This window comes from Micromonospora sp. CNZ280 (assembly GCF_011759515.1).
In genome coordinates, this window is sequence record NZ_JAAOYP010000004.1 from 450,050 (window position 1) to 565,392 (window position 115,343).

102 protein-coding genes and 4 pseudogenes (2 of these 106 running past the window's edge) are annotated in these 115,343 nt (G+C 69.5%); 38 read left to right on the forward strand and 68 right to left on the reverse strand.

What is annotated here, in order from left to right; translation table 11 throughout:
- Positions 1–466, reverse strand: the 5' portion of a protein-coding gene (locus tag FHX32_RS29230) for a DUF6882 domain-containing protein (protein ID WP_486481393.1). The gene continues 158 nt to the left of window position 1, outside the view; 466 of the gene's 624 nt are visible here — the first part of the coding sequence; it begins with the start codon at positions 464–466; the stop codon falls past the left edge of the window.
- Between the two features lie 146 nt (positions 467–612).
- Between FHX32_RS29230 and FHX32_RS29235 the strand changes: the two genes are divergently transcribed.
- The 3 genes from FHX32_RS29235 (at position 613) to FHX32_RS29245 (ending at position 3,944) form a co-directional block, all read left to right on the forward strand.
- Positions 613–1,041, forward strand: a complete 429-nt coding sequence (locus tag FHX32_RS29235) for a transposase domain-containing protein (RefSeq protein WP_486481394.1) — start codon at positions 613–615, stop codon at positions 1,039–1,041.
- Between the two features lie 116 nt (positions 1,042–1,157).
- Positions 1,158–2,852, forward strand: a complete 1,695-nt coding sequence (locus FHX32_RS29240; RefSeq protein ID WP_208419472.1) for an IS1634 family transposase — start codon at positions 1,158–1,160, stop codon at positions 2,850–2,852.
- A gap of 123 nt (positions 2,853–2,975) precedes the next feature.
- Positions 2,976–3,944 (forward strand): IS4 family transposase, encoded by a 969-nt coding sequence (locus FHX32_RS29245; protein ID WP_167191007.1) that lies wholly within the window; start codon positions 2,976–2,978, stop codon positions 3,942–3,944.
- A gap of 479 nt (positions 3,945–4,423) precedes the next feature.
- Here FHX32_RS29245 and FHX32_RS29250 read toward each other — a convergent pair whose 3' ends face one another.
- The 7 genes from FHX32_RS29250 to FHX32_RS29280 form a co-directional block, all read right to left on the reverse strand.
- The gene (locus FHX32_RS29250; protein WP_486481395.1) at positions 4,424–6,715 is read right to left on the reverse strand and encodes a glycoside hydrolase family 31 protein; all 2,292 of its coding nucleotides are present in this window, start codon (positions 6,713–6,715) and stop codon (positions 4,424–4,426) included.
- Positions 6,628–7,743, reverse strand: a complete 1,116-nt coding sequence (locus tag FHX32_RS29255) for a glycoside hydrolase family 15 protein (RefSeq protein WP_208419474.1) — start codon at positions 7,741–7,743, stop codon at positions 6,628–6,630. Before FHX32_RS29255 ends, FHX32_RS29250 begins: the two co-directional genes overlap by 88 nt.
- Positions 7,744–7,822: 79 nt before the next feature.
- A complete protein-coding gene (locus FHX32_RS29260; protein ID WP_167190366.1) occupies positions 7,823–9,106 on the reverse strand; it encodes an ABC transporter substrate-binding protein in 1,284 nt (427 codons plus the stop codon).
- Positions 9,107–9,133: 27 nt separating this feature from the next.
- Positions 9,134–9,946 (reverse strand): carbohydrate ABC transporter permease, encoded by an 813-nt coding sequence (locus tag FHX32_RS29265; RefSeq protein WP_167190369.1) that lies wholly within the window; start codon positions 9,944–9,946, stop codon positions 9,134–9,136.
- The gene (locus FHX32_RS29270; protein ID WP_486481396.1) at positions 9,939–10,760 is read right to left on the reverse strand and encodes a carbohydrate ABC transporter permease; all 822 of its coding nucleotides are present in this window, start codon (positions 10,758–10,760) and stop codon (positions 9,939–9,941) included. The genes FHX32_RS29265 and FHX32_RS29270 overlap by 8 nt, the downstream gene beginning before the upstream one ends.
- Before the next feature lie 134 nt (positions 10,761–10,894).
- The gene (locus FHX32_RS29275) at positions 10,895–12,175 is read right to left on the reverse strand and encodes an ROK family transcriptional regulator (protein ID WP_167190372.1); all 1,281 of its coding nucleotides are present in this window, start codon (positions 12,173–12,175) and stop codon (positions 10,895–10,897) included.
- Between the two features lie 901 nt (positions 12,176–13,076).
- Positions 13,077–13,517: a hypothetical protein gene (locus FHX32_RS29280; protein WP_167190375.1), complete on the reverse strand. Its 441-nt coding sequence runs from the start codon at positions 13,515–13,517 to the stop codon at positions 13,077–13,079.
- A 250-nt stretch (positions 13,518–13,767) separates the two neighbouring features.
- Here FHX32_RS29280 and FHX32_RS29285 point away from each other — a divergent pair, with 250 nt between their 5' ends.
- Positions 13,768–14,205, forward strand: coding sequence for a transposase family protein (locus tag FHX32_RS29285; protein WP_486481397.1), 438 nt, complete (start codon positions 13,768–13,770; stop codon positions 14,203–14,205).
- 334 nt (positions 14,206–14,539) lie between these two features.
- On the opposite strand, the gene FHX32_RS29290 is transcribed toward FHX32_RS29285, so the two are convergent.
- From FHX32_RS29290 to FHX32_RS29300, 3 genes are read right to left on the reverse strand one after another with little or no spacing between them, the layout of a single operon-like run.
- Positions 14,540–15,352, reverse strand: coding sequence for an AAA family ATPase (locus tag FHX32_RS29290; RefSeq protein WP_167190378.1), 813 nt, complete (start codon positions 15,350–15,352; stop codon positions 14,540–14,542).
- Complete coding sequence (locus FHX32_RS29295) at positions 15,349–16,719, reverse strand: DDE-type integrase/transposase/recombinase (RefSeq protein WP_167190382.1); 1,371 nt, start codon at positions 16,717–16,719, stop codon at positions 15,349–15,351. Before FHX32_RS29295 ends, FHX32_RS29290 begins: the two co-directional genes overlap by 4 nt.
- 53 nt (positions 16,720–16,772) lie before the next feature.
- Complete coding sequence (locus FHX32_RS29300; protein WP_167190385.1) at positions 16,773–17,390, reverse strand: hypothetical protein; 618 nt, start codon at positions 17,388–17,390, stop codon at positions 16,773–16,775.
- A 483-nt stretch (positions 17,391–17,873) separates the two neighbouring features.
- On the opposite strand from FHX32_RS29300, the gene FHX32_RS29305 reads away from it, so the two are divergent.
- Positions 17,874–20,351 carry an ATP-dependent Clp protease ATP-binding subunit gene (locus FHX32_RS29305; protein ID WP_167190388.1) on the forward strand — a complete coding sequence of 826 codons (2,478 nt, stop codon included), beginning with the start codon at positions 17,874–17,876 and terminating at the stop codon, positions 20,349–20,351.
- 253 nt (positions 20,352–20,604) lie between these two features.
- Here FHX32_RS29305 and FHX32_RS29310 read toward each other — a convergent pair whose 3' ends face one another.
- Positions 20,605–21,375, reverse strand: a complete 771-nt coding sequence (locus FHX32_RS29310; protein WP_167190391.1) for a hypothetical protein — start codon at positions 21,373–21,375, stop codon at positions 20,605–20,607.
- A 315-nt stretch (positions 21,376–21,690) separates the two neighbouring features.
- On the opposite strand from FHX32_RS29310, the gene FHX32_RS29315 reads away from it, so the two are divergent.
- The gene (locus FHX32_RS29315) at positions 21,691–21,969 is read left to right on the forward strand and encodes a hypothetical protein (RefSeq protein WP_109899205.1); all 279 of its coding nucleotides are present in this window, start codon (positions 21,691–21,693) and stop codon (positions 21,967–21,969) included.
- A gap of 217 nt (positions 21,970–22,186) precedes the next feature.
- Positions 22,187–23,743: a hypothetical protein gene (locus FHX32_RS29320; RefSeq protein ID WP_167190394.1), complete on the forward strand. Its 1,557-nt coding sequence runs from the start codon at positions 22,187–22,189 to the stop codon at positions 23,741–23,743.
- 88 nt (positions 23,744–23,831) lie between these two features.
- Here the strand turns inward: FHX32_RS29320 and FHX32_RS29325 are convergent, their stop codons facing one another.
- The 5 genes from FHX32_RS29325 to FHX32_RS29345 are packed head-to-tail and all read right to left on the reverse strand — an operon-like array spanning position 23,832 to position 29,455.
- The gene (locus FHX32_RS29325) at positions 23,832–25,598 is read right to left on the reverse strand and encodes a family 20 glycosylhydrolase (protein WP_167190397.1); all 1,767 of its coding nucleotides are present in this window, start codon (positions 25,596–25,598) and stop codon (positions 23,832–23,834) included.
- Positions 25,595–26,776 carry an enolase C-terminal domain-like protein gene (locus FHX32_RS29330; RefSeq protein WP_167190400.1) on the reverse strand — a complete coding sequence of 394 codons (1,182 nt, stop codon included), beginning with the start codon at positions 26,774–26,776 and terminating at the stop codon, positions 25,595–25,597. The genes FHX32_RS29325 and FHX32_RS29330 overlap by 4 nt, the downstream gene beginning before the upstream one ends.
- On the reverse strand, positions 26,773–27,642 hold the full coding sequence (locus tag FHX32_RS29335) for a Gfo/Idh/MocA family oxidoreductase (protein WP_167190403.1): 870 nt from the start codon (positions 27,640–27,642) through the stop codon (positions 26,773–26,775). The genes FHX32_RS29330 and FHX32_RS29335 overlap by 4 nt, the downstream gene beginning before the upstream one ends.
- Complete coding sequence (locus FHX32_RS29340) at positions 27,642–28,514, reverse strand: carbohydrate ABC transporter permease (RefSeq protein WP_167190407.1); 873 nt, start codon at positions 28,512–28,514, stop codon at positions 27,642–27,644. The genes FHX32_RS29335 and FHX32_RS29340 overlap by 1 nt, the downstream gene beginning before the upstream one ends.
- Positions 28,511–29,455 (reverse strand): carbohydrate ABC transporter permease, encoded by a 945-nt coding sequence (locus tag FHX32_RS29345; RefSeq protein ID WP_208419475.1) that lies wholly within the window; start codon positions 29,453–29,455, stop codon positions 28,511–28,513. Before FHX32_RS29345 ends, FHX32_RS29340 begins: the two co-directional genes overlap by 4 nt.
- 219 nt (positions 29,456–29,674) lie before the next feature.
- Between FHX32_RS29345 and FHX32_RS29350 the strand changes: the two genes are divergently transcribed.
- From FHX32_RS29350 to FHX32_RS29395, 10 genes are read left to right on the forward strand one after another with little or no spacing between them, the layout of a single operon-like run.
- Positions 29,675–30,961 carry an extracellular solute-binding protein gene (locus tag FHX32_RS29350; RefSeq protein ID WP_167190410.1) on the forward strand — a complete coding sequence of 429 codons (1,287 nt, stop codon included), beginning with the start codon at positions 29,675–29,677 and terminating at the stop codon, positions 30,959–30,961.
- 54 nt (positions 30,962–31,015) lie between these two features.
- The gene (locus tag FHX32_RS29355; protein ID WP_167190414.1) at positions 31,016–32,029 is read left to right on the forward strand and encodes a Gfo/Idh/MocA family protein; all 1,014 of its coding nucleotides are present in this window, start codon (positions 31,016–31,018) and stop codon (positions 32,027–32,029) included.
- A gap of 1 nt (position 32,030) precedes the next feature.
- The gene (locus FHX32_RS29360; RefSeq protein WP_167190418.1) at positions 32,031–34,142 is read left to right on the forward strand and encodes a heparinase II/III family protein; all 2,112 of its coding nucleotides are present in this window, start codon (positions 32,031–32,033) and stop codon (positions 34,140–34,142) included.
- Entirely contained in the window at positions 34,139–35,245 is a 1,107-nt protein-coding gene (locus FHX32_RS29365; RefSeq protein ID WP_167190421.1) for a DegT/DnrJ/EryC1/StrS aminotransferase family protein, read from the forward strand. Before FHX32_RS29360 ends, FHX32_RS29365 begins: the two co-directional genes overlap by 4 nt.
- The gene (locus tag FHX32_RS29370; RefSeq protein WP_208419476.1) at positions 35,242–35,982 is read left to right on the forward strand and encodes an amidohydrolase family protein; all 741 of its coding nucleotides are present in this window, start codon (positions 35,242–35,244) and stop codon (positions 35,980–35,982) included. The genes FHX32_RS29365 and FHX32_RS29370 overlap by 4 nt, the downstream gene beginning before the upstream one ends.
- Complete coding sequence (locus tag FHX32_RS29375) at positions 35,979–36,782, forward strand: amidohydrolase family protein (RefSeq protein ID WP_167190424.1); 804 nt, start codon at positions 35,979–35,981, stop codon at positions 36,780–36,782. The genes FHX32_RS29370 and FHX32_RS29375 overlap by 4 nt, the downstream gene beginning before the upstream one ends.
- Positions 36,783–36,810: 28 nt before the next feature.
- Positions 36,811–37,755 carry a fumarylacetoacetate hydrolase family protein gene (locus FHX32_RS29380; RefSeq protein ID WP_167190427.1) on the forward strand — a complete coding sequence of 315 codons (945 nt, stop codon included), beginning with the start codon at positions 36,811–36,813 and terminating at the stop codon, positions 37,753–37,755.
- Positions 37,752–38,993 (forward strand): DegT/DnrJ/EryC1/StrS aminotransferase family protein, encoded by a 1,242-nt coding sequence (locus tag FHX32_RS29385; protein ID WP_167190430.1) that lies wholly within the window; start codon positions 37,752–37,754, stop codon positions 38,991–38,993. Before FHX32_RS29380 ends, FHX32_RS29385 begins: the two co-directional genes overlap by 4 nt.
- Before the next feature lie 2 nt (positions 38,994–38,995).
- On the forward strand, positions 38,996–40,315 hold the full coding sequence (locus FHX32_RS29390) for a transcriptional regulator (protein ID WP_167190433.1): 1,320 nt from the start codon (positions 38,996–38,998) through the stop codon (positions 40,313–40,315).
- Between the two features lie 31 nt (positions 40,316–40,346).
- Entirely contained in the window at positions 40,347–41,363 is a 1,017-nt protein-coding gene (locus tag FHX32_RS29395) for an acetylxylan esterase (protein ID WP_167190436.1), read from the forward strand.
- Here FHX32_RS29395 and FHX32_RS29400 read toward each other — a convergent pair.
- From FHX32_RS29400 to FHX32_RS29410, 3 genes are read right to left on the reverse strand one after another with little or no spacing between them, the layout of a single operon-like run.
- The gene (locus FHX32_RS29400; protein ID WP_208419477.1) at positions 41,353–42,246 is read right to left on the reverse strand and encodes a carbohydrate ABC transporter permease; all 894 of its coding nucleotides are present in this window, start codon (positions 42,244–42,246) and stop codon (positions 41,353–41,355) included. The genes FHX32_RS29395 and FHX32_RS29400 overlap by 11 nt on opposite strands.
- Positions 42,243–43,151 carry a carbohydrate ABC transporter permease gene (locus FHX32_RS29405; RefSeq protein ID WP_167190438.1) on the reverse strand — a complete coding sequence of 303 codons (909 nt, stop codon included), beginning with the start codon at positions 43,149–43,151 and terminating at the stop codon, positions 42,243–42,245. The genes FHX32_RS29400 and FHX32_RS29405 overlap by 4 nt, the downstream gene beginning before the upstream one ends.
- A 24-nt stretch (positions 43,152–43,175) precedes the next feature.
- Positions 43,176–44,414 (reverse strand): ABC transporter substrate-binding protein, encoded by a 1,239-nt coding sequence (locus FHX32_RS29410; protein ID WP_109900318.1) that lies wholly within the window; start codon positions 44,412–44,414, stop codon positions 43,176–43,178.
- A gap of 233 nt (positions 44,415–44,647) precedes the next feature.
- Here FHX32_RS29410 and FHX32_RS29415 point away from each other — a divergent pair, with 233 nt between their 5' ends.
- Both FHX32_RS29415 and FHX32_RS29420 read left to right on the forward strand, forming a co-directional pair.
- A complete protein-coding gene (locus tag FHX32_RS29415) occupies positions 44,648–46,591 on the forward strand; it encodes a hypothetical protein (protein ID WP_208419478.1) in 1,944 nt (647 codons plus the stop codon).
- A gap of 5 nt (positions 46,592–46,596) precedes the next feature.
- Positions 46,597–48,852, forward strand: a complete 2,256-nt coding sequence (locus FHX32_RS29420) for an NHL repeat-containing protein (RefSeq protein WP_167190441.1) — start codon at positions 46,597–46,599, stop codon at positions 48,850–48,852.
- 475 nt (positions 48,853–49,327) lie between these two features.
- On the opposite strand, the pseudogene FHX32_RS29425 reads toward FHX32_RS29420, so the two are convergent.
- The 3 genes and pseudogenes from FHX32_RS29425 to FHX32_RS29435 all read right to left on the reverse strand — a co-directional run.
- Positions 49,328–49,581: pseudogene (locus FHX32_RS29425) on the reverse strand (YwiC-like family protein); the annotation flags it as partial.
- 61 nt (positions 49,582–49,642) lie between these two features.
- On the reverse strand, positions 49,643–49,993 hold the full coding sequence (locus tag FHX32_RS29430; RefSeq protein WP_167190444.1) for a histone-like nucleoid-structuring protein Lsr2: 351 nt from the start codon (positions 49,991–49,993) through the stop codon (positions 49,643–49,645).
- 59 nt (positions 49,994–50,052) lie between these two features.
- Positions 50,053–51,171, reverse strand: a complete 1,119-nt coding sequence (locus tag FHX32_RS29435; RefSeq protein WP_167190447.1) for an ISAs1 family transposase — start codon at positions 51,169–51,171, stop codon at positions 50,053–50,055.
- Positions 51,172–51,377: 206 nt separating this feature from the next.
- On the opposite strand from FHX32_RS29435, the pseudogene FHX32_RS29440 reads away from it, so the two are divergent.
- Positions 51,378–52,063 (forward strand): annotated as a pseudogene (locus tag FHX32_RS29440) (IS5 family transposase); the annotation flags it as partial.
- Between the two features lie 10 nt (positions 52,064–52,073).
- On the opposite strand, the gene FHX32_RS29445 reads toward FHX32_RS29440, so the two are convergent.
- The 5 genes from FHX32_RS29445 to FHX32_RS29465 form a co-directional block, all read right to left on the reverse strand.
- Positions 52,074–52,916, reverse strand: a complete 843-nt coding sequence (locus FHX32_RS29445) for a transposase family protein (protein WP_167190354.1) — start codon at positions 52,914–52,916, stop codon at positions 52,074–52,076.
- A 281-nt stretch (positions 52,917–53,197) separates the two neighbouring features.
- Positions 53,198–53,806: a VanZ family protein gene (locus FHX32_RS29450; RefSeq protein ID WP_167190453.1), complete on the reverse strand. Its 609-nt coding sequence runs from the start codon at positions 53,804–53,806 to the stop codon at positions 53,198–53,200.
- Positions 53,807–53,824: 18 nt separating this feature from the next.
- Positions 53,825–54,229 (reverse strand): ASCH domain-containing protein, encoded by a 405-nt coding sequence (locus FHX32_RS29455; RefSeq protein ID WP_167190456.1) that lies wholly within the window; start codon positions 54,227–54,229, stop codon positions 53,825–53,827.
- A complete protein-coding gene (locus FHX32_RS29460) occupies positions 54,226–54,897 on the reverse strand; it encodes a Type 1 glutamine amidotransferase-like domain-containing protein (RefSeq protein ID WP_167190459.1) in 672 nt (223 codons plus the stop codon). Before FHX32_RS29460 ends, FHX32_RS29455 begins: the two co-directional genes overlap by 4 nt.
- Before the next feature lie 9 nt (positions 54,898–54,906).
- Positions 54,907–55,416: a pyridoxamine 5'-phosphate oxidase family protein gene (locus tag FHX32_RS29465; protein WP_167190462.1), complete on the reverse strand. Its 510-nt coding sequence runs from the start codon at positions 55,414–55,416 to the stop codon at positions 54,907–54,909.
- A gap of 78 nt (positions 55,417–55,494) precedes the next feature.
- Here FHX32_RS29465 and FHX32_RS29470 point away from each other — a divergent pair, with 78 nt between their 5' ends.
- A complete protein-coding gene (locus tag FHX32_RS29470) occupies positions 55,495–56,004 on the forward strand; it encodes a winged helix-turn-helix transcriptional regulator (RefSeq protein WP_167190465.1) in 510 nt (169 codons plus the stop codon).
- A 477-nt stretch (positions 56,005–56,481) separates the two neighbouring features.
- Here the strand turns inward: FHX32_RS29470 and FHX32_RS29475 are convergent, their stop codons facing one another.
- The gene (locus FHX32_RS29475; RefSeq protein ID WP_466031011.1) at positions 56,482–57,093 is read right to left on the reverse strand and encodes an HNH endonuclease family protein; all 612 of its coding nucleotides are present in this window, start codon (positions 57,091–57,093) and stop codon (positions 56,482–56,484) included.
- 906 nt (positions 57,094–57,999) lie between these two features.
- Between FHX32_RS29475 and FHX32_RS35485 the strand changes: the two are divergent.
- From FHX32_RS35485 to FHX32_RS29490, 4 genes and pseudogenes are all read left to right on the forward strand, one after another.
- Positions 58,000–58,359, forward strand: a pseudogene (locus FHX32_RS35485) (ATP-dependent DNA ligase); the annotation flags it as partial.
- 73 nt (positions 58,360–58,432) lie between these two features.
- A complete protein-coding gene (locus tag FHX32_RS35490) occupies positions 58,433–59,074 on the forward strand; it encodes a hypothetical protein (protein ID WP_486481424.1) in 642 nt (213 codons plus the stop codon).
- A 130-nt stretch (positions 59,075–59,204) separates the two neighbouring features.
- Positions 59,205–59,516 (forward strand): transposase, encoded by a 312-nt coding sequence (locus FHX32_RS29485; RefSeq protein ID WP_167190471.1) that lies wholly within the window; start codon positions 59,205–59,207, stop codon positions 59,514–59,516.
- The gene (locus FHX32_RS29490; RefSeq protein WP_167190474.1) at positions 59,513–60,724 is read left to right on the forward strand and encodes an IS3 family transposase; all 1,212 of its coding nucleotides are present in this window, start codon (positions 59,513–59,515) and stop codon (positions 60,722–60,724) included. Before FHX32_RS29485 ends, FHX32_RS29490 begins: the two co-directional genes overlap by 4 nt.
- Here FHX32_RS29490 and FHX32_RS29495 read toward each other — a convergent pair.
- Positions 60,654–61,187, reverse strand: a complete 534-nt coding sequence (locus tag FHX32_RS29495) for an SMI1/KNR4 family protein (RefSeq protein WP_167190477.1) — start codon at positions 61,185–61,187, stop codon at positions 60,654–60,656. The genes FHX32_RS29490 and FHX32_RS29495 overlap by 71 nt on opposite strands.
- An 83-nt stretch (positions 61,188–61,270) precedes the next feature.
- Here FHX32_RS29495 and FHX32_RS29500 point away from each other — a divergent pair.
- A protein-coding gene (locus FHX32_RS29500) for an IS3 family transposase (protein ID WP_486481008.1) occupies positions 61,271–62,682 on the forward strand; the annotation gives its coding sequence in 2 pieces (ribosomal slippage) (positions 61,271–61,621 and positions 61,624–62,682; 1,410 coding nt in all).
- 234 nt (positions 62,683–62,916) lie between these two features.
- Here the strand turns inward: FHX32_RS29500 and FHX32_RS29505 are convergent.
- Positions 62,917–63,396 carry a MarR family winged helix-turn-helix transcriptional regulator gene (locus FHX32_RS29505; protein WP_167190480.1) on the reverse strand — a complete coding sequence of 160 codons (480 nt, stop codon included), beginning with the start codon at positions 63,394–63,396 and terminating at the stop codon, positions 62,917–62,919.
- Between the two features lie 113 nt (positions 63,397–63,509).
- Here FHX32_RS29505 and FHX32_RS29510 point away from each other — a divergent pair, with 113 nt between their 5' ends.
- The gene (locus tag FHX32_RS29510; RefSeq protein WP_167190483.1) at positions 63,510–64,592 is read left to right on the forward strand and encodes an epoxide hydrolase family protein; all 1,083 of its coding nucleotides are present in this window, start codon (positions 63,510–63,512) and stop codon (positions 64,590–64,592) included.
- 147 nt (positions 64,593–64,739) lie between these two features.
- On the opposite strand, the pseudogene FHX32_RS29515 reads toward FHX32_RS29510, so the two are convergent.
- From FHX32_RS29515 to FHX32_RS29550, 8 genes and pseudogenes are all read right to left on the reverse strand, one after another.
- A pseudogene (locus tag FHX32_RS29515) lies at positions 64,740–65,705 on the reverse strand (IS701 family transposase); the annotation flags it as partial.
- 112 nt (positions 65,706–65,817) lie between these two features.
- Positions 65,818–67,518, reverse strand: coding sequence for an IS1634 family transposase (locus FHX32_RS29520; protein WP_167185129.1), 1,701 nt, complete (start codon positions 67,516–67,518; stop codon positions 65,818–65,820).
- 724 nt (positions 67,519–68,242) lie between these two features.
- Positions 68,243–69,802, reverse strand: coding sequence for an MDR family MFS transporter (locus tag FHX32_RS29525; protein WP_167190486.1), 1,560 nt, complete (start codon positions 69,800–69,802; stop codon positions 68,243–68,245).
- Between the two features lie 377 nt (positions 69,803–70,179).
- Positions 70,180–70,974, reverse strand: coding sequence for an amino acid ABC transporter ATP-binding protein (locus tag FHX32_RS29530; RefSeq protein ID WP_167190489.1), 795 nt, complete (start codon positions 70,972–70,974; stop codon positions 70,180–70,182).
- Entirely contained in the window at positions 70,971–71,945 is a 975-nt protein-coding gene (locus FHX32_RS29535; protein ID WP_486481398.1) for an amino acid ABC transporter permease, read from the reverse strand. The genes FHX32_RS29530 and FHX32_RS29535 overlap by 4 nt, the downstream gene beginning before the upstream one ends.
- A complete protein-coding gene (locus FHX32_RS29540; protein ID WP_167190492.1) occupies positions 71,942–72,862 on the reverse strand; it encodes an ABC transporter substrate-binding protein in 921 nt (306 codons plus the stop codon). Before FHX32_RS29540 ends, FHX32_RS29535 begins: the two co-directional genes overlap by 4 nt.
- Positions 72,863–72,891: 29 nt before the next feature.
- On the reverse strand, positions 72,892–73,710 hold the full coding sequence (locus FHX32_RS29545) for a nitrilase-related carbon-nitrogen hydrolase (protein ID WP_167190495.1): 819 nt from the start codon (positions 73,708–73,710) through the stop codon (positions 72,892–72,894).
- Positions 73,711–74,700, reverse strand: a complete 990-nt coding sequence (locus FHX32_RS29550) for a substrate-binding domain-containing protein (RefSeq protein ID WP_167190498.1) — start codon at positions 74,698–74,700, stop codon at positions 73,711–73,713. It abuts the gene before it with no gap.
- 88 nt (positions 74,701–74,788) lie between these two features.
- On the opposite strand from FHX32_RS29550, the gene FHX32_RS29555 reads away from it, so the two are divergent.
- Positions 74,789–76,177 (forward strand): aminotransferase-like domain-containing protein, encoded by a 1,389-nt coding sequence (locus FHX32_RS29555; RefSeq protein ID WP_167190501.1) that lies wholly within the window; start codon positions 74,789–74,791, stop codon positions 76,175–76,177.
- A gap of 196 nt (positions 76,178–76,373) precedes the next feature.
- Here FHX32_RS29555 and FHX32_RS29560 read toward each other — a convergent pair whose 3' ends face one another.
- From FHX32_RS29560 to FHX32_RS29570, 3 genes are all read right to left on the reverse strand, one after another.
- Positions 76,374–77,042 (reverse strand): hypothetical protein, encoded by a 669-nt coding sequence (locus tag FHX32_RS29560; RefSeq protein ID WP_167190504.1) that lies wholly within the window; start codon positions 77,040–77,042, stop codon positions 76,374–76,376.
- 312 nt (positions 77,043–77,354) lie between these two features.
- The gene (locus FHX32_RS29565) at positions 77,355–78,062 is read right to left on the reverse strand and encodes a creatininase family protein (RefSeq protein ID WP_167190508.1); all 708 of its coding nucleotides are present in this window, start codon (positions 78,060–78,062) and stop codon (positions 77,355–77,357) included.
- Positions 78,059–79,300, reverse strand: a complete 1,242-nt coding sequence (locus tag FHX32_RS29570) for a helix-turn-helix domain-containing protein (RefSeq protein ID WP_486481399.1) — start codon at positions 79,298–79,300, stop codon at positions 78,059–78,061. Before FHX32_RS29570 ends, FHX32_RS29565 begins: the two co-directional genes overlap by 4 nt.
- Positions 79,301–79,761: 461 nt before the next feature.
- Here FHX32_RS29570 and FHX32_RS29575 point away from each other — a divergent pair, with 461 nt between their 5' ends.
- From FHX32_RS29575 to FHX32_RS29590, 4 genes are read left to right on the forward strand one after another with little or no spacing between them, the layout of a single operon-like run.
- Positions 79,762–81,168: an APC family permease gene (locus tag FHX32_RS29575; RefSeq protein ID WP_167190514.1), complete on the forward strand. Its 1,407-nt coding sequence runs from the start codon at positions 79,762–79,764 to the stop codon at positions 81,166–81,168.
- Between the two features lie 5 nt (positions 81,169–81,173).
- Positions 81,174–82,193, forward strand: a complete 1,020-nt coding sequence (locus FHX32_RS29580; protein ID WP_208419479.1) for an acetamidase/formamidase family protein — start codon at positions 81,174–81,176, stop codon at positions 82,191–82,193.
- Entirely contained in the window at positions 82,190–82,873 is a 684-nt protein-coding gene (locus FHX32_RS29585) for a GOLPH3/VPS74 family protein (protein WP_167190519.1), read from the forward strand. The genes FHX32_RS29580 and FHX32_RS29585 overlap by 4 nt, the downstream gene beginning before the upstream one ends.
- A 26-nt stretch (positions 82,874–82,899) precedes the next feature.
- Complete coding sequence (locus FHX32_RS29590) at positions 82,900–83,556, forward strand: GNAT family N-acetyltransferase (protein WP_167190522.1); 657 nt, start codon at positions 82,900–82,902, stop codon at positions 83,554–83,556.
- A gap of 698 nt (positions 83,557–84,254) precedes the next feature.
- On the opposite strand, the gene FHX32_RS29595 is transcribed toward FHX32_RS29590, so the two are convergent.
- From FHX32_RS29595 to FHX32_RS29670, 16 genes are all read right to left on the reverse strand, one after another.
- A complete protein-coding gene (locus FHX32_RS29595; protein WP_167190525.1) occupies positions 84,255–84,998 on the reverse strand; it encodes a protein kinase family protein in 744 nt (247 codons plus the stop codon).
- Positions 84,999–85,172: 174 nt separating this feature from the next.
- Positions 85,173–85,637: a PCC domain-containing protein gene (locus tag FHX32_RS29600; RefSeq protein ID WP_167190528.1), complete on the reverse strand. Its 465-nt coding sequence runs from the start codon at positions 85,635–85,637 to the stop codon at positions 85,173–85,175.
- The gene (locus tag FHX32_RS29605) at positions 85,630–86,688 is read right to left on the reverse strand and encodes an asparaginase (protein ID WP_167190531.1); all 1,059 of its coding nucleotides are present in this window, start codon (positions 86,686–86,688) and stop codon (positions 85,630–85,632) included. Before FHX32_RS29605 ends, FHX32_RS29600 begins: the two co-directional genes overlap by 8 nt.
- Before the next feature lie 66 nt (positions 86,689–86,754).
- Positions 86,755–88,365 (reverse strand): helix-turn-helix domain-containing protein, encoded by a 1,611-nt coding sequence (locus tag FHX32_RS29610; RefSeq protein ID WP_486481400.1) that lies wholly within the window; start codon positions 88,363–88,365, stop codon positions 86,755–86,757.
- A 47-nt stretch (positions 88,366–88,412) separates the two neighbouring features.
- Positions 88,413–89,327, reverse strand: a complete 915-nt coding sequence (locus FHX32_RS29615) for an aKG-HExxH-type peptide beta-hydroxylase (protein WP_167190534.1) — start codon at positions 89,325–89,327, stop codon at positions 88,413–88,415.
- 73 nt (positions 89,328–89,400) lie between these two features.
- A complete protein-coding gene (locus FHX32_RS29620; protein ID WP_167190538.1) occupies positions 89,401–89,556 on the reverse strand; it encodes a hypothetical protein in 156 nt (51 codons plus the stop codon).
- A gap of 89 nt (positions 89,557–89,645) precedes the next feature.
- Positions 89,646–90,365 (reverse strand): hypothetical protein, encoded by a 720-nt coding sequence (locus FHX32_RS29625; protein ID WP_167190541.1) that lies wholly within the window; start codon positions 90,363–90,365, stop codon positions 89,646–89,648.
- Positions 90,366–90,393: 28 nt separating this feature from the next.
- Positions 90,394–92,229: a radical SAM/SPASM domain-containing protein gene (locus FHX32_RS29630; RefSeq protein WP_167190544.1), complete on the reverse strand. Its 1,836-nt coding sequence runs from the start codon at positions 92,227–92,229 to the stop codon at positions 90,394–90,396.
- Between the two features lie 2 nt (positions 92,230–92,231).
- Positions 92,232–93,110, reverse strand: coding sequence for a hypothetical protein (locus FHX32_RS29635; protein ID WP_167190547.1), 879 nt, complete (start codon positions 93,108–93,110; stop codon positions 92,232–92,234).
- On the reverse strand, positions 93,107–94,015 hold the full coding sequence (locus FHX32_RS29640; protein ID WP_167190550.1) for an NAD(P)-dependent oxidoreductase: 909 nt from the start codon (positions 94,013–94,015) through the stop codon (positions 93,107–93,109). Before FHX32_RS29640 ends, FHX32_RS29635 begins: the two co-directional genes overlap by 4 nt.
- Positions 94,012–94,668 carry a TylF/MycF/NovP-related O-methyltransferase gene (locus FHX32_RS29645; protein WP_167190554.1) on the reverse strand — a complete coding sequence of 219 codons (657 nt, stop codon included), beginning with the start codon at positions 94,666–94,668 and terminating at the stop codon, positions 94,012–94,014. Before FHX32_RS29645 ends, FHX32_RS29640 begins: the two co-directional genes overlap by 4 nt.
- A 5-nt stretch (positions 94,669–94,673) precedes the next feature.
- Positions 94,674–95,066, reverse strand: coding sequence for an NUDIX domain-containing protein (locus FHX32_RS29650; protein WP_208419480.1), 393 nt, complete (start codon positions 95,064–95,066; stop codon positions 94,674–94,676).
- Positions 95,067–95,181: 115 nt separating this feature from the next.
- Positions 95,182–96,882 carry an IS1634 family transposase gene (locus FHX32_RS29655; protein ID WP_167185129.1) on the reverse strand — a complete coding sequence of 567 codons (1,701 nt, stop codon included), beginning with the start codon at positions 96,880–96,882 and terminating at the stop codon, positions 95,182–95,184.
- A gap of 282 nt (positions 96,883–97,164) precedes the next feature.
- Positions 97,165–98,001 (reverse strand): isocitrate lyase/phosphoenolpyruvate mutase family protein, encoded by an 837-nt coding sequence (locus FHX32_RS29660; protein WP_167190557.1) that lies wholly within the window; start codon positions 97,999–98,001, stop codon positions 97,165–97,167.
- Entirely contained in the window at positions 97,991–98,674 is a 684-nt protein-coding gene (locus FHX32_RS29665) for a dTMP kinase (RefSeq protein ID WP_167190560.1), read from the reverse strand. Before FHX32_RS29665 ends, FHX32_RS29660 begins: the two co-directional genes overlap by 11 nt.
- Positions 98,674–99,216, reverse strand: a complete 543-nt coding sequence (locus FHX32_RS29670; protein ID WP_486481401.1) for a hypothetical protein — start codon at positions 99,214–99,216, stop codon at positions 98,674–98,676. Before FHX32_RS29670 ends, FHX32_RS29665 begins: the two co-directional genes overlap by 1 nt.
- A gap of 534 nt (positions 99,217–99,750) precedes the next feature.
- Between FHX32_RS29670 and FHX32_RS29675 the strand changes: the two genes are divergently transcribed.
- The 3 genes from FHX32_RS29675 (at position 99,751) to FHX32_RS29685 (ending at position 102,560) form a co-directional block, all read left to right on the forward strand.
- Positions 99,751–101,139 (forward strand): IS1380 family transposase, encoded by a 1,389-nt coding sequence (locus FHX32_RS29675; protein ID WP_167190564.1) that lies wholly within the window; start codon positions 99,751–99,753, stop codon positions 101,137–101,139.
- Positions 101,140–101,370: 231 nt separating this feature from the next.
- Positions 101,371–101,673 (forward strand): transposase, encoded by a 303-nt coding sequence (locus FHX32_RS29680; RefSeq protein WP_111217005.1) that lies wholly within the window; start codon positions 101,371–101,373, stop codon positions 101,671–101,673.
- 2 nt (positions 101,674–101,675) lie between these two features.
- Positions 101,676–102,560, forward strand: a complete 885-nt coding sequence (locus FHX32_RS29685) for an IS3 family transposase (protein ID WP_486481422.1) — start codon at positions 101,676–101,678, stop codon at positions 102,558–102,560.
- Here FHX32_RS29685 and FHX32_RS29690 read toward each other — a convergent pair.
- On the reverse strand, positions 102,525–102,956 hold the full coding sequence (locus FHX32_RS29690; RefSeq protein WP_167190570.1) for a hypothetical protein: 432 nt from the start codon (positions 102,954–102,956) through the stop codon (positions 102,525–102,527). The two genes, FHX32_RS29685 and FHX32_RS29690, sit on opposite strands and share 36 nt — an antisense overlap.
- Before the next feature lie 163 nt (positions 102,957–103,119).
- Here FHX32_RS29690 and FHX32_RS29695 point away from each other — a divergent pair, with 163 nt between their 5' ends.
- Both FHX32_RS29695 and FHX32_RS29700 read left to right on the forward strand, forming a co-directional pair.
- Positions 103,120–103,998: an IS5 family transposase gene (locus FHX32_RS29695; protein WP_486481402.1), complete on the forward strand. Its 879-nt coding sequence runs from the start codon at positions 103,120–103,122 to the stop codon at positions 103,996–103,998.
- Between the two features lie 1,054 nt (positions 103,999–105,052).
- Complete coding sequence (locus tag FHX32_RS29700; RefSeq protein WP_167190576.1) at positions 105,053–106,198, forward strand: DUF4238 domain-containing protein; 1,146 nt, start codon at positions 105,053–105,055, stop codon at positions 106,196–106,198.
- A 272-nt stretch (positions 106,199–106,470) separates the two neighbouring features.
- Here FHX32_RS29700 and FHX32_RS29705 read toward each other — a convergent pair whose 3' ends face one another.
- Both FHX32_RS29705 and FHX32_RS29710 read right to left on the reverse strand, forming a co-directional pair.
- Positions 106,471–107,661 (reverse strand): IS110 family RNA-guided transposase, encoded by a 1,191-nt coding sequence (locus tag FHX32_RS29705; RefSeq protein ID WP_167190579.1) that lies wholly within the window; start codon positions 107,659–107,661, stop codon positions 106,471–106,473.
- Between the two features lie 352 nt (positions 107,662–108,013).
- On the reverse strand, positions 108,014–109,120 hold the full coding sequence (locus tag FHX32_RS29710; protein WP_109903726.1) for an IS630 family transposase: 1,107 nt from the start codon (positions 109,118–109,120) through the stop codon (positions 108,014–108,016).
- Positions 109,121–109,350: 230 nt separating this feature from the next.
- On the opposite strand from FHX32_RS29710, the gene FHX32_RS34690 reads away from it, so the two are divergent.
- Complete coding sequence (locus tag FHX32_RS34690) at positions 109,351–109,911, forward strand: hypothetical protein (RefSeq protein ID WP_030273684.1); 561 nt, start codon at positions 109,351–109,353, stop codon at positions 109,909–109,911.
- Positions 109,912–109,949: 38 nt separating this feature from the next.
- On the opposite strand, the gene FHX32_RS29720 is transcribed toward FHX32_RS34690, so the two are convergent.
- The 7 genes in view from FHX32_RS29720 to FHX32_RS29750 are tightly spaced (each overlapping or abutting the next) and all read right to left on the reverse strand, a layout consistent with a single transcriptional unit that may run on beyond the window.
- Positions 109,950–110,795 carry a hypothetical protein gene (locus tag FHX32_RS29720; RefSeq protein WP_030273686.1) on the reverse strand — a complete coding sequence of 282 codons (846 nt, stop codon included), beginning with the start codon at positions 110,793–110,795 and terminating at the stop codon, positions 109,950–109,952.
- Complete coding sequence (locus FHX32_RS29725) at positions 110,792–111,373, reverse strand: RNA polymerase sigma factor (protein WP_030273688.1); 582 nt, start codon at positions 111,371–111,373, stop codon at positions 110,792–110,794. The genes FHX32_RS29720 and FHX32_RS29725 overlap by 4 nt, the downstream gene beginning before the upstream one ends.
- Positions 111,370–112,050, reverse strand: coding sequence for a hypothetical protein (locus FHX32_RS29730; RefSeq protein ID WP_052166211.1), 681 nt, complete (start codon positions 112,048–112,050; stop codon positions 111,370–111,372). The genes FHX32_RS29725 and FHX32_RS29730 overlap by 4 nt, the downstream gene beginning before the upstream one ends.
- Entirely contained in the window at positions 112,047–113,321 is a 1,275-nt protein-coding gene (locus tag FHX32_RS29735) for a hypothetical protein (RefSeq protein ID WP_030273691.1), read from the reverse strand. The genes FHX32_RS29730 and FHX32_RS29735 overlap by 4 nt, the downstream gene beginning before the upstream one ends.
- On the reverse strand, positions 113,318–114,073 hold the full coding sequence (locus FHX32_RS29740) for an ABC transporter ATP-binding protein (protein WP_030273692.1): 756 nt from the start codon (positions 114,071–114,073) through the stop codon (positions 113,318–113,320). The genes FHX32_RS29735 and FHX32_RS29740 overlap by 4 nt, the downstream gene beginning before the upstream one ends.
- Entirely contained in the window at positions 114,070–114,855 is a 786-nt protein-coding gene (locus FHX32_RS29745; protein WP_030273693.1) for a zf-HC2 domain-containing protein, read from the reverse strand. Before FHX32_RS29745 ends, FHX32_RS29740 begins: the two co-directional genes overlap by 4 nt.
- A protein-coding gene (locus FHX32_RS29750) for an RNA polymerase sigma factor (RefSeq protein ID WP_036311437.1) crosses the window boundary here: on the reverse strand, positions 114,852–115,343 show its 3' portion. It continues 42 nt past the right edge of the window; only the last 492 of its 534 coding nucleotides appear in the window; the start codon falls outside the window, past its right edge; the stop codon is at positions 114,852–114,854. The genes FHX32_RS29745 and FHX32_RS29750 overlap by 4 nt, the downstream gene beginning before the upstream one ends.

The window sequence follows — 115,343 nt, forward strand, 5'->3', positions numbered from 1 at the left end:
GGTCCACCGGAAAGCCCTGAATGACCTGGCCCAGGACGCCTAGCACGCGCTCCGGCCGGACCGGCGCGGTGATCTGCGGCGGGGCGTCGTCGAGGTGAAAGAAGACCGCGCCGCCGGGGTACGGGCCGCGGTAGTAACACCGGCCGGTCAGTCCGGAGGCCAGGAGAGCGAGGCGGTGACCATCGACGCGCCGAAGCGCGAACGTGGGCTCGGTGAGCTCGGCAACTCCCTGGCGGTCACCGAACTCGCGGAGCCAGCCACACAGATGCAGCAACGCAGGTGGGAGGTCACTCGCCTCGTTGGCCCATGCCCACAGCCAGCTGCCGTCGTCGTGGCTCTCCGTACCGAGGAGCTGGACGTGATACCGCAGGTCGTCGCCGAACGTCACGGTTCCGCTGGTCAGGTCGAGTTGCCAGCCACGCTCGCCGATCAGGTCGCCTAGCGCCAATTGGCGGGCTAGTCCCAATGCCGGGTAGTTAAGCGCGGCGGTGGCTGGTCAAGAGGGCGTGTTGGTGCAGGTACCGGCAGCGGGACTCCGGTAGAGAGGTACGTCCGCCAAGACATGCCTTACCGCCGGGAGTCCCGCTGTCTGTTCAGTCTGTCATTACGCGTGTGGTCCGGGTCGGGGCAGGTCCGTTCGCGCCGGGTCATTTGGGTGAGCTGACCCAGCAGGTGCCGTTCGAGATGATCGATGCGGTTCTCGCGCAGGTCCGCTGTACCCAGCGGCGGGTGCGGGATCTGCCTTCGCGGGTGGTGGTGTATCTGCTGTTGGCGGGCTGTTTGTTCACCGAGTTGGGGTATCGGCAGGTGTGGCAGCGGCTGGTCGCCGGTCTCGATGGGCTGCCGGTCGCGGACCCGAGCGAGGCCGCGTTGACCAAGGCCCGCCGCCGGGTCGGTCCGGCGCCGTTGCGGGCGTTGTTCGATCTGCTGCGCGGGCCGGCGGCCAGTCTGGCCGGGCCGGTACGCTGGCGCGGCCTGCTGGTCTGCGCGATCGACGGCACCCTGACTTCCGCAGTTCGTAGGCATGCGGGGGCTGCTTGAGCGGCATCGTAGCTGGTCGCGGGCCTGGGTAGGGTCGGTAGGGCTTGAATGGCGTGGGCACACGTTTCCCGGGGTTTGATTTGGATCCTCCTGGGGAGATCGTTCATGCTGTGGGCATGTACTTGCGGACCACTCAGCGTAAGAACAAGGACGGCACGGTGGTCCGCTACGTGCAGCTCGCGCACAATCGCCGGGTGGGCGGCACCACGCAGGCCGAGGTGCTGCACAACTTCGGCCGCGAGGACCGGCTCGATACCGCCGGACTGCGCCGCCTGGTCGCCTCGATCAACCGCTACCTGGGCGAGGACGGCGCGGACGCGGCCGCACCGGCGGGCGGCGGCTTGGAGGTCACCGCCTCGGTGCCGATCGGGGCGGTGTGGCTGCTCGAGGGCCTGTGGCGGCAGCTGGAGATCGACCGGGCCCTGGCCAAGATCCTGGGCGAGCGCCGCTTTCGCACTGACGTCGAGCGGGTGCTGTTCGCGCTGGTCGCCAACCGCGCGATCGCCCCGGCCTCCAAGCTGTCGGCCGCCGAGTGGGCCAGCCGCGACGCGTCGATACCCGGACTCGCGGCCATGGACGAGGACCAGGCATACCGGGCGATGGACCTGCTGGTGGAGGCCGACGCCCAGGCCGAGGTGCAGGAAGCGGTGTTCTTCGCGGTGGCGAACCTGCTGAACCTCGAGGTGGACCTGCTGTTCTTCGACACCACGAACACCTACTTCGAGCGCGATGAGCCCGACGCCGGCGAAACCCCCTTCCGCGCCTACGGCAAGAGCAAGGACCACCGCGACGACCTGCCGCAGATCACCATCGGACTGGCCGTCACCAAGGAGGGCGTGCCGGTCCGTTGCTGGGTCTGGCCCGGCGGGAGCAGCGACCAGGCGATCCTGCCGCAGGTCAAGGACGACATGCGCGACTGGAAGCTCGGCCGGGTGATCACCGTGGTCGACCGCGGGTTCTCCTCGGCGGACAACCTGTCCTACCTGACCCGGGCCGGCGGCCACTACATCGCAGGGATGCGCATGCGCGATGGGAACGACCTGGCCGAGGCCGCGCTCGCGCGCCAGGGCCGCTACCAGGACGTCCGCGACAACCTGCGCGTCAAGGAGGTCCGGCTTGACCAGGCCCCCGGGCGGCGCTTCGTCATCTGCCACAACCCCGCGCAGGCCGAACGCGACCGCCGCCACCGCGAAGAGGCGCTCACCAGGATCGAGGCCGAACTGGAGCGCATCAAGGCCCAGCGCGACCGCGACGCCAAGCGCCTGACCAGCGCCAAGGCCCGCGAGCGGGCGGAGGCCGCGCACGTGCGCGCCGAGTGCGCCCTGATCGAACACCCCACCCTGAAGCGGTGGTTGAGGACATCGAAGAACGGCCGCCTGGCCATCGACCGCGCCAAGGTCAAGGCCGAGGAGCGTCTGGACGGCAAGTACCTGCTGACCAGCTCCGACCCCCACCTGAGCGCGGAGGAGATCGCGGTCGGCTACAAGGCGCTCCTGGAAGCGGAGCGCGGATTTCGCGATCTGAAGACCGTGCTGGAACTGCGGCCCGTCTTCCACCGCCTTGAGCACCGCATCCGCGCCCACGTGCTGCTGTGCTGGCTCGCCCTGCTGCTGATCCGCGTCGCCGAACGCTCCACCGGAAGCACCTGGAACCGCATCGGCAGCGAACTCGGCCGCGTCCACGAGGTCACCCTGACCGGCGAGGCCGGACAGATCACCCAGACCACCCCGCTCACCGCCGAACAGGCGGGCATCTACCGCGACTGCGGCATCAAACCCCCACCCCGGATCACCACCGCAGACCCCGCCTGACCTGCGACAACCCGACCGCGTGGGCACACGCCCACACGGTCCAGGAGCACACGTTCCCGCAGCTCAGAGCAGGCTTTCCGGGCCAACGGATGCCCACCTACTGCGGAAGCCAGGGGCACCACGCTGAGCGTCGCGGACAGCGCGGCGAACCTGGCCCGGTTCAGCAAGCAGCGCGGGGGCCGCACGGGCGGGTCCAGCTATCCGATGCTGCGGCTGGTCACGGTCATGGCGTGCGGTACCCGGTCGGTGATGGACGCGGTGTTCGGGCCGATCACCGCCGGGGAGAGCACCTACGCCAAGGATCTGCTCGCCCGGCTGCCCGCCGGGGTGCTGCTGCTGGCCGACCGTAACTTCGCCGCCGGGCACCTACTCAAGCTCGTGACCGGCCGCCAGGCGCACCTGCTGGTGCGGGCCAAGACCGGCCGCGGCGGCCCGAAGATGCCGGTCCTGCACCGCTGGCGGGACGGCTCCTACCGATCGGTGTTCGGTGGCCAGCCGGTCCGGGTCATCGACGCCGAGATCAGCATCGCCACCAAGACTGGCACGGTCACCGGCATCTACCGCCTGATCACCACGCTGCTGGACCCGGACGCCTACCCGGCCACCGCGATGCTGCGGCTGTATCACGAGCGGTGGGAGATCGAGACCGCCTACTTGGAGATCAAGTCCAGCATCCTCGGCGGCCGGGTGTTACGGGCCCGGACCCCGGCCGGCGTCGACCAGGAAATCCACGCTCTGCTGGTCACCTACCAGATCTTGCGCACCGCGATGACCGACGCCACCAACGGCCAGACCGGCACCGACCCCGACCGGGCCAGCTTCACCATCGCCCTCAACGCCGCCCGTGATCAGGTCGTCCACGCCGCCGGCGTCATCGCCGGCACCGTCATCGACCTGGTCGGCAAGATCGGCCGTCTCGTCCTGGACAACCTGCTGCCTGAGCGGCGGCTACGCGTCAACGCCCGCACCGTCAAACGAGCGATCTCCAAATACAACGCCCGCGGCCCGAACATCGACCGACGCACCTACCAAGCCACCCTCAGCCTCAACATCCTCGCCGGACCTGCCTTGACGACCAGCCCAGACCCTTAACTACCCGGCATTGGGGCTAGTCCGGTGGCGACATGCTCGGTGAAGAGTCGATCAAACGTCAGCATCGCTGCAGTGTGCCAGCCCGCGAGGTGCCGCACGCCGACGCAGGCGGTGCGGATCCCGGGGCTGGGACACTGTACCGATGCCATCCCGAGGCGCCGGTGCACACCGGCCCGGCGTAGACCTCCGTCATGATCACATGCACGCTCCTCGGCATGAGCGTGCGACAGAGCCAGTCACGCGACGGCGATAGCCGACCCCTTCGAAGCTGCCGAAGAGGTCACCGCGCCAATGTGTTTGCGGCGCATGCTACTCAACGCCCGCTTCAAGGCATCGCGGACTCGGCGGCGCCGAATTGCACGGCACGCCTCGTCGCGGTCGTCCCCGCGCCGTGCCTGAGGTTGAGTGGACCGGAGCGGCAGGGCGTCAGCGCTTGTCCGTATTACCGCGAGCCAACCGCCGGCGACGGCCAGCGTGCCTCACGCCACTCGACGGTAGACGGGAATTTCGTCTATCGGGACCCTTCGGTGCACCTCGACGGGCCCACTGTGCCGCTCGCCCGTGAAGTAGTCCTCCCACTCCCCCGGTGGCAGCCAGACGGGCCATGTCGTGACGCCGGGTTCGGTGACCGGGGCGACGAGCAGGTCGTCGCCGAGCTGCCATTGCTGCGGCCAGTCCCAGACCCGCTTGTCGTCCGGGTGGTCGAAGAAGAGCGGCCGCATCAGTGGTTTGCCCGTGCGAACTGACCGCTGCGCCTGCTCTACCAGGTAGGGCACGAGATCCTCACGCAGCTGGGCGAAGCGCCGGAAGACCTCCAGCACCTGCGGCTCCCTGGTGCGCTCGGCGATGTTCCAGGGCGTACGGTCCACCGAGGGGTCGCGATGGTGGTTGAACTCGGAGTGGTACTGCATGATCGGGGCGAAACAGGCGGCTGCGGCGGAGCGTAGGTACAGCTCGGCGTCGGGGATGTCACCGGAGAAGCCGGCCAGGTCCCAGCCCCAGAAGAAGATCCCGCCGACACCGGCGGTCAGGCCGGCGGTGATCGACGCCCGGTAGGCCTCCCAGGTGGAGTCCTCGTCACCGGCCCAGTGTGCGGGGAAAGCAGCGGATCCGGTGAAGCCAGCCCGGCTGAACGTCAGGCCGTCAATGCCGGCCGAGCGCATGAGATCGTGATAGGCCGCCGCGTAGCGTACCGGGAAGAGGTTGTTGCTCTCGTCGCCGCGTGATCCGTCAAAGTAGCGGAGGTCGTGGCCCCAGGGGTGCTCGCCGCCGTCAGTCTTGAAGCCGTCGACGCCGAGCTCCTCAACCAGGTAGCGGCGCTTCTCCAGCCACCACCGCTGGGCCTCCGGATTCGTCCAGTCTGGCAGGAGGGCGCCGGGGAACCACCAGCCACGATTGTGGTGCGGTGACCCGTCGGCCTCCCGGACCGCGTAGCCGCGCTCGGCCATGGTGGCCAGGTCAGCGGCAATCTGCCCTTCGTCACCCCGGTCGGTCGGGACCAGCGGGATCTGCCAAAGCAGCACCTTCACGTCGGCCTCGTGGAGCTCATCGATCATCGCCTTGGGATCGGGCCAGGCCCCGTCGGCCGGGAACTCGAAGTCGGCGAGGCGGTGCGGGGCGCCGTCGCGGTGCACCTGGTAGCGCGCGTCGCGGAAGGCCACGAAGGTCGACTCGTCACTCCATGCCTCGATGACGACGGCGCCGACCGGGATGCCCTCGGCGAGGCTGCGGTGCACCTCGGCCAGCACGCGGGCCTGTGTGTTCCACTCGTTTCCGCTCATCCATGGCCGGAACACCCAGGCCGGCGGCACCGGGGGCTGCCCCGTGTCGGAGAGGAAGTTACGCACGACGGCCGCCGGCTCGCCGGTGTAGAGCCGCAACGGCAGCACGGGCTTCGCGGGGTCGATCTCGGCCTCGACGAGGATGCGGTCCGGCCGGGAGGCACCGACGTCGTACCAGGTCCGCCGGCTCGTCACGACGTGGAAGCCCCAGCCTGCCACCCCGCCGATGACCACCGCGAACGGCATGGGCAGGTAGGTGCGATGGCCCTGCCGCTTGTACTGCTCGAACACCGTCGCGTCCAGCACCTGGCCACGCTGATCGAGCGCGTGGTACCGCTCACCCAAGCCCACCACGTGTTCGCCCTCGGCCAGCCGCATCGCAAACCGCACCCGGCGCGGTCCATCGCTACCGGTCAACCACTCGACGCTTCCCGGGTCGAGCACGCCTGCGGCGCCGGGGTCGCTCACGTCGAGCCGCCCGCCGTCGCGCTGCCAGACCAGCGGCCGCACTGGGAAGACCTCCGTCCTGACCTCACGGCCCGCCGCAGTGCGCCCGACGATGGCGTACTCGTCGTCCACGTCCGCCGTCGCCCGGACGATCCACGGCGTGCGGCCGCCGGTGTCCGGTACGGCCGAGGCGGCAGAGGTCAGGTGGCCTGCCGAGCCGGTCGGTGGAGCAGCGGGAGCACCGAAGTCGAGTGTCACCGTCGCAGGGTCGACCGGCTCGGCGAGCACCTGGGTGCCGTCGCCGAACTCGACTCGGACCTCGGTCACCTGCGGGTCGGTGAGCACGCGGATCTCGTACTGCTCGCCACGCAGCGGGTGCACCGGGACCCGCTGGTCGAGGTCGTGCCGGTAGGGGTGCCCGGTACCGGCCGGGCGGTGGCTGATCAGGGACTCACTCACAGTCCAACCTCCAGAGCGAGCGTGACGAACATGGCGTGCGACCAGAGCAGGGGCGTGGCGACGGGCCCCCACCGCTCGGTCCACTCGGCGATGTACTCGGGGTATTGGGTGCTGCCGCTGACCTGCTCGGGCAGGTGGCCGGCGGGGGTCGCCTGAGCCGCGATCCAGTCCAGCCGGCGAAGGGCCTCGTCCGGACGGCCGGTGCGTGCCTCGTGCCAGCCCAACCAGGCGGTGAGGATCAGCCACTCTCCGCCGCCGTAGAAGGTGTCCCCCAGGTACCGGTAGACGCCGCCGCGCAGCAGGTCGTCGCGTACCTGCTCGTAGGTGCGTTCGGCGAGTGGGCCGTGCGGGTCGACCACTTCGAAGGGGGTGAGGCAGGCCAGGAGGCTGCCATCGACGGCAGTGCCACCAAGCCATTTGGTGAGGTGTCCGTCGGCTGTGCCGCGGCTCGCGATGAGCGCTTCGAGGGCATCGATGCTGGTTGTTGCAGCGCGGGTGCGTCCGGCGTCGAGCAACGGCTCTCCGTGCTCGTCTGGAGCATGAACCACGGCGCGTAGCCCGGCCAGCACCGCGCCAAGGGTGGCCACGTGCTGGTGTTCGGCGTGCTCCTCCCACCAGTCGTAGCAGGGCCGCTCGCCGAATGCGTTGAGGTAGTCCACCGTGGACGCGATCGCTGGACGGTACGCGTCGAGCTGCCGCCCGTGCCGCGCGGTGTGCGCCATGAGCACCCACAGCCACGTGCCGTAGCCGTCGAGCTGGAAGTTCCACCAGGGCTCGTCACCGTCGCCGCCGTCAAGGGTGTAGCGGGTCGGCAGCATCTCGTCGGCGCGGATTTCCTCGCCGCGCCCGGCACGGGCCACGAGATCGGAGATCTGCCCGGCCCGGGCGTCGATCACCGCGGCGCACCAGCGCAGGAACCGGTCGGCGCTGTCCACCCGACCGGCGCGGCTCATCGCGTCAGCTATGAACGCGCCGTCGCGCAGCCAGCTGTACTGGTAGACGGGATAGTTCGGGCTGGCCGGGTAGGCACCGGACGAGTGCTGGTGGGCCTCGATGAGGGTGAGGCTGGACTCGACCAGCATGCGCAGGTCGGACCGTGCGACGGTCGGCACGGAGCTCCTCCAGGAGGGGTCGGTAGGTGGTTGCCGGGGCGCGGCCGAGTGTGGAACGGCCGCACCCCGTTCTTGTCGACTATTTGATAAGGGCGGTGACGGCGGCAGCCGCCTCGTCGAGCGCCTGCTGCGGCGTGGCCTGGCCGGAGGCGGCCTTCTCCAGCGCCTGGGTGACGATGTCCTGCATCTTCGACTGCTGCGCATCGAGCACCGGCGGAAGCGCGATGTCCGACAGTGCGTCGAAGACCGCCTTACGGTTGGTCGGCGGCGTCTTCTTCAGGTAGCTGTCGAACGCAGCCTGGTCGTTGACCGCCGGCAGCTCCCAGTTGGAGGCAAGCCGCGTCTCCACGGCCTTCTGGGAGGTGCCGAGGAAGCGGGCCCACTTCCACGCCGCGGTCGCCTTCTTGGTCTTCGCGGACACGGCCGTGGCGTTCATGAACACCGCGTTGGCCTTCTGCGTGTTGCCGGGCTCGGTGACGATGTCGAAGTCCAGGCCGGCGGTGCCGGCGAGCTTCGAGATCTGCCAGATTCCGTTGTGCCACATGGCGAGCTTGCCGGAGGTGAACAGGGCGGTGTCGTAGTCCGCCTTCCCGCCGATCTCCGCGACGGTGGGCTGTACGGTGCCAGGCTTGCTGAGCAGCCACTGGGCGGCCTCGAGACCCTTGGCGTCGTTGAACGTCGCCTTCTTGCCGTCCTCCGACAGGAACGAACCGCCGTTCTGGGCGAGGGCCTTGTAGAACTCGTGGAAGGTGACCGGCTGGTAGTCGCCGTAGATCCCCTTGGGCTTGTTGGTCAGCTTCTGCGCTGCCGCCCGCTCGTCGGCCCAGGTCCAGTCGGCCGTGGGGTAGGCGACGCCCGCGGCGTCGAAAAGCTTCTTGTTGTAGAAGAGCACCACGTCGGAGAAGGTCGACGGGACCGCGTAGAGCTTGCCCTTGAATTGGAAGGACTCTCGCGCCTTCGGGTAGAGCCGGCTCGCGTCGTAGTCCTTGTCGGCCTTGGCCTTCTCGTCGAGCGGCAGCAGCGCGCCGGCCCGGGCGTACGTCACGAAGTTCTCATAGTTGAGTTCGAAGGTGTCCGGTGCGGTGCCACCGGCGAGCGCCGTCTGCAGCTTCGTGAAGTAGTCGTCGTACGCGGCCGTCTGCACCTGCACGGTGATGCCGGGGTTCTGCTTCTCGAACTCGGCCTTGATCGCGTCGAGATCCTTCAGGTGGTCCGGGGCGGCGGAGAAGGTGAGGTAGGTGATGGTGCCGGTGGCCTCGTCGTTCGTGCCGTCGCCGGAGGCGTCCTGCCCGCATCCGGCGAGCAGGCTCACTGCGGCGAGGGCTCCGGCGGCGGCCGTAAGGAAGCGTCGTCTGGTGGTCATCGGATGTCTCCTCGGGGGTGTGGGGAGTCAGGACTTGATTCCGGTGAAGGTGATGCCGCGCACGACGTAGCGCTGGGCGAAGACGTAGAGCGCGAGGATCGGTAGGACGGACATGGTCGAGCCGGCCATGACGACGTTCCAGGCGGTGCTGTATCGGCCCTGCAACAGGGACAGGCCGACCGGCAGGGTCATGTGCGCCTCGGTCTGCGCGATGACCAACGGCCAGAGGAAGGCGTTCCAGCTGGACATGAAAGCGAAGACCGCGAAGGTGGCCAGCGCCGGCGCCACCAGCGGCAGCAGTACCTGGGCGAAGACCCGTAGGTGCCCGGCCCCGTCGACGTACGCCGCCTCGTCCAGCTCCTTGGGCAGTGCCATGAAGGCTTGCCGGAGCATGAACACCCCGAAGCTGGAAACGATCGTCGGCAGCAGCAGCCCGGCGTAGCTGTCGACCAGTCCGAGGTGGCGCATCTCGATGAACAGCGGGACGATGATCACCTGCATCGGGATCATCATCGTGGCGAGGTAGAGCACGAACACCGCGTTGCTGCCGCGGAACCGAAGCCGGCTGAAGGCGTATGCGGCGGTGGCGCTGGTCAGGAGTTGCAGCAGCGTGGACGCCACGGCGACGCCGATACTGTTGGCGGCGAAGCGCCAAAACGGGAACGCTTCGCTCAGCCGCTCGTAGGGCTGGGCGGTGGGCGGGTTGGGCAGCAGGGGCGCGTCGACCCGAGCTAGCTGCGCGTCGCCAGTCAGTGAAGTGATCAGCATCCACACGAACGGGCCGATCATCGCCACCGCACCCAGCGTGAGCGCGACATACCGCGTGACAGTCTTACTCATAGTGCACCCATCTGCGCTGCAGTCGGAGCTGGACCAGAGTGACCAGGAGGATCACCGCGAAGAGCACGATGCTCATCGCCGAGGCGTAGCCCACCCGCCCGTACGAGAAGGCGTTCTTGACGATCTGCTCGACCACGACGCTGGACGCGCCGCCCGGCCCGCCCTCGGTCATCACCCACACCTGGTCGAAGACCTGGAAGCCGTTGATCAGGCTGATCACGGTGACGAAGAACAGGGACGGGGAGAGCATCGGCAGGGTGATGTTGCGCAGTTTGCGCCACCAGCCGGCGCCGTCGAGAGCGGCGGCCTCCAGCAGATCGCGGGGGATGGCCTGTAGGCCCGCCAGCAGGATCACCGCGACGAACCCGACGTCCTTCCAGACCGAGGCGAGCACCACCGATGGCATGGCCCAGTCCGGGTCGGTCCACCACCCCGGTCCCGTCACGCCGACCGCGCCGAGCATGCGGTTTACCAGCCCATCAGCGGGGTTGAGCAGCCACTTCCACAGCAGCGACACCGCGACCCAGCTGCTGATCACCGGTAGGAAGAAGGTGGCCCGGTAGAGGGTCATCGCCGGGAGTTTGGCGTCCAGCAGCAGCGCCACGGCGAGCCCGCTGACCAGCACCAGCGGCAGGTAGCCGGCCAGGTAGGCCAGGGTGTGCCCCAGCGCGGCGTGGAACTCGGCGTCGCTCAGCAGTTCGATGTAGTTGTCCAGCCCGACGAAGGTCGGCACGCCGATGAGGTTCCAGTCCTGCAGGCTCACCCAGGCGGTGCCGAGCATCGGACCGATCCAGAAGCCCAGCAGCAGGAGCAAGCTGGGGGCGAGGAAGCCGGCCGCCGCGATGGGCGTGCGCAGACGGCGGCGGGCGGCGCCACGTGGGCGTCTGCGCTGCAGCGGCTCTTGGGCCGGTCGTGATGGGCGGGCAGTAGCGGGGCCAGGCGGTGCGGTCACTGGGTCACCTCGGCACCTGGAAAGGCCGCCAACCGCGCGCGGATGGCGTCGGTGTGCGGCTCGGCGTTCATCGTGAACGGCGCCCGGAGCACCAAGGCGGCGGCACCCAGCGCCCATTTCGTGTCGTCCCACGGGTCGACGTGCACGTTGACCGCATCGACAAGGGGAGGGAACATGCCGGCGCGCAGGGCGGTGAGGAACCCGTCGGCCAGGTGGGTCCAGGCCAGAGTTCCTTCGCCGCTGACCAGGATCGCCTGGGGGTCGAGCACGGTGGCCAGCCCGGCTGCGACGGTGCCGAGGCGGGCTCCAGCGGCGCGGTAGACCTCCTGCGCCCCGGGGTGCCCGCTGTCTGCTGCCGCGCGCAGGTCGGCCGGACCGGCGTCCGGGCCGACGGCACCCGCCGCGCGCGCCTGGCGGACGAGCGCACTGTCAGAGGCGTAGGTCTCCAGGCAACCGCGCCTGCCGCAGTGGCAGGCCGGGCCTTCTGGATCTATCGGCAGATGCCCGAGTTCGCCCGCCGCACCGTGCCCGCCGCGGCGAAGGTCACCTCCGGAAACCACGGCTGCGCCGACGCCCTGCCCGAGGGTGATGGTCAGGAAGTCGTCGTACGGCCGGCCCAGCCCGTAGAGGTGCTCATACGCCGCCAAGGTGTTGACGTCGTTGTCCACGAGCACCGGCACGTCGAGGAGCTGGCTGAGGTAGTCACGCAACGGCATGTGACGCCAGCCCAGCAGTGGCGCCTCGACCAGGCCGGTGCGGCTGTCGACGAAACCGGGAACGCCGAGGCCGACCCCGAGCAGCGGTGCGTCATCGACGGCGGCCACATGCGGCGCGAGCAGCTCGGACAATGCGCCGAACGGGTTGACGGCGGTCTCGTCGAACGGTGCGGAGAACGTCTGGAGGTGGGTGCCGTCAAGGTCGGCGCGCACGCCCGTGAGCCGGCCGGCGGCGACTTTGACCCCGATCGCGTGCGCGGCCCGTCCCACCACCGCGAGCAGCTCGGCCGGTCGGCCGCCCTGCGGAATCCCGTCGTCGACCTTGCGGATGACCCCGGCCTCGATCAGGGAGCGGGTGACCGCGGTGACGGTCGGCGGGCTCAGGCCGAGCCGTCGGGCAACCTCGGCGCGTGATATCGGTCCCTGTCGGCCGATCAAGGCAAGCACGGCGACCCGGTTGACGTCCCGCAGGCGCGGTCCGGACGTCGCAGCCGTCATGAAAGCACTTCCTTCCACCGGTAAATTCGGTGCCTGAATGAAGGGTCTGAAGTTTCTCCTCATGATGTCAAGGGCCGTAATCAGACCGAGATGGAGAAGCTGCGTGCCGGAAGGCCCGGCGAGTACCGGGGGCGCGGAGGCGGCTGAACATCTGAGCAACGGCACGACAGCGGCCGGGACCCCTTGTGACACCGCCAGCCCTCCTCCGCCTCATCCCCGGCGGACGAGAGGCGGGTGACCGCAGTGCGGCACAGCCAGCAGGGCGTGTAACAGAGGGCGCAGAGTCCTTGCAGGCAACACCTGACCGTGGCAGCGACCTGACAGCTTCGGGGCCATTGAGTGGTCGCCATTCAGAAAGCCCTGCTCAGAGCCTTGCCGGTGGGTTTCAGGGCTCAGCTCGCGGGATCCAAAGGCGCCACCACGACGGCGCCCCAGAGCAGCGCATCAATGCGTCATGGCCCTCGTGATGAGAATCGGCAGGCTTCAGGCCGACAACCGGCACCATCCAGGCCGGGGAGCAGCGAACCCGGACCACTTCGGCCTTCTCCGTGAGGTCACACCCACTCGCCCGCTCACATCGTCGAAGGTCACGGCGCCCTCCTCCGCCCGACGCCGTGAGCACTTCGGACGCGGTGACCACTTCGCCAACCTGCACCCGATCTGCACCCACCTGCAAGGCATGAAACCTCACAGGGTCCTTACCGCCGTGACCTGCGGATACTCCCCTACCAGGCGACATAGACTGCCGTTGACTGCCATTCGCTGCCGTCGAGTGCAGTTGCGTGAAGCAGGACGCTGCACCGACTCTGACCTGCAAAAACGCGAAGCCGCAGGCAGGGATGGGTGCAGTTGCGGGCCGTTCGGCGCGGTTAAGGGCCGTTCGGTGCACCCTGTTGCTCCCAACCTGCTCCCTCAACCTTGGGCTCGTCACCGGGGTTGCTGCCGTCAGGCAGAAGAGGCCCGGCTATCGGCGCTCGCCGGCGTCGGTCTCCTCCCACAGCGCCTCGGTGTCAATCGGCTGTTCGCCGTCAGGGACGGCGTTAGGGGCAGGGTCCACAGGGCCAGCGAACCACCGCCGTGACGACCGAGGCACCAGTAGCAATAGGGCGATGAACAGGGCTGCCACCATGTTGACTGCCCGCAGCCAGCCGATTCCGGCGTGCTCAAGAAGGCCGAAGATCAGGTTGCCGGCCATCGCCAGGACCACGACGCCCTGGGCCAACGGGTTACCCCGCCACAGGCCGTAGACCAACCCCGCTGCAATCGCTGTGGCGATCAGGCTGGCGGTGAGGCTAGCTGCGTCGGTCCAAGGACCATGAGCGATGACGGTGGCGTAGCCCACGATCAGGATCGCCAGCGCCACCAACACCGGGCGCGGCGGGCGACGCTTCATCTGCTGGATCACCGGCGCATCGTACGGCGCAACCGGCCCAGCGCTGCCCGCCTCTGGCCGGTTCTCACAGCGCGACTGCTCCGCTGTTTGCAACGGTCTGTGTTAGGCGCGAACTTGGGGCGAGGCTGACGCTCGAACCCTGAATCCTCCGGCGTGCTCCTGATCAACTCCAATCCGGCGGATCGGCAGCCTGACCTCGCCGAGCTCTTCCGTTGCCCTTACAGCGCTGGCTGATCTGCCGGATCCCCGCGCCCGTCCGGGTGTGCGGCACCGGCTGTCTGTCGTGGTGAGCGCGGCCGCGTGCGCCGTGGTGGCTGGCTACCGCTCGTACACGGCGATCGCCGAGTGGATCGCTGACGTTCCGGCTACGACCGCGCTCGCGTTGGGTATCGCCCCGGACCGGCGTCCCTCGGAGGCGATGATCCGCCGGCTGTTGCAGGCAGTGGACCCGGACTTGCTCACCGCCGACGTCAGCGGCTGGCCACCCGGCCAATGGCGACAGCACCGGCCCAGGCGACGGGCAATCGCCGTGGATGGCAAGACACTGCGCGGCTCCCGCACCACCGACCAGCATGTCCTCGCCGCCTGCGAACAAGCCACCGGCGTGGTTCTGGCCAGCACCGACGTCGACGGCAAGACCAACGAGATCACCGCTTCACCCCGCTCCTCGACCAGATCAGCGATCTGCGCGACACCGTGATCGCGATGGCGGTGAACGAGTCGCCGGCACGTAGGCCGAGACTGATTTCCTCCCGATCGGCCAGGTCAGCCGTCCCGGCCCGGGCTGCCACCAGTCCGACCGCACGGGCCGCTTCGAGTCGCGTCTAACCACGGTTCGGACGACCTCGTGGGAGCAGCCGACCTGCCGGCCAATCTGTTGCCCGGCGTTCTCGATGAGGATGTAGCCGTCGTTCGTGGTGGGGACGGGTGGGCAGCGGAACGCCCCGCCGGCGGTTGCCGGGCGGGGCGTTGGTCACCGTGGTGACGTGGTGGTGATCGTGGTGACGTCGTGATGCTCGCGGTGCCGGATCGGGCTATTCGGCCGTGACTTCGCTGATCGCGGCGCGGGTGGAGGACTCGTCGACGATGGCTTTGCCGTCGGCGAACGCGGCGATGAGGGCTTGGACGGCGAGGTTGTTGACGGCGCGGGGGTAGCCGCGGCTGGATTGGTGGATCGCGGCTGCGGCGTCGTCGGAGAACAGCGGGTCGTCGCGGCCGGCCAGGCGCAGGTGGTGGCGTAGGTAGGCGGCGGTTTCCTCGCCGGTCATGCCGGGCATCGAGTAGCGCAGCCCGATGCGCTGGTCGAGGGCGGCCAGGACGCCGAGCTTGATCCTGCGGCGCAGGGTGGGCTGGCCGACGAGCAGGCAGGCGAACGGCGACCACCGGTCCAGGTCGTGGTTGGTGAGCATGCGGATGCCTTCGAGTTGGTCGTGGGTGAGCAGGTGCGCTTCGTCGATGACCAGGACGGGAGTGCGGCCGCGTTCGGCGTGTTCGCCTGCCAGGGCTTCGGCGGCTTGCGGGACGAGGATGGCCATGTGGGGATGCGGGACCCCGCCGAGGGCGGTGACGATGGCGTGGTGGATGCCGCGGGCGCCGATGGTGGGGTTGCCGAGGTAGATGATGGTGTGCCGGACCTGGTCGAGCGCGGCGAGGGCGGCGCGGACGGCGACGGTCTTGCCGGCGCCGACCTCGCCGGTGACCACGCCCAGGACGCGTTGTTCGACGCACCAGCTGATGCGGGCGACGGCTTCGGCGTGGGAGCCGTGCCGGTGCAGCATGCCCGGTGCGAGGTCGCGGCCGAACGGCATGCGGGTGAACCCGTAGTGTGCTTGCAGACGGTCGATCATGGGGTGTCCTTCTCGGAGAGTGCAGGATCGGTGGGGCCCGACAGGGCGGTGTAGTTGACCCGGTCGGCCAGGTCGGCCTGGTGGGCGGCGTCGACGAGTTTCAGGTAGCCGATGCCCGACGCCGGTGGTGGCGCCTGGGGTGTTTCGGGCTTGGCCTTGGGATGGGCGTGACGGCCGATGCGGTGCGGGATGGCTAGGCCCATCGGCTTGCCGCCCAGCCGGACCTCGATGTTGGTCAGGTCGAACGGGTCGAATACGAGCTCGACCCGCCGCCCGACCAGACCGGCGTCGACCTGGTAGGTGTTGCCGTGCAGGGAGACGGTGGCGGTCTTGGTGACGGTGCGGGCGGCTTCCCAGAGGAACGCCTCGCGCAACGCGGCCGGGCTGGGCAGCCGGGGCGGGTCGCCGGCCTGCCAGCGGTGAAGGGGCGTCTGCCCGGTCTCCGAATGCGTGGTGCGGTGGTATTCGGTCTCGGTCCACGCGGTGAACAACCTGTTGAGGCTGACCAGATCCGGCACCAGCAGCTCACTGTCGGGTGTGGACAACTCGACGAGGAACTGCTCACGCACCCGCCGGAACAGCCGCTCGATCTTCCCGCGGCCCTGCGGGCGGCCCGGGGTGGAGTGCACGAGCTTGATGCCGAGCTTGGCGCAGGCCCGTAGCAGCCACGCGTCGACGAACGCGCTGCCGTTGTCGACGTAGACCCCGGCGGGGACTCCGCGTGAGGCCAGTGCGGGGCGCAAAGCGGCCGCCAGGCGCACGGTGTCCTCGGCGAACCCGAACCGGTGTCCGACCAGCAGCCGGCTGTGATCGTCGAGGAACGCGAATAGGTAGGTCTTGCGGCCGGCGATCACTGGACCGTGCAACGCGTCGCCGACCCACAACTCGTTCGCACGGGTGGCTTCGAACCGGCCGAACACCGCGGTCTGCGCCGGCGGGCCGGTCAGCTCGAGACGGTTCAAATGCCGCAGCACCGTCGACTCCGACGGCGCCCACCCCAGATGCTTGTGCAGGATCCGGGCGACCTGCGCGGCGGTGCGGGCCGGGTTCTCCCGCTTGAGCGCCGCGGCCATGTCCAGGATCTCCGCCGGGGTGCGTGGCTGCATCTGCCGCGGGCTGGGCACCAGGGCGTCGAACCCGCCCCGACGCCACGCCGTGATCCACCGGTCCAGGGTCGCCCGGGCCACCCGCACCGGCGTCCCGAACGGCCCCGGATGCTCACTGGCCGCGAGTTCGCGCACCATCCGGCCACGCTGGCGGGTGGAATACGCCGGATCGGCCGCCTCCCGGACCAGCTGGTAGCGCCATAACGCGATCTGGCGGGCACGGTCGGCCCGCACCCGCACCTCATCATCCGCGGTAGTCAACAACAGCCTCCTCAACACTCACCCGAAGATCGACGAGTGTTGAGGGTGCCGGGTCACATGGCCGCCAGCCAGGGCGAACTCGTGTTGATCGAATCCGGTGGCCAGTCCGGCGACAGCAACCGGCCTCCCGACACCGCGCAGGCGACCTGCCACGCCGTCACCATGCGCAGCACGAACCGGCCGGCAACCGCCCGCGCCGCAGCGTCGATCGCGGCCACCGCGTCGGCGAACACCGTCGCGGCCGGGTCGGGCACGACCGGATCAGGCGCCACGGCCACCAGCAGCCCGGTGAACCACGCCCGGACCTGCTCCGCCCGGCCCGCGAACCGGCGCAGCCAGCCCTTCACCGTCCCCAGCGGGCGACCCACCACCACCGCGGCCGGCCGCGCACCCAGCCCGGACGCCTTCGCCACCAAAGCCTCGCCGACCACGCCGATCGCGTCCGCCCGGCGGACCAGCACACCCACCGGCAGCAGCACATGCGTCGCCGCGCAACCCGAACAGCGAGTACGCCGCGGCCGCACCAGCCACCGCAGGCCCGCCTCACCCCGGATCAGACGCGGCCGCGCCCACCCCCACCCGGTCAACCGGCCCTGACAATCCGGGCAGCACAGCACACCCGCCGCGAGCTGCAATTCGACCCCAGCAGGGTCGTCCATTACCGTCATCACCCGGGTGCCTCCGCACCTACGAGCGGCCCTCCCGAGCACCCGGCCAAGGATCACGGGAGGGCCGCTGCCTGCATGAACGTCCTCACGGTGATGACGCGCATGAAGAAGCGCAACCCCTCTGAGTTGCGCCACAGACATCCTCAAGATCAATGACGGGCAAGAGCAAACTCGTCGTCACCTTGTGACGGCTAACAGCCGGGCTCCGATGGCGCGCGACTGGGGCGAGGTTCCCTGGAGTTCCTGGAGTTCGGGACTGGTCGCGGATCCGATGGTGGGCAGGCCGCATCCGCCGACGGGCCCCCGCGCCTGGGACCTCCGCTGCGACCTCCGCGACAACCACCCGCAGTGGCTTCCCCGCGGCCACAGCGAGTACAAACCCCATCCTCCCCACAAACCCACAAAAGCCATCCTGGTGAGCGAAAGGTGCGTAGCGTTCAGGTGGGCCTGTGCCGAGGACCCACCCGACCGACAGGAAGGTATGAGATGTCGCTCGACGCGTTCCGCATCCCCGGCGGCTCCTTGGACGACCTGATCAGTCGGTTCTTCGGTGGAGACCCGTTCGCGGGACGTCCGGTGGAGCGCGTGGACCTGTCCCGCCTGCTCTCCACCGAATCGCGGCAACTGCTGCAACGGGCAGCCGAGCAGGCTGCGGCGTGGGGCAGCCCGTACCTCAACGTCGAGCACCTGCTGTGGGCCGCCGCCCAGTCCGACCCCACCCGCCGGATCCTCGACGCGAGCGGCGCCGACCCCGACGGCCTGGCCCGCCAGATAGAGGCGGCCGTCCCCAGAGGCAGGCCACGCGAGGACACGCCTCCGCTCGCGCCAGCGGCGAAGCGCGCCCTGCTAGACGCGCACCGCGAGTCGCGACGGTCCGGCGCGACATACATCGGCCCCGAACACATCCTGCTCGGCATCGCCGCGAACCCGGAGACGACCGCGGGCCAGGCGTTGCGCGCGCTCGGCGGGGCCGTCACCGGCCCCGCGCGGCCAGCGGGCGGCGCCGACGGGCGCGGCGTCAGCACCACCCCCACCCTGGACCAGTACGGGCGGGACCTCACCGAGGACGCCCGGGCTGGGCGGCTCGATCCGGTCGTCGGGCGTGACGACGAGATCGACGACACGATCGAGGTGCTCTCCCGGCGTACGAAGAACAATCCGGTGCTCACCGGCGAGCCGGGCGTCGGCAAGACGGCGATCGTCGAGGGCATCGCCCAGCGCATCGTCAACGACGACGTGCCCGAAACCCTGGCCAACCGGCGGGTGGTTGCCCTCGACCTGTCCGGGATGGTGGCGGGCGCCAAGTACCGCGGTGAGTTCGAAGAGCGACTGAAGAACGTGATCCAGGAGGTGACGGCCGCCGAGGACGGGCTGATCCTCTTCATCGACGAACTGCACACCGTTGTCGGCGCGGGCGGCGGCGGCGAGGGGGCGATGGATGCCAGCAACATGCTCAAGCCGGCCCTGGCCCGCGGCGAACTGCACGTGGTCGGCGCGACGACGCTGAACGAGTACCGTCGCTACATCGAGAAGGACGCGGCGCTGGAGCGCCGGTTCCAGCCGATCCTGGTGTCGGAGCCGAGCGTGGAGGACACCGTCGCGATCCTCAAGGGCGTACGCGACCGGTACGAGGCGCACCATCAGGTGCGCTACACGGACGAAGCCCTGGACGCCGCGGCCGAGTTGTCCCACCGCTACATCACCGACCGGTTCCTGCCGGACAAGGCGATCGACCTGCTCGACCAGGCGGGTGCGCGGGTCCGGCTGCGTTCCCGCACCCCGGCTCCGGACAAGAAGGAGATCGAGAAGCGGCTGTCCCAGTTGCGGCGGGAGAAGGACAGCGCGGTGGCGAACGAGGACTACCAGCGCGCGGGTGCGCTGAAAGCCGAGATCAGTGCGGCCGAGCGGGACCTGGCGGCGGCGCAGGAGGGCGCGCCACCGGTGCCCGAGGTGCACATGAGCGACATCGCCGAGGTGGTCAGCCGCCGTACCGGTGTTCCCGTCACCCAGCTCACGGAGGTGGAGAAGCAGAGGCTGCGGCGCATCGAGGAGCAACTGCACGAGCGCGTGGTCGGCCAGCACGAGGCCGTACGGGCCGTGGCGGCCGCCGTACGCCGGTCGCGTTCCGGGCTGAGTGACCCCCAGCGACCCGACGGGTCGTTCCTCTTCCTCGGACCCACCGGCGTCGGCAAGACCGAACTGGCTCGGGCCCTCGCCGCGGCGCTCTTCGGCGACGAGTCCAGCATGATCCGCTTCGACATGAGCGAGTTCCAGGAGCGGCACACGGTCAGCCGGCTGGTCGGGGCGCCCCCGGGCTACGTCGGGTACGAGGAGGCCGGCCAGCTCACCGAGGCGGTCCGGCGCCGGCCGTACTCGGTGCTGCTCTTCGACGAGGTGGAGAAGGCGCACGCGGATGTGTTCAACACGCTGCTGCAGGTGCTCGACGACGGTCGCCTCACCGACTCGCAGGGTCGCACGGTCGACTTCAGCAACACCATCCTGATCATGACGAGCAACATCGGCGCGGACCGCATTCTGGCCGCCCAGACGGCAGGGCGTCCGGTCAGCGACCTGCGCGAGGAACTGATGGGGCTGCTGGGGCAGCGGTTCCGGCCGGAGTTCCTCAACCGGATCGATGAGATCATCATCTTCACCGGCCTGGACCGGGAGCAACTCCGCGAGATCACCGGCCTGCTGCTTGACCGTACCCGCCGCCGGTTGCACGCACAGGACATCAACCTTGAGGTCAGTCCGGACGCCGTGCAGTGGCTGGCCAATCGGGGCTACCAGCCCGAGTACGGGGCGCGGCCACTGCGGCGCAGCATCCAGCGCGAGTTGGAAGACCGGCTGTCGACCCTGCTGCTGGAGGACGGGGCGAATCCGGGCGACACCATCGAGGTCAACGTCGTCGGCGGCGAACTCGACCTCTCGGTCCGGCCCGCCGCCGTGCCGGCCGGCACGTGACGCCCGCCCAGGCCGGGCTGACGACACGCAGGAGATCTGCGGGGCGGCGTCCAGAAGACGCACTTCTCGTGGGTCCTAACCGATCATCGTCACGGTTCCGGCCTCACAGCGTGCGGGCCAGCCGGTCGGCAAGGATGCGGGTGAACCGGGACGGGTAGGCCAGCTCCCTACCCTCGGCGAGCAGCGCCATCCCGTACAGCAGCTCCGCGGTCTCCTTCAGCGGCTCCTCTGTGCCGTCCGGGTCGGGTCGCTGTCATGCGGCCCCCAGCTCCGTGGTGAAGGTCGCGATCGCGAGGAGCGCTGAATAGCTGGCCAGCCCGACGGTGAACCAGGCGAAGCTCGAGTGCCGTTCGGGTGCCAGTTCGTCAACGAAGACGTTGAGCAGGATCCCGCCACCGAGAAACGCCGTCAGCAGATTCATCACCACGCTGGTGGGCTGGGCGACGACCGCGGTCAACCAGCCGGCACCGGCGCCGGCGACGAGAACGAGGCGCCATCGGGTGGTGAGTCTGACCGGGAAGTGCTCGGCCAGCACGCCGTCGGTGGCCAGCACGTGCAGCCCCATGGCGACGGCGAACAGCGCCGCCGGCGCGAGGCCCGCGTCCAGCTTCGTCGCCAAGGTGTACGTGATCAGGCCGCTGTAGAGCGCGAAGAAGCCGAGTTGGCACGCGAAGACCAGCCGGGTGGGCTCCTGCTCGTGCCCGTTCGTCCGATGGGTCGCGCGCTCCAGGGCGTAGAACGTGAAAAAGCCGACCAGCGCGACGAGGAACAGGATGAATCCGCGCACCCGGCCGGCGCGGACCTCTTCCTCCAGGACGTGGGCGACCGCCTCGTTGCCCTCGGCGAGGCGCGGCAGGAGGTAGAGGAAGACGTACGCTGCGGCGATGCCGCCGCCGAGCGAGGTCGCCGCCTGGGTGGACACCGGCAGTGTCCGCCGGATGTACGGCGCCAGCAGGTGAAGGGCTCCCAGGACCAGCGTCACCGCGAGTGTCGCCCACAGACTGCCCGCTCGGCTCAGCGTCACCGCAGCGTACGGGGTTGATTGTCTACCTGGTACGGCCGCTGCCCGAGCATGGTTGCGATCCTACGAGCGGCACCAGGGCTGTCGGGCCGGAATGGGCAGCTACGTCGCCGGTTGGGGCGGGTGTAGCCAGGCCAGCCGCTGTCCGGACAGCACGGCGTCGGCGAGTCGTTGTACCGACGGGGTCTTCAGCGCGGCGAGCGAGCTGTCGATTCAGCGCCACGTGTACGCCGCACGCCGCCGGGAACTGGTACTCAAACGGCTGCGCGCCGGGCTCGCCTCGGACCGCACGATCCTGTTCGACACGGCCAGCAGCACGTGGCGATCTTCCTCGCCCAGTTCGTCGCGCTGGCCGTCTCCGCGGTCCTGGCCCTCGACCTGCCGACGCCCAGGAACCCCCTGGTCATGGTGGTGGCGCTGCTGTTCGGCTGCTCGATCATAGCGGCGTTCTCGGCCGCACTCTCCGCGATCACCCGCAGCTCCGAGGCGGCCATGCTCACCACCCTGCCGACCGTGGTGATCGGCGCGCTGACTGCGGTCCGGTGGTCGACGGTCAGGCGCAGGGTGGCTGCGACGGCGGCGTGGTCGGTCAGGTGACCCTCGCAGGGCTGGTGTAGGTAGTCGCAGCTGGCGAGATGCGGCGCAGGACAGACATCCACGCAGGGGCGGCGGGGGTTCTCGGCAGGCACACGGTCGTCGCCCGATGGATGCGGCGCCTCAAATAAAGGAAATGGGACCGCCGGAAATATTGACCAGCGCAATCGTGGCTCATAGGTTGCGGGTTAGGAATCCCTCTCCCTCGATGGAGGTACAGATGCCACCCTCCGGTATCAGCCGGCGCTGTCTGCTCATCGGCGCGGCCGCCAGTGGGACCCTGGTCGGCCTCGGCGCGGCGCCGCCCACGCCGGCGCGCGCCGCGGAAACCCCCGACTTCACCACCCGGGCCGCGTTCGACGCGCTCGACCTCGGTTTCAACAGTGGGAACGGGCTGAAGGACGATCTCAACGACAACCGCGGCGCGCTGGGCTGGGGCGAGTCCTACGTGCTGCAGGCGTACCTGCTGATGTACGAGGCCCACCGGGACCCGTACTACCTGGACAAGGCGATCGACCACATCGACCACGTGCTGGCCAACCGGGACAGCGAGCGCGGGTTCACCGACTGGCGGGGCCTGTCCCTGCCGGCCTGGCGGACCGGTGACCCGTACACGGCCGGTGAGGTGCGCCTGGTCGACGCGGAAGGGCGGCCGACCCTGCGTATCCGTTCGGCCCGGGCGTTCAGCGCCTCCGCGCAGCTCACCGTCACCGCGGGCACCAACCCCGGGACGTTCAAGCTGACCGTCTACTCGACGTTCTACAAGGTCGGGGACACGTACGACAACCTGACGATGGACCCTGCCAGCTCGGACTACGCCGTCACCCGAATCAACGCCGCGTTCGACCCCAACACCGCGCAAATCACCGCCAAGGATCTGCGAACCGATCCGGGATCCGCCGGCAACCCGGCGCCGGTCAGCACGCTGATGACCGCTCCGAAGTATCACAGCGCCGTCCACACCGGGCAGATCGCCTACCCGATCGCCAAGTTCGCCCGGCTGGTCGCGGCCGAGCCCCGCCTCAAGGCAGAGTCCCGCTACCGGGACAAGGCGCGCGAGTACCGCGCCGCCGCCGAGGCCGCGGTGGCCATCCACGACGAGGCGTACGTCCAGGACGGCGCTTACGGCTACTACCGCGCCCTGCGGGACGACCCGGTCAACCTCGACGGGGCCGACTGGCCGCACAACTACTCCACTAGCATGGCCCGCGTCTACCTGGAGCTGTACCTGGCCAGTCACCATCCGGCACATGGTGAGCGGGCTGCCGCGCTGGTGCGCACATTCCGCGACGACCTCCGGTCCACGAGCAGCGGCACCGCCACGTGGACGTACTACTGGACGCGGGGCTGGCCGTACCGCGGCTGGACAGCGGCCGACGACGTCAGTAACAACTTCCAAAGGATCGGCGCCGGCACAAGGGCCGAGGACATCTCGCACGGGCACATCGAGATCGCGATGATGGTCACCGCGCACCAGGCCGGCATCGTGGCTCGGCGGTCGGACATGCGGCTGCTGGCGGCGACCCTCAGCCGGGACATCATCACCACCGGCGCCGACGGATCGCCGACCGTCTGGTCGTACCTCGGCCCATCCGGCGTCACCGGCAACCGCGCGTTCGAGCAGATCGCCGCCGGTTGGCTCGGCCTCGCGCCGTACGACGAGGACGGGGTGATGGTCGACGCGATCGCCACCATGTACCGGAACCAAAACCCCGCGCCCGGCGCCGTACCGATCTTCGGATCGGCCTGGCTCAACTGGGCCAGCCGAGCGCGCTGAGCGGGTTTCCGGCGCACGGGCCGCTGGTGGGGGAAGACACCCGCCGGCGGCCCGTGCCGCTGCCGTGCCGCCGGCGGATACCGTCCGGTCAGCCCACGGCCGCCAGCCGGCGCAGCGGCTCGGCCGCCTTCGCCGCCGCAATGACGGCGGCGCCGGAGCCGCTGTAGCAGTCGGCGATCGCCGCGGCGTACTCCTCCCGCCAGGCGTGCCACTGCCGCACGAGCCTGTCCACGGACGTGGCGGCGAGCGCGCGGGCGGCCGAGGCCGCCGGATCGGCCGCCGCGACGTCCCGGTGCCAGGCGGCGGTTCCGGCGACCTCCTCCGTCGCCTCGACCAGAAGGCGGTGGCCGGCGCAGGCGCGCACCAGCGGGTCGTCCGCGACCGCGTGCAGGGCCCGAACGTCGTGTACGGTGCCGCTCTCCAGCACCGCGCACCAGGACGGCAGCGTCACGCCTGCGTCGGCATTCCAGTACAGCGCTGCGGACGCTGCCAGGGCCACCTCCGCACTGGGCAGCGGTTCGGTTGGTGGGCTCACCGTGTCGTAGGCAGCCCAGGCAGTGCTGACCACGCCCTCGATTCCCAGGGTGCGCGCCTCGCGTGCCCACATCCGCACGTTGGCCAGCCGACGGATCCAGCGGGGGTAGGCCCTGTTCGGGCCGTCGGCGCCGCGGGCGGCCGCGGCACCGATCACCGTGCGCCCCCGGGCGACGAGCGCCCGCGCCCAGGGCAGCGGGTGGTTGCCGGATTTGACCGCCTCGATGAGCCGGCGCTCCTCGGGCGGTAGCGACGCCACGGGCAGCAGCGGCGCGCCGGGCGGCGCCGACCGGAGCAGGTCCGAGGTGGCCACCAGGGTCTGCGGCGTGTCCCAGCGGGCCCAGCCGGTGCGGCCCGGGGCCGCGTACTCCCACGGCATGATCACGGTCTCCGGCGGCAGCGCGTCGACCAGTGCGGGATCCCGTTCGGCGTAGAGCACGTCGTCCCAGACGATGGGGCGCCGCCCGGCGTTGATCACCATCCGGGCCGCGGCGGCGACGTGGCGGGCGTACAGGTCTGGCCGCCGCTGCCTGGCGCAGCGGGCGCAGCGTCCCAGCGACCACGGCTCGTCGCCGCCGATGTGCACCAGCGGGGCCTGCGGGTGGGTGGCGAGGACCGCGTCCAGGGTGGCGGCGAAGAATTCCAGCGCCCTGGGATGCATGGGGCAGAGCTGCTGGTGTCGCTCGTCCTCGGCCAGGTGCCGCCAGCGGGGGTGGCGTAGCGCGTATTCCAGGTGCCCGAGGCACTGCACCAGCGGCACGACGGTCATGTTGTGCCGCTGCGCGGCAGTCAGCAGGGCTGGCACGTCGACGGTCTCCGGTGCGGCCAGCTCAAGCTCCGCCGGATAGGGAAACTTGTCCTCGTACTCGACCAGCAGCGTGTTGATCCGGAGCGTGCCGAGCCGGGCGAGCAGAGCGTCCAGGTAGGACGGCGCGAGGGTCGGCCCCTTCAAATCCAGGTGCACGCCGCGCATGGCGAGGTCGGCGAAGTCCACCAGCCGGCGGCAGGCGAGGCCCCCGTCGGCCAGCGAGGCCGCGGCATAACCGAGCGGGGCCCGGTCGCGCCCGGCCAGTTCGATCCGGTCGGCGGTCACGGCGAGCGCGAACCCGTCGGGCCGGTCCGGCGCGCGCAGCAGCGGTGTGGAGGTGGTGCCGGCCACCAGCCACCAGCCCTGGGCGCGTTCGACGGCGCGGGCGGGCAGCCCGAGCAGCCCGGCCACCCGGGCCGCCGCCGCGGCGGCGGCCGGCGGATGGTGTACGGCGGCATTGGCCGGTGGCCGGAACGTACCCTGCTCGGGGAAGGTGGCACGCGCCTCGATCATCGGATGCCGTCCTTTCCGCAGCTGGACACGTCGATCCAACCGTCGACCACGGTGAGCAGTTCGGGCCGGCGGCGGGTGAGTTCGGCGTTGCCCGCGGGGGCGAACCGGAGACTGTTGCACTCGAAGGCCGGTACGGCCCGGATGGTCCGCCTGGCGAACGCCGCCGCGTGCTCCAGTGCGGCACCGACGTGGGTGAGGTCCTGCTGTACGACGTACCGGCCACGGCGGCGCGCCCAGCAGTAGGTGAGCAGCGTCGCCGTCTGGCCACGGCAGGTCTTCACGACCACGCCGTCCCAGCCGGTCACCTCGTCGAGCCGGCGCGGGTCGGGCAGTCCTTCGTCGAGCAGGACGGGGATCCGCACACCGGGCGGATCCCACGGCAGCGACCGGGGCAGCGGCTGCTCCACGTAGTCGACGGCGACCTCGGAGGGCAACGCGGCCAGCAGTTCCCCGACCACCTCGGCCGTGCCGTACCCCTCGTTCGGGTCGAGTGCGAGCCGGCGACCCCGGCCGGCGGCGGCTGCGACGGCGGCCACCCGGGCGGCGTCGGCGATCGGGTCCACGGCGCGGAGCTTCACCTTGAGCCACCGGGCGCCGGCCAGACCGTCGAGTGGGTCGTCGGGTCCGACGATCCACTGCACCGGGAGCCGGTCCGGGACATCGGTGGCCAGGAAGTCGGCCGGGTACCGGCCGGTGAAGTCGGGCCCGAGGAAGGCGGCCAGGTCGGGCACGAACGGATCGGTGTAGAGGGCGTGAGCGGGGCGGCCGGCGGCACGGGCCCACGCGTCGTGCACCGCGGCGTCCACTGGGCCGAGGCAGACCTCGGCGGCGAGCCGGGGTACGGGGAGGCCGGGCAGCGCGTCGAGCAGGCCGACGCCGATGGTCAGTGGGTCGCCGGTGGCGCCGACAGCCTCCCGGGCGAGCGCGGCGACGCCCTGCCGCATCGCGGTGTCCCGGTCCTCCGCGGTGCGCCCGGCGGCCGACCCGTACGCCCAGGGGTGGGAGAGCAGTACGCTGCCGGAGCCGGTCGCCTGCCGCTCGCCCGTCTCCACCGTGACGGTGACCGTCGCCTCGGTCAGGCCGTCGATCGGGCCGGAGCTGAGCACCAGCGGCGTGCTGAACGGCACGTGTCGGAACCCGACGGTGGCATCGACCACCCGGGCGTCGGTCGGCCTCACCGCTGCTTAGCCCGGCGGTACGCAGCGGCGAACGCCGGTCCGTCGTACTGCACCCCGATCAGCTCCGGATCGAGCAGGTCGACCCAGCGGCCCCCCTCGTGCCGGGAGTGCAGCGCGGCGAGCGCCGCGAGCTCCGGTTCGACCAGGCCGGCCATCGGCAGCGGGTTCGGGGCCTGCCCGGCCAGGTACGGGACGACGGCCTCCAGCAGTGCGGGGTAGAGCGTCGACGGGCTGATCTCGAGGTAACGTACCGACCGTCCGGACAGGATGGTGGCGTGGAACGGGTGCCGGACTTCGGTTTCGCCCAGCGAGACCATCCCGGTCCGGCCATCGGCCCAGCGGATCTCAATCCGGTGCTGGCCGCGTCCGCCGAGCCACCGGGCCTGTCGCATGCCGGGTCCGAGCAGGCCGTGCAGCAGGGAGTACGCGTGGATGCCGTAGTCGAACTCGTGGCCGGAGCAGCCGGTGAGGGCGAAATCGGCGTCCGGGTCCTGTTCCACGGCCCAGCGCAGGGAGGAGCCCCCGGAGAGCCGCGCACCATGGTCGGTCCACGCCACGAGCCGGGCCAGGTGGGCGGCGTTGCCCGCGAACGGCTTGTCCAGCAGAACTGCCCGGTCGGCGGCCACGAACGGGGCGACCCGCTCGACGTGGGTCGACCAGTCGGCGCCGGACACGACGGCGATGTCCACCGCCTCGGCCATCTCGTGCAGGTCGTCGAAGACGTGCGGGATGTCGTGCTGACGGGCGAAATCGTCGGCCGGCGCGTGGTGCCAGACCGCGACCACGTCGTGTCCCATCGCGCGCAGCAGCGGGGTGAACGCGCCTGGGTGGGAGGTGTCCAGGTCGACCAGGCCTATCCGCGCCATCAGCCCTTCACCGCGCCACGCATGCCGTCGACGAAGTGCTTCTGCAGGGCGAGGAAGAAGATGATGATGGGTAGCACGGCGATCACGGTACCGGCGGCCATCGACCGCACGTCCGTGCCGAAGATGCCCTGCAGGTAGGCCAGGCCGAGGGCGATGGGAAACTTGTCCTCGCTCTTCAGCACGACCAATGGCCAGATGAAGTTGTTCCAGACGCTGATGAACCCGAAGATGGCCAGTGTGGCGAGGGTTGGGGTGACCTGCCGCACCGCGACGCGCCAGAAGATCTGCCACTCGTTGCAGCCGTCCACCCGGGCGGCGTCGAACAGTTCCCGCGGGATCTGCTCGAACGCCTGCTTCAGGAGGAAGACGCCGAATGCGGAGAGCAGTCCGGGCAGGACCAGGCCGGCGAAGGTGTCCACCATGCCGAGTTCGGACACGACGAGGAAGCGGGGCACCAGCATCACCTCGCCGGGCAGGAACATCGTCGACACGATCAGCGCGAACAGCGGTGCCCGCCCGCGAAAGTCGATCCGGGCCAGCGGGTACGCGGCCAGCGCCGAGATGGCCAGGTAGGCCGGGACGGTCAGCAGTTCGTAGAGCAGGGAGTTGGCCAGATAGCGCGGGAAGGAGATTTTGTGCCACGCCTCGACGAACCAGTCGAGCACCGGTGGCAGGGGGATCAGTTGCGGTGGGAACGAGTACACCGGCTGGCTCGCCGGCTTGAGGGCGCTGGCGAGCAGGATGAGGAACGGGCCGAGGAACAGGGCGCCGATCAGGCTGAGCAGGACGTAGAAGCCCACCGTGCGGACGGCGCGCAGGTGGATGCGCCTCGGTCGGGGCGGGGCTCCCCCGGTGCCTCTGCGTTCGGTCATGGGGTGACCGCCTTCCCGCGGGTGAGCCGGTAGGACAGGAGGGAGAAGACGACGAGGATCGCCCAGAGCACCAGGCCCATCGCGCTGGCGTAGCCCATGTTGAAGTGGCGGAACGCCTCGTCGTAGATGTAGTACCCGAGCGTGAGGGTGGCGTCCTGGGGCCCGCCCTGGGTCATCACGAAGACCGAGGTGAAGACCTGCATGGCGTCGAGTGCGGCGAGGACAGTCACCACCGCGATGTAGGGGCGCAGCATCGGTACGGTGATGCTGCGCAGCCGTCGCCATGGCCCGGCTCCGTCGACGGCCGCCGCCTCGTACAGGTCGCGTGGGACGGCCTGCAGCCCGGCGAGGTAGATCATCATGTAGTAGCCGAGCGACTTCCAGCTCTCGACCAGCACCAGGGCCGGCAGAGCCCACCCGGGGTCGAGCAGGTACTGCACCGGCTGGTCGAGCAGCCCCACGGCGCCGAGCAACCAGTTCAGCACGCCGCGCTGGTGGTAGACGTAGTTCCAGGCGATCGCGATCGCGACCATCGATGTCACCACCGGCAGGTAGTAGACGAGCCGGAACACCTTGATCCCGCGCAGCGGCAGGTTGACCAGCACCGCCAGCAGCAGCGGCACGGCTACCAGGATGGGCAGCATGCCGGCCAGGAACAGGCCGGAGTTCGCCAGGGCGGTGTAGAAGCGGTCGTCGTCGAGCATCTGTGCGAAGTTGGCGAGGCCGACGAATTCCGCCGGGGAGACCACTCGGTAGTCGTAGAAGGCGAGCTGCACGGCGGTGACCGCCGGCCAGATGTAGAAGACGGCGAGTAGGACCAGGGCGGGTAGCAGGAAGAGGTACGGGGTCGTTCCCCGGTGCTGTCGGACCTGCCGTTTCCGGCGACCGGAGTGGATTGGCGGGTGCGTCGTTTCCGCCGACGCGGGAGCCGTCATCGTCATGCCGCACATCCTCGTGGTGGTCGTGAGCCGGATCGAACCCCTTGACAGGCCGGGCGTGATGGTTAACCTTTGTCCGCAACAGGCTTTAAGGACTGCCGAAATGTTGTCCGGACCATATTTCGCCCCCCAAGGGCTGTCAAGGTCACCGATGCCGGCCCGTTCCGCCCCGTACGGCGACCTGATCATCGCCCCATCCCTAACACCACCGGGAGGTCTGTCGTGAGGGTTGCTTCGTTACTGGCCAGGGCTCTCGCCACGGGACTCGCGCTCACCCTGGCGACCGGGTGCGTCGCCGGGACCGAGAAGGAGAAGCCCGCGGACGCCGGCGCCATGGACATCGAGTTCTGGACCATCAATCTGAAGAAGAACTTCGAGAGCTACATCAACGGTCTGATCGACGGCTTCAAGAAGCAGCACCCGGATGCCAAGATCACCTGGGTCGACGTGCCGGGCAACGAGGTCAAGCCCAAGCTGCTCGCCGCCGTGGCGGCCGGCAGCGCGCCGGACGTGGTCAACCTGAGCAACTCCGATCTGGAGGAGTTCGTCCCGTCGCTGACCGACCTGGGGCCGTACGTCACCGAGGAGCAGCGCAGGGCGTACGCGCCGAACCTGATCGAGTCGCTGATGCCCGACGGCACGCTCATCGCCCTGCCCTGGTACAACGGCGGCGCGCCGATCGCCATCTACAACACCGACCTGGTGTCCAAGGCCGGCCTCGATGTCAGCAGCCCGCCGAAGACCTTCAGGGAGGCGCTGGCCTGGGCGACGAAGCTGCACCAGGCGACGCCGGGCGTGTACGGCATGAATGGCATCCCGTCCATCTCCGTCATGCAGGCCGAGGGTGTGCCGGTGCTGTCGGCGGACAAGAGCAGGGCGGCCTTCAACACCCCGCAGACCACGCAGCTGCTCACCGCCTGGCGGGACGCCTACCGCAGCGGCGGCATCGCCCCCGGCGCCACGGTCAAGGACGACCGCAACTACCCGCAGACGCTGGAGAACCAGCAGGTGGCATTCTCCGCCAGCGTCATGCCGTTCGTGCTGAACAACATCGAGAAGAACGCGCCGGACGTGTTCGCCAAGCTCAAGCTCGGCTCGGCGATGACCGGCAAGGCCGGCACGTACGTCCTGCCGGACCAGCAGACCTTCGTGGTGCCCAAGGGTACGCCGAACCCGCGGTTCGCCACCGAGTTCGCGCTCTACCTGACCAACGCCGAGAACCAGACCGCATTCTGCAAGCTCGTCGCGATCTACCCGTCCACGGTCGAGGCACTCAAGGATCCGCACTTCACCACCTTCCAGCCCGGCAAGCTCACCGACGAGGCGCGCCGGATCATCGCGGAGGAACTGCCCAAGCTCCAGCTCGGATTCCTCGGTACGGGCAAGGACGACAGGCTCCAGGAACGCTGGGACGAGAACATGCGGGCCATGATCAGCGGCAGGAAGAGCCCCAGCCAGGCGCTCGCCGACGCCGAGAAGGAATGGAACGCCCTGCTCGCCGCCAAGTGACCGCGCCGGTGGCCGCCCCCGCCGGGGGCGGCCACCGATCAGGAAGGACGAAACATGTCGCAGTTGGGCGTCGGGATCATCGGAGCCGGCATCATGGGCCGGGTCCATGCGGAGATCCTCGCCGACCATCCGGCCACCCGGGTCGTCGCGGTCACCAGCCGCACCCGCGCCTCGGCGGAGAAACTCGCCGGCGACCACGGGGCACGGGTCCACCCGGACCCCGCCGAGCTGGTCGCCGACCCCGACGTCGACATCGTCGTCGTCGCCACCCCCGACCATCTGCACGCCGCGATGGTCTGCGCCGCCGCCGAAGCCGGGAAGAACGTGCTGGTGGAGAAGCCGTTCACCACCGATCCCGCCGAGGCCGACCAGGCGGTGGCCGCCGTCCGGCGGGCCGGCGTGAAGGCGATGACGCTGTTCAACCACCGCTGGGTGCCGGCGTACGCGCAGGCACAGGCACGCATCGCGGCCGGGGACATCGGCCGGCCCCGACTGGCGTACGCCCGCAAGAACGACACCCGCCACGTCCCCACCCGGATGATCCCGTGGGCCGAGGGCACCACGTGCGCCTGGTTCCTGTCCAGTCACGACATCGACCTGGTGTGCTGGATGTTCGACGACGAGGTCGAGACCGTGTACGCCTCCGCCGTCGACGGTGTGCTACGCGGCCTGGGGGTGGACACGCCGGACGCGATCCAGGCCCAGTGCCGGTTCCGGGGCGGCGGCGTCGCCACCTTCGAATCGTGCTGGACCTATCCGGACACCTTCCCCACCATGACCGACTCCTTCGTGGAGATCGTCGGTGAGCGGGGCGTCATCCACCTCGACCGCAAGTGCGAGCAGATCGAGATCGCCACCGAGGACGCCTACCAATACCCCCGCAACCTGCTGGTGCGCACCGTGCACGGGGTGCCGGCGGGGGCGGTGCGGGACGCGATCTGGCACCTGGTCGACGCCGTACGTCACGACCGGGAACCGCTCGTGACGCTGGAGTCCAGCCGGCACGTGACCGCCGTGCTCACCGCCGTCCACCGCTCGATCGCCTCCGGCCGGCCGGAGGTCGTCTGACATGTCGCTGGTGGAGAAACCGCCGCACGTCGACGAGGAGCGCATGCGGCACATCACCGCCGACGCGCTCGCCGCCGCGGCGCGGGTGGTGGATCTGCGCGCCCATCTGGACTCGCGTACCGATGTCGCGCCCGTGCGCGACCCGCTGCGGTGGGCCGCGCAGGTCGCGGACACCCCGCGCGCCAGCGAGGTGCTGGCGGAGGCCGAGAAACTGCTGGACCAACCCGTCGACTTCCTCGATCCCACGCACGGACGGTCCGGCCTGTACGGCTTCCACTACCTGTACTGGGCGAATCCGCTGGTGCAGGGGTACGCGCTCACCCGCGACCGGCGCTACGCCGAGCGGTTCGCGGCGATCCTGGACGACTGGTACCGCGACCGTGACCAGGTACGCGGTGAGTGGCCTGGGCTGGATGTCGTCTGGTACACCCTCGGGGTCGCCAGCCGCTCCCAGGTCCTGATGGCGGCGTTGCACACGCTCGGCCACGAACTCGAAGAGCGGACCTGGCACCGGCTGGTCGCCACGCTGCTCGGCGGGGCCCGCTGGTTGGCCGAGGAGCACGACACCTTCCGGCACGGCAACTGGCAGCTCGCCGGCTGCGCTGTGCTCGCCGAGATCGCCGCGTTCCTGCCCGAGTTCGCCGAGGCGGCGGCCTGGGCCGCGGTGGCCCGCGCACGGCTGCATGAGCACCTCGTCCTAGACGTGTACGCCGACGGTGGACACTACGAACGCAGCCCCTCGTACCACCTGATGTGCCTGGCTGCGCTGCAGAACGCCGCGCTGCGCGACGACAGCCTGCGCGCCCACCCGCGGCTGCGCGCGATGCACGACTGGCTGCTGGCGATGACCACCCCCGGTGGGGTGATCCCGCCGTTCAACGACTCCCACCTGGCCCACGTCGCCGAGCCGCTGCTGCGTGGCTGGCACCTCTACGGCGACCCGGCGTACCTGGCCGTCGCCCGGCGGCACCTACCGCCCGAGCGGATCGCCGAGACCCTGGCCTGGCTCGAACCGCGGGACCTGCCCGCCACGTCACCCGAGCCGGTCCCCGGTCCCTCCGTCGTCCTGCCGCAGAGCAAGTTCGCGGTGCTGCGCACCGGTGGGCACCACGGCGTGGTCAACTGCGGGCCGTACATCGAGCACGAACTGGAGAGCCACAGTCACCACGCCGCACTGGACCTGGTGATCTGGGGGCACGGCGCGCCGTTGGCCTGGGAGGCCGGCGGGCCGGACAGCTACGACGACCCCCGATACCAGAGCTGGTACCGCGCCACGCGGGCGCACAACACCATCCGCGCGGGCGAGCGGGACGTCGGCGAGGACCACGACGCCCGGATCGAGACGCAGGTGCTGCTGCCGGAGTGCGACCTGCTCGTGGCCGCGCACCCCGGCTGGGGGGTCCCGCACCGCCGGTCGGTGCTGCTGCTGCGCGACGATCCGGTCTACTGGGTGGTGGGCGACGACTACCAGGGCGGCCCGTACGAATGGCGGCTCGGTGCGCTCGCGCCGTGGACCGGTGACCCCGCCACGGGCTTGCACCAGGAGGTCGGCCCCGGCCTCCTCGTGCTCCCGGTGGGCCTGCCGGAGGCGGTACGCACCGACACCGGTCCGACTCGCGTCCCCGATGGCGCCGGCGGGCCCACACCCGCGACGCTGCACGGGCTCACGCTGCACTACCCGGCCGGCCGCACCCGGCACGTGCTGGTGCCGTACGCCGTCCACCGCCCCGAAGTGACCCTGTCGCAGGGCGGCGACCAGGTGCTGCGCGTCGCGCATTCCCGGGGCGTGGACCTGCTCGGGCCCACCTCGTTGGTGCGGCTGCGCGCCGGCCGGCTCCGCGCCGCCGCGGCCTGGGCTGGCGAGGCGATCCGGCACGACGGCCGGCACCTGGTGCGGGGCGGGGCCGACACGCTGGGGCTGAGCATCGTCGGACACCGCTGGACGGTGACCGTGGACGTCGCCGGCCGGCACCACGTCTGGATGGCCGCGCAGGGCCGCACCCGGCTCGACGGCGTGCCGATCAATCCCGCCGTGACCGACGGCGGGAGCCGGATCACGCTGCCGGCCGCGGGCCGGTGGACCGTGGAAATCGACTGCGAGGGGGACGTATGACAGACAGCTGGCCCACCTGGCCCCAGTGGACGGAGGCCGACCTCGATGCGGTCCGGGCCGTACTCGACTCCGGCCGGTGGAACGGGGTGGACGCGCCCGCAGTCACCGCCTTCGAGCAGCGCTGGGCCGCGTCCACCGGCGCGCGGCACGCGCTCTGCGTCGCCAACGGCACGGACGCCCTGCTGCTCGGGCTGCGCGCCCTAGGGGTCGGGCCCGGCGACGAGGTGATCGTGCCGGCGTACACCTTCCTCGCCACCGCCACCGCAGTCGCCCTGGCCGGCGCTACGCCGGTCTTCGCGGACATCGACCCGGACACCTACTGCCTCGACCCGGCGGCGGTCGACGCCGCCGTCACCCCACGGACCGCGGCGGTCATCGTGGTGCACCTCGGCGGGCACCCGGCGGACCTCGACGCGATCGGCGCGCTGTGCCGGCGGCACGCGCTGGCGCTCGTCGAGGACGCGGCGCACGCCCACGGCGCCCGGCACCGCGACCGGCCGGTCGGGGCGCTCGCCGATCTCGGCTCCTGGTCGTTCCAGGGCTCGAAGAACCTGACCGCGGGCGAGGGCGGCGCGCTGACGACCAACGACGACGCCCTCGCCGAGCGGATCCGCTCGCTGCGCAACCAGGGCCGGGTGACCGGGGGCGCCTGGTACGAGCACCATGTCCTCGGCTGGAACTCCCGGATGACGGCGATGCAGGCGGCGCTGCTCGGCGTGGGCCTGGACCGGCTGCCCGACCAGGTACGCGCGCGCGAGGCCGCGGCCGGCTACCTCGACGAGCAGCTGAGCGGCATGGTGACGCCGCAGGGGCGGGCGGGGTGGGCCACGGTGCACGCCCACCACCTCTACCTGTTCCGGTACGACCGGGGGCCCGTCGGCGAGTTCGTCACGGCGCTGCGGGGCCTCGGCGTCCCGGCGGTGCCGGGCTATCCGGTGCCGCTCTATCGGCAGCCGCTGTTCGCCGACCGGTACGCGACGGTGCATCTGCCGGAGACCGAGCGGGCCTGCCGGGAGACCGTGTGGTTGCCGCACGAACTGTTGTTGGCCCCGCTCGAACGGATCGTCGACGTGGTGAGCGCCGTGGAAAAGGCGCATCAGTGAACCTGTTCGACTGCAACGCGATGCTCGGCCGGCTCCCCTCCGCCCCCGCCGGCGAGGGGACGGTCGCGGCGCTGACCAAGGTGATGGACCGCTTTGGTATCGAGGCGGCGGTGGTCGCTCACACCGCCGCCTGGCGCCACGACCCCGTCACCGGCAACGCCCAGCTGCTGGCCGAGGTCGCTGGCGAGCCGCGACTACGACCCGCGTGGGTCGGCCTGCCGGACGGCTGCGGGGAGGTGCCGCCGCCGGCGCAGTTCGTGGCCGTCGTGCGCCGTCACGGCGTCGCCGCCGTACGTCTCTACCCGGCCGACCACGGCTACGACCTCGCCGGGCCCGACGTCGCGCCGCTGCTGGACGCGCTGGCGGCGGCGCGACTTCCGCTGCTCGTCGACGCCGATCAGGCACCGCTGGCCGAGATCGAGGCGATTGCCGCGGCCCGACCCGCCCTGCCGGTGGTGGTGTGCCAGATCGGCTACCGGGCGCTGCGCCGGCTCGCCGGCGTCCTCGTCCGTACCCCCAACGTGCACGTCGAGCTGTCCTATCTCGGCGCCCATCTCGCACTCGAGTGGCTGGTGGAGCGGTTCGGGACGGGCCGGTTGCTGTTCGGCACGGGCCTGCCGGCCCGGGACCCGGCCGACGCGGTGACCCGGCTGCTCTGGTCCGAACTCGGCGACGCGGAGGTCGCCGCGATCGGTGCCGGCAACCTGCGCCGGCTCATCGGGGGGGAGCTGTGGTGACCGCCGATCCGCTCACGGAGGCCGTCCGCAACCGGGCACCGCTGACCGGAACCGGCGTGATCGACGCCCACGCCCACCTCGGCCCGTACAGCCGGTTCTTCATCCCGGACCCGTCGGCGGAAACGATGGTGCGGCTGATGGACCGGTGCGGGGTCGACTACGCCGTGCTGTCCTCGTGCCTGGCCATCGAGCTGGACGCCGCCGACGGTAACGCCGCCACCGCCGCCGCCGTCCGCGCCCATCCGGACCGGCTCGGCGGCTACCTGACGGTGAATCCGCACCAGGATCCGGAGGTCGAGGTGGCCCGGTGGGCCGACGACCCGGCGTTCGTCGGGATCAAGCTGCACCCGAGCCTGCACGAGTACCCGGTGACCGGACCGGCGTACCGGCCGGCGTGGGAGTTCGCGGCGCGCACCGGGCGCCCGGTGCTCAGCCACACCTGGACCGGCTCGCCGTACGACGATCCGTCCCTGCTCGCCGCCGTCGCCGAACGCCATCCCGACGTGGCGATCCTGCTCGGGCACGCCGGTGCCCTGCCGGCCGGCTTCGACACGGTCATCGAGCTGGCCCGCCGGCACCCGAACCTCTACCCGGAGATCTGCGGCTCCTTCTTCACCGGTCGGTCGCTGGCGCGGCTCGTCGGCGAACTGGGCGCGCACCGGGTCATCTACGGCTCCGACTTCCCGTTCATCGACCTGCGGTACTCGATCGGCCGGGTGCTCTTCGCCGACCTGCCCCTGGCCGACCGGGTAACCGTGCTCGGCGGCGCCTTCGCGGCGCTGCTCCCACCGCGACCCTGACCGCATCTGCTACCGCAAAGGATGGACGATGAGAATCGCCGGACTACCCACCCCGGATGGACTCCGGGTCGGCATCGGCGTCGGCGACCTGGTGGTGCGCGCCGACGCGCTTGGACTACACGCCGGCCCGGTGGCGGTGGCGATGCTGCCCGACGCGCAGCGGCGGCGCTGGCAGGCCGCCGCCGAGGCCCGGGCGGCGGCGGGACCCGACGGTGACGTCGTGCGGCGGCTGAGCCAGACGCCGCTCGGGCCTCCCGTCTGGCCGGTGCCCAAGATGATCTGCCTGGCGTTGAACTATCGGGCACACGCCCAGGAGGGCGGGTTCACCCCACCGGCCCGGCCGGTCATCTTTCTGAAGGGCCCAAACACCCTCGTCGGCCACGGCTGCGACGTGACCGTGCCGCCGCTGACCCGGCGCATCGATCATGAAGGTGAGCTGGCGGTGGTGATCGGGCGCAGGTCGCGGCACCTCACCGCCTCCACCTGGCGCGACGCGACCGCCGGGTACACGATCTGCAACGACCTGACCGCCCGCGACCTGCAACTGGAGGACATCGAGGCGCGGCACCCGTGGGACCTGTCCAAGAGCATCGACGGCTACGGGCCGCTGGGCCCGTGGCTGGTGACCACCGACGAGGTCCCCGATCCGCAGGCCCTCGACCTGGAGGTGCGGGTCGACGGCGAGCTGCGCCAGCGGGGCCGCACGGACCAGATGATCTTCGGGGTCGGTGAGCTGCTGATCCGGCTCAGCGCGGTGATGACGCTGGAACCGGGCGACGTGATCGCCACCGGCACGCCGGAGGGCATCGGGCCGGTGCCGGACGGGTCGACCGTCGAGGTGCGGGTCGGGGACCTCGGCGTGCTGCGCAACCGAGTGGTGTTCGAGGCCAGGCCGGCGACCGGAGCCGGCGGGGCCGCGACCAGGCCGGCCGAGGTGGCCGCCGCCACCGGCGGAGAGGCGGTGCGGTCGTGAGGCACTATCCGAGCGCCGCGGAGCCGGCCGGACGCAGCTTGGGCGACGCGGAGACAGCGGCGCTGGCCGAGGTCATCGCCTCCGGAAAACTCAACTTCACCGTCGGCGGCACCCAGACCCCCGCTCTGGAGCACGAGTTCGCCACGCTGCTCGGCGTCGAGCACGCGGTGGCCTGCTCCTCCGGGACCGCCGCCCTGCACCTGGCCGTCGGCGCGGTCGACCCGGCGCCCGGGGACGAGATCATCACCACCCCGCTGACCGACTTCGGCACCGTCATCCCGATCCTGGCGCAGAACGCGGTACCGGTCTTCGCCGATGTCGACCCGGAAACCGGCGTGCTCGACCCGGTCAGCGTCGAGTCCCTGATCTCCGGCCGGACCCGGGCGATCGTCGCCGTGCACCTGTTCGGCGCAGCCGCACCGGTCGACACGCTGCGCGAGATCGCCGACCAGTACGGCGTCGCCCTGATCGAGGACTGCGCGCAGGCGTACCTCACGGCGCTGCCCGACGGCCGCCTCGCCGGCACCGTGGGGCACGCCAGCTGCTTCTCGTTGCAGCAGTACAAGCACATCACCTGCGGCGACGGTGGCCTCGCGGTCAGCGCCGACCCGCAGTTCGCCGCCGCGATGCGGCTGTTCGCGGACAAGGGCTGGCCCCGGGCCACCGGCGAGCGCACCCATCTGTCGTTCGGGATGAACTACCGGATGACCGAACTGCAGGCGGCGGTCGCCCGTGTCCAGCTCGTCAAGCTGCCCTCCGTGGTAGAGCGCCGGCGGCACACCGCCCGACGCCTCGCCGAGGCGCTGCGCCCGCTGGCCGGGATCCGCGTGCCGGCCGACCTCGACCGGCACGCCGTGTGGCTGTTGCCCGTCGTGCTGGACGTGGACGCGGCGGGGGCGGACAACCAGGCGTACGCCAAGGCGCTCGCCGCCGAGGGCGTACCGGTGTCCGCCGGCTACCTCGACCAGCCGGTGTACGGGTATCCGGCCATCGCGCAGCGGCGCCTGTACGGTGGATCCGGCTTCCCGTTCACCAGCCCGCCGGCCCGCGTCGAGTTCCGCTACGGACCCGGTCTGTGCCCGCGCGCAGAGCGGCTGATCGGCCGGACCCTGCTGGTGTTGCACTGGAACGAGGCGTACACCGACGGCGACGTGGACGCGATCGCGGAGGACTTCGTGCGCGTCCACCACCGGCTGCGCGTGGGTAGTCTGCACCCAGGTGCTGAGATAGGAGTGTGACGGTGCGGGAGGCGAGTTCGGAGGGGCTCGGCTACAAGCTGACCGTCGGCGTCGTCGGCACCGCCGACGTGGTGGCCACCACCATGCACCTCGGTGCGGACTTCGCCGACGGGCCCGTCGACTTCCGGCTCGTCGCCGTGGCCTACGAACACGAGGCAGACATCGCCCGGGACCTGGCCCGGGTCCAGCCCGAGCTCGACGTGTGCCTCTTCGCCGGCCCCCTGCCATACGACCTGGCGCGGGAGGCGGGTGCCCTCAGCGTGCCAGCCACCTTCGTTCCACTCTCCGGATCCGCGCTGTACGGCACGCTGCTGCGTGCGGTCCTCGACGGCGGGTACGACCTGCGCCGGGTCAGCATCGACTCGGTGCCGCGGCGGGAGGTCGACGAGGCCTACAGCGAGATCGGGGTCCCCGCCGACGACGTCTCCGTCCTGGAGTACTCCGATCCCTCCTCGCCCAGCGCGTTCGAGTCGTTCCACGCGGAGCTCCACCGCTCCGGCACCACCACCCTCGCCCTGACCAGTGTGCGTTCGGTGGCGCAGCGGCTCGCCGCGGCCGAGGTGCCCGTGCTGCTCGTCCGGCCCACCAAGGCGACCGTGCGCGTCGCACTGCGGACGGCGCTGCTGCTCGGGCTCGGCAGCCGGCTGGAGGAGTCACAGATCGCCGTCGGCATCGTCGAGGCGCCGGTGACGGGTGGTGACTTCGGCGCGCTCCGGCTGGCCCTGCAGGGCCTGCTGCTCGACGAGGCGCGCGGGATGGGCGCGACGGTGCTGCCGCGGGACGAGCGCAGCTACTACGTGGTCGCCACACTCGGCTCCCTCGTCGCGGCGACCGACGACTTCGCGGTCCCGCCGTTCGTCGAGCGGGTCCGAGCCGAGCTCGGGATCGACATCGAGCTGGGCATCGGGCTGGGGGCGACCGCGCGGGAGGCCGAGGCCAACGCGCGGACGGCCCTGGGCCGGTCCCGCACCGACGGCGAGCACGACAGCTACCTAGTCGGGCACGATGGGCACGTCCTGCTGCTGCCGTCGCGACCTCGGGTGCGGATGGCGGCGCAGAAGGAAGCGCGGACCAAGGCCGTCGCGACCCTGCGCCGGCTGGTCACCGCGATGCGGTCCGCCGCGCGACTGCCGCAGTCGGGGCCGGTGGTCGTGGACGCCTCCACCGTCGCGGACCTTCTCCAGATCACCCCGCGGGCAGCCCGCCGGCTGCTGAACACCCTGTCCGAGCTCGGCCTGGCGTGGCAGATGCCCCCGGCGCGGACCACCGGCCCGGGCCGGCCGCGCCAGTCGTACCGCCTGATGCTCGAGCGGCTCGGCTGAGCGTCCCCCGAATCCGATTGGGAGGCTCCTCATGGCGTACCGTCTCGCGGACCTGCGCGCCGAGACCGTGCCGCCGCTCCTGCCGGACGGCGGGGGTGAGGCACAGTGGGCCGGCGCCCGCGCGGCGATCGAGCGGGTGTGGCGGCGCTGCCTCGGCCCGTTGCCCGGGCCCGTCGCGGTGCGCCAGACGGTCGTCGCCGAGCACCACGAGGCGGACCACGTCCGGCGGCACCTGGTCTACGACGCACCCGGGGGCGAGCAGGTGCCGGCCATCCTGCTGGTGCCGCACCATGCGGCGGCCGACCGCCCGGCGCCTGCGGTGCTCGCCCTGCACCCGACGGTCGACACCGGCAAGGTGGACGTCGCGACCGCCGCCGGTCGGCCCAACCGGCGGTACGGACTGGAACTCGTCCAACGTGGCTTCGTTGTGCTCGCCGCCGACGCCATCACCGCGGGTGACCGGATCCGCGACGGCGAGCAGCCGTTCCACACCGCCGGCTTCTACGCGCGCAATCCGGGCTGGACCGCGGTCGGCCGCATGCTCGTCGACCACGTGCAGGCGGTCGAACTGCTGCGCACTCTCGACGTGGTCGACCCGGACCGCATCGGCGCGATCGGTCACTCGCTGGGCGGATACAACGCGATCTTCCTGGCCGGGCTCGACCCACGGATCCGAGCCGTCGCCGTGAGTTGCGGGTTCAGCGTGTTCGCCGACGACCCAGACCCGGGCCGGTGGGGCGAGCGGGACTGGTTCTCCCATCTGCCACCGCTCACCGCGGACCTGACGGCCGGCACGGTGCCGTTCGAGTGGCACGAGATCGCGGCGCTCGTCGCGCCGCGCCCGATGTTCAGCTGGTCGGCGCGGCAGGACGAGATCTTTCCGAACTGGGCGGCCATCGCAGCCGGGACGGCACAGCTCAGCAGGCTGTACCACGCCCTCGGTCACCCGCGGCGGGGCGAGTTCCTGGCCGGCGACGGCGGGCACGACTTCCCGGCATCCGCCCGGCTGGCCGCGTACGCCTTTCTCGAGCGGTGGCTCAACCCTTGATGCCCGAGGACATGACACCCTCGGTGAGATAGCGCTGACCGAAGAGGTAGGCGACGGTCAGTGGCACCGAGGCAACCACCGCGCCGGCCATCACGGCGTTGAGCGGCACGTTTTGCTTGTGCAGCCCGGCGACCCCGACGGTCAGCGTCTGCATGCTGGTGTCCTGTCCGACCAGCAGCGGCCACAGGAAGTCGTTCCAGTGCCAGAGGAAGACGAAGATGCCGAGGGTGGCCAGGATCGGCTTGCACAATGGGAGCACGATCCGCCAGTAGATCCACCAGTCCGAGCAGCCGTCCAGGCGGGCGGCCTCGATGAGTTCGTCGGGGATGGTGCTGATGAACTGGCGCAGGAGGAACACCCCGGTCGCGTTGGCGAGCGTCGGGACCACCATCCCCCAGTAGGTGTCCACGCCGCCCGCCTTGGCGATGAGGATGAACAGCGGGATGAGGGTGATCTGGTAGGGCACCATCAGCATCGCCAGGAACGACCAGAACATCACCTCCCGGCCGGGGAAACGCTTCTTGGCGAAGCCGTATCCGGCCAGCGAGGACAGCAGGAGCACGAAGACGACCCCGACGACCGAGTAGACGGTCGTGTTGAGTGCCCAGCGGGTCAGTCCGTCGGCGGCGAAGATTCGCTCGTACTGCTCGGCGGTCAAGGGCCACGGGACGAGACTGCGCGGGATCTCGACGAATCCCTGCGGCTTGAGGGACAGCACGACCATCGCGTAGAAGGGAAACAGCGTCACGAACGTGGCCAGCACGAGCAGCAGCGCGGTGGCACCGCGACCCAGCCGGGACGCCAGGGGCAGGCGGCGCCGTACGGCTGGCGGCCGGGCCGGCGCGGCGGCGGTCCGGGCGTGCGGGCGGGTATCGACAGTCACGTGTTCTTCCCCCCGAAGATGAGGCGCTGGACCAGTGCGATGACCAGCGTGAGCACGAACAGAGCCACCCCGACCGCGCTGGCGTAGCCGAGGTCGAAGTAGGTGAAGCCCTGGTCGTAGAGCATGTAGACCAGCGAGTAGGAACCGCGGCCCGGCCCGCCGCCGGTGAGCACATACACCGAGTCGAACACCTGGAACGAATTGATCGTGTCGAGGACGGCGACGAAGAACAGGGCCGGCCGCAGTTGCGGCAACGTCACCCGCCAGAACCGCTGCAACGGTCCCGCACCGTCCACGACTGCCGCCTCCTCGGTCTCCTTCGGCACGTCGTGCATCCGGGCGAGGATGATGAGCATGTCGAAGCCGTAGCGCCCCCAGACGGCGAGCACGGCGACGGCTGGCAGGACGAGCGCGGTGCTGCCCAGCCAGTCTCGCGGCAGGCCGAGCCAGCCCATGAGCATGGGCCAGGGGCCCTGCGGGGAGAAGATCCAGCCGAACACGACGCCGGCGAGCACGATGCTGGTCACGGACGGCAGGAAGAAGACCGAGCGGAAGAACCGCACGCCGCGGAACGCCCGCCGGGTCAGCAGCGCCATCCCGGTCGCGGCCACCATCGACAGCGGCACACTGATCAACGTGTAGACGATGGTGACCCGCAGCGCCGCCCAGAAGGCCGGATCGTCGACGAGGCGTTCGTAGTGGTCGAGCCCTCGCCAGGTGGCCCCGCCGCCGATCGTGTAGTCGAAGAAGCTGAGCAGGATGCCCGCGATCGCCGGCCCGAACCGGAAGGCCAGGAAGAGCAGCAGGCAGGGCAGGACGAAGGCGAGCCCGATCAGGGCGTCCTTGCGTCGACGTGCCCGCCGTGCCCGTCCCGGGTCCGGGCCGGCGATCTCGAGCGTTGCCACGAATTGCTCCTTCCGATTGCCGTGCTATGAGCCGAGCAGCTGGTTGGCCTGCTTGGCCGCTTCCTTCAGGGCCTCTTCGGGGCTCTTCTGGCCGATCAGCGCGGCCTGCACCTCCGACCTCAGCACGCCCTGGACGTCACGCGCCTTCACGTGGAGTTCGCCTGGGGAGGCGAAGTTCAGCAACTGCTCGGCCGGGCCGAGCACCGGGTCGTCGGCGTAGAGCGCCGGCACGGACTTGCGCGGGGCGAAGTAGCCGGAGGCCTTGTCGTAGGCGCCCATCACCTCGGCGCTGGTGATGTAGTTGATCCACTTCGCGGTGGCGTCCTTGTTCTTCGATCCCTTGAGCATCGAGAACGAGCCGACCGTGCCGTAGGTGTCCTGCGTCTTGTTCTGCAGCGGGGGCTGCGTCACCACGTTTTCCTTGCCCCACAGGTCGATCATGGTCGACGGGGCGTGCGAGTAGGTGCAGGCGACCTTGCCCTGCGCCATCCTGGTCTGCTCGATGGCGAGCTGCTGGGTGATCAGCGCCTTCTCCACGTACTCGGCCTCGACGAGCTTGCGCATGAAGGTGACCGCTTCGACACCCGCCGGGTCGTCGAACACGACCTTCTTTCCGTCAGCGGAGAAGGTCTTGCCGCCTGCCTGCCACAGCAAGGGGTAGACGACCTGGTTGATGCCGTCGGCGTAGGGGATCGCGGTGACGTCGAAGCCCTTGGCCTTGAAGGTCGGGCCGAGCGCGAGCAGGTCGTCCCAGGTCTTCGGGTAGTCCGTCACGCCGGCGGCCTCGAACACCCGCTTGTCGCAGAGCGTGGCGACGACGCTCATCAGGATGGGCGCTCCGACGATCTTCCCGTCGACCGTGACCGATCGGGTCACGTTCTCCCGGTAGTCGGCCTTCGCGTCCGCCGGCAGGTGCTTGTCGAGCGGCTCGAGCGCGTTCTGCGCGTAGAACTTCGGCAACTGGTCCGGGATCATGTAGACGGCGTCTGGCCCCTTGCCGGCAGCGATGGCTGCGGTGAGCTGCTGCTCCCGGTTGGCCCAGGGGTAGATGTTGACCTTGACCTTGGTGCCGGAGTTGGCGGCCTCGAATGTCTTGATCGTGTCGTCCCAGAAGGCCCGATGCTTCGCCTCGTCGGCGATGATCGGGTAGATCCACATCGTGACGGTCGAGTCGGAACCGCCGCCCCCCGACCCGCAGGCGGTCGCCCCGGTGGCGACGGCCAGGGATGCGAGCAATGCCGCGGCAACTCTGCGTGGAGCCATACGCTCACCTCTCGTGTCATCGGGTTACGGGCCAGACCGTAGTTCCACTATTGATTCACGTCAACGGGTCGTGCCGAGTGTCCACGGTTGACCCATGCATCGCGACAAGCTGAGCGAGCATCGAAACCAGTTCGGATGGCGCGTCTGCGTCATGACCGACCACATTTGACCCTGTGATTTCGGTCTGGTCCGCTATACATTGACGCCAAGCGCTGATCTCAGGAGGTCAATGCATGGTCATCCCCCGTTCCTTCTCCCGAACGATCGCCGTCCTCGCCGCCGCCGGCCTCGCGGTGACGCTGAGCACCGCACCGAGCCAGGCGGACACGCCAGCCGAGGGCACCATCACCGACTACGGTCCGGCCAGCGTCACCAATGCCCTCGGCAACGCCGAGTTCGTTGGCGACACGCTCTACGCGGTGACGCGGGGCCTGGCGCCGAACACCGTCGGCGCGTACGACACCGTCAGCGACACCGTGACCGCCCACCACGACATCCCGACCGGGATCGGCGCGTGGGCAATGACCAAGGTCGGCACCGACCTGTACGTCGGCACCCACGTCCCGTCCGACCTCTACCGCGTCGACACCGTCAGCGGCGCGGTCACCAAGGTCGCGTCGTTCGCCGACGACTTCATCTGGAACGTGGCCGCGTCCCCGGACGGCAAGATCTACCTGGGCTTCTCCCCCACCGGGCGGGTCGCCGAGTACGACCCGGCCAGCGGTGCCACCCGCGACTTCGGCGTCGCCAGCCCCGGCGAGCAATACGTGCGCAGCATCGCCGCCGACGCCACCACCGTCTACGCCGGCGTCGGCGCCCATGCCCGCCTGGTCGCCATCGACCGCGCCACCGGCGCCAAGCGGGAGATCCTGCCCGCCGAGCTGAGCAGCCGCGACTTCGTCGCCAGCATGTCGATGAGTGACACCCACCTCGCCATGGGCATCTCGTCCGTCGGCGAACTGCTCGTGCTCAACAAGGGCAACCCGGCGGACTACCGGATCATCAAGGCCACCGCCCCAGGCGAGAAGTACATCGTGTCGACCGAGTTCCTCGGCGACTACGTCTACTTCACCGGCCGGCCGTCCGGCGCGCTCTACCGCTACCACCTCGCCACCGGCCAGGTCGAGACAGTGGGTGTCCCCTACCCCGAAGCGGGCACGCCTCGACTGCTGACCCACGCCGGCAAGCTCTACGGCATCCAGGACGGCGCGGTCTTCGTCTACGACCCCGCCACCGGCTCGCTCGACCACCGAAACCTCGTACAGCGCGGCTTCCGGGCCTCGGCCGAGCAGCCGATGGTGATGCTCTCCGACGGCCGGCGGGTCTACGTCTCCGGCAAGGGCGGCGTACAGATCCACGACCTGGCCGCCGATGAACAGACCCGGCTGGGCCTGCCGGGCCAACCGAAGGCGATGTCCGCCGTGAACGGCCAGATATATATGGGCGTCTACACGCAGGCGCTGCTCTACCGGCACACGCCGGGCGAGGCCGACGCCGACCTGCTGGCCCGCGTCGGCAACCGGCAGGACCGGCCGCGGGACATGGTGTACGACGAGCGCAGCGGCCTGATCGTCATGCCGACCCAGCCGGAGCCCGGGCAGACCGACGGCGCCCTGGCGCTCTACGACGTGGCCGCCGGCACGCTCGACGTACGCCGGCCGGTAGTCGAACGGCAGAGCGTCTACTCGGTGACCACCCACCGCGGTACGGCGTACCTGGGCACCAACATCCAGGAGGGGTTCGGCCTGCCGCCGGTCACCACCACCGCCCGGCTCGCGGCCTTCGACCTGGATGACCGTGCCGTCACCTGGCAGATCGAGCCGGTCCCCGGCGCGGCCTTCATCGCCGACCTCGGGCATACCGCGTCGCGGATCTACGGGGTGACCGACACGGGGGTCTTCTTCGAGGTCGACCCGGTCCGGCGCACGGTGACCCGCACGGTGAGCGTCGGCTCCGCCGGCGGTGACCTCGTGGTCCGGGGCCGGGTCGCCTACGGCACCGACGGCAACCGGGTCTACAAGGTGGACCTGGTGAAGTTCACCGTGACCACCGTCGCGGACGGACTGGCCGGCGAATGGTTCGACGGCGCGAAGCTCGCCGCCGACCCGTGCGGGTGCGCGCTCTACACGCTACGCGGCCGCAACCTCATCAAGATCGACATTTCTAGCCGGAGGTGACAGTCATGCGTCGTTTCCTTCTCGCCGCCACCTCGTCCGTGGCGCTACTCCTGCCGGTGGGCGCCGTCGCAGTGCCCGCCGCGGCGGCCGAACCGGCACCGCCCGTCGGCACCGTCACCGACTTCGGGGTCCAGTCCACCGCGCTGACCGTCTTCGAGGGCCACCTCGGCACCGACGCAGCCGGACAGCCGGCGTGGTACGGGGTACAGATGGGCACGCCCGGCGTGGTGGCCATGGTGGACCCGGTCAACCGGACGCACCGCGCCACGTTCGAACTACCCGACTCGTCCGGCGGGTGGGGCATCACCCAATCCGACGACGGCACGGTCTACGCCGGCAGCTACCCCAACGCCCACGTCTACCGGATCGACCCGGCCACCAGCGCGGTGACCGACCTCGGCGCCCCGGTTGCCGGCCAGACCGTCCTGTACGGCTTCCGTCCCGGCCGGGACGGCAGGATCTACGGTGGCACCTACCCGGGCTCGCACGTCTTCTCGTACTCGCCGACCGAGGGATTCCGCGACTACGGCTCGATGTATCCGGGCCAGCACTACGCCATCGACGTGGCGGTCGATCCCGATCGCGAGGTGCTCTGGGCCGCCGTCGGCACCGGCGGGCACCTGATCCGGCTCGACCTGCGCACCGGGGAGAAGCGCGACATCTGGCCCGCCGAGCTGCAAGGGGATGTCAACCACCCGTACGACATCAACCTGGTCGGCGGCCGGTTGTTCGTCAAGCGCAGCAAGCTGCAGGCGCTCGTGCTCGACCCGGACACCGGCGCGGTGCTGGCGGACAACTTCACGATCAGCTCGCGGGGCACCTCCGGGCTCGCCCCGGACGGCCGCACCGTGTACTTCACCTCGGGCACCTCCCTGTGGCACTACGACGTGGCCACCGACACCCTCGGACCGGTACGCGACGCCGGCGGGGCCGAGGTGCGCAGCGGCGGGCCCGGCGTCGGGTTCGGCTTCTTGGACGGCCGGCTGCACGCTCTGATCGGCAACTACTTCGGCGACGCGCTCTGGTACGACCCGACGACCGGTGCCAACGAGCGGTTCAAGCTGCCGTTCCCCCACCAGCCGATCGACATCAACAACATCACCACCGCACCGGACGGGCGCGTCTACACCAACCTCTATATCAACGGGAACCTGAGCGTGCTCGACCCGGCGACCGGCACGGCGACCAACCTCGGCCGGATCGGCCAAGCCGACGGCTTCGGCTGGCACGACGGCATCATGTACCAGGGCGTCTACCCGAACGCCTCGGTGCACGCCTACGACCCGAACAAACCGTTCCGCGCCGGGACCAACCCGCGGGAGCTGTTCCGGCTCCAGGCGGACCACGGGCAGAACCGCCCGGTTGCCTTCGCCGACGCCGGCACGGCGATGTACATCGGCAGCACCCCGGACTACGGGATGTTCGGCGGGGCGCTGACCCGCTACGACTACACCACGGGGCAGCACACGGTCCAGCGCGACATCGTTCCCGACCAGGGGGTGATCTCGCTGGCCGTGGTCGGTGACACGCTGTGGGGCGGCAGCAGCATCAACGGCGGTGGCGGCACGACACCCAGGGCGACCGAGGCCCGCCTCTTCACGGTGGACGTGGACACCGGTGCGGTGACCGACCGCGGTGTACCCGTGCCCGGAGCCAGTTCGGTTACCTCGCTGGCCGCCGGCCCGGACGGCCGGCTGTGGGGCTTGGCCGACAACACCCTGTTCGTGGTCGATCCGATCAGCGGCGCGGTGGTCCGGCGGGTGACCCTTCCCGGACGGTACGGAGGTGTGCAGGACGAACTGTTCGTCAACCCCGACGAGCACGTCTACGTCTCGCTCGACGGGTACCTGCTGCGCGTGGACCCGCTCTCGTACGCGGTGACCGTCCTGCGCGACGCCGGCACCTACCGTCTCACCCAGGACCGGCAGGGCAACCTCTGGTTCCGCAGCGGGGCGAAGGGCAACAACAACGCCGTCCAGTACGGCGCCCGCCTGCTGCGCTACGCCCCGCCGGCCGACGCCTGCCCCGGCTCCGACCTACGGGTGACGGTCATCGTGGACGGCGTCGACAGCGAGGTGGCCAATCGTTACCGGCCGGACGGCTGCACCGTCAACGATCTGATCCGCGAGCAGGACCACGCCACACACGAGGCGCTGATGGAGCACGTCACCGCAGTGACCCGAGCGCTGGTGGACGCCGGCATCCTCACCCACACCGATCGAGCCGCCATCATCTCGGCGGCCGCCCGATCCGACGGCTGACACGACGGTGGGGCCGGCCGGCGGCCGGCCCCACCGCCACAACTCGAACAAGTCCCGCAGCGATTCGACAGGCTGCGCCGGCCAGGTGGCGACCAGCGAGGGTGAATACTTCGACTCGCTGCGAGGTCACGCCAGCTCGTTCGCCCACATCACCGCAGGTCATGGCGCCCTCCTTGTTTCGACCCCGGTGACCACTTCGGACGCGATGACCACTTCGTCAGCCTGCACACAATCTGCATCCACCTGCCAAGGCACGGACACTCGCGAGGTCGTTACCGCCGTGACCTGCGGATACTCCCCTACCAGGCGACAGAGAGTGCCCTTGACTGCTGTTCGCCGCCGTGCAGTTGCACGTGCGTGAAGCAGGACGCTGCACCGACTCTGACCTGCGGAAACCTGAAGCCGCAGGCAGGGGTGCGTGCAGTTGATCCGATGCCGTTGGTCCTAAGCGACCGAGAGGCGGTGGTAGCGGGTCGCTCCCCCGCTCGCGGATCATGGTCTTGACGTGGAAGACGGTGCCGACCAGGTAGAGCGCCAGGGTCACGAACGCGGGCACGACACGGGCGAGGGGCACTCCGGCGATGGTGGCCACGATGAAGAGCAGCAGGCAGCTCCGTGCGACGGAGGCGAGGTCGTTGAGCGAGCCCGCTCCCGCCGACGCCAGGCATAGCCGGCGTTGACCGCGAGCAGCGCGGCGTAGACCGGGGCGTACCAGAGCACCGGGGGCTGGCGAGGACCACGTTGGGGGTGCGAAAGAGGCCCGCCGGCAGCGTGGTGAGCCGCCCCTACGTCAGCGGTTGTTGTACGCCTCGACCACCGAGGTCGGGATGCGGCCCCGTTCGGAGACCTGGTAGCCGTTCTCGGCGGCCCATTCGCGGATCGCGCGAGTGTGAGCACGACTGCTGCTGCCGGAGGTGACGGGATGCATCGACCGCCGCGCCACCCGACCCGAGTCGATGCCGCCCCGCCCCATCCGCCGGCCCGCGGTGATGTACACGTCGAGGGTCTTACGCAGGGCGCCGGCGTTGTGGTCGGACAGGTCGATGGCGTAGGCGACACCGTCCAGGCTGAATTCAACGGTCCGGTCCGCCGCTCCGCCGTCGAGGTCGTCGGTCAGAACCGTGATCACTTTCCGAGCCATGGCGGTCACTCCCGGCGAATTGTTGGTCTGAGCTTCAGGGCCAAAGCAAAGTTAGTTGATCATGATTGGGTTGCGTTGAGCAGCGCTGGGATGAGCAGCTTGTTGGCGTGGTGACGTTCCATGATGTGTTTGATTCGGGTGTGGCCGGCGAGGCGTATCAGGGCGAGGGCGAGGTTGCGCAGCGCGGCCATGGTGTGGGCGACGGCGCCGAGGTAGGCGTGGTGGGTGTCCTCGCCGAATAGGACGTCGCGGATCCAGTGGATCTTGTTTTCGATCCACCAGTGCGTGCGCACGTGCGCCGCGATCTCGGCGGCCGGGCGGGCCAGGCTGGTGATGCCGTGGATGACTTGTTTGCTGACGCGTTGTCCATCCGGGGCATAGACGTCGCGGCGTAGCCGGAAGACCTGCGCGGCGCCGGGGAAGTCGATGCCGGTGGCGGACGCCGTCCAGATCGTGCGGGTGATCTGGTAGCCGCTGCGGCGTTCGGTGCTGATGTGGGTGCTGGTCGCGGTGATGGCGGCGGGGAGCCGGATCGCGATCGCGGCCTGTAGGGCGGGTTTGTTGGCTTTGACGGTGAACACGTAGCCGGCCTGGCGACCGACCAGGTAGCCGGCGGTGTCGTGGCGTGGATGCGCCGCATCCGCGGTGATCACCATGCCGGTGATGTCGATCGGGTCGAGCAGGGCCTTGATCTGGGTGACCTCGGTGGTGTCGGCCGGCACCCGGACCTGGGCGACGACCACCGGGGTGTCGTGGCGCATCGCGGCGAACAACTGCACGTCCACCCCATCGCCGCCGCCGGAGTGCCGGACGGTCTTGCCGTCCAGCGACAGCCCGACCCCGGCCGATCCGCCGAGCTGGGCGGCCAGCCAGGCGCAGACCAGCCGGTCCACCACGGCCGCGTCGACCATCTCGACCAGTCGGCGCAGCGTGTCACGCCCGGGCGGGATCCGGATCCCCAGCACCGGATGCCGGCGGGCACCCGCCGCGGCCAGCAACACCTGCGGCAACTCGGCCACCCGGTCCGCGGCCTGCCGGAAGTTCCGCGCTCCGCACAGCAACGCCAAGGTCAACACCGTCAACACCGCCGGCAGCGCATGCCGCACACCCCGCGCCTTCCGCGGATCGGCTACCTGGGCGAACACCACGGCCAGCGCGGTGATCTGCCCGGTGTCCACCTGCCCCTGCTCGTCCGTGACGACACCTGCGACAGCATGGGAGACTGACACGAGCGGCCTTTCTTGCAGACGACGGTTCGCGTAGAGAACCGCCATCGTCTACTAAGAACTCCTAACAGAATGATCTAGGCGGACGCATAGAGCTGTCCTTCATGGACGATCAACTACCATGATCGGCCGTGAGGCGAGGTGAGCAGCCGCCGTGGATCGTTTCGGACGACCTGTGGGCCGAGATCGAGCCGTTGCTACCGCCCCGTCCGCCTCGCCGGCGGCGCTATCCCGGTCGCAAGCCGCTTGATGACCGGAAGGTGTTGTGCGGGATCTTGTTCGTGCTCTACACCGGGATCCCCTGGGAGTTCCTGCCCCAGGAGCTTGGGTTCGGATCAGGCATGACCTGCTGGCGCCGGCTACGGGACTGGAACGACACCGGCGTGTGGCAACGACTGCACGAAGTCCTCCTGGGCAAGCTACGGGCCGCCGGTCAACTGGACATGTCCCGGGCGGTGATCGACGGCTCCCACATCCGGGCGCTCAAAGGCGGCCCAAAACCGGCCCGAGCCCGGTCGACCGCCGCCGTCCGGGCTCGAAACACCACGTCATCACCGACGCGGGCGGCATCCCCCTCGCCGCGACCCTGACCGGCGGCAACCGTCACGACGTCACCCAACTGCTGCCACTGGTCGACAAGGTCCCCCGGATCAAGGGCATCCGCGGTCGCCCGCGGCAGCGACCCGGTCGGATCTACGCCGACCGGGGTTACGACTACGACATCTACCGCCGCCAGCTCCGCGACAGGGGCATCACCCCGGTCATCGCCCGACGCGGCACCGGACACGGCTCCGGCCTCGGCACCCGACGGTGGGTAGTCGAACAGACCATCGCCCTGCTGCACTGAGGTGATCTCAACAAGATTCGGGTAGGTAGCGGTATTCGAAGTGGGTGAGATGCAGTGCGGCGCGGACGGTATCGCCGGTTCTTCGTGGGCTGGCGGTGCTGTGCCGGAGGCTGCGCCAGCGGCCGGTGAGGATGGCGAAGCCGCGTTCTCCGCGGCACCGCATGGATCGAAGGACAGCGTTGTAGGTGCGGTTGTCGACGGCGAGGCGGCGGCCGTCGGCGGGTTGCTTGTACGGGGTGTGGATGCCCTGGCCGGCGCCCTCGTAGCCGGAGTCGGCCAATGCCGGCAGGTGCAGTTCGGAGGCCGCCCAATACAGGGCGCCGGTGACATCCAGTTGTTGGGCGCAGGTGAGGTCGTGCAGGTGTCCGGGCATCGCCTCGGAGGTCCAGATCGGTAGTCCGTCCGGGCGCATCACGGCCTGAATGTTCGCGCCGAAGTCGCGGTGTTTCCCGGAGTACCAGGCATCGATCGTTTCGCCCTTCACGCTCATGGTCGTCTCGGCCACTCGGTCGGTGTCGAACAGCTTGCCGTCGAGGATCACGTGCGACCAGCCCTCGCCGGCGACCCGCGCGAGGGCCTCATGCAGGGTGGGGGCCTGCGCCGCTAGGACCCGCACGGCCTCGGCGACATACCGGTAGGCGGTTGCCCTCGACACGCCGAACCCCGCCCCGAGAGTGGTCTTGTCCTCACCCTTGCGGAACCACACCAACACCAGAAGCGCCTGGTAGAAGCAGGTCAACGCCCGCGTTCCCGATCGGGTGCCCACCGCACGGCGCTCGGCGCGTAACAGCCGCGCCACGTGCTGAACGAGTTCCCTGGGCACGTCGAGCATGGCACGATAGGCGATCACGTGGGGTCCTCACTTGCTGGGCTGATCTTGTGGTGAGAACTGCCTACCGAGGGCCCCACGCCCTCCTCAAGCATCGTCCGATAAGGACGCATTCGCGCATGTCGCGCACGTCAAACGGCGATCCTTGTTGAGATCACCTCACTGGTTCCGCCGGCTACGCATCCGCTGGGAGATCCGCGACGACATCCACGAAGCCTTCCTCACCCTCGCCTGCGCCATCATCTGCTGGCGACGACTCCAACGCTCAAAGAGTTAGGAGTTCTAAGGAAGGCCGCGCTCGTTCACCGGGTCATCACAAGGCCCGACGCAAGATCGGCTAACTGTGCTTTGGCTCTGATCGAGTGCCCGAGCGACTCCTGTCGGAACTCAGGACGCCGACGGTTTGAGCGTCGGCGGCCTGTCGCGGCGAGAACAGTCAGGGCGAGGACGGCGCCGAGGGCCGCGCCGGCCGTGTTGTGGATGACATCGACCGGGTCGGCGGCGCGGCCGCCGGCGAAGGCCTGCCAGCCCTCGATCGCGAAGCTGAACAGCGTGCAGCCGAGCACCACCGCCACCGGCCGCCGCCACAGCAGTGTGGCGAGCAGCGCGAGCGGGAGCAGCAAGGCGATGTTGGCGAGGCGTTCGGCGTCGCCGGCGAAGCCGGTCAGCAGGTCGGTGCGGGTCCAGGCGGCGAGGTACACCTGGACCCGGGCGGCCGAGAAGTGCGGGTACGGCGTCGAGGCGGTCGCCGCGAGGACCGCCCCGGCGACCGCGACGAAGACCACGCCGAGCGGGCCGCGCCGTAGCCGCCGGCCGAGCGGCCAGGCGAGCAGGGCGGTCGCGGCGAGCAGGTAGAGGACGCCCGATCGGGGATCGGTCGCGACGTTCCACATGATCCTCGCGTCGAGCACGCGCTGGCTGTAGGACGTTCAGCCAAGCGTCTCGATCAGCCGGAACCACTGGGTGACGACGAGGGTGTCGTCGTCGAAGTTGGGCACGAAGCCGAGGTACTCGGCCACGAAGTCGCTGCGGAAGAAGTCCTCGTGGGCGGACCGCCAGTCGGCGGCGTCGCGGTAGCCGCGGCCTTCGGCGTGGGCGTACGCGTCGCCGACCGCCCCGATCCGCTCGGTGGCGACCCGGGTCAGCTCGATGACCGCGACCGGTTTCCCGTCCGAGTCGATGACGCTGTAGCGCTCGCCGGCCGCGGGCAGCGGCTCGCCCTCCTTCTCGTAGATGGCGAGCAGGCCGGTCATCGCCGTCTTGGTGCCGGCGAGGATCGCGCTGACGCCGGAGTCGCGCAGCGGGCCGGGCTCGGCGAGCTCGAGGATCTTCATGCCGCGCCGTTGAAGCGCAGCCAGTGACCCTCGGAGATGACCTCGACGACGCCGTCGACGACCTTGATGGCGGTCTGGTCGTCGGTCGCGTAGGCCGGGACGCCGATCTCGGCCGCCCACTTCTCCGCGGCGGCCGTGCTGTTCTCGGGGCAGTCGGGCACGTCGAGGTGCGGGAAGATCGAGAAGCCGACGACGCCGAGCGCGGTGTCGCCGCCGGTCGGGTTCCAGCCAACGAAGTCGTCGCCGATGCGCGGGGTCAGCACCATGCTGCCGGCGCTGAAGCCCACGTAGACCTTGTCGCCGAGCGTGGGCAGCAGGTCGAGCAGGCCGGACTCGCGCATCCAGTGGGCCAGGTAGAGCGCGTCGCCGCCGTTGACCAGCAGCACGTCCGCCTCGCGCACCCAATTGACCCACTTGTCCCGGTCGATGCTCGGCAGCGCGGTCAGCTCGAGCACGCCGACGGACTTCCAGCCCAGCTCGGTCATCGGGTTGCCGCCGCGGCCGCTGATGAAGCGCCACGGCCCGGCGGGCTTGGCCCACGGGTGGCCGTACGACGCGGTCGGGATGGCGAGCGCGACACATTCCTCGATCGGCTTGCCGAGCAGGTCGAGCAGGGCCGCGTGGATGCTCGGGTTCTTGACGCCGGAGTCGGTGAGCAGGAACTTCATCGTGCCCTCTCAGTAGCGGTAGTTGGTCTGGCCGAACGGGTCGCCCTTGTCGTGGCCGTACGCCCGGTCCGGCGTCACCTCGAACATGACCGGGCTGGCGCCGGGGACGTGCGCGGCGAGCCCGCCGTCGCGCACGTCGAGCTGCCAGCGGCCGTCCCAGCGTTCACGGTAGAGCTCGGCGAGCCGGTGCAGCAGGGCGTCGTCGGTGACGGGCGCCGCGGTTCCGGCGACGGCCACGTCGAGGCCGCCATCCCAGGCGGTGTCGCCGGCCAGCACCAGCACGTGTGGGTTGGCCTCGAGGTTGGCGTATTTCACCTCAGTGCTGCCGGTATGGAAGTAGACCTTGCCGTCGTGCACGACCGGCACCATCGGGGTCGCGTGCGGCCGACCGTCCGGCCGGACGGTGACGATCCAGGCGATCTGCGCCGCGGCCAGCCGTGTCTCGGCGGCGGCCCACGGGACGGCCTGGGACTTCTCATCGCTGTAGCGCCGGTCGAGCTGCTCGGTCGTCGGTCTCACCGCGCCCCCGAAACTGATTGCAGTTCGAAAGTGGTCGCGGTCACGCTAGCACGACCGGTTGCGAAGTACCATCAGCGCGTGGGAGAGCACAGGTCGGGATGCCCGATCAATCTGGCGGTCGAGGTGCTCGGCGATCGGTGGTCGCTGGTGGTGCTGCGCGACATGATGTTCGGCAACCGGCACTACTTCCGCGAGCTGCTGACCGGCTCCGAGGAGGGCATCGCCTCGAACATCCTCGCCGACCGGATGCGGCGCCTGGTCACCCACGGCCTGCTGTGGCGCACGGACGACGAGACCCACCGCCAGAAGATCCGCTACAGCCTCACCGAGCCGGGCGTGCAGCTCGTCCCGGTGATGGCCGCGCTGGGCTCGTGGGGCCGGCTGCACCTGCCGGCCAGCCACGAGCTCTCCGTGCGCGCCGAGCTGCTAGAGCAGGGCGGCCCCGAACTGTGGGACCGCTTCATGGACGAGCTGCGCGAACAGCACCTCGGCATCCCCCGCCCACCGGGCACCCCCTCGGTCTTCGCCGAGCTGCAGGCGGCGTACGAGGCCGCAGTCGCCGGCGGCACTCTCGAAAAGACATCATGAAGCCGCTGCTCACCGACTCCGGCATCCAGAACGCCAGCTCGGCGAGGACACCCACCACGCCTACCTCGGCGCCGTCGCCCACACCATGGCCGCGCTGCGCAACCTCGCCCTCGCCCTGATACGCCTCGCCGGCCACACCCGAATCAAACACATCATGGAACGTCACCACGCCAACAAGCTGCTCATCCCAGCGCTGCTCAACGCAACCCCACCATGATCAACTAACTTTGCTTTGGCTCTGGTCTGAGCTTGAGCCGGGCAAATGGTACGCCCGTCAGCTTCACCATCGACAGCCGGGCCATCGCACCGATCCGCCGAGTCGACGATCGATAGTCACATCTTCGGCGAAGATGTGACTGTCGATCGAACGAGAGCTTCCAGGTGCTGGAGACGACCAGCGGTCACCCGCCCGGCTATGAACGTTCTGCGGACCGGCATGGCACTGTTTACATGCAGGCGGGAGCAGACTGCGCGCGGTCAGGAGCTGCAGGTGTTGAGCATGCTCTGCAACGCCGACTTCTCCGACGACTGCAGCGTCAGGCCCCAGCTGTACTTCACGGTGATCCACATCTTGCTGTAGGTGCAGCGGTAGGCCGACCGGGGCGGCTGCCACGTTGAGGGGTCCTGGTCGCCCTTGGCCTGGTTGACGTTGTCGGTGACCGCGATCAGCTGCGGGCGGGTCAGGTCGTTGGCGAAGCTCTGCCGGCGGCTAGTCGTCCAGGAGTTGGCGCCGGAGCGCCACGCCTCGGCCAACGGTACGACGTGGTCGATGTCGACGTCGGAGGCGGCGTACCAGGTGGCCCCGTCGTATGGGCTGTACCAGCGACCGGAGGTGGCCACGCAGGAGCTGTCCACGACCACGGAAATGCCGTCGCGCTTGAGGACCTGCTCGCGGGTGTTGCAGCTGCCGCTGATGGTGATCCAGTGCGGGAACAGGTCCCGCGAGTAGCCGCTGGTCGAGCCCTGCGCAGCCACCCGCAGGGCGTTGAGCTGCGACTGGGCGTTGGCTTTCGAGGGGATGCCCGGGGGCGTGGCCGCAGCTGATGTGGCACCGACGCTGACGAGGCCGACACCAGCGACCATCGCCATCACGGTTGCCGCGACACGGGTGCGCCGTAGGCCCAGGTGCGGTGCGAAGAATCGAGCCAGTCTCATGGGAACCCCCTGAGCCACCCACACGGACGTTGACGGTCTCCGATGAGTATGGCTACGGTCCGGTGATTTCGTAACAGGCGGGCAACCACAAGACGAACGATCTCGGCGGCGCTCGTCATCGATGTTTGGCCCTCGCTAGAGAGATCGATCCCTGCGTATGGTGTGCTGGCCGATGACAACCACTCCGACCGCCCTTTCCGACCGGCCGCAGGGGCCGGAACGGCCCGCCGCGGAGGCTGTGGCCCGGGGAACCCCGCAGGGGATGAAACAGAAGGGGGACGGCTGATGCCGGCAGTCGAGGCGTGGTTCGTTGGCGGTCGGATCGACGGCCGCATCATGCCCGTGGAAACCGGCACCGACGGATCTCTGCCCCAAGCTGTCGACCTGCCGCAGACGCGAAACCCGCGCTCTGCGCCGAGGATTGCAGACCTGTCGCCTCACCCCGCAGACAGGTGTTTACGTCGGCGCCACCGAGCAGGCGGGCGCGGTCATCCACTACCGGTACGTCCGGTAGGGCACCGACGGCCAGCCTCCCACCTTCCGCTACGCCGGCCACGTGCCGTAGGGCATGACCCCTCACGAAGAGGCGCCCCGGCACGTGTCCGAGCGGGTCCCCGACCGCCGCCCCGCCGGAGACCTTGGCGCCCTCGCCCGGTGGCATTCGGCTGCGGCCGTAGGCATTCGTTGTCGCGGATCTTCACCCCGGAGTGGTCGTCCCTCCCCCCAAGATGATCTGCAGGGGGCGGACATGATCAGCGTTCACATCCCGCGCAGGCGGTGAGCCCGGCCCGCCGGACGGAGGCGGCCGCCGGACCGGTGCTGCGCCGGCCGGTCGCGCCGATGCTCGCCGCGCCCGTCGACGAGGTGCCCGAGGGCCCGGAACTGGTTCACGAGCCGAAGTGGGACGGGTGGCGTGCCATCGCCTTCCGAGACGCCGACGGGGTGTATCTCCAATCCCGGGCCGGCCGCAACCTGACCACCTACTTTCCTGATATCAGCCGGGCCATTCGCGCGGCCATAGCGCCCGGGGCGGTGCTCGACGGCGAGTTGATCGTGCTGCAGGGCGGCCGGACGAACTTCGCGCAGCTGCAGCGGCGCGTCACCGCCGGCCGCGACCTGCTGCGCCTGGCCCGCGAGTGCCCCGCCCACTACGTGCTGTTCGACCTACTCGCCGACCCCGATGGACAGGTGATCCTGGACCGCGAGCTGTCACAGCGGCGCGACCGGCTCGAACAACTGCTCGCCGGCGCGCCGGCGAGAAGAGCAGCGCAGCGTGCCCCAGGCATACGCCCGGGTTCGCTGCGGTGTTCTGCTCGCCGGCGCGCCGGCGCAGCTCACCCTCACCCCGCAGACCGCGGACATGCGGCAGGTCGCGGACTGGCTGACGCACTGGACCGTCGCCACCGGCATCGAAGGCGTGGTCAGCAAGCGGACGACCGGCCGGTACGAACCTGGCCGGCGTGGCTGGTGCAAGTACCGGACCCGGATCACCACGGAGGCGATCGTCGGTGGCGTGACCGGCAGCATCCGCGACCCGGACACCCTGCTGCTCGGCCGGTTCGACCGGCGAGGAACACTGCGATACACCGGCCGCACCCACCCGCTGAACCCGACACAGCGGGCCGAACTCGCGGCCATACTGTCCCCGGTGCGTGCGTTGCCGCGCCGCGGCGCAACGGTTCATCCCTGGCCGCAGCCGCTGCCGCCGTCCTGGTCCGGGCAACTGGACCAGCCCGAACCACTACCGTATACGCAGGTGGACCCCACCACCGTTGTCGAGATCGACGCTGACGTGGCCTTCGAACACCAACGGTGGCGACACCGGGTCCGGTACATCAGGACCCGCCCGGACATGTCGATCTACGACGTACCGCTGCTGCTCGGCGAGGAGGAGGGGTACTTCGGCGAGATGTGAGCCCAGGCCAGGCGCAGGCCGGGTCAGGCGCAGGCCGGGTCAGGCGCAGGCCGGGTCAGGCGCAGGTGAGGTTCCCCCGGTAGCTCGGAGGCTTTCGATGATGCTCTGATGGAGCTGAAGGGAGTCATCCGTGGCAGCACCGAAGAAGTACCCAGATGAGCTGCGTGAACGTGCGGTGCGTTTGTATCGGGAGTCGGACCCGAAGCCCGTGATCCGCCAGCTGGCCCGCCAGCTTGGGGTGCATAACGAGGCGTTGCGCAACTGGATCCGCCAGGACGAAGCCGACCGGGGCCGGCGCGACGACCGGTCCACGACCTCCGAGCTGGAGGAGTTGCGCCGGCTGCGGCGGGAGAACGCCGAACTGAAGCGGGCCAACGAGATCCTCAAGGCCGCGTCGGCTTTTTTCGCCTCGGAACTCGACCCGACCCGGCGACGGTCGTGACGCTCGTCGACGAGCTACGCGGCCGCTTCGGGGTCGAGCCCGTCCTGCGGGTCCTCAACATCGCCACCTCCACCTACGACGGCTGGCTCGCCCAGGCCGCCAACCCGTCTGCCCGTCGGCGCGAGGATGCGGAACTGGCGGTGGAGATCGCGGAGATCCACGACGTGTCGGGTGGCACCTATGGCAGCCCGAGGGTGCATGCGATGCTGCGCCGCCAGGGCCGCCGGGTGGGTCGCAAGCGGGTGGAGCGGTTGATGCGCGACGCCGGCCTGCAGGGCGCGTTCCTGCGCAAGAAGTGGCGCATCCCGTCCACGAGGTCGAACCCGAAGGCGACACCGGCGCCGGATCTGGTCAACCGGCAGTTCACGGCTGCGGCGCCGAACCGGTTGTGGGTCGCTGACGCCACCGGAATCCCTTGCGGTGAGGGCGTGTTCTGGCTGGCCGCGGTGCGGGATGTGTTCTCCAACCGCATCGTGGGCTGGCGGTGCTCCGACCGCTGCGACACCGACCTGATCCTCGGCGCCCTCGAGTACGGCATCTGGTCCCGCGACGTCCGCGACGGCCAACTGATCCACCACAGCGACCGCGGGTCGAACTACACGTCTTTCCGCTTCGCGCAACGCCTGGCCGACAACGGCATCCTGCCGTCCATGGGCTCTGTCGGCGACAGCTACGACAACGCGCTGATGGAGAACTTCTGGTCCACGCTGAAGATCGAACTGGTCTACCGCAACTCCTGGCGGACCCGCGACGAGGCCGAGAACGCGATCTTCACCTACATCGACGGCTGGTACAACACCCGCCGCATCCAGAAAGACCTCGGCTGGCGATCCCCAGACGAGTACGAACCGCCTGGCACACCCACCAGGCACAACACGACGAGACGGCTATCGTTCAGCCTGAGCCCACCGGTGCCAGGTAACCAACCCTCCGGCAGACCGGGGGAACCTCACAACCGCGGCTCGGAAGATATGGACGGTGGCGGGCGCACTGTTCTCGGCACGACCGGGCGTCCGCGCATGCCACGCCCGGTCGGAGGCGTGAGCGGATGCGCGGCGCGCCCGTGTCGCACGCAGGCGACGGATGATGCCGACCAGCCCCGGGACACAAAGCCCGTGAACGGGGTGCGGCCAGCAACTACCGCGCGGTGGTATCCACCAGCGTTGTCAGCGTGTGGAGCTCGGCTTGGGCTGCGTCGATCACCGTGACGGTAGGCCGGTGCATGTCGCCGGTGTGGCGCTGTGCGATGGCGGTAAGCGTGGGGATGGGCGTGGTGGCGCGGTGGATGCCGTCGACGGTCTCGAGGGGGCCGACGCCGTTGGCCAGCAGCCACAGGTAGTCGCCGAGGTTGCTGGCGATCACGTTCAGCTCGCCTTCGGAGCCGAGGAACACGATGGGCTGGGTCTGGATCGGGGCGTCAGGCGTGCGGATCCAGAAGGCGGCCAGACCGCCAGACCCGTCTTGTCCGAAGACTCGGAACGGTGCCTTGCTGGCGGTCGGGTTACCGGTCCAGGCTTGCCACCACTCGAGCGTTTCGACGGACCACATGAACTCGTCATACGGGTCGAAGTCGTGACCGTCATGGTCGGCAGAGAAGCTTTCAGCGTGGGCTGCAGCCAGCGCGGCCGGCAGAGCCCTGTCTGCCAGGGTGAGTTGAGGCCAACGGTTCATAGCAAGTCCGTCTGGCAGGGCGAGTTCAGGATCGAGATGCGTTGAGTACTGCTGTTGATATGACGGTGGCCCAGGATGGGGTCATGAGTCGCAAGAAGGGTCCGCGGTCGGACGGGCCGCGGGCGCGCCGGTCGTTCAGCCCGGGGCAGAAGCTGGACCTGTTGACCCGGTATGAGCAGGCTGTCGCGGCGGGTGAGGGCGGGGCGTTTCTGCGGCGGGAGGGCTTGTACTCGTCGTTGATGAGTGAGTGGCGCCGGGCCCGCGATGCCGGGCTGTTGCAGGGCAAGCCGGCTGGGGAGACGGTCGGGCGGCCCAGCGCCGAGCAGGCCGAGATCGCCCGGTTGCGGCGGGAGCTGGAGCGTACGCAGGCGAAGCTGGCGCGGACCGAGACGGCGCTGACGATCATGGGAAAAGCGCGCGAGCTCTTGGAGGAGATCTCCAGGAGCGAGCCGGACGATCCGGACGTGTTCGGGCTCGGCAGGCGCTGATGGACACCTACCACGCGTTGACCGGTGCGGGGACCACCACGCGGGACGCGAAGCGGCTGACCGGGATCGCCCGGTCCAGCGCCGATCGTGACCGACGTCGGCCGACACCGTCACGCCCGGCGCGGCGTCCGCCGGTGAACGCGCTCAGCCCGGCCGAACGGGAGCAGGTCCTGCAGCTGCTGGACAGTCCCGAGTTCGTCGACGCCGCGCCGGCGCAGATCTACGCGGCGTTGCTGGACCAGGGTGTGTACGTGGGCTCGATCGCCACGATGTACCGGATCCTGCGCGAGCACCGGCAGGTCCGCGAGCGGCGCAGGCTGGCCCGGCACCCGGCCCGCCGGCGTCCCGAGCTGGTCGCTGACGCCCCGAGGCAGGTCTACAGCTGGGACATCACGAAACTGCCCGGCCCTGCGAAGAGCGTCTACTACGACGCCTACGTGATGATCGACATCTACTCCCGGTACATCGTCGGGGTGCGGGTGCACGCCCGCGAGTCCGGGCCCTTGGCCGAGGCCATGATCCGCCAGGTGTTCGACACCCACGGCGTCCCGCACGTGGTCCACGCCGACCGGGGCACCTCGATGACCTCGAAATCCGTCGCTGACCTGCTCGAGGACCTGGCCGTTACCCGCTCACACTCCCGGCCGAAGGTGTCCAACGACAACCCGTACAGCGAGGCCTGGTTCAAGACGTTGAAGTACGCGCCGGTGTTCCCCGACCGGTTCGCGTCCCTCGCGGACGCCCGAACGTTCATGACCAACTTCGTGACCTGGTACAACCATGCCCACCGGCACTCCGGCATCGGTCTGCACACCCCCGCCGACATCCACCACGGCCGGCACCACACGGTCCGCGCCCACCGGGAGGACACCCTGGCCGCAGCCCGCGCCGCGCACCCGGAACGGTTCAGCACCACCCGGCTACTACCGAAGATCCTCGACCTGCCCGAACAGGTCTGGATCAACAAGCCCGACCAGGAAACGAAGCCCCTCCCACAAGCCGCTTAACTCCCGCTGGCCTCAATCCCTTGACACGTTCCGGAGTACGGTCCTCGTCCTGCACCAACAAAGTCTACGAGGGCCTTCATGCGGCGTCAGGTGGGACCGACCCTCGCGTAGCGACGCCGGAGCAGCGGCCAGCGCGGTAAGCGCGGTCAGCGGCAGATCCGCGCGCTCATAGCCGCTCAGTCGAAGCGCTCGGCGTTTCGTAGCGTTACTAAACGGACCTGACCGGGTTGCCGGTCAGCGCCACGGCTCTTCAAGTGTGCCGGTTCGCCGGTTGTGGTGGTCCAACAGCCTGGACAGCAGTTCGGTCAGACGCTGTCGCTCCTCGGGTGACAGCGGAGCCAGCAGTTCGTCCTGGGTTTCGGCCAGCTGCTTCTCTAGTCGCCGCAGCTGTCGCTTGCCTGCGGCGGTCAGCGTGATGATGTTGCGTCGCCGGTCGGAGGGGTCCGGGGTGCGTTCGACCAGTTTGCGATCGGCGAGCTCGTTGATCGCCGCCACCATGTCGCTGAGGTGGATGCCGCTACGGCGGCCCAGCGCGGCCTGGCTGGCCGGGCCGAACTCCTCTAGCGTCGCCAGGAGGCGGTAGTGGTAGCCGCGGGCGCCGACGGACGAGAACCCCTCGGCCACCAGGCGGTGCGCATGGCTGGCGGTCTGGGTGAGCAGCCAGCTGGGCAGGCTCTCCCAGGTGGCCGGCTTCTTCTCGGGTGGGTTCTCCATGTGACAAGTCTAACGAATCGTTCGGAGCACCAACGATTGTGATATCGTTCGGCCGCCAAACGTTGGCTGCCCGAACGTTTGGGCGCCGAATAATCCCCTCTGGAGTCAAGGCCATGATCAAGCCGTTCCGCATCGACATCCCTCAGGCTGACCTCGACGACCTGACCGACCGGCTCGCCCGCACCCGTTGGCCCAACGAGGTCGCCGACGCCGGCTGGGACTACGGCTTCCCGCTGGCGCGGCTCAAGGAACTGGCCGAATACTGGCGCACCGGCTACGACTGGCGCGAGCACGAGGCCAAGCTCAACGAGCTTCCGCACTTCACCACCGAGATCGACGGCCAGAACATCCACTTCGTCCACGTCCGGTCTTCGAAACCGGACGCGCTCGCGCTGATCCTCACCCACGGCTGGCCCGGTTCGTTCCTGGAGTTCCTCGACGTGATCGAACCGCTGTCGCGTGACTTCCACCTGGTGATTCCGTCCATCCCCGGCTTCGGGTTCTCCGGGCCGACCCACGAGCGCGGCTGGGACGCCGTCCGGGTCGCGCGGGCCTGGGCCGAGCTCATGCGCCGTCTCGGGTACGAGCGCTACGGCGCGCAGGGCGGCGACTTCGGCGCGGGCATCTCCACGGCGCTCGGCGCGGTCGCGCCCGAGCAGGTCGTCGGGGTGCACGTCAACTACCTGCCGACCCGGCCGGACCCCGACGTCGAGGTGTCCGAGGCGGATGAGGCCCGACTGGACAAGGTCAGGCAGCTGATGGCTAACCGTCCGCCGTACCAGGCTCTGACGGCGCTCACCCCGCAGACCATCGGCTACGCGCTGACCGACTCGCCGGTCGGCCAGCTGGTCTGGATCGCCGAGCGATTCGCGCAGTGGACCGACCCCGCCACGCCGGTCAGTGACGATCGGATGCTCACCGACATCTCGCTGTACTGGCTGACCGCGACCGCGGCCTCCTCGGGCCGGTTCCACCACGACGCCCCGCGCGGGAAGAGCCTGCCGCCGTGCCGGGTGCCGCTCGGCGTGGCGGTGTTCGCGCACGACATCACGCTGTCGGTGCGGCCGCTGGCCGAGCGGCTGTACGACATCAGGCACTGGTCGGAGTTCGAACGCGGCGGCCACTTCGCCGCGATGGAGGTACCGGACCTGCTCGCCGAGGACATCCGGGACTTCTTCCTCACTCACATCAAGTGACACGAACGTTAGCTAGTCCAACTACTTGAGGTGGCCGTCATGACCAGCACCGAAACCCTGATCCGCGCACTCGCCGACCGCGCCGAACTTGCCGACCTGGTCGCCCGCCACAGCTTGTGGATCGACGAGGGCCGCTACGGCGAAACCGACGCGCCAGCGGATCTTGCCGTAGCGGACCAGGTCGGTGTGGCTGGTCGCCTCGGGGAGGCTGGACAGCCAGTACTTGACCGGCTCGGCCTCGTCGTCGGGCCACTGGGCGATCAGCCACCGCTCGGGCAGCGTGCCGTCGGCGTCACGGGCGACGCGATGCCCGGCCGGACGTACCCGCAGGAAGACGAACTGAGAGCTCATCGTGCCTTTCGAGCCTTCCCGCCACGTGATCGTCTCGACGTTGGCGCGTCCGGTGGCGTGGACGTGTTCGGCCAGGCTGACGGCGGTCTTGGGGTAGCGCGGCTCGGTTCGGGTGGGTGGGCGACCACGTCCGGACCACACTCGTGGCACCGGTTGCACGTCTGGCTTGTGGGCGAGGGCATCGCCTTTGACCTGCATGATGTAGCCGATCCCGCGTTCATCCAGGGCGCTGCGGAACTGGCTGTTGTCTCCGTAGCCAGCGTCTGCGGCCAGTAGCGGTGGCCGCAGCCCGTGCTCGGCCAGTTCGTCGAGCATCTCCACGACCAGCGACCACTTCGGCCGATGCCGCTCCTGCTCGGGAATCCCGCAGCGAGCCCGGCGAGCGGCCACCTCGGGCCGGTCAGCCTCGTCAACGGCATGGTCGTCCCACGACGTCGGCACGAACAGCCGCCAATCGAGGGGGCACGATGCGGTGTCGGTGACGGCGTGGATGCTCACCCCGATCTGACAGTTCGCCACCTTCCCCAACGTGCCGGAGTACTGCCTGGCCACGCCCGGCGAACTCTTGCCGTCCTTCGGGAAACCGGTGTCATCGACCACCCACGCGCCCGGCTTGACCACCCCGACCGCCCGGCTGGCCAGCCGCATCCGCACCGCCGTGACGTCCCACGTCGAGGTCGTCACGAACTGCTGCAACCCCTGATGATCCACCCCCAGCCGATCCGCCATCGGCTGCATCGACTTACGCCGCCCATCCAACACCTGCGTTCCGCAGCTCGGCGTCGATATAGTCCGCGAATTTGGGGTTTGAGCTGGGCAAACGCCGGTAGGCCCGGTGACTGGGCGTGTCACTAGGCAGTTGTGTTGTTGCAGGTCAGGCGGTTGCGGGTGTGGCGTCGAAGATCCGAGGCGGTTCGGTGATCTTCAGCTTCGTGAGCAGGGCCTTCTGGGGTTGGGACAGCTCGGTGCGCTGGGCGAACGTGCCGGCGGGGCCGGTGAACACGCCCAGGTGCAGCCGGTCGATCTCGGTGCGGATCGCGGTCCAGGTGCGGCCGGTTTCGGTCTCGGCGACCCGGATCAGCAGCAGGGCCAGCCAGCAGAGCAGGATGTGGGCGCGGATGCGGTCCTCGCGGTGGTGGAACACCGGGCGCAGGTCGAGGGTGGTCTTCATGTCGCGCCAGCCGCGTTCGACTTCGAGCAGTTGCTTGTAGCCCAGGGCGATGTCCTCGGCGGACAGTGTTGGGTCGGAGCAGCGCAGCAGGTACTTGCCGTCCAGCCGCTGCTCCGCCTTGACCTTGGCCTGGTCGATGCGCAGCAGGCCCTTGGGCGTGACGCGCAGGAACCGGTTCAGGCCGGGCTTGGTCGAGATCACGCCGCGGAGCTCGGCGCGTTTGGTGGCCGACAGCCGGTCGGTGTCGTCGATCAGGTCGGTGAGCTGGGCGATCAGCCGGGTCCGGACGGCGGCGTCGCGGTCGGCGGCCTCGGGGTTGTAGCAGATGACGAACCGGTCGTCGGTGTCGATGTTGACTTCCTTGACCTGCAGGTTGTCCGCGACGGTGGCGTAGCGGCCCTGCCGTGCGAGGGCGGCGTCGGCTTCGCTGGTGCCGGCGCGCAGCTTCTCGCCGAGGATGTAGTGCCCGCCGCCCTGTTGCAGGAAGCGGCGGTTCTCAGCGGAGGCGAAGCCACGGTCGGCGACCCAGACGATGCGGGCCAGGCTCCACTCCCGCATGTCGGTCTTGACCTGCCGGATCAGGGCGGAGTCGCCGGTGTTGCCGGGCCAGCACCACACCCGCACCGGGATACCGGTGCGGGTGACGGCCATCCCGACCACGACCTGGGGCAGGTCGTCGCGGGAGTCCTTGCTCTTACCATGCGTGCGGAACCCGGCCTGCTTGACTGCGGCCGGGTCGCCTTCGGCCACGACCTTGCCCAAGGCGTCGCGCCACAGCGGTTCGTCGGCCTCGTCGAGTTCGAAGTAGGTGCTGGTGGTGTCGAAGAACAGCAGGTCGACCTCGAGGTTGAGCAGGTCGGCGATCTGGTCGTAGACACCGCGGGTCAACGCAGGTTCGACCTCGATCAGCTGGTCCATCGCCCGGTAGCAGGCGTCGTCGGTGACATGTGGCAGGCCGGGCAGGTGCACGTCCTGGCAGATCCACTCGGCGGCGGCCAGCTTGCTCGACGGCGCCAGGGCCCGGTTCGCGACCAGCGCGAACAGCACCCGCTCCACGTCGACCTCCCGCCGCGCCGAGCCGACCAGCGGCCGCAGGACGGTGTCGATACGCAGACGGCGCCACAACCCGTCGAGCAGCCACGCCCCGCCCAGCGGCCTCGACTGTTCGAACGACAACCCGGCCGGCGCGGCCGCGGCCAGGGCGTCGGCCGGGGCCAGCAGCCGCGACAACGCGTCCACCAGGCGGCGGATACCGGCCACGTCGAGCTGGTCCTCACGGCCGAACGAGTACAACACCCGGGTCTTGGACGCCTTCGCGGCCGGGTCCCACTCATTGTGGGCCAACTGCAGGTAGCGGATCGTCTGCCCGTCGCGGGTCTTGCGGGTCGACGCCTTCACGTACACGAGGAACGACCGTACACCGACTATGAGACCCGGCATAGATCAGCAGCTCATAACAGTTATACACAGGCAGGCGTGTCACTAGGCGATTTCGCGGTTTCCACCAGGCCGCAACGCCTTGACCTGCGCCTTCACGCCGCAACGCCGACTATATCGACGCTGAGCTGCGGAACGCAGGCAACAGCAGCCCCCGCAAATACGTCTCACCCTTGGCCCGCTGATCCGACCGGGCCATCGAGGTGAACACGTCCGCAGCAAACGTCTCAAGCCGTTGCCGCACAAGGGAAAGCTCGTCAGGGGTCACCGCAACATCGAACTACTCCCGACCCACTGACCGCCCCATGACACGCCGACCTAACAAAGCACTACTAGGTCCAGCACGTCAAGGCGTTCATGGAGGACTTCCGGCGCAAGTGCCTTTGCTGCACCGCCGGCCTGGATACCAACGGGCAGGTTGGAGCGGCGCTGCTGCTCCGTCGGCCGATGCTGCCAGCGCTATCCCAGCGCTCGCCACAATCAGTTCTTCCACGCGGTAGGTCGCAACGCTCTGCAACATGCGATGCGGGAAGAGTTGGTGTCGCGCAACGTCGGCAAGCTCGTCCGCGTACCGTCGCCCGGATCTGCTCCGATGAGATTTCCGGTAGGCACAAACGCGCCATGCCGGTGGAGCGGGTTCAGGCCATCCATGAGAGCCTGCAGCGCTCGCGCTCGTCGCGCCGGTGGATAGCTACTCGAAGGTGAGGTGGTCGCTGCGGCGCGGCATCAGCAACAGCGCGCCCAGCCCGAGGACCGCGAGCACGGCTAGCGCGATGAAGACGTGGTGCGTCGCGTGGTACAGCGACGCGCGGACGTACTCGGTCACTGCCGGCTGGGCGGACTGGCTGTGCCCGCCGAGCACGAGACTCGTTGTGTCCACGTTGTCGGGCAGCCTGCCGCGGATTTCCGCCGGCGGGTTGGTGAAACGGTCGGCAAGGGTGGCGTTGGCGATCGCCCCGAAGACGGCGGCGCCGACGGCGCTGCCGAGTGACCGGCTGAACATGTTCGCCCCGGTGACCACGCCCCGGCGGTCCCATCCGACCACGGACTGCATGGCGACCAGGGTCGGGCTTGCGGTCAGGCCGAGTCCGACGCCGAGCACGAAGGCCGCTCCGGCGGCCGCCCACACCGTCGAGTCGGGCCGGAGCAGTGTGGTCAGCACCGCACCGCTGACCACGAAGACGCTGCCGATGAGGGCTGTGTCGCGGAAGCCGATCCGCAGATAGATCCGCCCGGCGAGGCTGGCGGCCAGCGGCCAGCCGACGGTCAGCGCTGCAAGGGCAAATCCGGCCGCCGGCGCGCTGGTACCGAGCACGCCTTCGGCGTACGTGGGCAGGTACGAGCTCAGGCCGATGGTGAGCGCCCCGATGCACAGCGCGGTGAGGCTGCCTCCGGCGAGAACACGGCGGCCGAACACCCACAGCGGCAGTACCGGTTCGGCGGCGCGGCGCTCCACGGCGATGAACGCGGCGAGCGCAACGACGCCGATCACGAGGATCGTCACGCTCTGGGTGGACGCCCATGACCAGGCGACGCCACCTTCGAGCAGCCCGAGGATGATGAGCCCGAATCCGACGGTGAGCAGGGCGGCGCCCGGGTAGTCCGCCCGGTGCCTGTTGCCGGTGATCCGTTCGGCGAAGTGACGGGCGAGCGTCCATGCCGCGACCGCACCGAGCGGCAGATTGATGTAGAAGATCCACCGCCACGACAGGTATTCAGAGAAGACGCCGCCGAGCGTGGGGCCGAGCACTGCGGAGATTGCCCAGACGCTCGCCAGGTAGCCCTGCACCCGGGCGCGCTCCTGCACTGTGTAGAGGTCGCCGACGATGGTCATGCTCATCGGCTGCACCGCGCCCGCCCCGATGCCCTGTACGGCGCGCGCGACGATCAGCGCGGGCATGCTCCACGCGACGCCGCACAGGATCGAGCCGAGCAGGAACAGCGCGATGCCGAAGAACATCACGGGCTTGCGTCCCAGCGAGTCGGCGAACTTGCCGTAGATCGGTACCGTGACCGCTTGGGTGAGCAGGTAGATCGAGAACAGCCACGGAAAGTGGGAGAAGCCGCCGAGATCACGCACGATCGACGGAACCGCGGTGGCGATGATCGTGGAGTCGAGAGCGACCAGGCCCATGCTGAGCATGACCGCGGTGAGCACCGGGCCGCGGTCGGAGCGGAAGCCGACGCTTTTCAGGATGGGGTCATTATCCGCCGGCCCCGTCCTGTTGCCGGTCGCCGGTGTCGCCACCATGCTGGCCACTCCTCCGCTGGGCAGTAAACCGCTGAGATCAACTACTGGTAATACGAAGCATTCCTGGGTCGTGCCCGTTGCCGGTGAGACCTACCACCGGCTGCTCGTGCTCATTTGCTCCTCCTTCTTTCCGCTACGCCCGTTGGCGCATTCGCGGGAAACAGCGCGAGGTATGGCTGAACTTCCGGGTGGACTGGGTGAGGGCTGAACAGCGGCCGCTGCTGGTCGTGCGCCGGGACAAGGCCGTTGTCGTGCTGCAGCGACCAGAACGACAGCATCGTGACGACGCTCGGACGCCGTCCAGTCATTAGCTTCCACGGGGAGAAGCCGAGACCGCCGCCCACCGACCCGGTGAGCGGCGGTCTCTGAGCTACGGCTCAGGCGGTCGGCTGTCCGGCCGGGAGGAACCGCGAGAGGAAGGCGCGGGTACGCGGGTTTGCCGGCCGATCGAGCACCTCGGTGGGGGTGCCGCTCTCGACGACCGTGCCGCCGTCCATGAAGATGACCCGGTCGGCGACCTCGCGGGCGAACGAGATTTCGTGGGTCACCACGATCATCGTCAGCCCGTCCGCGGCGAGGTCTCGCATCGTGGCGAGCACCTCACCGACCAGTTCCGGGTCGAGCGCGCTGGTCGGCTCGTCGAAGAGCATCAGCTTGGGGCGCATGGCCAGTGCCCGGGCGATCGCGACGCGCTGCTGCTGGCCGCCGGAGAGTTGTCGGGGGAACGCGTCCGCCTTGTCCGCGAGGCCGACCTTGTCGAGCAGGACACGCGCCCGCTTGAGCACCTCTGCCCTGGGCTCGCGTAGTACCCCGACGGGCGCCTCGATGATGTTGCCCAGCACCGTCAGGTGTGGGAAGAGGTTGAAGTGCTGGAACACCATGCCGATCTGGCGCCGGGTCCGAGCGATGCGACGCTCCGGAAGGTGGTGGATGCGGCCGCCACGCTGTTCGTACCCGACGAGTTCGCCGTCGATGGTGATGGAGCCGCCGTCGATGCGTTCGAGGTGGTTGACGCAGCGTAGGAAGGTCGACTTGCCGGATCCGGATGGACCCAGGATCACCACCACCTCGCCGGGGTGCACGTCGAGGTCGATCCCCTTGAGCACCTCCAGTGGCCCGAAATGCTTTCGGACGCCACGAGCGGACATCAACGGCTGATCGGCTGCGGTCATGAGGGCACCTCCACTCTCGGGACAGCCGGCTTGCGGCGGATCTTGAGGACGTCGCGGTACCGGGTCGGCGTGTGGCGGTTGCTGCCCCGGGCATAGTGCCGCTCGATGAACGACTGCCCGACGTAGAGGATCGACGTGATCACCAGGTACCAGACGCAGGCCACGAGCAGGAGCGGGATCGTCTGGAAGGTGCGGTTGTAGATCGACTGCACGGTGTAGAGCAGGTCGCTGAGCGCGATCACGCTTACCAGCGAGGTCGCCTTGAGCATGTTGATCACCTGGCTGCCGGTTGGCGGCACGATGAACCGCATCGCCTGCGGCAGCACGACACGGAAGAGTGTGCGCATCCGGCTCATTCCCAACGCCTGCGCTGCCTCGGTCTGCCCGTGGTCGACGGACATGAGGCCGCCCCGGACGATCTCGGCCATGTAGGCGCCCTCGTTGAGCCCGAGACCGAGGATCGCGGCGAGCAGCGGGGTGATGAGTGTGTTGGTCTCCCACTGAATGAACTCGGGACCGAACGGGATGCCGAGCGACACCCGCGGCATCAGCGCCGACAGGTTGAACCAGAAGATGAGCTGAACCAGCGCGGGCACCCCGCGGAAGAACCAGATGTAGAGCGCGGCGAGTGAGCGCAGCAGCGGGTTGCCGGAGAGCCGGCAGACCGCGAGCAGCACACCGAGCACGATGCCGACGGCCATCGCGATGACGGTGAGCTTCAGCGTGGTCCACAGACCCCGGGCGACGGACTCCGTGTTGAAGTATTGGAGGACCACATCCCATTCGAAGTTGGGGTTGGTCACCAGCATGTGGATCAGCTGCGCGGCCAGGACGGCGACCACGACGGTCGCCACCCACCGAAGCGGGTGCCGCTCGGGCACGGCGTGCGCGACGTCGACCGGCTCGGGGGTGCCGGCGACCCGGCCGTTGACGGCGTGGCTGGCGGGGGCGTTCGGGGCCACGGTGCTCACCCCTTGCTGCCGGCCAGATTGACGCCCGGCTTGTCGATCTTGTTGCCGTCGAGCCCCCACTTCGCCATGATCTTGGCGTAGGTGCCGTTGTCGAAGAGCTCCTGCATCGCGGCCAGCAGTACGTCGCGCAGCGCCGAGTCCTTGGGAACAACCGCGCCCTGGTAGAGGTCGTCGAAGCCGTTCTTCTGTCCGGTCCCGGCCAGCTCCAGCTCACCGTTGGACTGGCTGGCGAAGTAGGTCAGCGGCGCCTGGGAGGAGAAGAAGGCGTCGGCGCGGCCGGACTTGACCGACAGGACCGACGAGGGCTGGTCCTTGTACGACTGCACCTCGAGCGCCGGCTTGCCCTCGGCGGCGCACTTCTGCGCCTGGTTCTTGATCACCTTTTCCGCCGAGCCGGCGGCCATCACGGCGATGCGCAGCCCGCAGGCGCTGTCGAGGTCCTTGATCTGCTTCGGGTTGCCCTTGGGCACCGCGAAGACCACGAACTCCTGCACCCAGTCGACGAAGTCGTTGTCGGCCTCCCGCTCGGGGAAGTCACCGATCGGGCCGAGCGCGAAGTCGTAACGGCCGGCCTTGATTCCGGTCAGCACCCCGGAGAGACCCTCGACGGTTACGTGCTCGATTTTGACGCCGAGCACCTGGCCGAGCGCTTCGGAGAGATCAGCGGCGGCGCCGGTGAGATCGCGGTTGCTGCCGACGATCTCATAAGGCGGGAAGGATCCGCTGTTGACCGAGACCAGCTTCCCGGCCTGCTTGATCTTGTCGGGCAACTGGTCGTGCAGGGCGGCGTTCTTCTGCTGCGTGGCGACCTCGCCCCCACCGCCCTGCTGAGCCTCGATCGGGTCCTTGGCACAGCCGACGAGCGACAGCGAGAGCAGCGCGGACACGGCGGTCACCGCGATGGTGGTACGGCGCATGGCTATGTTTCCTCAATCAATCGTGTTGGTCAGGCCGTCGTGGTGGCGAGTGGTTCGGTCGGGGTGGGGTCGACGGCGAACCGTCGGTTGACAAGTACGGGCAGCCGCTGCCGCGCCTGGGCCAGCCGGTCCGCCGACACCTCGGCCCACAGCAGGTCGGGGTCCTCGGCGAGGCGCCCAACCACGACGCCGAGCGGGTCGACGACCATCGAGTGGCCGATGTTGCGGGGGCCGCATTCTCCGCAGGCGGCGACGTAGACGGTGTTCTCCAGGGCGCGCGCCGCCACCATCAGCTCCCAGTGCCGCTCCTTGAGCGGCCCGCGCACCCATGCCGCCGGCAGGACGAGAACGTCGGCCCCGCCGTCGGTCACGAGCAGCCGCGCCATCTCGGGGAAGCGTACGTCGTAGCAGGTCATCAGGCCGACGGTGTGCCCGGCGCAGGGGAAGGTCACCAGCGGCCCGTCGGCCGGGATGACGTTGTCGGACTCCCTGACGCCAAAGGCGTCGTACAGGTGCAGCTTGCGGTAACTGGTGATGATCTCGCCGTCGCGCAGCACGACCAGCGTGTTGTACGCCCTGCCGTCCGGCCCCGGCTCGTGCACGCCCGCCACGACCATGACTCCGGTGCCCGTGGTGGCCGCAGCAAGACCGCTGACGAACGGCCCGTCGAGCGGCTGAGCGGCGCTGCGCAACCGGGTGAAGTCGTCGGTGAACCGGGCCAGCACCCCCTCGGGCAGCACCAGGAGATCGGCGCCACCCGCGGCGGCTCGCTGCACCAGCAGTTCGCACTGCGTGAGATTGACCTGCCAGTCCTCGCTCGCGGCGAGTTGACCCAACGCGAGGCGCATCTACTCCACTCCCGTCTCAGCGGCGATCTTGACGTACTCGGGGAACAGCGCCTCCAGGTCGATCGGCGAGGACGCGATGCCTTGGGCGTGCAGTTCGGTGCAGAAGGCGGCCACCATCGGCCTGTTGGCCGCCAGGCCGTATGGCATCCAGTCGGGGCCGTACCGCCGTTCGGTCTCGTCGATGTCGGCGAGCGCCCACGGGGTCGTGTCGGCGTGCTTGCGGTAGCTGGCCCACCATGCCTGCTGCGACGCCCGCAGCGCCGTCATCAGTTCGGCGAGAATCTGCGGCCGTGCCTCGACGTGTTCGCGCTTGACGGCGATGAGGTGGATGCCGGGGATGAACCCGACTTCCGCGCCGTAGCGGGCCTCGGCCGCGCGGTAATCGCGGTAGAGCGGGCGCAGCGGCGTGTCGTCGCGGTGGAATCCGGGCGGCATGAACGGCGTCATGATCGCGTCGAGCGTGCCGTCGAGCAGCCCCCCGACAAGGGACTCCCCCGGTTCGGCGGGCCGTACCCACGGCGGTGGGGTCATTCCGCCCATGCGGTCACCGCCCGCCGCCTCGGGGGTGAGGGGCCCGACCGTCCACCGGACGCCGGTGAGGTCGACGCCCGCCCGGCGCAGCACGGCCCGCGTCCACGTGTTGCCGGAGTCTGGCCAGCCGGTCACTCCGATCCGGGCACCGGCAAGGTCGGCGGCGTCGGCGGCGTGGCTGTCCTTGCGGACCAGGATGCAGCGGTGGCGGAAACCGCGCATGACGAAGGCGGGGATGCCCACGAGCCGGTCGTCGCCGGCCGCGCGGGCCAGGGTGTAGCGGCTGAACGAGGTCTCGCCGGCGTCGAGGCTGCTTTCGTCAAGTAGCTGCGGGGTCACGGCGAGGCGCGCGACGCGGAGGTCGAGCGAGGGCGCGCCGACCTCGCCCAGGGCGAGCGGCACCAGGTGTGACCAGGGCCGGACGCCGAGGCGGAGCGGGGTGGTGGGTGAGGTAGCCATCGCCGGCAACGATAAAGTTCAGGCTCCCGCCAGACAATAACTTTATTGTTACTGTTCATTCTTCTCAGCATGTGGTGAACTACGAGCCATGAACCCCACTCAGCCGGATGCCCGCGGCGCCGACCTGGACGCGCAGTGGCTGGCCACCCAGATCGACGAGCCAAGCGCCCGCGGCATCGCGGCGACCGTGGCGGCCCTGATCCGCGCCGGGATGATCACTCCCGGCAGCCGGCTGCCCACCGTGCGCGCCCTCGCGCTCCGGTTGGGCGTCAGCCCCGCCACCGTGTCCGAAGCCTGGTCCATGCTGCGCCGGCGCCGCGCGGTCGCCGGCCGCGGCCGCGCCGGCACCGTCGTCATCGGCCCACCCGACGTACCGCACCCACGCCGCTTCGAGGAGGTCGGCCGCCACGGCAGCCGGCTCTTGCACGACCTCCGCCTTGCCGTACCAGACACCGCGCTGCTACCGCCGCTAGACGCCGCGCTCGCCGCGGCACTGCGCACCGCAGAGCTGCACGAATACAACCGCGTACCGATCACCGAGCGGCTCGCCGACGCGGTCCGTCCAACATGGCCGTTTCCGCCAGCGGACCTACTAGCCGTCAACGGCGGCTTCGACGCTCTGCTGCTGCTCTGCCAAACCCTGGTCGTCAGCGGCGACAAGGTGGCCGTCGAAGACCCCACCGCGCCACGACTGCTCGACATCCTCGACGCGGTCGGCGCCGAGGTTATCCCGGTCCGCTGCGACGAGCGCGGCCCCCGGCCAGACGCCCTGGCCGACGCGGTACGCCGCAAGCCGGTGCTCTTCATCTACCAGCCACACGCCCACTCCCCCGCCGGGCACAGCGTTGACGCCACGCGCAGCGCAGAACTCGCAGCCGAGCTGCGCGATTCGGAGACCCTGGTAATCGAGGACGACGGCTTGGCCGAGCTCGCCCCCGGGCCGGTGCACACCCTCGGCACGGCCCTTCCCGACCGGGTGGTGTTCGTCCGCTCATACTCGAAGTCACACGGGCCCGACCTGCGCCTCGCCGTCCTCGGCGGCGCGGCGCCGCTGGTCGAACGCGCCCGCGTCTACCGGACATTCGGCAGCGGGTGGACCAGCCGCATTTTGCAGAACTGCCTAGCCCACCTGCTCACCGACCCGCACACCCATGAACTTGTCGCCCGGGCCGGCGAGACATACAGAACCCGACGGCGGACGCTCGCCGAGGCGCTGGCCGCCCGCGGCGTACGCACCGGCGGCACCGAAGGGTTGAGCCTATGGATGCCCGTCGAGGACGAACGGTCTGCACTGGTCACCCTCGCCGCACACGGCGTCGCCGTCGTCCCGGGAGGGCGCTGCTTCTTTGGCCCGCACGAGCCCTTCCTACGCGTCGCGACCAGTCGGCTTCACGACCACGTCGACGAGGTAGCCGACCTGCTCGCCTTCGCCGCCTTCGAAGAGCATGACCCCGGACAGCCGACCACCCGACGCTGAACAGGTCCCATCAACGACAGCCAGGCAGCTCACTGGCGTAGGGACCGAGTCTGCGCTGGTAGTGGGATCGTCGGGCTCGGGCTTGGGATGCCCGTCGCCAGGCCGACCAGTGCAGGGTGTGCGCTGGTGGTAGCAGCAGGGTGAGGACGAAGGCGTGGTGTCAGCCCAGCGGAGCTGCCACCGCGCCGTTTGTTGGTCACCCGACGGCCGACGGGTCCGCAGAGGCATATTGGCGTACGTACTCCCAGACCGGTTCGGAGAGATCCTCATCGGATCGCTTCTGTCCCACCACTTCGTACCAGGCAAGGTTCTCGATCCAGAACCGGGCAATGAACCGGTCGAAGTCGTCGGCCACGCGCACCAGGTCCTCATGCGCTTCCTCCTGGGGGACCACCCGCAGGTCGTACGCCTCGCCACCGCACAGGACCTCGTGGCGGCCGTCTGGCAGCAGGTGCAGATACCAGAACAGACAACCCTGCTGGTCGTTGAGGAACCGCACCAGCTGCGCGCCATGGTGGACGGGGCTCGGCGCCGACGGAAGATCGGAAGCCCAGTAACACGACGTACAGGTCGGTACCGAATCGCGCAGCACCGGATCAGCCATGAACGCGACGAACTGCTCTGGCAAGGCCGCAACATTCTCGGACACGGGCGAGCCGTGGGTCAGTGTGTCCAGGCCGTACTGACCGGCAGCGCGTTCACCGAGTGGCACCAACTCCCGCATCCAGCTGTGCAGACCACCTGGATGCCCGAGGGGAAGCGCCGGCAGCGCCGTGTGGGAGCTGCCGCTGTACGTGGCGAAATCGACCTCGTGGCTGCGGAACCTGCCGAGATCGAACGAGATCCAACCGTCTTTGATCGTCATGGCGGCACCATAGGGACGGCCAGCGACAGTGTCCGCCGCGTGGGCACTCATGCCCAACCGAATCACCGATCCGGAAGCCTGTATGACGAGAAGGAGTGGCTCGGCTACAACACGTTTGACGTGCCCCCTACGCACCTGGCGAGGAGCGCAACTGCCCGGAGCAGGCGTTCCAGCTCATTGGCTGCCGGCGCTGTGACCGATTCCCGGGGCGCGGTTGAAGACCGACCAAACTGGTGTGTCCGAGCCCGATGCAAACGAGGCTTGCGGATGTCGCCGGCACGAGATCAAGGGCGTACCACGGCGCGCTCCGCCTTACCCGGCGATGAGGTGGTCCAAGGTGCTCTTGAAGCTCCCAACGAGGCTTGCGAGGACCGTCCGCCCCTTCTCGCCGCTAGCAAGTGAGGGGCGTCCGATCACCCCAGTCTCGGTGTATGCGTGCAGGCCCAGTGTGAGTAGATGGGGCCGCTCAGCAACGTGATCGGCTTGCCGGTAGGCAGGACGGACGGTTTCTGGTGCGACGTGCAGCAGGATCGACGTTTCGATCTCGCCTGCGTGCATGTCGTCGTGAGCGGTCGTTGCAAGGCCTGCGTCCCGCCGGGCCTGTTCCCAGTCGTGCCGGTTGGGGAACAGCGCTAGCCGCGGTCCAGCGACGTTGGCTTCCTGCACGATGTTGGACAGCACGTAGTTTCCGCCGTGGCCGTTCACGAGAACGAGGTGGTGGGTACCGGAGCGCCGAAGTGAGCCGGTGACGTCCGAGATGATCGCGTCAAGGGTGCGTGCGCTGATGCTTACAGTGACGGGCCAGGCCGAGTGTTCGTGTGAACAGGAGATCGTGATCGGCGGTAGCAGCAGCAGCTTGTATTGACTCGCCACCTCGGCTGAGATGGCGCTGGCGACGATGGTGTCGGTGGCCAGCGGGAGGTGGGAGCCGTGCTGCTCGAAGCTGCCGATTGGTAGGACAGCGACGGACGCTCCGCGGTTTGCCTCGTCGGTGGCTGTGGCGGTTGTCCAGAGGTTCACCGGCCTATTGTGCCGGCGACTTGCTGTACGAGGGTGTACCGAGCACGGAACTGGTGGGCCCGGGGCGATGAACGGAGTGATGCGAGCCCCTGGGCGACGTGGTGTAGCGCGTTGGTCAGCCGCTTGGAGCCTGCCTCCACTGCCAGGTTGAGGGCGATCTCGCCCTGCTCCACTGCCTCCTCTGCGCGTCCCAGTTGAGCGAAGGCGGTTGCCAGCCAGGTCCGGGCGAGTCCCTCGTCTTGTCGGTATGCCGCTGGCCAGGCGCGCAGCACCTCCTCGAGTACGACGACGGCCTGCCGCGGTTGACCGAGGAGGAGGTGGCAATGGCCCTCGTGGGCAATGACGTAGGAAGGTACGCAGTGGCGGCCGATCGTGTCGGGGTCGTCAGGCTCCTCGGCGTCTGTGACGAGCTTGTGCGCTTGCCGGAGGGCTAGCTGACACTGCTGCTGGTGGCCTGCGAGGGCGTTCGCTTGGGCGTTTCGGACGGCGCACAGGGCGCGGTCGCGAGGAGTCATGTCTGACCTGCTGTTGATGGCGTGAGCGAATGCGAGCGCGCTCGCGGTGTCCCGTCTTTCGGCGGCGCGTTGGGCTTGACGCATCAGTACGTAGGCCATCATGGTGCTGTCCCGGGCTTCTCGGGCCATGGACAGCGCCTGCCGGAGCCAGTAGCCCGCGTCGTGGCTGTCTCCCAGGTTGTCGGCTGTCCAGGAGGCGAATTCAGCCCACCGCGACTCGACACGCAGCAACTCACGGAGGGTCTGTCCGCTCGCGGCCGCGCGGTGCTGCTGGATGATGTTGAGTTCTCCGCGGACGACGTCATGGAGCCTGCGAGGGCCGAATGCGTCGTGGGAGGCGGCAAGGATTCTGAGCATGTTGCGCCAGTGGGGAACCATGCCCGGGTCGATGGGGCCGGTGATGGTCAGCGCGGCCCCTTCCTGCGCTTCAGGCGGTGTTAGAGCGGACAGCGTCGTCTCGAGGGCCTTGTTGAGCGCAGCGCTCGATCGGCGGACCTGTTGTTCGTACAGTTCCACCAAGGTGCCGCTGGCGGCCAACACCTGGTCGCAGCGCTGCCAGAACGCTCGGGGCGCTTGCTGGCGGCCCGTCTCGATGTTGGCGATGGTGCTGCGCGAGTACCCCGTGAGGGGCGCGAAGGTGTGCTGGTTGTAGCCCGCGGCTCGGCGTAGCTCTGCGAGGCGGCTGCCCAGCAGTCTCCAGGTCTCGGTACCGCGGACGCTCATCGCGCTGGCCACCTTATCGTCAGCGAATCGCCTGCAAGCCATGGCTCACCGCCAATCTAGCGTCACGCTGCGACGCTCGGCACAGTCACCGTAAGCCATCAGTACCAATGTCGATAAGGGTTGTCGGCAGGTGTCGACAATCGAACCGACATTCGCATTCGCTATGGCCTCAAGCCGTGGCGCTGGTCCGCTGCACTTCTGAAGCGCAGGAGGCACGCCCCGGCTCAGGCTAATCCGGCTCGTCCTAATCCTGGTTTCGCTGACTGCTCTTTGTTTACGTCGCATCATGGCGCTCCGTGTCGGCCTGTTGTCACGATCGCGTCTCCGGACTTACCGACATCGGGACTCAAATCATTAGGTGTTGTCGTGGCTGCGTCGCCGCGACGGGCTGAGGCGCAACCACGGCGTGGAGGACATTTCTTCGCCTCCATAGTCCGAACTGCTGAGCGAAAGGTGAGTTGATGTACGACCACGAGCTGTCGCGCTACGGCTATCAGCAGGAGTTGAGTCGGCAGCTGCGGTTCCGGGATCTGGTGTCGTATGGGTTGGTGTACATGGTGCCGATCGCGCCGATGGCGATCTTCGGCAGCGTGTACGCCGGCTCGGGCGGGATGGTGGCCCTGGCCTATGCGATCGGTGTGGTGGCGCTGGTGTTCACGGCCTTCTCCTATGCGCAGATGGTGAAGGCGTTCCCAATGTCGGGCAGCGTCTACAACTACGCCGGCCGCGGTATCAGCCCGCCGATGGGTTTCCTGGCGGGTTGGGTGATCCTGCTCGATTACGTGCTCGTGCCGGGGCTGTTGTATCTGGTGGCGTCGGTGGCGATGCACGCGAGCGTGCCGGCGGTGCCGGTGTGGGTGTGGCTGCTCGGGTTCGTCGCGGTGAACACGGTCGTCAACTCGGTTGGTATCCGGATGACCGCGGTCGTCACCCGAGTCATGCTGGTCGGTGAGCTGATCGTCTTGGCGATCTTCCTCGCTGTCGCGGGTTGGGCTCTGGCGGTGGGGAAGGGCCGGTTCAGTGGGGATGCGTTCTACAACCCGGACACGTTCACCTGGTCGGTGGTGGCGGGGGCGGTGTCGATCGCGGTGTTGTCGTTCCTCGGCTTCGATGGCATCAGCATGCTGGCCGAGGAGACCCGGGACGGGTCGCGGCAGATCGGCCGGGCGATGGCCGCCGTCCTGGTCCTGGCGGGGGTGCTGTTCATCGTCCAGACGTGGCTGACCGCCATGCTCGTCCCCGACCCGACGGGCCTGCAGACCGCCGGCGACCCGGACGGGACTGCGTTCTACGACGCGGCCGCGGTGGCCGGCGGGAGCTGGTTGGCGACGGTGTGCGCGGTGGCGACGGCGGTGGCGTGGGGGGTGCCGAACTCGATGGTCGCGCAGGTCGCCACGTCCCGGCTGCTGTATGCGATGGCCCGGGACCGGCAACTCCCACGCTTCCTGGCGAAGGTGTCGCTTCGGCGGAGCGTTCCGATCAACGCCACGCTGCTCACCGGCGCGGTGTCCCTCGCGCTCGGCCTGTACATGGCTACTCGGGCGGACGGGATCACGCTGCTGTCGTCGCTGATCAACTTCGGGGCGATGGTCGCCTTCCTCGTCCTGCACATCTCCGTGGTCGTCCACCATGTGATCCGCGGCCGCAGCCGGAACCTGTGGGCGCATCTGGTGATGCCCGGGGTCGGGTTCGCGATCCTGGCCTACGTCGTGGTCAACGCCAACATCGCCGCGCAACGCCTCGGCCTGGCCTGGCTGGTCCTCGGGGTGCTGGTCCTCGCCGGCCTCTACGCGACCGGTCGCCGGCCGGCGCTCTCGGGTCTGGCGGCTGTTGAGCGGCAGTCGCGGCGTGACGTGGAGCGGGTGTGAGCGGCATGGACAGGATCGTGTACCGGCCGGTGCGGGACGAGTTCGCCTACACCTTCGGCGGGCGCATGCCCGTCGCGCACCTGCGCTCCGGCGACCTGCTTGAGGTGGTCACGGAGGACTGCTTCGGCGGCCTCGTCCGCGGTCCGGCGGACCTGCCGTCCCGGGTGTGCCGCATGCCTTACCTCAATCCGGTGTCGGGGCCGTTCTTCATCGAGGACGCCGAGCCTGGCGACACGCTCGCCATCCACGTCGTCTCCATCACGCCGGCCCGGGACTGGGGTGTGTCCGCGACGTTCCCGCACTTTGGCGCCCTCACCTCCACGGCCCACACCCCCACGCTGCAACCACCATTGGAGGAGCGGGTGTGGGTGTACGAGATCGACCGGCCCGCCGGGGTCGTGCGGTACCGGGCCACCGCCAGCGACCACACCGTTGACCTGCCGCTGGACCCGATGATCGGCACGATCGGCGTCGCCCCGGGCGGGTTCGAAGCCCGCTCCACCATCGTCCCCGACACCCACGGGGGGAACCTCGACACCCCCGAACTACGGGCCGGGACCACCCTCTACCTGGGGGTGGCCATGCACGGGGCGATGCTCGCCCTCGGCGACGGACACGCCCGCCAAGGCGAGGGCGAAGCCAGCGGCGTCGCGGTCGAAATCGCGACCACCACCACCCTCATCGTCGAGGTGATCAAAGGCGTGGCGACGCCGTGGCCTCGGCTGGAAACGGACAGCGAGGTCATGTCCATCGGAGCGGCCCGCCCTCTCGAGGACGCCTACCGGATCGCCCACCACGACCTGGTCGGCTGGACCGCCACCCTCACCGGCCTGGACGCGTTGGATGCCTACCAGCTCGTGTCGCAGGCGGGACGGGCGCCGATCGGCAACGTGTGCGACCCCAACTACACGATCCTGGCCGCCGTCGCCAAGACCCTGCTCCCCTCAGCGACGGCACCGTACCGCGGGGCGCACGACAGGTTGCGGCAGCTCGCCACCGCGGCCGCAGCCGGGGGCGGATCGTGACGGCGTCGGTTCCCCGCCTACCCCTGCGGGATGAGCTGTTCCTGCTCGGCCACGACGACGACACCGGCCACCTAAACCTGCACCGCGACGCCCTCGCACTCGGCCTGGCCGGCGCCGTCCTGATCGACCTGTTCCTCGCCGGACGAGTCGACCTCGATCACATCGACCCAGCCCACCCTGCCGGCGAGCAGCGGCTCCGCCTGCACATCGACCGTCCGGTCGGCGACCTGATCGCCGACACCGCACTCGCCTCCATCCGCTACGCCCACACGGCCCCGCCACTGAAGGTGTGGCTCCGCGGCTTCGCCCACGACCTGCACGACCGCACCCGCGCCGGCCTCGTCGCCGCCGGAATCCTGCGCCACACCACCCGCCGACGCCTCGGCGGCCTCGTCCGCGCCGACACCTACCTCGCCACCGACACGAAATGGACCATCGTCGCCCGAGCCCGACTGCGCTACCTCGCCGCCAAGCGCGAGCAACCCGACAACCACACCGCCGCCCTCGCCGGCCTCGTCGCCGTCCTCGGCCTCACCCCGTACCTCTACCTCGACGACGACACCGCCGCCCTCACCGCGCACCTGCAGACCATCGCCCACCAGCACCACCGCCCGGTACGCGACATCACCGCCACCGTCGACGCCGCCCTCGGCGACCTCGCCACCGCCACCTACCGCTAACCCCACCCGCACAGGAGCCCCCTGCCATGGACACCGTCCCCCGCATCCGCGCCGCCCGCTGGGCCGACAAGGACCCCGTCGCCGCCCTCATCGCCGACGCCCTACAGCCCAGCCCACTCGCCGCCTGGCTCCTACCCGACCCCGCACAACGGCGCCGCATCCTCGCCGACGTCCTCGCCATCTGGGTGGAGCACGCCATGTTCTTCGGCGACATCTACCTCACCGACGACCTCACCGCCGCCACCGTCGGCTTCCACCGCTACCGACCCATACCCCCACCCGCCAACTACCCGATTCGGCTGGCCGACGCCGCCGGCCCACACGCCGACCGCTTCGACATCCTCGACCAGACACTGTCCTTACGGCGACCGACCGAACCCCACTACCACCTGGCATTCCTCGCCGTGCAACCCAAGGCGCAGCGCACCGGTCGGGGCACCGCGATGCTCGCCCACCACCGCAGCCGCATCAACCGCGTCGACCTACCCTCCTGGGCCGACACCACCACCGCAGCCCAAGACCTGTACGCCCGCTACGGCTACACCCCACGCCCGACGATCACACTCCCGAACGGACCAACCATCCACCCGATGCGCCGCGACCCGGACCCCGGCAACGACGCATGGCCCCTCAACACGACCCGCCCTACGACAGCGTCCCGCTCACCTAACCTCACCACCTGACGGCGCAGTTCCTGTGCGCATGCCCTGGTAAACCGCTAGATGGATCAGCTGATCGACCCGCTGGCCCGGGCTCGACCAAGTCGCACGGGGAATCGCTGTAATACGTATACGGGCCGGCCGTCGACGTACGCCTACCAGCTACGCGACCTGGCCCTCGACGTCCTCACCGACGCCCACAGCTCGGACGTCGATGCCAACGCACCCGGATGGGACCCGGTCGTGCGCGGGTTGGTGGCTCTCGCGTTGCACTGGCTCGGCCTTAACTGACTTGCCGCTGCGACACATGGTTTAGGAAACCGATGCTCTATCCCCTGAGCTACGAGGGCGCGAGGGCCTAGTCTAGCGACCTGGGGGTTCACCTGGGGTGGCAGGGAGTGGCCCACGTTCGCCCGCGTCACCCGGACCGTCGTTCGCCCAGCCCAGGACCACATCCGGAGCACACGAACCCCGGTTTGCGACCGGCGGTCGGCTGCGGCGACCCGCGTTGGCACCGGTTCACCCGGGTTGGCATCCGCTGGAGAGCACACACCGCGCACATCATCGGAGATCATGATGTGCGCTCCCTCGGCCCGGGATCCAAGGGCCGGGCACCGGACCGCGGTGACCGACGCCTGTCAGCCTCGGCCTCCCCCACGCCGAAGACTCCGACGAGGCAGCGCCACGAGAGGCGCGACGCCCGGCTCAACGTCGAAAGGCCGCTATGGCTGGGTCATGTCACGCCAAGCGCTGATGAGTTCAGCAACGCTGGAGTACCGGTCCTCGGGCACCTTCTGTGTCGCGCGATCCACGACATCACGCTGACGGGCGGACCCTCGCCAGCCCGCTGGGGAGTCCAGCAGGTGCCCGACCATGCGACCGAGGGTGTAAACGGTGGTGCGCTGGTCGATGACAGCACCGCGAACGAACTCCTCGGGCGCCATGTAGCGGCGAGAGCCGGGCAACCGATCGGCGTCGAGGACGAACGGGCCGGGCCGGTACTCATCCATGTCGATTAAGCGCATCCGGCGGGCGACGAAGTCGTACAGGAGACAGCCGTCGTACAGGTCGACCGCGACGAACCCAGCGGTGACGACGGCCTGGTGCGCGTCAAGAATCGTGTCGACGGCTGCCTCCACCTCGCCGATGGGAAGCTGCTGGAACCGGGCCAGCGCCGCACGGTCCGACCCGTGGACGGTGGCTCGGTTCAGGACGCTGCCGTCGTGCCACGGGTACACCAGCACCAGCCCGTCCGGGCCATCGAGGACCTGTTCGGGGCCGACGATCGCCGGGTGCGCGACTGCGGCATGCAGTCGGCTGGCCCGCGCCAGCGAAAGCCGGGCTTCGGATGTAGTGGCACGCTTTACGAACCAACGCCGCCCCATCACCTCGATGCCGTGGGACAGGCAGCCAGAGCCCTGAGCGTCGAAGATCACGAACGCGGACGACAGTGGCAGGTCGAGCACCGATCTAACCTACGGCAAACAGCTGCCCTGGGTTCACTACTCAGGGTGGGCGGCCCGCAGAGGCTACCGCGCCTGCGCGGCTAAACGGATGGTTGACACGATCGGGGCCCACTGCCCTTCGCGCGCATCGCGGCAACCCGTCAGCCCACAAGACCACGCCGCCATCTGAGATGATCAGCCGTTGCCGAACTGTAGGAGTGGCACGTCGTACAACGTGGGATCGGGGACCCGGCGCATTGTCGGCGCGGCAACCTCCATAACCAACATTTCAGTGAGGAATTGGACGGTGGCGGCAAGCAGGTGGCTGGTGTGGCCGGTGGCGCTGTGTTCCTTGAGGCCGACGCTGACGTGGATGTGTGGCAGGATCCGGTCCTCGGTCGCGTCGTAGGCGATGGTGCCGCCACCGAGTGCTTCGACGTTGGACAGGTGCACGCGGTCCCACACGGGTGCCTGGGGGTTGTCGAGGCGTTGGCATGTGCCGACGATCTCGACACTGCTGAAGCCGGCGATGAAGACGGGGATGTAGCCGTGGCGGATGCCGTTGGTGCGGCAGGCGTCGGCGAGGGCTGTGAAGAAGTCCTCGCCGTGGTCGAACGTGACGCCGATCATGCGGCCGGGCGTGAGGTCGTGGCTACGCATGCTGCATCTCCGGCTGTTGGCTGAGGGCCGGCCAGGGCCAGCGGGCAGGATCGCCGGTGCCGCAGGCGGCGAATGCGGCGGCGATGATCTCGGGCTCGGCACCGGCGGCGAGAAGGGTGTGCAGCAGGATGCGCGCCTTGTAGGGGTCGAGGAAGCCGGCGCCGACGAGCCCTCGGCGCTGCAGGTCGCTCTCGGAGCCGGGGAAGGCGTAGGTGGACGCCAAGACCGGTCCGGCACCAGTACGGGAGGCGAGCACGACCGGGATCCTCGCCGCGAAGGCGGTGAGCTTCTCGACGAGGCGTTGAGGTACGTGGCCGACGCCGAACCCCGCCACGACGAGGCCGTCGAGCCCGTCGGCGCCGGCGAGGAGGGCGCCGTCGTCGCCCAGGGATACGGTGTACAGCCCGACCCGTGGAACCCGGGTGATCGTCTCCAGCGGCACGGCCAGGCGGTGCGGTGGGTGGGTGAGCAGCCGTACTGTGCCCTCGACGACGTGGCCGAGCGGGCCGGTGTTCGGCGAGCGGAAGGCGCCGCCGCTGGTGGAGTGCGTCTTGCGGACGTGCCGGGCGGCGTGGATTTCGTCGGCGAGGACCACGAGGGCGCCAAGGCCGCGGGCGGCCGGGCTGGCGGCGGTGCGGATCGCGGCGAGGATGTTCGCCGGTCCGTCGGCGCCGGCAAGGGTGGGGTTGCGCATCGCACCGGTGACTACAACCGGCGCCTCGCCGGCGTGCAGCAGGTCGAGCAGGTAGGCGGTCTCCTCGATGGTGTCGGTGCCCTGGGTGACCACGACGCCATCCATACCGTCGGTCGCGGTGCGGTCGGCGATCAGTGCGGCCAGCGCCGTGAGGTCGTCGAAGCTGAGCGAGGCGCCCGGCAGTTGGCGGAAGGTCTGGACATGCACGTCGATACCAGTCTCGGCCAGTCCAGGTACGGCGGCGATGAGCTCCTCGGCGGTCAGGTTCGGCACGACGCCGCCAGCGTCGCTGCCGGCGGTCATGGCGATTGTCCCGCCGAGGGAGAGCATCAAAACCGATGTCGGCTTCTCCGCCACCGCACCTCCTCGTCCGTGCCTATGTGCCTGCGGCAGCCTGTCACAGTTTCTGAGTGAAGCGAAGGCTCAAGGGAGGCTGGCCAGGTAGCGGCAGGCTGCGTTGATCCCGTCAGTGGTCAGTAACCGGCTGCGGGGTCGGATCATCCCTTCGATGCCGACGGCGGCCAGCTCGGTGCAGCGTCGACGCAGCCAGGGCCATTCCAGGCCGAGGTACTCGGCGAGGATTCGTAGGCGGCGGGTGGACCGGCCCGATGCGGTGATGGAGCCGGCTTGGCCGCCGCGGGCAACGTCGTCGTAGCGGCGTAGCGCGGTACGGCGATCGAGGGCGTCGACGTGCCAGAGTCCGTCGGCGCGCACCCAGTCGGCGAGAATAACCTGCGTGTGTGGGGTCAGCACGAAGCCTTCAACGGTGGCGTACGCCGGGTCTGGACTCACGTGCACGGCGATGCGCAGGGATTCCATGAACGCTGCCGAGAGCAGCAGCAGGATGCGTTCCGCGTGGGGGCTGCCCCGCACGGCGGTTTCTGGGATGCAGAAGACGCGGGCGGCCGGGGCGGTGGGTGTGGTGAAGCGTTCGCTCGTGGCGTGCAGATAATCGATCTTGTGGCGGAAGAGCAGCCAGGTACTGGCTTCTTCGCCGTACTGCTCGCGGGTCCAGAACACGGGTTGGTCGGTCGCGGCGTCGAGGCGGTGGCTGATGTAGCGGGCGCAGAAGTCGGAGCCAAGCCACATCTGGCTCAAGGTGTTGAGGTCGGCGGCGACGTTGCGGCCGACTGCGGAGCCGGGTAGTTGGGCGTAGCGGCGTAGTTTGGGGACGCTGTCGGCGAGCGCGGCATCATCGGCCAGGAGAGCGTCGTCCATGCCGCACAGAGCCCACAGGATGCCGATGGTGAAGGCGTCGAGGCGGTATGCCGGTACCGCCAATCCAAGGGTGGGCGTTGTGGCCACGGCGAGGATGGGCTCCTCGCCGACCAGCAGTTCCGTCGCTACGAGATCGCGCAGGCCGAAGGCGGCGGCGTGGCCACCGTTGAGCGTCCGTGGGTAGCGGGCGGCGTGGCGGCGGTCTTGGACGGGAATGCTGGTGAGGGTCAGGGTCGTAGCGGGTACGGCTCGGCCGTATGGCAGGGTCAGCAGTCGGTCAACCGGCCATGCCGGTGGGGGCGCCGTGAGTTGCACACCGGGCAGCGCTGATGCCCAATCCGCCGCCGCACCAGTGGTTATCTCACCCGGTGAGGCGGCGAACGCGGATGCCGTTGGCGTGGTGCTGCGCCGCTGCTGGGAGACGGCGGCGCGCACCGCGCGGGCGGTGGCGGCCACGGCGGCACGCTCCTGGTGTCGCTCCAGTTCGACCAGCGGAAGCAGGTTGGTGAGCGCGCCTCCTGCGGCGAGCGCGGTGTCGCAGGCGTTTGCGAATTCCGGGGTCGGCCAGCGCAGGGCCTTCTCGATCTTCGCGATGAGATCCGAACTGACGTGCAGGTGCTCGCCAAGCCGCGCTTGTGACCAGCCGCGCTGTTCTCGCCATGATCGCAGCTGGGCGCCGAAGTAGTGCTTGGCGGAGGTGTGGGGTGCGAGTTCGCGTGGAGTCTGGGCCATCCCAACCTCACGGAATGCGCCGGCCGTGTGCCCGGTTCGGAGGGCGGATTCGGCGGTCGCTTGGTAGCGATCGGTGTCGCCCACGGTACACGGTGCACACGGCGATGTCCGTCCTACCTCACCGTCGCTGATCAGGTCGGCTGCGCGGCGGTGATGCTGACGGCGGTGGCGAAGATCTCGGTCATACGGCGGCGTAGCTCGTCGTGGTCGACCAGTGTGATGGCGGTCTGGAAGCTGTCCCTTGCTTGGGCGAGCTGTTCGGCCTGCAGGCGCAGATGGGCGGTGAGAAAGTCGCGTACCTCGGCTGGCGCGGTGGGGGCGACGCGTGCGGCGTACAGGACGGTGAGCGGGAAGGCCCAGCAGGCGTGAAGGAAGCCGAAGGCGGGTCGTTCGGTGGCTCGCCAGGGTGAGTAGAAGTGCCGGTCGTCGGGGATGTTGACGTGGCAGGCGACCAGGGCGTCGTTTAGCCAGTTGTGGCCGGCTTCGTGGATGAGGTCGCGGGCGAGGACGATTGGGTGGTTGGTGTAGTCGGTGAAGACGGTGCCGGGCAGGCGGGTGATGGTCCAGCTGAGCAGGGTGTCGTGGAGCGTCTTCCGTTCGAGGAGGCAGATGATCGGCGCGTGATCGCACAGGAGCGTGCCAAAGCCGGCGCTGACTGCCGCCGCGAGCCCGTTCCGCACTTGCTCCAGGGCGGGTGGGCTGGCCGGCGTCGTTTCGGGGTTGATGACGTAGTAGGGCGTGGCGGCGAGGGCCGAGCGGCGCAGTTGCTCCGGCTTCGGGTTGACCACAATCGGGATCTTGTCACCAGGGTCGGTGCGTAGGCGGGCGGTGTCGCTGGCCGTGGCGTGGCGGTACCAGGCCAGCAGCGTGCCGTCGGCGGATCGTGCCGCGGCTTCGGCACCTTCAAGCCAGTGGTGGGCGAGGGCGTAGCTGAGCGGGGTGCTGGCGGGAGCGTTCGTGCCGAGGACGCGGTGGATAGCGGTGGTGCGTCGCCGGCGTAGGTCGGTGGTGGCCGGCAGGCTGAAGAGGTCGTCAAGGGGCGGCACCGGCTGTTCTCCTTTGCGCGGTGGTGGGCGCCTGGTGCCGGGGCGGGGCCCGGCACCAGGCGAGGACGGACGGTTACTGCTGGCCGGTGGAGCTGTCTGCGTTGTCCGCGGGAGGCCAGCCGGTGGTGGATACGTTGGAGGTGTGCGCGGTGACCTGGACGGTGGTGTCGTCGCCGCGGAGCTGCTCGACGGCAGTGAGGAAGTCGTCGTAGGGCGTGGGTGTGTCCACGATGTGCTCCTTGTCTGGGTGTCTCGGAAGTCAGGGCTGCTGAGGGCGGCGAGCGGCGGCGGGCTGCGGGTGCGCGGTGGCATTGGCGTTCACCGTTCGGCGATGAGCCAGCTGATGAACTTGCGGGACCGTCCGGAGCTGACTGGTTCGGTGCCGTGGGTCAGTTGGGAGCCGTAGACGATGGCGTCGCCAAGGCGGGGACGGACGGTCCAGCGGGTGCGTGGTAGGTCGCGGAACCAGGCAGAGGAGTTGTCGGCGCCGTCGTGGATGAGCGACATGCCGGGTACGTATCCGGCGGCGCTGGCCAGGTCGGTGCTGGCCCAGATGTCAGGGGCTCCCGTCGTCTCGACGTAGAAGTCGCCTCCAGCATCGGCGTGACGGATGGGGATGCCAATGCCGCCGATCTGGCGGGGCCAGGTGCGGGGGTCGGGGGCGATGCCGTCGGCGTGCGGGGTGATGTGCTGTCCGGTGCGGTACTCGACGTAGGTCCAGGGACGCAGCGCGGTCACCGACGGCATGGCGCGGCGGATGGCCGGCATGGCACGGTTCGTCGCCCGGTCGAGGATGGCGGTCACCGATGAAGGCAGCTCGGTGATCTCGATACGTCCGGCTGGTTCGTAGACCGCCATGGCCTGCGCGGCGGTCAGGCCCGGGATCTCGTGCATGGTGGTGGTACGGCCGCAGTCGAAACGGCGCGTACCGGCCGCGGCAAGGATCTCGTCCATGGCTGTCGCGAGCTGTTCGACGTCGGTAGGGCTCAGGAAGCCCTCCACGCTGTGGGTGGTCAGGGTTTCGGCTACGTGGATCATGGCGTCCGTCCTCCCGGGGTGAGCGGGCTCAGGGGCGGCATTCGCAATCGGCGGGCGCGGTGCTGGCGATGTCGGTGAGTGCGGTGGTGACGGCGGTGACAGCGTCGTCGAGGGCGGCGAAGTAGGCGTCCCAGCCGGCCGTCGGGGCGAGGGAGAGCCCGAGGACCGGGTACTGGCGGCTGGTGGTCTCGCATGTCAGCCGGTCCCGACCGACCAGCATCTGGCAGGCGGCCGGCAGCACTTGTCGCGCTCGAGTGTCCAGCCGGCAGAGAACGGCGCTAAGCCGGGCGGACTCGGTACGGTGTCGCGGGAGAACGCCGACATGCAGTCCGACCGGTGCGAGGTCGAGGCCCGTGTACTGGTGGCCCTGACAGCTGTCGTAGGTGACGTAGCCTAGGCGCCGGGTAAGCAGGTCGACCAGCGGCCACACGGCGGGTTCGATGCCGTCGCGCCACTGGGGGTGGTGGGGGTCGAGGTCGTCGGCCGGGTGGGTACCGGCCAACCCGGCGCTGTTGATGTTGCCGTGATCGCTGTGCCGCAAGGTGGCCGCTGGTCGGGGTCGGCTGGGGTCGTCCCAGCGGGCGAGGAAGCCTGCGACGTCGGGCATGGAGTTGGGCCGACGGGGGCGCCATGGCACCGCGCGGCATGAGGCGCCGCCGGGTCGGTGGGGTTCGGCGAGGAGAGCTGCGACGCCGTCGACCAGACGCATTCGGTAGGCGCAGTACTCATCGTCGCTGTCGGCGTGCCGGTGTGCCCGCCACCGGGTGGCCACGCAGCCGCCGCCGCAGGTGTCGCTGTATCGGCAGCTCGCGCACTTGACCATCAGCGACCGGCCCGCCTCAAGTAGCGGCAGGCGGCGCTGCGCGCCAATGATGTCGGCCTCTTCAGGAGCACCCGGCAGGCCGATGAACCGGGCCTGCGACCCCGGTAGCTCGTCGCAGCTGCCCAGACGCCCGTCCGGGTAGGTGGTGAAGACGTGGTCACACTTGGCGTCGGAGAAGTGGCAGATGGGCGCCGCGGCTCCCGTGAGTCGGTGGATGGTCGACACGGCGGGTTCGAGTTTGATGCGCCGGAACAGGCCACTGCCGATCCAGTGCGCGGTCGCGCTGAGGACAAAGGAGGCGTACTCGGCAGGCGTGATCGCCCAGGCCGGCCCGGAGCCACCGGTGAGGGCCGCCTGTTGCAGATGGCGGCTCGCCGGCACGCGTGCACCAGCGAGCCGGGTCGGGGCGGCGACGGTGGCGTCGAAGCAAGGTACGAGGTTGACGGCGCGCACGGCGGCAAATCCGGCGAGGTGGTCAAGGATCTCCGCGGCGCGGCCGAGCACGGCAGAGGTGACGACGCTGATGACCCCGACGTGCCGTCCGCGGGCGGCGAGCAGGCGCAGGGCGGCGGCGACCCGGTCGTATGTGGGCTGCGCGTCGTAGCCGACGCGCCAGGCATTGCCGGCTGCATCGCCGTCGAGCGAGATCCCGATTTCCAGCCCGGGGTAGTGCGCGTCGATGAGGTCCAGCCAGCTGTCGTCGAGGAGAAGGCCGTTGGTCTGCATTGAGACGCGCACAACGTTGGGTTGGGCCGCGAGCCGGTCAAGGATTTCGGCGAAGGCGGCGCGGCCAATCGTCAGCGGCTCGCCGCCGTGCAGCTCGACGGCGACGGGGCGGGCGCCGAAGACCGCGGTCAGCCGGGCGGCGTCGTCGGCGGACAGTCGTGCTCCGCCGGGGGCTTCCTTGCGCTTTTCGTAGCAGTAAAGGCAGTCGATGTTGCAGGTCTCGCCGCGAAGCTTGAGGATGACCGAGACCGGCCGGCGGTCGTCGGCGAACAGGGGCCGGTACATGTCCTCCGGGGTGGGGGTGGCCGGTGGCATGGTTAGCCTCCCTGGCGGTTCGCTCGGTGCCAGCCGGTGAGCTGGCCGGGGGTTAGGCGGATGCGTTCGTCGCCGCGGCGCACAAACCATCCGTCGGTGTAGCGCTGGGGCAGCCAACCCAGCTCGCCGGTACCAGCGGGAGGCGGCTCTTCGGCGGTGGTGCGGTCCGGCCAACACCGAAGGAGTGCGGCGGTGACCCGCTTCCGGACGGACGGGAACCAGGAGGTGTCGTCGGCGTTCCAGGATGGAGCGGGCAGCGACGGTGGCGCGCCGTCGTTGGCTCGACGCCAGAGGGCGGGTAGCCACTTGTCACCGAGCAGCGGTTGGTCCGCCGCGACGACGTCGAGGCCGAGAAGACAGATCTCCAGCTGGCGGCGTACCACCTCGGCCTCGGCATACAGGTGATCGGTGGTGAGTCCGAGGAGGTCTTCGACAAGACTGAGGACGTGCTCGACCCGGTCCGCCACGGCCCAGTGCCGGTAGCCGGCTACGTCGTCGCCGGTGACGACCGGCTGCCATCCCGTCAGCGTGTACCGCCGTGCGGTGCGCAGTCGGGTCAGTTGCCCGAGTGCGGCGCGGACCTGCCGGAAGCGCTCGACGTCGTCGAAGCGCACGTCGAAGGAGCCCAGCATGCTCCGCAGCGGTTCGATCATGGCCGGGGTACACGCGGCGAGGTCGACCCTTACGCCGTCCACCAACCGCGAGCGCAGCGCGGGGGGCTGGTCGTGGAAGACAACGCGCAGGTCGATGTCGCTGCGAGCGTGGGCTAGGCCGGCACCCAGCGCACCCTCCAGCCAAACCTCGCTGACCTTCGGGTCATCGCAGAACTCGGCCGCGACCCGGGCAGCGATCCTGGCACGGATATCGACTGCGCTGGTCACCGGTCCTCCTCCCGTCCCCCAAGCAGGGCGGTGCGCAGAGTCTCGGCCGTCCAGCGGTCGAGGACGCCCCGCACGTCCGGGCGCTGCGCTCCGATATGCGGGGTGAGGAGCAGGTTGCGCGGCTCACCCGGTCCTGTGAACGAGCCGACGTGTTCGGGGTCGATCGCGTCGATGGCCAGGCCGCTCAACGTGCCGGCGTCGAGGGCGTCCAGGCAGGCTGGCAGGTCGAGGGTCTCCATCCGCCCGGCACAGATCAACGCCGGGCGGCGCCGCCCAGCATGGGCCAGCCAAGCCGGACCGAAGGCCGCTAGGGTGGTTTCGCGCAGCGGCAGCGCCACGACGTGCAGATCTGCCCAACTGGTCAGCAGCTCAGCGGGGCGTTGGGGCAGGTTCGGCGGGTTGGACGGCCATGCCGCGTACGCCACGTCACTTACCGCCGAGCGGAGCGCCTGCCCGATGGCGAGACCGACGGGCCCAGCGCCCCAGATCGCGAGGTGCTGCTCGGCCAGGGGACGTCCAAGGCAGGCGGCCTTGAGGTGACGGCCGGCGGCGAGGCCGTTGTGCCCGAGTGCCGCGCGGCGGCTGAGGCTCAGCGCGGCCAGCAACGTCCATTCGGCGACGGCCGCGGCGTTCGCGGTCGGGTTGCGATGCAGAGTGATACCTCGGGCCGCGAGTGCGAGAAGGTCGATGTTGTCGGTGCCGGAGCCCGGTCGCACGACATGTCGCAGCGCCGGCAGGCAGGCGACGTGGTGGGCCGACAGCCGGGTGCCGGAACGCATGACGACCGCAACCGCCGGGTGGGATACCGCCGGTAGCCGGTCGAGTACCTCGACGCGCACTCCGGGCAGCGCCTGGGTCAGCCGGTGAGGGTCGGCGCTGCCCTCGACGACCACGACGGTGGTCATGCGGACCGCCGGTACAGGCCGAAGGCGAGGTCGCCGTCGCCGACGAGGACCTCAACCGGCGTCGGCGTGCCGAAGTAGTCGTCGCAGGCGCGCTTGACGCCGGGCAGGCCGTCCCAGGCCTTCGGGTTGACGACGGTGTCGGCGTAGTCATCGATGATCAGTGCACCGAGGTGACTCAGGCGGGGAACGCAGTGGGTGAGCGAAACGTAGATGGAGTCGTAGAAGTCACCGTCCAGGTAACCGAACGCGATTGTCTCGGGCATCTGGTCGGGCAGGGTGTCGGCGAACCAGCCGGGATGGATGACCGGACTCGGTTTGTGCCAGGCGGCGTGAGTGGACACGACGTCCGCCGGCGTACTCACCAGTTCGCCTTCACCGAGGTGGTTGGAGTCCCGATCACCGGGGGCCGGCAGGCCCGCGAACGAGTCGTAGACGTGGATCGGCCGATCCTTGTCGCCGAGTTCGTCGAGTACGGCACGCATCCACAGCGCCATGGCGCCCCGGTAGCAGCCGACCTCCACAACCGCTCCCTCGACGCCGTCTTTCACCATGTGCCGCAGCTGGGCGGCGATGGCGGTCAGCCGGTCGGCGTCAACGGTGTTGGCATGCTCGGCGAGCAACCAGCCGCGAAGCGCGGACAGGTGCGCGGTCATCGCGGTCACCACCGGTCCACAAGACAGTCGCCGCGGTCCTGGCCGAGCGTGTCGAGCAGGTGCGGCACCACGCGCGGCAGAAGGTACTTACTCGCCAGCGCGGTCACCGGCACCCACTCGAACCCGACGTGGTGGGGGTCGGGCGGGTCGGGCATGCGGGGTGCGGCGTCGTCGAGGGGCTCGGCGAGGAAGTTAAACTGGACCTTCTGCACGTCGCCGAACTCGCCTTGCCAGGCCTCGGGCACGTACTCGACGACGAACAGCAGTCGGCGCGCCCGCACACGCAGCCCGGTCTCCTCAGCGACCTTACGGCACACGGCGTCGCGCAGGCACTCTCCCTCGCGGGCCTTGCCGCCGGGAAGGTTGTAGTGGAAGCCTGCGGCGTCGTCGTAGGACAAGACCTGCGTTCCGCAGCTCGGCGTCGATATAGTCCGCGAATTTGGGGTTTGAGCTGGGCAAACGCCGGTAGGCCCGGTGACTGGGCGTGTCACTAGGCGGCTGTGTTGTTGCAGGTCAGGCGGTTGCGGGTGTGGCGTCGAAGATCCGAGGCGGTTCGGTGATCTTCAGCTTGGTGAGCAGGGCCTTCTGGGGTTGGGACAGCTCGGTGCGCTGGGCGAACGTGCCGGCGGGGCCGGTGAACACGCCCAGGTGCAGCCGGTCGATCTCGGTGCGGATCGCGGTCCAGGTGCGGCCGGTTTCGGTCTCGGCGACCCGGATCAGCAGCAGGGCCAGCCAGCAGAGCAGGATGTGGGCGCGGATGCGGTCCTCGCGGTGGTGGAACACCGGGCGCAGGTCGAGGGTGGTCTTCATGTCGCGCCAGCCGCGTTCGACTTCGAGCAGTTGCTTGTAGCCCAGGGCGATGTCCTCGGCGGACAGTGTTGGGTCGGAGCAGCGCAGCAGGTACTTGCCGTCCAGCCGCTGCTCCGCCTTGACCTTGGCCTGGTCGATGCGCAGCAGGCCCTTGGGCGTGACGCGCAGGAACCGGTTCAGGCCGGGCTTGGTCGAGATCACGCCGCGGAGCTCGGCGCGTTTGGTGGCCGACAGCCGGTCGGTGTCGTCGATCAGGTCGGTGAGCTGGGCGATCAGCCGGGTCCGGACGGCGGCGTCGCGGTCGGCGGCCTCGGGGTTGTAGCAGATGACGAACCGGTCGTCGGTGTCGATGTTGACTTCCTTGACCTGCAGGTTGTCCGCGACGGTGGCGTAGCGGCCCTGCCGTGCGAGGGCGGCGTCGGCTTCGCTGGTGCCGGCGCGCAGCTTCTCGCCGAGGATGTAGTGCCCGCCGCCCTGTTGCAGGAAGCGGCGGTTCTCAGCGGAGGCGAAGCCACGGTCGGCGACCCAGACGATGCGGGCCAGGCTCCACTCCCGCATGTCGGTCTTGACCTGCCGGATCAGGGCGGAGTCACCGGTGTTGCCGGGCCAGCACCACACCCGCACCGGGATACCGGTGCGGGTGACGGCCATCCCGACCACGACCTGGGGCAGGTCGTCGCGGGAGTCCTTGCTCTTACCATGCGTGCGGAACCCGGCCTGCTTGACTGCGGCCGGGTCGCCTTCGGCCACGACCTTGCCCAAGGCGTCGCGCCACAGCGGTTCGTCGGCCTCGTCGAGTTCGAAGTAGGTGCTGGTGGTGTCGAAGAACAGCAGGTCGACCTCGAGGTTGAGCAGGTCGGCGATCTGGTCGTAGACACCGCGGGTCAACGCAGGTTCGACCTCGATCAGCTGGTCCATCGCCCGGTAGCAGGCGTCGTCGGTGACATGTGGCAGGCCGGGCAGGTGCACGTCCTGGCAGATCCACTCGGCGGCGGCCAGCTTGCTCGACGGCGCCAGGGCCCGGTTCGCGACCAGCGCGAACAGCACCCGCTCCACGTCGACCTCCCGCCGCGCCGAGCCGACCAGCGGCCGCAGGACGGTGTCGATACGCAGACGGCGCCACAGCCCGTCGAGCAGCCACGCCCCGCCCAGCGGCCTCGACTGTTCGAACGACAACCCGGCCGGCGCGGCCGCGGCCAGGGCGTCGGCCGGGGCCAGCAGCCGCGACAACGCGTCCACCAGGCGGCGGATACCGGCCACGTCGAGCTGGTCCTCACGGCCGAACGAGTACAACACCCGGGTCTTGGACGCCTTCGCGGCCGGGTCCCACTCATTGTGGGCCAACTGCAGGTAGCGGATCGTCTGCCCGTCGCGGGTCTTGCGGGTCGACGCCTTCACGTACACGAGGCACGACCGTACACCGACTATGAGACCCGGCATAGACCAGCAGCTCATAACAGTTATACACAGGCAGGCGTGTCACTAGGCGATTTCGCGGTTTCCACCAGGCCGCAACGCCTTGACCTGCGCCTTCACGCCGCAACGCCGACTATATCGACGCTGAGCTGCGGAACGCAGGCAAGAGCAAGACGTAATTTGCGCGCATGACGGCGGCCTTCACCGACACGCTGATCCGCGGCAATGGGGGCATGTGGGATCTCCTGGTCGAGGGGTCGGACGCAGGGCTCAGACGCGGGCGTAGGGATCGCCGATCGCCAGCAGCTCGCCCACGGTGGCCAGCGGCACCGTGCCCGGCGAGCCGGTGCCAGCCAGCTCCGCGGCGACGGCGCGCATGCCCGCCAAAGCGGCGCGGCTGAGCTGGTTGGCGTAGATGCACATGGCGAACCCGGCCCGGCCCAGCTCTTGCCATCCGAGGTGGGCAAAGGCGGTCGGCACGGTCACCAGCGGGGTCGGTGCGCTCCATTCCCGCGCCGTGCGCAGCGCCTCGTCTCCTGAGACGTCACGGGAGTGGATCAGTACCGCGTCCGCGCCGTTCGCGGCGTAGTACCGGGCCCGGTCCAGGGCGTGGGAGAAGGGTGCGCCGGCGATCAGCGCCTCCGTGCGGGCGATGAGCACCAGTTCGTCGCTGGCCCGGCGTATCTCTCGCAGCTGGTCCGCGACGACATCGACGTCAGCCAGGCCCTGCGTGCGGTGGGTGCTGAAGCTGTTGCACTTCGGATAGGCGCTGTCCTCCAGGCACAGCGCGGCAGCACCCGCGCGGGCCAGGTCCAAAGCGCAGCGGCGGGCGGAGTTCGCGGACCCGCCGGCGTTGTCGACGTCGACCACCACGGGCAGGTGGGCGGTGCGCCCGACGGCGAGCACCACGTCGCACAGGTCACGCACCCCGAGCACGTTCGCGTCGGCGAGGCCGGCGGCGGCGGAGACCTCCAGGCTGCTGACCCACAGTGCGTCGAAGCCGGCACCGGCGGCGGCGGTGGCGGCAAGGGCGTTGACTGCGCCGACCGCCCGGACCGGGGCGCCGGTACCCGCCATCAGTGCCCGGCGCAAAATGTCAGCGGTCACCGGCCACCGCCTCCGTCGTGGGATCGAATGGCGGCACGAGGTCATGCGCAATGAGGGCCTGCCAGACCTGGTCCAACACGCCGCCGGGGCTCGCGCTGGCGTCGATGTGTGCCACTTCGCCCAACAGCGGATAGGCGGCCGGCTCGCTCACGATCTCGGTGTAGACCTGACGCACTCGGGCCTGCACGTCCAACACGTCCCAGTCCGCCCGGACCGCGTCGCCCTGCCGGCCGTGCGCCCGCTGCAGCGAGTCGCGCGGGTCCAGATCGAGCACCAGCGTCAGATCAACCGGCTGGGTGATGCCGGCGGCGAGCCGCTCGTAGGTTTCCCCCGGCTTCATGTCGTGCTTGACGGCGAAGAACGCCAGCTCGCTCACCAGCCAGCGGTCGCTGATCACCGGGCGGTTGGGCAACGCCGGCCGCACCAGCCGCGCCAGCGTCGCCGCCTTGTCGGCCACCAGCGCCTGCAGGTACCGGTCACGGTTGTCCGCCGACGGCTGGTACTTACCCTCCACGATGTCGGCGGCCGCATCAGCGGCCAGGAAGTTGCTGGTCAGGACGCACAGGGGTGTCACCTCGTAGAGGCCTTCCCAGAGCCGGAACAGGCCCTTGCGCACCGTGGTCTTCCCCGTGCCGTCCAGGCCCTCGATCACGATGAACGGAAACCGCTGCATCACTCCACCTGCCCCGCGCCGGTACCACCGGCGTACTTCGTGAACCGACCCCGCCACGGCACCGCCATTGACACCAGATCGACCAAGCGCAGCTCGCCGAGTTCCTCCAACAACGCCGGCATCCGTCGCTCGACCACGACGCTCGCCGCCAACGCACGGCAGTACGCCATCCGCAAGCCGGCCTCAGCGACTCCGCCTGCTCGCAGGTGTTCCTCCAACACGCGGATCGCCATACCAAGCGCGACAATGCCGGCTGCCTCCTCCAGCACCATCCGCGCTATTGATGCAGTGCTGGGTTGCAAACTGCGGTGATGCACACCGCGATGGCGGATGATCGCGAAGAACCCGACCCACCAGGCCGCCGCGCCACAAACAGCCGCTAGATCGGCAGCCACCACCTGGTCGACCCCATCCATGATCAGCTCGTTGGCCCGAGCCATTGCCGCAGGTCTGAGCACGTTCGTCGGACCTACTGGAAACGCATAGCGCGCTGGAAGGTCCAGCCACGGACGAAGTCCGGCGTCGTCGATGTGACTGGACACAGACGCAAGGTGTGTGAACTCAACGGCTGCCAACGCCGCTGCGAGTCCAACACCCTGGACGTCCGGCAGAGGAGTGTTCGATGCAATCGCCTCTCGCCACTCGGAGAGATGCAGGTGAACCCGCTGTACTTGGAGGCCGTCACCGACCGTCAGCCACATGCGGTGCAGGGGTACTGCTGAAGTAGGTCGTAACTGAGGTGAGGCAGGCACGGATTCTCCTAATGCAGGATCGGGCGGCCGACTAACGGCAGCAGCCGCACGTCGATTGACGCAGACTTAGTTACAGAGAGCCAGGAGGCGCATGCGGACAGAAGAACTTGTCCGCATGCCCGAACAGGTTGTCCGCATTCGGCGAGCTCACGGGTGAGTACTGCAACCACGCAGTTGTTCTTGGTTGCGCCCCGCTGAACACTGAGCCTCGATCCACCGATGAATGTCGGATCGGCGGGATCCCGGAGATAGAGAGTGCCCTCTGAGCTGGAAGGATAGGAGTTCTCACGCTTCTATCGCTTCGCTCGAGAGGGCACCTCGCAGGTGAGATTACGTCATGACGTGCCGGTGACGCGCGTCTCGTTCGATGATCCGAATCTGGTGTCGTGTGCCGGCCTTGTTCCGGTGATGCGCCTGGCCGAGCAGGCCGGTCTGCACGACGCGGTCGTTGACCGGGTGCGGCTGCCGACGGACAAGGGCGCCAACCCTGCCGGGAAGGTCGCCACGATCGTGGCCGGGATGCTCGCGGGCGCGGACAGTATCGACGACCTTGATGTGGCCCGACACGGCGGGATGCGGTCGTTGTTTACGAGTGTGTACGCGCCGTCGACGCTGGGATCGTTCCTGCGCACGATCACCCACGGGCACGTGCGGCAGCTGCAGGCCGCCGCCCGTGACACCCTGATCGGCCTGGCCGGCCGGGCACCGATCTTGGCCGGCGCCGACGTGCTGACCTTTGTGGATATCGACTCGATGTTGCGGCGGGTGTACGGCAAGCAGAAGCAGGGCATCGGCTTCGGCCACGCCAAGGTCGGCGGCTACAACGTCTACCTGCGCGGCTACAACCCTCTGGTCGCCACGCTGTCCACACCGCTGTCGGCGCCGGTGATCGCCGCCACCCGGCTGCGCTCGGGTAACGCCGGCTCCGCCCGCGGCGCGGCGAGGATGATCGCCGAAGCGATCACCACTGCCCGATCGTGCGGCGCCACCGGTGAGATCGTGGTGCGGGAGGACTCGGCGTTCTACGCCAAGACCGTGATCAACTGCTGCCGGCGTCGTGGTGTCAGGTTCTCGGTCACCACCCGGATCGACGCGAAGATCCGCGCCGCGTGCGACAGCATCGCCAGCGACCAGTGGGTCGACATCAAGTACCCGCAGGCCGTCTGGGACGAAGACGAGCAACGGTGGATCTCCGACGCGCAGATCGCCGAAACCACATACACCGCGTTCGCCGGCACCCGGCATGCGGTGACCGCCCGGCTGATCGTGCGCCGCATCCGCCGCGACGACCCGCAACAGATCCCCGGCCAAGACGAACTGCTACCGACCTACCGGTATCACGCCGTGTTCACCGACAGCCCGTTCACCCTCGTACAGGCCGAAGCCCAGCACCGCGGCCACGCCATCATCGAACAAATCAACGCCGACCTGATCGCCGGCCCACTCGCCCACCTGCCCTCGGGCCGGTTCAGCGCCAACGACGCCTGGCTGACCTGCGCCGCGATCGCCCACAACCTCACCCGCGCCAGCGGCCACCTCGCCGCGGGCGCCTACGCCACCGCCCGGCCCGCCACGATCCGCACCCGGATCATCAACGTCGCAGCCCGCCTCGCGCACCGAGCCCGCACCATCCACCTGCACCTACCCGACCACTGGCCCTGGCAAGCCGCGTTCGACAACCTGTTCACCGCCGTCCAGACCACACCCGGCTGACCACACCCCCCAGCAGAACCGGGCGGCCCGACCACAGGCCACAATCCCTATACACCGCACAATCGCAACCGGAGCAAGCCGACCACCCGATCGGCGGCTACCACACACCCGCCGACTCACCCCATCCAGGAATGATCAACCCGTGATCGCACCCAACCGCGTCGGTGGATCGAGGCTCAGCCTGCCCTTCCCCTCGTAACGTGGAGGCCAGAACTTGAGGGATAGAGGTTCATGGCTGAGACGAGACGCCGGTTCGATCCGGAGTTCCGCGCGGGCGCGGTGCGCATTGTGCGGGAGACCGGGAAGTCGATCGCTCAGGTCGCGCGTGACCTGGGCATCAACGATGGCACCCTGGCGAACTGGGTGAAGAAGGATCGCGAGGAGCGTGGCGAGGCCGGCGGCGCGGGTGCGCTGTCGGAGGACGAGCGCGCGGAGCTGGCCAGGTTGCGGCGGGAGAACGCCGAGCTGGCGATGGAGCGTGATGTTCTCAAGCGATCCGTGGTCCTCTGGGTCAAGGAAGCGACGGGCAGGTGACCGTGGCCGCCTTCATCGCTTCCCAGAGGACCGAGCATGACGTGCCGCACGCGGTGGCCTGCCGGGCGTTGGGAGTGTCCGAGTCGTGGTTCTACAAGTGGCGCGACCGGCCGCCGACCCCTCGTGATGACCGACGTGCCCGGCTCGCGGCCGCGGTCAGGAAGGTCTTCGACGACTCGGGCGGCACCTACGGCAGCCCGCGGATCGGGATCGAGCTTCGCGACCAAGGCTGGCAGGTCTCCGACAACACGATCGCGCAGCTCATGGCCGAGCTCGGGCTGGCCGCCCGGGCGAAACGCCGCCGCCGTGGCCTGACCCGCCAAGGGAAGCGTCCGGCCGCCCCGGACCTGGTCAAACGAGTGTTCACCGCGCCGGCGCCGGACGTCGCCTGGTGCGGCGACATGACCGAGATCGTCACCGGCGAGGGCAAGCTCTACCTCGCCACCGTCATCGACCTGTACTCCCGGCGCATCCTCGGCTACGCCATGGGTGAGCGCCACGACGCCGCCCTGGTCGCCGCTGCGTTGAACATGGCCGCCGTCACCCGCGGCGGTGACGTCGCCGGGGTGATCTTCCACAGCGACAGGGGCGCCGAGTACACCTCGGCCGAGTTCGCCCGGGCGTGCGCCCGCTGGAAGGTGCGCCAATCGATGGGCCGGGTCGGATCATGCTTCGACAACGCCGTCGCCGAGGCCACCTTCTCCACCATCAAGGTCGAGTACGTCCACCGCCGCCAGTTCCGCACCCGCACCGAAGCCCGCCTGAAGATCGCCACCTGGATCACGGACTTCTACAACCGGCGCCGCCGGCACTCCGTCTGCGACTGGCGATCACCCATCGACTACGAACGATCAACCATCCGTGCCCTGGAGAACCAGGCCGCATAACGCAACCCTCCACGATTCCAGGGGATTGACAGCCATAGCCTGCGGGGCCACCTTGGCGTCGCCAAGGACAGCGCCGAGCAAGGCTACGCCCAACTGCGCGTCCCGACCGTGCACCGGTTTTCCGATCTTGGCGTTCTCGGCGTCACCGGCGCCCACATGCCAAATGACAGCGGCGTCCAGAAGCTGCCTTTTCGCGTCCCCGTCCAGATCGGGCGCTACCCGCACGAGCTGCGCCGTGAGGACCTGTAAGGCCTTCTGCTGTTTTGCCGTCAAAGCGCCGCTGTGCGGATCCCTCCGCCGATTGAGGGCCGATCGCAGCACCTCCAGCGGACCGGGTAGCCGAGCCACGGCCAACACCAGGCCATCACCATGTTGCACCGATCCCCGCCGGATCATTCCGGCCCACTGAACGAGTATCGGTGCTAAGGCGTGTTTCGTAAGTCGAGGGATCCGTACGAAGTCACGGCGTGGCGGTGGTCGATAACTGAAGAGGTCTCCGGTATTTGGTTCTGCGACCAAGCAAGAACTTCATACCGGAGACCTCGTGCCCAGCGTAGCGGTGACGAGGCGGCATGACCTGACCGACAGGCAGTGGGCTGTTCTGGCTCCGCTGTTGCCTGCCGCGCCGGCGACAGGTCGTCCGCCGAAGTGGGAGAAACGGCAGCTCATCGACGGGATCCGGTGGCGGATCCGGATCGGTGCTCCATGGCGGGACGTCCCGGCCGAGTACGCGCCCTGGCAGACGATCTACGGCCTGTTCCGCCGCTGGCAGCGTGACGGAACCTGGGACAAGATCCTGTCCGCGTTGCAGGCGGCCGGCGACGCGCAGGACCGGATCGCCTGGACGGTGAGCGTGGACTCGATGACCAGCCGCGCCCACCAGCACGCCGCCGGCGCCCGCACCGACGGCCATCTGCAGAAGGAAACACCCGGCGGTGTGCACGACGAACCCGCCGACCACGCGCTGGGCCGGTCCCGCGGCGGGCTGACCACCAAAACTCATCTGGCCTGCGAGCAGGGACAGAAGGTCCTCTCCCTGACCGTGACCGCCGGGCACCGTGGAGACAGCCCGCAGTTCATCCCCGTCCTGCGCCGCATCCGCGTGACCCGCCTCGGTGTCGGCCGGCCCCGCACCTGCCCCGACCTGGTCCTGGCCGACAAGGCCTACACCAGCCGCGGCAACCGCAGATACCTGCGCTCACGCGGGATCAAGGCCTGCATCCCCAGCAAGAAAGACCAGGACGCCCACCGCAAGGCCAAAGGCTCCAACGGTGGCCGCCCACCCGCGTTCGACAAGGATCTCTACCGGCTACGACACGCCGTCGAGAACGGCATCAACAGGCTCAAACGCCACCGCGGCGTCGCCACTCGCTACGACAAACTCGCCGTCCGCTTTCAAGCCGTCCTGACCATCACCATCATCACCGAGTGGCTCTGACCGGCTTATGAAACACGCCTTAGGCCCGCGCCGGCGGTCCCTACGGTCACTTCATGCTTCGCCTGCACCCATGCCCTCCGGCCGGATGCGCACTCGCAGAGAATGTCGTCAGTCGGATCGTCGGTCTCCATCCGAACCAGCACTGGGGGCCCGCCGCGGGATGGGAGCAGCCCTTCAGCCTCCCGCTCCAACAGGCCATAGACCACGAGTAGCGCCGCAGCGCCAGCGCGATGAGCACTGCCGATCTCACTCGCTGCCCCACCTATCGCCCCGCGTGCTGCATACGTCACGTTTGAACCCTGCCGGAACCTGAGGCCGACATCAACGGGGGCTGTGCCGATTACTGCGGCGGCGCGTCCTGGTAGCCCACGCCCTGCCTGATCAGATCGCCGGACTGCTGTGTCTCATCGGCGGTCTGGGGGATATCGACGGCGACCAGGTGGCCATCGGCGTCGGGGGTCAGTACCAAGGGCTTGTGTCGGCGGCCGGGTCAGCGGGCAGCCCCGTCAGCAGGCCACCAGCCTGATGCTGTCGAACGACCTGATCCAGGTGCCACCTGACGAGCTCGTGACCCTAGGGGCCGCTCGGGCAGGGGGCTGCCGAGGTGAGCCGGGCCCTGAGCCGGCTCCGGTCCCAGTTCTTGCACGCGGGCAAGCGGGCTATCTCGTTCGCCGGTGACGTGTTCGCGACCGTCGTGGCTACGGACCGACCCGCTGGCGAAAGTCCACGCCTGAGCGCCGCCCAGCTGCGCGCCGTCCTGCGGACCCTAATCCTGCAGGAGTTGACCGACCGCGGCAGCACCGATCCTCGGGGCTTGGACGAAATCACGTTCGTCACGGGCTTGACGCCGACGTCCTGAACTGACGCCCCGCGTGTCTGGCGGCCGTGTCGAGACCGCTCCGCGGACCGTGGCAGGCGGATACCAACGCAAGGCGCTCCTGTCAGCAGCGACAAGTCGCGCTGGGGATGAACGGGTTCGACAATGTCGGACGCGAGGTAGACCATCGGGATAGCGGCCAAAGCGTCGCGGCGGGACGTGCGGTGAGAAGGCGGGATGGTCGGCGAGAACGGGTGGGATGACGAGCCGTGGCGGTGCTGGGTCGACGACATGATCGACTCGGATCCAAGCATCCTCGACGAGATCCAGCACTGGTGGGACACGACTTCGCCGGTGCCGATGGTCGGCAGCCGGCACCACACCGTCCCGCGCCGCTATCTCGAACGCTTCTCCGCGTCAGGCCAAATCCGCGTCCGCGACCGGGTCACGGGACGGGCGAGCCTCCGCAACACCAAGGACGTTGGCGCGATCCGCGACTTCTACACCTTCATCAACCTCGACGGTGAGCGAGACGGACGGCTCGAACGGATCCTCGGCGTGATCGAGGACGGGGCAACCGCTGTCATCGACCGCATCCTCGACCCCTTCCAGACACCGCGACCGCTCACGCCAGAGGAATCACTGCACCTGAGCATCTTCATCGGCTTCCAACTGCTGCGCACGCCCCGACACCGTCGCGAGGTCGAGTTGATGGGCGACTACATCATCCGCTCGTCGCGACCGGACATCCGCGGGATCACCGAGGTACGAGTGGTTCCGGACCCGAACCTGCACCTCGACTACCTCACCAAGAACGCTCCCAAAGTCGCGCAGGCGTTCTTCGGCCGCCCGGCGACGCTCGTCACGATCGACCAACCGCTATTCATCACCTGTGACGAGCCGGTGATCCTGCGTACCCGCGGGGACGTCAGCCACGTCCAGCACCTGCCGAGCTGCGCGAAGCCCCAGCGGCGCAGGAAGAAGGACGCGCGTAAGCCCAGCAGAAGCCGCGCCCGCAACGCCGACACGGTCCACGTATACCCCAGCCGACCCGGCGTGGGCCAAGCGCACGAGGCAGCCCTGCCGCTCACACCACGAGCGTTGCTCGTCATCGGCCCGCACGGCGTCGCCGACGTGGCGCCCCACCGCCGCCTGCGCGGTGAAGCGGCCGTCGCCCTCGCGAACGACGTGAACTCCCGGCTCCTCGCTCACGCCTACCAATGGGTCGCTGCTCACCCCGCCCATCCCACGTTCACCGCCATGGAACTTCCCGAACCTGGGCCCATCGTCCATGTCTGCGACGGCGGCACCGCCTTCGCCCGGGAGCTGCAACAGCCACCCGCACCTCGACAACCCGAGCTGTTAGGCCGCTGCGGTCGCTGAGGAGGGCCACGATGTGCGCATCGTTCTCAGACGGGCAGGCAGACGTCGCTCCACGGCGCTTGCTGCGCCTAGCTGATCTTCAGCAGGCGACCACAGCACCGCCGCTGTGCGACCGGCCACCGGAGGAAGAAAAAGGAAAAGCCGCAGGTCACCCGCTTGCGGCTACGCGCGGAGCGTCGTCTTAGGAGTCTCCATGCGACTCTGGTTGATCTTGGTGGGCAGGGTCGAGTGGCCGGCGGGACCGGGGGCGCGTCGGCGGGGAGCGTGCTGGTTCAGGCTGCGGCGCGGATCGCCGGTGCCGGTCGGGTGAAGGTCTTGCCGTCACGGACAAGAGCCCAGAGGACGTCGACGCGTCGTCGGGCGAGGGCGAGGATGGCTTGCCGGTGGTTTTTGCCTTCGCCGCGTTTCTTCTCGTAGTACGCGCGGGAGGCAGGGCATTCCCGGGCGGCGGTAAACGCGGCCATCCACAGAATGTGCCGCAGCCGTCGGTGATAGCGGCGAGGCTGGCGATGATTTCCGGAGACCGTTCCGGAGTCGCGGGAGACAGGTGCCAGGCCGGCGTGGGCGGCCAGTTTCGCGGCGTTGTCGTATTCGGTCATGCCGGCGGTGTGGACGAGCAGTTCGGCGGTGAGTAGGGGTCCCATGCCGGGCAGGCTGCTGACGATCGGCGTGAGTGGGTGCTGGTCGAGGTGTTCGGCGATGAGGCCGTCGACGGCGGCGATGCGTTGGTCGAGGGCGAGGATCTCGGTGGTCATCTGCCCGACCACCACAGCGGCGGCGCGTTGGCCGGGCAGGGTGGCGGTCTGCTGCCGGGCGGCGGCGACCAGCGCCTCGGCGACGTGGACGGCGTTCTTGACGTGGCCGCAGCGGAGCAGGGCGGTGATCCGGTCGACGCCGGCGTGCCGGATCGCCGCCGGGGTCTGCCAGCAGGCGAGGACCATCATCGGGCCTTTCCGGTTGAGGTCCACGGCCCGCTCCAGGGCGGGGCTGATCCCGGTGAGCAACTCCTGCAACCGGAACAGGGTGGCGACGCGCTGCCCGACGAGGTCAGCGCGGTAACTGGTCAGCACAGTCAGTTCGGCGAGGAGCCGGTCGGACGGCTCCAGGACGGGGATGTCGGGGCGCATGCGGATGGTCTGGGCGATCACCACCGCATCGCGGGCATCGTTCTTGTTCTCCCCGGCGAACGCGGCGGCCATGTGGAACGCGACGGTGCCGGAGACGTACCGGACCTGGACCTGCCGCCGCCATAGCAGGGTCAGCAGCAACGCGGACAGGCCGGTGGTGACGTCGACCGCCCAGCAGACCGGCCGGCCGTGCGTCGACACCTCAGCCATGACGGTGAGCAGGGCGGTTTCGTCGTTGGCGACCCGGCGGGAGTAGACCAGCCGGCCGTCACCGTCAACGGCGGCGACATGGTGGTGGGTCTTGCCGATGTCCACGCCGATCCACAGCTTCGCCACGATCGCGCTCCCCTCTACTTGATCGTCTCTCGGATGGCCTTCGTCTGCGGGTTCGGGTTTGCCGGCACCTTCTAGCGATGCGAACGCGGGTCGCGGGTCTCCATCAGCGGTCGACCGAATCTCACAGACGACGAAGCGGCGGGTGGCATCTCCTACCGTCAGCCAAACGATCTCGGCGAAACACACGCAGCCATACCCACCGCCTCCGGGCATCAGGGTCTACGGCCACCAGGGCCGTGCCCGTTCAACCAACCCGCTCGCGCGGCGGGAATGAGTGGCACCTCGAAGCTCAGCCACAGGCACGGCCGAACACGCACAGCCATCCCCACCCCGGCCCCCGGGCACGGCAGCCCTAGTGTCCTGAGTCGTTGGAGAGTTGATTAATTCTGGTGCAGTAGTTGGCGAGGTTGTCCAGGATCTCGTCGGCGGTCTTGACCCATACGAAGGGCTTGGGGTCTTCGTTCCATGCGGCGATCCAGGCGTTGACGTCAGTTTCGAGGTCCTTGACGCTGCGGTGGCTGCTGCGGCGTAGTTTGCGGCGGGTCAGTTCGGCGAACCAGCGCTCGACCAGGTTGAGCCAGCTGCCCGAGGTCGGGGTGAAATGCAGGTGGAAGCGGGGATGCGCGGCCAGCCAGGTCCTGATCGCCGGGGTCTTGTGGGTGGCGTAGTTGTCGCAGATCAGATGGAGATCCAACTCGGGCGGAGTGTTCGCGTCGATGGTCTTGAGGAACCGCAGGAACTCCTGATGCCGGTGGCGGCGCTGGTGCTGGCCGATCACCTTGCCGGTGGCCACGTCCAGCGCCGCGAACAGGCTGGTGGTGCCGTACCGGATGTAGTCGTGGGTCTGCCGCCCAGGCACACCCGGCATCATCGGCAGCGTCGGCGCGCTGCGGTCCAACGCCTGCATCTGGGATTTCTCGTCGACCGCGAGGACCATGGCCTTGTCGGGCGGGTCGAGATACAACCCGACCACGTCGCGGACCTTCTCGATGAACTGCGGGTCCTTGGACAGTTTCCACGTGTCCACCAGATGCGGCTTGAGGCCGAACGCCCGCCAGATCCGAGAGACCGCGGTCTGGTTCAACCCGACGGCCTTGGCCATCGACCGTGTCGACCAGTGCGTGTCGTTGTTGGTCGGCGCCTCTTCGAGTGTCTTCACGATCACCGCCTCGACCTGCTCATCGGTGATCTTCCGAGTCGCGCCCGGGCGCGACTCGTCCGACAGGCCCTCCAGCCGGTCACGAACAAACCTGGCCCGCCACTTGTTCACCGTCTGCGGCCACACCCCCAACGCCGCGGCGACGTCCTTGTTCGTCGTACCCTCCGCACACGCCAACACAATCCGCGCCCGCAACGCCAACGCCTGCGCCGTTTTCGCCCTACGCGACCACGACAGCAACGTCTCACGTTCCACATCGGACAACACAAGCTCGGCTTTCGGGCGACCCGTTCGCGGCATACCCACAGCCTAACCAACTTTGGTAACGGATCAACGACTCGGGACACTAGCCTGCCGCCGTCGCTGGTAAGCGCCCGGACACCATGTGCGGGAACCCGGGGAGCATCAGCGCTCCATCGAGCGCGGGGAAGGCGTACGGCGTGACTGCCCATAACGGGGGCGCGGGGCCGCCGCTCCGCGACCGGCCTGATTCCCACGCCAACCGTCGCTGCAGCGGCTTGAATAGCGGTGTGCAGGTCAGCAAGGACGGGCGGAGTTGGCGCATCGGTGCCGCCGCCGACGTGAGTTGGATCGCTGGTCACACCACTGCCGGTGTCTCGATCACCACCGCCATCCCGCTGGTCTTCGACGCCTACGCCACCACGTACCAGGCCGACGACGTCACCGCCGCCGCCTACGAGCACGCCCTGGTCGAGGACCTCACCACGCACACCCCCGATCAGCCCTGGTGGCTGGCCTACCTCGACACCGGCGCCCACGACGTCGTCTTCCCCCACGCCCCGAGGGTGTTCCTCTACTGGAACTGGCCGTACGTGCTGGTCGAGGCCGGCCCCGAGCAAGCCCTCACCTGGCGCACCGGTGGTCACATACGCCACCCGCACGGCGCGCTACCCGACCTGTTCTTCCCCGCCGACCGATCGTGGCTGGTCTCCGCGCTCTGGGACGACACCTGGACCTGCGTCGGCGGCCCGGCACCACTGATCCACACCCTCGAACGCGACCCCCTGGCCAACGCCCGCCAGGTCCGAGCCGACGAGGACGCGCTGCCACCAGGGCTGACCCGCGAGTGACGACCAACGCCGAAGCCGCAGTCAGCCTCCAACGGTGGCTACCCTCGCCACTTCTCGGCCGGCCGGCAGCCACTGGTTGGCTTGCCGTAGATCCGCTTCCCGTCCGGACCCGCGTAGCAGTGCTCCAGCTGGTCTTCGGCCTGAAACAGCGGACGCCTGTCGATCTCCGCCCCCTTGGCGTCGTAACTGACCAGTTCAGGGGCGTTGCCGGCCTTGAGTCTGGCGCCGCTGGTCATCAGGCCGAACGCGCCCCCGGAGAGCCGGGCTGCCGTGATGTGGCCGTCACCGTGGTCGAGCACGAGCCGGTGGACACGCACGCTGACCCGGCCGCTGACGCTGACGTCCCCACCGTCGAACTCGGTGGAGGTCAGCAGCAGCCGCTGCACCGGCCCGGGCAGCCACTCACCGTGCGGCCAGGGCTCGGTGGCGCCCCCGCCGGACTCCCGAGCCATTCGAGGCGACTCGGCGTCGCAGGTGGCGTAGCCGACGTCGTTCATGAACAACACCAGCGCGCGGTCACCCCGCTCGATGGCCACCGCCAAATCGGCCAGGGACACCGGGACGGGTTGCTCGCTCGGGTCCTGCCGGGCCTGCCGTTGCGGGGAGTTCCACCGAAGGCACCGCTCGGCCGCGTCCTGCAGCGTCGGCGACAGCTCCCCGGCCCCCATGGCCAACACCTGCACGGTCGATCGGTCCGGCCGCTCCCACACCACCGCCGCGGCACCGGACGCCACAGCCAGCAGCACCGCCCCGGCCACGGCGATGCGCAGTCGTGGGGTACGAGCTGGGCGCGGCCTCACGAAGCCGAGGATCCGGGCCCGCATCGCGCGCGCCGTCCCCGGCGGCAGGTCCCGCTCGGCAGGTAGGTCGAGAATGTCGTTCACCGCTTCCCCTCCTGGATCTCCTCGGGCACCAGGCGAGCCAGGCGGCTGCGCGCGCGACTGACCCTGGACCGCACCGCCACCTCACTGATTCCCAGCACGGCTGCCGCGTCCGGGTACGACACGCCGGACCACAGGCACAAGGCCACCGCCTCCCGCTCGGCCGGTGACAACCGGCGGAGAACCGAGAGGACCTCGGCCATCCGCCGCTCGTCGTCGAGCCGCGCGGAAACCTCGTCTGCGAGGTCACCATCGGCGTACCGCTCCGCCGGTAGACGCCGTATCAGCGCCAGCCACCGGCGCGCCGACCGCCACTCGGAGCGGACCGCGTTGGTGGCGACGACCAGCAGCCACGGCAGCGCCGAGCCGTCCACCAGCCGGGCGTCGTGGCGGCGGCGCCACGCGACGAGGAACGTCGCCTGGGTGACGTCCTCGGCCGTCGCCCACGAGCCGGTCTGCCGGAACGCGTGGTTGTAGACCGGGCGGGAGTACCGGTCGAAGAGCCGACCGAACGCCGACTCTTCACCGGCGGCGATCGAGGACCACAGCTCCTCGTCCGACGGCCGTACCTGATGCCTCACACCACACTATGGCCGCTCACGCCGACTCTGTTGCAGGTCACCGGCGCACCTCTCGAACGAAAGCGGCGCCCAGCCGGCGCGCGGGACCCGCCGTGAACGTATCCCGCCGCACCGACGGCGAAGATCGTGACGGCGGTGAGCCAGGATGCTGTCGTGGTGGAGGGCTGGATCGGCCAGGCCCAAGCCGCGACGACCGCACCGGTATGGCGTGGAGCGGCGGCGTAGACGGCGCACACGTAGACGAAGGCGGGCAGCCACGCCAGCCGCGCGCCGAGCAGCACTGCGCCGCTGGCGACCAGTCCGATACAACCGAGAGCGTTGCGCACCAGTGCATGGGCGCCGAACGTGTCGGACTCCCGCAGCCCGGCCAGGCTGAGCGCCATGGCGGTGACGAGAGCGGCGACGAGAAGGTGACCGGCTCGCCAGACCCGCCACGGCAGGGGCGTGCTGCGTTCGAGGTCCTCGTCAGCGCCGGCGAGGGTGGGCCCCAGCAGTAGGGCGGCCAGCAGCGGTGCGAGTGCGACCACGGGGACGCGGGCGGCGGGTCCGTCGAAGTAGGGCCTGCCGGCGAGCCAGGTTCCGGCGGCCCAGGCCAGCAGCGTGATGACGCCGACACCAGCCACGAAGGTTGACGCGCCCCGGGAGCGCAGGTGCAGCGTGAGAAGCCGCCGGGTCACGGTTGCTGGCCGAGCCGGATCAGGGCTTGGGCGTCGCATCGGTCGGCCGCGTCGAGGTAGGTGGCGAACCAGGCACGCTGCGCCGGCTCCGGTAGTGCGCGGAGCCTGGTGAGGGATACATCGTCGGGGGTAGCTGCCTCGTCGAGCATCCAGTCGGTGGCCAGGGTGTCGGTCCGGTAGACCCGCTGGTCGATTCTGCGGACCCCGGAGGGGTCCTCACATCTGGCGCGGGTCACCTGCCGGAAGTCCGCACGCAGGTGTTCGGGGCTGGTCAAGCCGCCGAGCGCGGTGGACTGGGAACCGAGGTTCAGCCAGACCGTGTCGTCGTTCTGCTCGACGGACTGGCCGTCCGGCTGTGCGGCCTGGTCGACCGCCCGCCGGGGCGCTCCGGGTATCCCGTCGAGACGGGCCAGGATCGGCTGCACGACCGCGGTGACGTCGTCGATCAGGAAGGCGTTGATCCGGGACAGGCACACCTGGGGGCCGCTGCTCGTGCACACCAGCTCTACCGCGGCCGGGTTGGCCGGGAGGCGATGGGTGCCCGGCCCGGTGGTGATCGGCACGGCGGCGGCGACGGCGAGTCCGCCGGCCAGCAGGGCTGCTCGCCGCTGCCGCGCGGCGGCGGCGAGCAGCAGGACCGTCAGGGCCACCAGCCAGGCTGCCTGCAACACGGTGACCCGGCCGGGGACGAGCGAGTAAACCGCCCAGCCGCCGTAGACCGGAGACAGCCACGCGGCGGGCGTGCCGTCCCAGTAGACGACGATGGCCAGGCCCAGGTAGGTGGCCAAGCCGGCGATCGGCGCCGCCACCCGCAGCGGGACCAGTCGCCCGACGAGGACGCCGACCGCGCCGGCGGCGGCCAGGGCGAGGACGCCGACGGCCAAGGTCCACCACCAGCCTCCGCCGGCGTAGGTCGCGACCCGGGCGACCAGCACCGCCGCTCCGGCGAACGCGACCAGCACACCGGCGGCGCCGGCCAGTGTCACGGCGAGCCAGGCCACCACCAGCGGCTGCCAGCCCGGGCGCGGGGTGGAGGCGATCAGGTCGTCGATGTCGCGCCGCCGTTCCCGCCCGGACTGCCACGCCCCGGCAGCGATCATGACAGCGCACAGGATCAACAGCGACACCCGCAGGTAGTTCGCCAGGCCCGCCCACCGGCCACCCCAGTCGTCCGGGTGCACGGCCAGCATCCACACCCCGGCCCCGAACATCGCCACAGCGGCGAAGGGCGCCGTGCCGCGGCGTAGCTCCACCCTCAGCGCGCGCCTCACCGCGGTGCCGTCCGCGCGCCGCGCAGAACCGCCGTGTAGCCCCGTTCGATCGGGGAGTCGCCGCTGTCGCCGTCCCCACCGGCCGCGATCAGCTCATCGGGCAGGCCGGTGAAAACCAGCCGCCCCCCGTCGAGCAGGTTCACCCGGGTACACGCCGCCACAACGTCCTCCACCAAGTGAGTGCTGACCAGCACGACAGCATCCAGGCCCAGCTCCCGCAGCAGCGCCCGGAACTGCACCCGCTGCTCCGGGTCCAGACCCGCGGTCGGCTCGTCCAACAACAGCAGCCGAGGGTCGTTCACGATGGCCTGGGCGATGCCGGCGCGGCGCAGCATCCCGCCGGAGAGGTGCTTCATCCTGTCGTCGGCGCGCTCCAGCAGGCCGACCCGCTCGATCGCCCGGTCCACCGCCAGCGGGATCCGCGCCGGTGGCATCTCCTTCAGCCAGGCGAAGTACTCGACGAACTCCCGGACGGTGAAGCGCGGGTAGAAGCCGAACGTCTGGGGCAGGTAGCCCAATTGTCGGCGTGCCTGCCGCAACGCCGAGGGGTCGCCGATGTGGTGGCCCAGCAGCCGGACCTCACCCCGGTCGGGGCGCAGCACCGTGGCCAGGACCCGCATCAGGGTGGTCTTGCCGGCGCCGTTCGGGCCGAGCAACCCGTGCACCCCCATCCCCAGCTCGAGGTCCAGGTCGTCGAAGACGACTCGCTTGCCGTAGCTGACCCGCAGGCCGTCGACGCTCACCGTCGTCATGCTGGTTGCCTTTCCACCCGTTCCCGACGCACATACACCACCACCGCGGCCACCGCGGTGACGCCCAGCCATCCCGGGACGCTCGACACCAGGACCGCCAGACCGCCGACCGGCGGCGCCAGCACCACCACCGCCCACGCCCCCGCCACCACGAGCGCGGCGTACGCGGGCTCGATCAACGAGCCGAGCGCCAACGTCAGCACGGTCAACCCGACGCAGGGCAACAGCCACAGTCCCGGCGGACCGATGTCCGTCACCGCGCCGGCCAGGACCGCGACGGGTGCGGCCACCGTGAGCACCGCCAGCGTGCGCCACAGCACAATCGTCAGGCCGCCCTGCGGTGTCCCCGCGATCAACTCGTGCAGTGGATCAGTTCGCGGCCCGTACGACAGAGCCGTACCGACAGCGGGCAGCGCCGGCGCGATCAGCAGGAGCAGCCACGGCGGGACCACCGTCGGGCTAACCGCCAACCCCGCGGTGAGCAACCCGGTGACAGCCACCGACAGCAACCACGCCGTCCGCGCCGCAGGTCCCGCCCCCACCAACACCCTGATTCGCCGCCACCCGGTCGCCCGCCGCACCCGCCCCTGCGTCGGCAACCGGCCGCCCAGCGCCACCGCGACCGCCTCCACGACCAGAGCCGTCGACGCGTCCGATGCGATGCTCGTCCGGCAGGCCGAACAGCGGTCGAGGTGCGCCTCCACCGACCACGCGTCAACGTCAGCGAGGCGGCCCTCGGCGTACGCCGCCAGCACCCTGGCGTCGACGTGGAACCCGGTCACGACAGGGCCTCCCTCAACTCGCGGCGCGCCCGCATCGCCCGGGTCTTCACCGTGCCCTCCGGCACACCCAGCAACACCGCAGCCTCCCGCACCGTCAGGCCGTCCAGCACCGTCGCCTGCAACACCGCCCGCAACTCCGGAGCCAAACGGTGCAGCGCACGCTCCAACTCAGCGTCGTACGCGCCCGCCAAGACCTCGTCCTCCGCCGACGGCGACCACGCCAACACGTCCTCGCCCGGCTCCCCCACACCCTGCGGGCGAACCAACGCACGCCGCCGCGCGTCGATCAGCCGACCGGCCGCCACCGACCACAGCCAGCCCACCGCCGCACCGTCCCCGCGGTAGCCGGCCGCGGCCCGCCACACCGTCAGGAACGTTTCCTGCAACACCTCCCGGACCAACTCCGGATCCCGGCACCGGCGGCGCAGACGCAACACCAACCACGGCGCGTTACGCGCATACAGCACGTCGAACGCCCCGCGGTCACC

Bases quoted from the DNA above. Each gene is read 5' to 3' on its own strand.
- FHX32_RS29325 (WP_167190397.1), bottom strand. From the start codon at position 25,598: ATGATCGAGGCGCGTGCCACCTTCCCCGAGCAGGGTACGTTCCGGCCA.
- FHX32_RS29460 (WP_167190459.1), bottom strand. From the start codon at position 54,897: ATGAAGTTCCTGCTCACCGACTCCGGCGTCAAGAACCCGAGCATCCAC.
- FHX32_RS29360 (WP_167190418.1), top strand. From the start codon at position 32,031: ATGTCGCTGGTGGAGAAACCGCCGCACGTCGACGAGGAGCGCATGCGG.
- FHX32_RS29335 (WP_167190403.1), bottom strand. From the start codon at position 27,642: ATGGCGCGGATAGGCCTGGTCGACCTGGACACCTCCCACCCAGGCGCG.
- FHX32_RS29600 (WP_167190528.1), bottom strand. From the start codon at position 85,637: ATGCGTAGCCACGACCTCACGCCCGGCCGCATGATCGGCGTCACGTTC.
- FHX32_RS29365 (WP_167190421.1), top strand. From the start codon at position 34,139: ATGACAGACAGCTGGCCCACCTGGCCCCAGTGGACGGAGGCCGACCTC.
- FHX32_RS29355 (WP_167190414.1), top strand. From the start codon at position 31,016: ATGTCGCAGTTGGGCGTCGGGATCATCGGAGCCGGCATCATGGGCCGG.
- FHX32_RS29525 (WP_167190486.1), bottom strand. From the start codon at position 69,802: ATGGTGGCGACACCGGCGACCGGCAACAGGACGGGGCCGGCGGATAAT.
- FHX32_RS29530 (WP_167190489.1), bottom strand. From the start codon at position 70,974: ATGACCGCAGCCGATCAGCCGTTGATGTCCGCTCGTGGCGTCCGAAAG.
- FHX32_RS29640 (WP_167190550.1), bottom strand. From the start codon at position 94,015: ATGACCACCGTCGTGGTCGTCGAGGGCAGCGCCGACCCTCACCGGCTG.
- FHX32_RS29625 (WP_167190541.1), bottom strand. From the start codon at position 90,365: ATGATCCACGTAGCCGAAACCCTGACCACCCACAGCGTGGAGGGCTTC.
- FHX32_RS29290 (WP_167190378.1), bottom strand. From the start codon at position 15,352: ATGATCGACCGTCTGCAAGCACACTACGGGTTCACCCGCATGCCGTTC.
- FHX32_RS29505 (WP_167190480.1), bottom strand. From the start codon at position 63,396: ATGGAGAACCCACCCGAGAAGAAGCCGGCCACCTGGGAGAGCCTGCCC.
- FHX32_RS29710 (WP_109903726.1), bottom strand. From the start codon at position 109,120: ATGCCGCGAACGGGTCGCCCGAAAGCCGAGCTTGTGTTGTCCGATGTG.
- FHX32_RS29630 (WP_167190544.1), bottom strand. From the start codon at position 92,229: ATGCCACCGGCCACCCCCACCCCGGAGGACATGTACCGGCCCCTGTTC.
- FHX32_RS29275 (WP_167190372.1), bottom strand. From the start codon at position 12,175: ATGAGGAGAAACTTCAGACCCTTCATTCAGGCACCGAATTTACCGGTG.
- FHX32_RS29320 (WP_167190394.1), top strand. From the start codon at position 22,187: ATGCCACCCTCCGGTATCAGCCGGCGCTGTCTGCTCATCGGCGCGGCC.
- FHX32_RS29415 (WP_208419478.1), top strand. From the start codon at position 44,648: ATGGTCATCCCCCGTTCCTTCTCCCGAACGATCGCCGTCCTCGCCGCC.
- FHX32_RS29265 (WP_167190369.1), bottom strand. From the start codon at position 9,946: ATGAGTAAGACTGTCACGCGGTATGTCGCGCTCACGCTGGGTGCGGTG.
- FHX32_RS29495 (WP_167190477.1), bottom strand. From the start codon at position 61,187: ATGAACCGTTGGCCTCAACTCACCCTGGCAGACAGGGCTCTGCCGGCC.
- FHX32_RS29645 (WP_167190554.1), bottom strand. From the start codon at position 94,668: ATGACCGCGCACCTGTCCGCGCTTCGCGGCTGGTTGCTCGCCGAGCAT.
- FHX32_RS29395 (WP_167190436.1), top strand. From the start codon at position 40,347: ATGGCGTACCGTCTCGCGGACCTGCGCGCCGAGACCGTGCCGCCGCTC.
- FHX32_RS29545 (WP_167190495.1), bottom strand. From the start codon at position 73,710: ATGCGCCTCGCGTTGGGTCAACTCGCCGCGAGCGAGGACTGGCAGGTC.
- FHX32_RS29575 (WP_167190514.1), top strand. From the start codon at position 79,762: ATGTACGACCACGAGCTGTCGCGCTACGGCTATCAGCAGGAGTTGAGT.
- FHX32_RS29700 (WP_167190576.1), top strand. From the start codon at position 105,053: ATGGTCGGCGAGAACGGGTGGGATGACGAGCCGTGGCGGTGCTGGGTC.
- FHX32_RS29410 (WP_109900318.1), bottom strand. From the start codon at position 44,414: ATGGCTCCACGCAGAGTTGCCGCGGCATTGCTCGCATCCCTGGCCGTC.
- FHX32_RS29510 (WP_167190483.1), top strand. From the start codon at position 63,510: ATGATCAAGCCGTTCCGCATCGACATCCCTCAGGCTGACCTCGACGAC.
- FHX32_RS29665 (WP_167190560.1), bottom strand. From the start codon at position 98,674: ATGCAGCGGTTTCCGTTCATCGTGATCGAGGGCCTGGACGGCACGGGG.
- FHX32_RS29455 (WP_167190456.1), bottom strand. From the start codon at position 54,229: ATGAAGATCCTCGAGCTCGCCGAGCCCGGCCCGCTGCGCGACTCCGGC.
- FHX32_RS29680 (WP_111217005.1), top strand. From the start codon at position 101,371: ATGGCTGAGACGAGACGCCGGTTCGATCCGGAGTTCCGCGCGGGCGCG.
- FHX32_RS29590 (WP_167190522.1), top strand. From the start codon at position 82,900: ATGGACACCGTCCCCCGCATCCGCGCCGCCCGCTGGGCCGACAAGGAC.
- FHX32_RS29240 (WP_208419472.1), top strand. From the start codon at position 1,158: ATGTACTTGCGGACCACTCAGCGTAAGAACAAGGACGGCACGGTGGTC.
- FHX32_RS29740 (WP_030273692.1), bottom strand. From the start codon at position 114,073: ATGACGACGGTGAGCGTCGACGGCCTGCGGGTCAGCTACGGCAAGCGA.
- FHX32_RS29475 (WP_466031011.1), bottom strand. From the start codon at position 57,093: ATGGCGATGGTCGCTGGTGTCGGCCTCGTCAGCGTCGGTGCCACATCA.
- FHX32_RS29540 (WP_167190492.1), bottom strand. From the start codon at position 72,862: ATGCGCCGTACCACCATCGCGGTGACCGCCGTGTCCGCGCTGCTCTCG.
- FHX32_RS29305 (WP_167190388.1), top strand. From the start codon at position 17,874: ATGTCGCTCGACGCGTTCCGCATCCCCGGCGGCTCCTTGGACGACCTG.
- FHX32_RS29430 (WP_167190444.1), bottom strand. From the start codon at position 49,993: ATGGCTCGGAAAGTGATCACGGTTCTGACCGACGACCTCGACGGCGGA.
- FHX32_RS29420 (WP_167190441.1), top strand. From the start codon at position 46,597: ATGCGTCGTTTCCTTCTCGCCGCCACCTCGTCCGTGGCGCTACTCCTG.
- FHX32_RS29340 (WP_167190407.1), bottom strand. From the start codon at position 28,514: ATGACCGAACGCAGAGGCACCGGGGGAGCCCCGCCCCGACCGAGGCGC.
- FHX32_RS29570 (WP_486481399.1), bottom strand. From the start codon at position 79,300: ATGAGCGTCCGCGGTACCGAGACCTGGAGACTGCTGGGCAGCCGCCTC.
- FHX32_RS29550 (WP_167190498.1), bottom strand. From the start codon at position 74,700: ATGGCTACCTCACCCACCACCCCGCTCCGCCTCGGCGTCCGGCCCTGG.
- FHX32_RS29260 (WP_167190366.1), bottom strand. From the start codon at position 9,106: ATGACCACCAGACGACGCTTCCTTACGGCCGCCGCCGGAGCCCTCGCC.
- FHX32_RS29345 (WP_208419475.1), bottom strand. From the start codon at position 29,455: ATGACGATGACGGCTCCCGCGTCGGCGGAAACGACGCACCCGCCAATC.
- FHX32_RS29555 (WP_167190501.1), top strand. From the start codon at position 74,789: ATGAACCCCACTCAGCCGGATGCCCGCGGCGCCGACCTGGACGCGCAG.
- FHX32_RS29380 (WP_167190427.1), top strand. From the start codon at position 36,811: ATGAGAATCGCCGGACTACCCACCCCGGATGGACTCCGGGTCGGCATC.
- FHX32_RS29580 (WP_208419479.1), top strand. From the start codon at position 81,174: ATGGACAGGATCGTGTACCGGCCGGTGCGGGACGAGTTCGCCTACACC.
- FHX32_RS29690 (WP_167190570.1), bottom strand. From the start codon at position 102,956: ATGATCCGGCGGGGATCGGTGCAACATGGTGATGGCCTGGTGTTGGCC.
- FHX32_RS29560 (WP_167190504.1), bottom strand. From the start codon at position 77,042: ATGACGATCAAAGACGGTTGGATCTCGTTCGATCTCGGCAGGTTCCGC.